Origin of the sequence: Microbacterium sp. NPDC096154, from assembly GCF_040302945.1 — a bacterium.
Taxonomy (GTDB): Bacteria; Actinomycetota; Actinomycetes; order Actinomycetales; family Microbacteriaceae; genus Microbacterium.
On the sequence record NZ_JBEOSM010000001.1, the window covers coordinates 1 to 114,167 of the forward strand.

Annotated in this window: 104 protein-coding genes and 5 tRNA genes (1 of these 109 running past the window's edge); 84 read left to right on the forward strand and 25 right to left on the reverse strand. The window is 70.6% G+C overall.

From position 1 onward, the window contains the following. Positions 1–661 (forward strand): AI-2E family transporter (locus tag ABTW64_RS00005; RefSeq protein ID WP_350617905.1); only part of this gene is annotated, 661 nt, incomplete at its 5' end. Between the two features lie 165 nt (positions 662–826). Here ABTW64_RS00005 and ABTW64_RS00010 read toward each other — a convergent pair. Then, positions 827–1,465 carry a Rid family hydrolase gene (locus tag ABTW64_RS00010; RefSeq protein ID WP_350617907.1) on the reverse strand — a complete coding sequence of 213 codons (639 nt, stop codon included), beginning with the start codon at positions 1,463–1,465 and terminating at the stop codon, positions 827–829. A gap of 263 nt (positions 1,466–1,728) precedes the next feature. Here ABTW64_RS00010 and ABTW64_RS00015 point away from each other — a divergent pair, with 263 nt between their 5' ends. From ABTW64_RS00015 to ABTW64_RS00055, 9 genes are all read left to right on the forward strand, one after another. Further along, a complete protein-coding gene (locus tag ABTW64_RS00015; RefSeq protein ID WP_350617909.1) occupies positions 1,729–3,336 on the forward strand; it encodes a flavin monoamine oxidase family protein in 1,608 nt (535 codons plus the stop codon). A 96-nt stretch (positions 3,337–3,432) separates the two neighbouring features. Next, positions 3,433–3,714, forward strand: coding sequence for a twin-arginine translocase TatA/TatE family subunit (gene tatA / locus ABTW64_RS00020; protein WP_350617910.1), 282 nt, complete (start codon positions 3,433–3,435; stop codon positions 3,712–3,714). 59 nt (positions 3,715–3,773) lie between these two features. After that, positions 3,774–4,532: a twin-arginine translocase subunit TatC gene (gene tatC / locus ABTW64_RS00025; RefSeq protein WP_350618798.1), complete on the forward strand. Its 759-nt coding sequence runs from the start codon at positions 3,774–3,776 to the stop codon at positions 4,530–4,532. Beyond that, positions 4,529–6,973 (forward strand): DEAD/DEAH box helicase, encoded by a 2,445-nt coding sequence (locus ABTW64_RS00030; RefSeq protein ID WP_350617911.1) that lies wholly within the window; start codon positions 4,529–4,531, stop codon positions 6,971–6,973. Before tatC ends, ABTW64_RS00030 begins: the two co-directional genes overlap by 4 nt. Then, the gene (lnt, locus tag ABTW64_RS00035; RefSeq protein ID WP_350617913.1) at positions 6,970–8,628 is read left to right on the forward strand and encodes an apolipoprotein N-acyltransferase; all 1,659 of its coding nucleotides are present in this window, start codon (positions 6,970–6,972) and stop codon (positions 8,626–8,628) included. The genes ABTW64_RS00030 and lnt overlap by 4 nt, the downstream gene beginning before the upstream one ends. An 82-nt stretch (positions 8,629–8,710) precedes the next feature. Further along, entirely contained in the window at positions 8,711–8,929 is a 219-nt protein-coding gene (locus tag ABTW64_RS00040) for an SPOR domain-containing protein (protein WP_350617915.1), read from the forward strand. A 150-nt stretch (positions 8,930–9,079) separates the two neighbouring features. Further along, a complete protein-coding gene (gene glnA / locus ABTW64_RS00045; RefSeq protein WP_350617917.1) occupies positions 9,080–10,417 on the forward strand; it encodes a type I glutamate--ammonia ligase in 1,338 nt (445 codons plus the stop codon). A 9-nt stretch (positions 10,418–10,426) separates the two neighbouring features. Further along, positions 10,427–13,414 (forward strand): bifunctional [glutamine synthetase] adenylyltransferase/[glutamine synthetase]-adenylyl-L-tyrosine phosphorylase, encoded by a 2,988-nt coding sequence (locus ABTW64_RS00050; RefSeq protein ID WP_350617919.1) that lies wholly within the window; start codon positions 10,427–10,429, stop codon positions 13,412–13,414. A 128-nt stretch (positions 13,415–13,542) separates the two neighbouring features. Continuing rightward, on the forward strand, positions 13,543–14,904 hold the full coding sequence (locus ABTW64_RS00055; protein WP_350617921.1) for an MFS transporter: 1,362 nt from the start codon (positions 13,543–13,545) through the stop codon (positions 14,902–14,904). 302 nt (positions 14,905–15,206) lie between these two features. Here the strand turns inward: ABTW64_RS00055 and ABTW64_RS00060 are convergent, their stop codons facing one another. Beyond that, entirely contained in the window at positions 15,207–15,425 is a 219-nt protein-coding gene (locus ABTW64_RS00060) for a site-specific integrase (RefSeq protein WP_350617923.1), read from the reverse strand. A 54-nt stretch (positions 15,426–15,479) separates the two neighbouring features. Here ABTW64_RS00060 and ABTW64_RS00065 point away from each other — a divergent pair, with 54 nt between their 5' ends. Continuing rightward, positions 15,480–15,761, forward strand: a complete 282-nt coding sequence (locus ABTW64_RS00065; RefSeq protein ID WP_350617925.1) for a hypothetical protein — start codon at positions 15,480–15,482, stop codon at positions 15,759–15,761. A gap of 10 nt (positions 15,762–15,771) precedes the next feature. After that, positions 15,772–16,086 (forward strand): hypothetical protein, encoded by a 315-nt coding sequence (locus tag ABTW64_RS00070; RefSeq protein WP_350617927.1) that lies wholly within the window; start codon positions 15,772–15,774, stop codon positions 16,084–16,086. Positions 16,087–16,245: 159 nt separating this feature from the next. Here the strand turns inward: ABTW64_RS00070 and glnA (ABTW64_RS00075) are convergent, their stop codons facing one another. Beyond that, the gene (gene glnA, locus ABTW64_RS00075) at positions 16,246–17,670 is read right to left on the reverse strand and encodes a type I glutamate--ammonia ligase (protein WP_350617929.1); all 1,425 of its coding nucleotides are present in this window, start codon (positions 17,668–17,670) and stop codon (positions 16,246–16,248) included. Positions 17,671–17,829: 159 nt separating this feature from the next. Between glnA (ABTW64_RS00075) and ABTW64_RS00080 the strand changes: the two genes are divergently transcribed. Then, on the forward strand, positions 17,830–18,231 hold the full coding sequence (locus tag ABTW64_RS00080) for an RDD family protein (RefSeq protein ID WP_350617931.1): 402 nt from the start codon (positions 17,830–17,832) through the stop codon (positions 18,229–18,231). 72 nt (positions 18,232–18,303) lie between these two features. Here the strand turns inward: ABTW64_RS00080 and ABTW64_RS00085 are convergent, their stop codons facing one another. Next, complete coding sequence (locus tag ABTW64_RS00085) at positions 18,304–19,011, reverse strand: DUF4191 family protein (protein ID WP_350617933.1); 708 nt, start codon at positions 19,009–19,011, stop codon at positions 18,304–18,306. Positions 19,012–19,154: 143 nt separating this feature from the next. Between ABTW64_RS00085 and ABTW64_RS00090 the strand changes: the two genes are divergently transcribed. Beyond that, positions 19,155–20,630, forward strand: a complete 1,476-nt coding sequence (locus ABTW64_RS00090; RefSeq protein ID WP_350617935.1) for a hypothetical protein — start codon at positions 19,155–19,157, stop codon at positions 20,628–20,630. Positions 20,631–20,702: 72 nt separating this feature from the next. Here ABTW64_RS00090 and sucB read toward each other — a convergent pair whose 3' ends face one another. From sucB to ABTW64_RS00105, 3 genes are all read right to left on the reverse strand, one after another. Next, positions 20,703–22,460, reverse strand: a complete 1,758-nt coding sequence (gene sucB / locus ABTW64_RS00095; protein ID WP_350617937.1) for a 2-oxoglutarate dehydrogenase, E2 component, dihydrolipoamide succinyltransferase — start codon at positions 22,458–22,460, stop codon at positions 20,703–20,705. Between the two features lie 85 nt (positions 22,461–22,545). After that, positions 22,546–23,919: a dihydrolipoyl dehydrogenase gene (lpdA, locus tag ABTW64_RS00100; protein WP_350617939.1), complete on the reverse strand. Its 1,374-nt coding sequence runs from the start codon at positions 23,917–23,919 to the stop codon at positions 22,546–22,548. Then, complete coding sequence (locus tag ABTW64_RS00105) at positions 23,916–25,406, reverse strand: leucyl aminopeptidase (RefSeq protein WP_350617941.1); 1,491 nt, start codon at positions 25,404–25,406, stop codon at positions 23,916–23,918. Before ABTW64_RS00105 ends, lpdA begins: the two co-directional genes overlap by 4 nt. A gap of 99 nt (positions 25,407–25,505) precedes the next feature. On the opposite strand from ABTW64_RS00105, the gene ABTW64_RS00110 reads away from it, so the two are divergent. From ABTW64_RS00110 to ABTW64_RS00120, 3 genes are all read left to right on the forward strand, one after another. Next, on the forward strand, positions 25,506–26,441 hold the full coding sequence (locus ABTW64_RS00110; protein WP_350617943.1) for a proteasome assembly chaperone family protein: 936 nt from the start codon (positions 25,506–25,508) through the stop codon (positions 26,439–26,441). Positions 26,442–26,714: 273 nt separating this feature from the next. Beyond that, positions 26,715–28,073, forward strand: coding sequence for an RNA polymerase sigma factor (locus tag ABTW64_RS00115; protein ID WP_350617945.1), 1,359 nt, complete (start codon positions 26,715–26,717; stop codon positions 28,071–28,073). Then, entirely contained in the window at positions 28,073–28,771 is a 699-nt protein-coding gene (locus ABTW64_RS00120) for a coenzyme F420-0:L-glutamate ligase (protein WP_350617947.1), read from the forward strand. The genes ABTW64_RS00115 and ABTW64_RS00120 overlap by 1 nt, the downstream gene beginning before the upstream one ends. A 111-nt stretch (positions 28,772–28,882) precedes the next feature. Here the strand turns inward: ABTW64_RS00120 and ABTW64_RS00125 are convergent, their stop codons facing one another. Continuing rightward, entirely contained in the window at positions 28,883–29,905 is a 1,023-nt protein-coding gene (locus ABTW64_RS00125; protein ID WP_350617949.1) for a sugar-transfer associated ATP-grasp domain-containing protein, read from the reverse strand. Between the two features lie 53 nt (positions 29,906–29,958). On the opposite strand from ABTW64_RS00125, the gene ABTW64_RS00130 reads away from it, so the two are divergent. Together ABTW64_RS00130 and ABTW64_RS00135 are read left to right on the forward strand one after the other, a co-directional pair. Then, entirely contained in the window at positions 29,959–30,675 is a 717-nt protein-coding gene (locus ABTW64_RS00130; RefSeq protein ID WP_350617951.1) for an alanine racemase C-terminal domain-containing protein, read from the forward strand. Further along, on the forward strand, positions 30,672–31,703 hold the full coding sequence (locus ABTW64_RS00135) for an alanine racemase (protein ID WP_350617953.1): 1,032 nt from the start codon (positions 30,672–30,674) through the stop codon (positions 31,701–31,703). The genes ABTW64_RS00130 and ABTW64_RS00135 overlap by 4 nt, the downstream gene beginning before the upstream one ends. A gap of 100 nt (positions 31,704–31,803) precedes the next feature. Here ABTW64_RS00135 and ABTW64_RS00140 read toward each other — a convergent pair whose 3' ends face one another. Then, positions 31,804–32,016 (reverse strand): DUF7455 domain-containing protein, encoded by a 213-nt coding sequence (locus tag ABTW64_RS00140; protein WP_502892286.1) that lies wholly within the window; start codon positions 32,014–32,016, stop codon positions 31,804–31,806. Between the two features lie 194 nt (positions 32,017–32,210). Between ABTW64_RS00140 and ABTW64_RS00145 the strand changes: the two genes are divergently transcribed. Beyond that, the gene (locus ABTW64_RS00145) at positions 32,211–34,304 is read left to right on the forward strand and encodes a DNA gyrase/topoisomerase IV subunit B (protein WP_350617957.1); all 2,094 of its coding nucleotides are present in this window, start codon (positions 32,211–32,213) and stop codon (positions 34,302–34,304) included. Between the two features lie 52 nt (positions 34,305–34,356). Here the strand turns inward: ABTW64_RS00145 and ABTW64_RS00150 are convergent, their stop codons facing one another. Further along, complete coding sequence (locus tag ABTW64_RS00150; RefSeq protein WP_350617959.1) at positions 34,357–35,115, reverse strand: TSUP family transporter; 759 nt, start codon at positions 35,113–35,115, stop codon at positions 34,357–34,359. Further along, positions 35,112–37,586 (reverse strand): DNA gyrase/topoisomerase IV subunit A, encoded by a 2,475-nt coding sequence (locus ABTW64_RS00155; protein WP_350617961.1) that lies wholly within the window; start codon positions 37,584–37,586, stop codon positions 35,112–35,114. Before ABTW64_RS00155 ends, ABTW64_RS00150 begins: the two co-directional genes overlap by 4 nt. Before the next feature lie 106 nt (positions 37,587–37,692). Between ABTW64_RS00155 and ABTW64_RS00160 the strand changes: the two genes are divergently transcribed. Continuing rightward, positions 37,693–38,817 carry an alkaline phosphatase family protein gene (locus ABTW64_RS00160; protein WP_350617963.1) on the forward strand — a complete coding sequence of 375 codons (1,125 nt, stop codon included), beginning with the start codon at positions 37,693–37,695 and terminating at the stop codon, positions 38,815–38,817. A gap of 26 nt (positions 38,818–38,843) precedes the next feature. On the opposite strand, the gene sepH is transcribed toward ABTW64_RS00160, so the two are convergent. Beyond that, entirely contained in the window at positions 38,844–39,920 is a 1,077-nt protein-coding gene (gene sepH / locus ABTW64_RS00165; protein WP_350617965.1) for a septation protein SepH, read from the reverse strand. Positions 39,921–40,162: 242 nt separating this feature from the next. Here sepH and ABTW64_RS00170 point away from each other — a divergent pair, with 242 nt between their 5' ends. After that, positions 40,163–40,459, forward strand: a complete 297-nt coding sequence (locus ABTW64_RS00170; protein ID WP_350617967.1) for a DUF4193 domain-containing protein — start codon at positions 40,163–40,165, stop codon at positions 40,457–40,459. Here the strand turns inward: ABTW64_RS00170 and ABTW64_RS00175 are convergent. Continuing rightward, positions 40,456–40,884, reverse strand: coding sequence for a DUF3093 domain-containing protein (locus tag ABTW64_RS00175; RefSeq protein ID WP_350617969.1), 429 nt, complete (start codon positions 40,882–40,884; stop codon positions 40,456–40,458). The two genes, ABTW64_RS00170 and ABTW64_RS00175, sit on opposite strands and share 4 nt — an antisense overlap. 75 nt (positions 40,885–40,959) lie before the next feature. On the opposite strand from ABTW64_RS00175, the gene dut reads away from it, so the two are divergent. The 5 genes from dut to dxs all read left to right on the forward strand — a co-directional run bounded on the left by dut (position 40,960) and on the right by dxs (position 47,791). Further along, positions 40,960–41,412 carry a dUTP diphosphatase gene (dut, locus tag ABTW64_RS00180; RefSeq protein ID WP_350617971.1) on the forward strand — a complete coding sequence of 151 codons (453 nt, stop codon included), beginning with the start codon at positions 40,960–40,962 and terminating at the stop codon, positions 41,410–41,412. Next, positions 41,409–41,996, forward strand: coding sequence for a DUF3710 domain-containing protein (locus tag ABTW64_RS00185; protein ID WP_350617973.1), 588 nt, complete (start codon positions 41,409–41,411; stop codon positions 41,994–41,996). The genes dut and ABTW64_RS00185 overlap by 4 nt, the downstream gene beginning before the upstream one ends. A gap of 25 nt (positions 41,997–42,021) precedes the next feature. Then, the gene (locus ABTW64_RS00190; protein ID WP_350617975.1) at positions 42,022–42,729 is read left to right on the forward strand and encodes a DUF3159 domain-containing protein; all 708 of its coding nucleotides are present in this window, start codon (positions 42,022–42,024) and stop codon (positions 42,727–42,729) included. A gap of 158 nt (positions 42,730–42,887) precedes the next feature. Continuing rightward, a complete protein-coding gene (locus ABTW64_RS00195) occupies positions 42,888–45,746 on the forward strand; it encodes an aconitate hydratase (protein ID WP_350617977.1) in 2,859 nt (952 codons plus the stop codon). Positions 45,747–45,832: 86 nt separating this feature from the next. Further along, on the forward strand, positions 45,833–47,791 hold the full coding sequence (gene dxs / locus ABTW64_RS00200) for a 1-deoxy-D-xylulose-5-phosphate synthase (protein ID WP_350617979.1): 1,959 nt from the start codon (positions 45,833–45,835) through the stop codon (positions 47,789–47,791). Between the two features lie 66 nt (positions 47,792–47,857). Here the strand turns inward: dxs and ABTW64_RS00205 are convergent, their stop codons facing one another. The 4 genes from ABTW64_RS00205 to ABTW64_RS00220 all read right to left on the reverse strand — a co-directional run bounded on the left by ABTW64_RS00205 (position 47,858) and on the right by ABTW64_RS00220 (position 53,154). Continuing rightward, on the reverse strand, positions 47,858–49,999 hold the full coding sequence (locus ABTW64_RS00205; RefSeq protein ID WP_350618800.1) for a 3-hydroxyacyl-CoA dehydrogenase NAD-binding domain-containing protein: 2,142 nt from the start codon (positions 49,997–49,999) through the stop codon (positions 47,858–47,860). A 26-nt stretch (positions 50,000–50,025) separates the two neighbouring features. Next, positions 50,026–51,231 (reverse strand): thiolase family protein, encoded by a 1,206-nt coding sequence (locus tag ABTW64_RS00210; RefSeq protein WP_350617981.1) that lies wholly within the window; start codon positions 51,229–51,231, stop codon positions 50,026–50,028. A gap of 143 nt (positions 51,232–51,374) precedes the next feature. Further along, complete coding sequence (locus ABTW64_RS00215) at positions 51,375–52,577, reverse strand: ribonuclease D (protein ID WP_350617983.1); 1,203 nt, start codon at positions 52,575–52,577, stop codon at positions 51,375–51,377. Continuing rightward, positions 52,570–53,154 (reverse strand): DUF3000 domain-containing protein, encoded by a 585-nt coding sequence (locus ABTW64_RS00220; RefSeq protein WP_350617985.1) that lies wholly within the window; start codon positions 53,152–53,154, stop codon positions 52,570–52,572. Before ABTW64_RS00220 ends, ABTW64_RS00215 begins: the two co-directional genes overlap by 8 nt. A gap of 25 nt (positions 53,155–53,179) precedes the next feature. Between ABTW64_RS00220 and ABTW64_RS00225 the strand changes: the two genes are divergently transcribed. Further along, positions 53,180–54,361, forward strand: coding sequence for an alpha/beta hydrolase family protein (locus tag ABTW64_RS00225; RefSeq protein WP_350617987.1), 1,182 nt, complete (start codon positions 53,180–53,182; stop codon positions 54,359–54,361). Between the two features lie 9 nt (positions 54,362–54,370). Here the strand turns inward: ABTW64_RS00225 and ABTW64_RS00230 are convergent, their stop codons facing one another. Both ABTW64_RS00230 and ABTW64_RS00235 read right to left on the reverse strand, forming a co-directional pair. After that, positions 54,371–54,829 (reverse strand): SufE family protein, encoded by a 459-nt coding sequence (locus ABTW64_RS00230; protein WP_350617989.1) that lies wholly within the window; start codon positions 54,827–54,829, stop codon positions 54,371–54,373. 48 nt (positions 54,830–54,877) lie between these two features. Beyond that, on the reverse strand, positions 54,878–55,777 hold the full coding sequence (locus ABTW64_RS00235) for a sulfurtransferase (RefSeq protein WP_350617991.1): 900 nt from the start codon (positions 55,775–55,777) through the stop codon (positions 54,878–54,880). A gap of 182 nt (positions 55,778–55,959) precedes the next feature. Here ABTW64_RS00235 and zapE point away from each other — a divergent pair, with 182 nt between their 5' ends. The 4 genes from zapE to ABTW64_RS00255 all read left to right on the forward strand — a co-directional run bounded on the left by zapE (position 55,960) and on the right by ABTW64_RS00255 (position 59,267). Beyond that, positions 55,960–56,979 carry a cell division protein ZapE gene (zapE, locus tag ABTW64_RS00240; protein ID WP_350617993.1) on the forward strand — a complete coding sequence of 340 codons (1,020 nt, stop codon included), beginning with the start codon at positions 55,960–55,962 and terminating at the stop codon, positions 56,977–56,979. A gap of 156 nt (positions 56,980–57,135) precedes the next feature. Beyond that, the gene (locus ABTW64_RS00245; RefSeq protein WP_350617995.1) at positions 57,136–58,395 is read left to right on the forward strand and encodes an ammonium transporter; all 1,260 of its coding nucleotides are present in this window, start codon (positions 57,136–57,138) and stop codon (positions 58,393–58,395) included. Positions 58,396–58,485: 90 nt separating this feature from the next. Beyond that, complete coding sequence (locus ABTW64_RS00250; RefSeq protein ID WP_350617997.1) at positions 58,486–59,085, forward strand: type II toxin-antitoxin system PemK/MazF family toxin; 600 nt, start codon at positions 58,486–58,488, stop codon at positions 59,083–59,085. Positions 59,086–59,194: 109 nt separating this feature from the next. Beyond that, positions 59,195–59,267, forward strand: a tRNA-Val gene (locus tag ABTW64_RS00255). Between the two features lie 44 nt (positions 59,268–59,311). Here ABTW64_RS00255 and ABTW64_RS00260 read toward each other — a convergent pair. Beyond that, the gene (locus ABTW64_RS00260) at positions 59,312–59,503 is read right to left on the reverse strand and encodes a multidrug transporter (protein ID WP_350617999.1); all 192 of its coding nucleotides are present in this window, start codon (positions 59,501–59,503) and stop codon (positions 59,312–59,314) included. Between the two features lie 175 nt (positions 59,504–59,678). Between ABTW64_RS00260 and ABTW64_RS00265 the strand changes: the two genes are divergently transcribed. From ABTW64_RS00265 to ABTW64_RS00295, 7 genes are all read left to right on the forward strand, one after another. Then, a tRNA-Gly gene (locus ABTW64_RS00265) sits at positions 59,679–59,751 on the forward strand. A gap of 48 nt (positions 59,752–59,799) precedes the next feature. Beyond that, a tRNA-Cys gene (locus tag ABTW64_RS00270) sits at positions 59,800–59,870 on the forward strand. 27 nt (positions 59,871–59,897) lie between these two features. Then, positions 59,898–59,969, forward strand: a tRNA-Val gene (locus tag ABTW64_RS00275). A gap of 27 nt (positions 59,970–59,996) precedes the next feature. Further along, positions 59,997–60,069: transfer RNA gene (locus ABTW64_RS00280), tRNA-Gly, on the forward strand. A 64-nt stretch (positions 60,070–60,133) separates the two neighbouring features. Continuing rightward, on the forward strand, positions 60,134–60,511 hold the full coding sequence (locus ABTW64_RS00285) for an ankyrin repeat domain-containing protein (protein WP_350618001.1): 378 nt from the start codon (positions 60,134–60,136) through the stop codon (positions 60,509–60,511). Between the two features lie 93 nt (positions 60,512–60,604). Next, complete coding sequence (gene thrS, locus ABTW64_RS00290) at positions 60,605–62,560, forward strand: threonine--tRNA ligase (RefSeq protein ID WP_350618802.1); 1,956 nt, start codon at positions 60,605–60,607, stop codon at positions 62,558–62,560. A 50-nt stretch (positions 62,561–62,610) separates the two neighbouring features. After that, positions 62,611–63,144: an HIT family protein gene (locus tag ABTW64_RS00295; RefSeq protein ID WP_350618804.1), complete on the forward strand. Its 534-nt coding sequence runs from the start codon at positions 62,611–62,613 to the stop codon at positions 63,142–63,144. A gap of 16 nt (positions 63,145–63,160) precedes the next feature. Here the strand turns inward: ABTW64_RS00295 and ABTW64_RS00300 are convergent, their stop codons facing one another. Next, entirely contained in the window at positions 63,161–64,492 is a 1,332-nt protein-coding gene (locus ABTW64_RS00300) for an aminotransferase class I/II-fold pyridoxal phosphate-dependent enzyme (RefSeq protein WP_350618003.1), read from the reverse strand. 83 nt (positions 64,493–64,575) lie between these two features. On the opposite strand from ABTW64_RS00300, the gene pdxS reads away from it, so the two are divergent. Beyond that, positions 64,576–65,484 (forward strand): pyridoxal 5'-phosphate synthase lyase subunit PdxS, encoded by a 909-nt coding sequence (gene pdxS / locus ABTW64_RS00305; protein WP_350618005.1) that lies wholly within the window; start codon positions 64,576–64,578, stop codon positions 65,482–65,484. Then, a complete protein-coding gene (pdxT, locus tag ABTW64_RS00310) occupies positions 65,484–66,077 on the forward strand; it encodes a pyridoxal 5'-phosphate synthase glutaminase subunit PdxT (protein ID WP_350618007.1) in 594 nt (197 codons plus the stop codon). Before pdxS ends, pdxT begins: the two co-directional genes overlap by 1 nt. A gap of 16 nt (positions 66,078–66,093) precedes the next feature. On the opposite strand, the gene pdxY is transcribed toward pdxT, so the two are convergent. Then, positions 66,094–66,945, reverse strand: coding sequence for a pyridoxal kinase PdxY (gene pdxY, locus ABTW64_RS00315; protein ID WP_350618009.1), 852 nt, complete (start codon positions 66,943–66,945; stop codon positions 66,094–66,096). 76 nt (positions 66,946–67,021) lie between these two features. On the opposite strand from pdxY, the gene ABTW64_RS00320 reads away from it, so the two are divergent. The 9 genes from ABTW64_RS00320 (at position 67,022) to ABTW64_RS00360 (ending at position 76,954) form a co-directional block, all read left to right on the forward strand. Then, a complete protein-coding gene (locus ABTW64_RS00320; RefSeq protein ID WP_350618011.1) occupies positions 67,022–67,945 on the forward strand; it encodes a L,D-transpeptidase in 924 nt (307 codons plus the stop codon). Positions 67,946–68,086: 141 nt separating this feature from the next. Continuing rightward, complete coding sequence (locus tag ABTW64_RS00325) at positions 68,087–68,848, forward strand: YebC/PmpR family DNA-binding transcriptional regulator (protein ID WP_350618013.1); 762 nt, start codon at positions 68,087–68,089, stop codon at positions 68,846–68,848. A gap of 215 nt (positions 68,849–69,063) precedes the next feature. Then, a complete protein-coding gene (gene ruvC / locus ABTW64_RS00330; RefSeq protein WP_350618806.1) occupies positions 69,064–69,684 on the forward strand; it encodes a crossover junction endodeoxyribonuclease RuvC in 621 nt (206 codons plus the stop codon). 27 nt (positions 69,685–69,711) lie between these two features. Beyond that, on the forward strand, positions 69,712–70,335 hold the full coding sequence (gene ruvA, locus ABTW64_RS00335) for a Holliday junction branch migration protein RuvA (protein WP_350618015.1): 624 nt from the start codon (positions 69,712–69,714) through the stop codon (positions 70,333–70,335). Further along, complete coding sequence (ruvB, locus tag ABTW64_RS00340; RefSeq protein ID WP_350618017.1) at positions 70,328–71,359, forward strand: Holliday junction branch migration DNA helicase RuvB; 1,032 nt, start codon at positions 70,328–70,330, stop codon at positions 71,357–71,359. Before ruvA ends, ruvB begins: the two co-directional genes overlap by 8 nt. Before the next feature lie 88 nt (positions 71,360–71,447). Next, positions 71,448–71,903 (forward strand): preprotein translocase subunit YajC, encoded by a 456-nt coding sequence (locus ABTW64_RS00345; protein WP_350618019.1) that lies wholly within the window; start codon positions 71,448–71,450, stop codon positions 71,901–71,903. A gap of 44 nt (positions 71,904–71,947) precedes the next feature. Then, entirely contained in the window at positions 71,948–73,666 is a 1,719-nt protein-coding gene (secD, locus tag ABTW64_RS00350; protein ID WP_350618021.1) for a protein translocase subunit SecD, read from the forward strand. Continuing rightward, the gene (secF, locus tag ABTW64_RS00355; RefSeq protein ID WP_350618023.1) at positions 73,666–74,640 is read left to right on the forward strand and encodes a protein translocase subunit SecF; all 975 of its coding nucleotides are present in this window, start codon (positions 73,666–73,668) and stop codon (positions 74,638–74,640) included. The genes secD and secF overlap by 1 nt, the downstream gene beginning before the upstream one ends. Positions 74,641–74,710: 70 nt before the next feature. Beyond that, positions 74,711–76,954, forward strand: a complete 2,244-nt coding sequence (locus tag ABTW64_RS00360) for a RelA/SpoT family protein (protein ID WP_350618025.1) — start codon at positions 74,711–74,713, stop codon at positions 76,952–76,954. On the opposite strand, the gene ABTW64_RS00365 is transcribed toward ABTW64_RS00360, so the two are convergent. The 3 genes from ABTW64_RS00365 to ABTW64_RS00375 form a co-directional block, all read right to left on the reverse strand. Continuing rightward, positions 76,933–77,502, reverse strand: coding sequence for a type IV toxin-antitoxin system AbiEi family antitoxin (locus ABTW64_RS00365; protein WP_350618027.1), 570 nt, complete (start codon positions 77,500–77,502; stop codon positions 76,933–76,935). The two genes, ABTW64_RS00360 and ABTW64_RS00365, sit on opposite strands and share 22 nt — an antisense overlap. A gap of 85 nt (positions 77,503–77,587) precedes the next feature. Continuing rightward, complete coding sequence (locus ABTW64_RS00370) at positions 77,588–79,129, reverse strand: DUF349 domain-containing protein (protein ID WP_350618029.1); 1,542 nt, start codon at positions 79,127–79,129, stop codon at positions 77,588–77,590. A gap of 81 nt (positions 79,130–79,210) precedes the next feature. After that, positions 79,211–79,543, reverse strand: a complete 333-nt coding sequence (locus tag ABTW64_RS00375) for a dioxygenase (RefSeq protein WP_350618031.1) — start codon at positions 79,541–79,543, stop codon at positions 79,211–79,213. A 141-nt stretch (positions 79,544–79,684) separates the two neighbouring features. On the opposite strand from ABTW64_RS00375, the gene ABTW64_RS00380 reads away from it, so the two are divergent. The 34 genes from ABTW64_RS00380 to ABTW64_RS00545 all read left to right on the forward strand — a co-directional run. Then, the gene (locus tag ABTW64_RS00380) at positions 79,685–81,037 is read left to right on the forward strand and encodes a replication-associated recombination protein A (RefSeq protein WP_350618033.1); all 1,353 of its coding nucleotides are present in this window, start codon (positions 79,685–79,687) and stop codon (positions 81,035–81,037) included. Positions 81,038–81,209: 172 nt separating this feature from the next. Further along, a complete protein-coding gene (locus ABTW64_RS00385) occupies positions 81,210–82,166 on the forward strand; it encodes an efflux RND transporter periplasmic adaptor subunit (protein ID WP_350618035.1) in 957 nt (318 codons plus the stop codon). Continuing rightward, entirely contained in the window at positions 82,163–82,888 is a 726-nt protein-coding gene (locus ABTW64_RS00390; RefSeq protein WP_350618037.1) for an ABC transporter ATP-binding protein, read from the forward strand. Before ABTW64_RS00385 ends, ABTW64_RS00390 begins: the two co-directional genes overlap by 4 nt. Beyond that, positions 82,885–84,174, forward strand: a complete 1,290-nt coding sequence (locus tag ABTW64_RS00395) for an ABC transporter permease (protein ID WP_350618039.1) — start codon at positions 82,885–82,887, stop codon at positions 84,172–84,174. Before ABTW64_RS00390 ends, ABTW64_RS00395 begins: the two co-directional genes overlap by 4 nt. Before the next feature lie 170 nt (positions 84,175–84,344). After that, entirely contained in the window at positions 84,345–84,974 is a 630-nt protein-coding gene (gene rpsD / locus ABTW64_RS00400) for a 30S ribosomal protein S4 (RefSeq protein WP_350618041.1), read from the forward strand. Positions 84,975–85,132: 158 nt separating this feature from the next. After that, positions 85,133–85,330, forward strand: a complete 198-nt coding sequence (locus ABTW64_RS00405) for a hypothetical protein (protein ID WP_350618043.1) — start codon at positions 85,133–85,135, stop codon at positions 85,328–85,330. Positions 85,331–85,438: 108 nt separating this feature from the next. Next, positions 85,439–88,099, forward strand: coding sequence for an alanine--tRNA ligase (alaS, locus tag ABTW64_RS00410; RefSeq protein WP_350618045.1), 2,661 nt, complete (start codon positions 85,439–85,441; stop codon positions 88,097–88,099). Continuing rightward, positions 88,096–88,563 (forward strand): Holliday junction resolvase RuvX, encoded by a 468-nt coding sequence (gene ruvX / locus ABTW64_RS00415; RefSeq protein ID WP_350618048.1) that lies wholly within the window; start codon positions 88,096–88,098, stop codon positions 88,561–88,563. Before alaS ends, ruvX begins: the two co-directional genes overlap by 4 nt. Positions 88,564–88,572: 9 nt before the next feature. Beyond that, positions 88,573–90,015 carry an endolytic transglycosylase MltG gene (mltG, locus tag ABTW64_RS00420; RefSeq protein WP_350618050.1) on the forward strand — a complete coding sequence of 481 codons (1,443 nt, stop codon included), beginning with the start codon at positions 88,573–88,575 and terminating at the stop codon, positions 90,013–90,015. Position 90,016: 1 nt separating this feature from the next. Next, positions 90,017–90,877, forward strand: a complete 861-nt coding sequence (locus tag ABTW64_RS00425; protein WP_350618052.1) for a shikimate dehydrogenase — start codon at positions 90,017–90,019, stop codon at positions 90,875–90,877. A 4-nt stretch (positions 90,878–90,881) separates the two neighbouring features. Then, positions 90,882–92,105: a chorismate synthase gene (gene aroC, locus ABTW64_RS00430; protein ID WP_350618054.1), complete on the forward strand. Its 1,224-nt coding sequence runs from the start codon at positions 90,882–90,884 to the stop codon at positions 92,103–92,105. After that, positions 92,089–92,706: a shikimate kinase gene (locus ABTW64_RS00435; RefSeq protein ID WP_350618056.1), complete on the forward strand. Its 618-nt coding sequence runs from the start codon at positions 92,089–92,091 to the stop codon at positions 92,704–92,706. The genes aroC and ABTW64_RS00435 overlap by 17 nt, the downstream gene beginning before the upstream one ends. After that, positions 92,703–93,848, forward strand: a complete 1,146-nt coding sequence (gene aroB / locus ABTW64_RS00440; protein WP_350618058.1) for a 3-dehydroquinate synthase — start codon at positions 92,703–92,705, stop codon at positions 93,846–93,848. The genes ABTW64_RS00435 and aroB overlap by 4 nt, the downstream gene beginning before the upstream one ends. Positions 93,849–93,965: 117 nt before the next feature. After that, positions 93,966–94,526: an elongation factor P gene (efp, locus tag ABTW64_RS00445; RefSeq protein WP_350618060.1), complete on the forward strand. Its 561-nt coding sequence runs from the start codon at positions 93,966–93,968 to the stop codon at positions 94,524–94,526. A gap of 19 nt (positions 94,527–94,545) precedes the next feature. Beyond that, positions 94,546–94,956, forward strand: coding sequence for a transcription antitermination factor NusB (gene nusB, locus ABTW64_RS00450; RefSeq protein ID WP_350618062.1), 411 nt, complete (start codon positions 94,546–94,548; stop codon positions 94,954–94,956). A gap of 260 nt (positions 94,957–95,216) precedes the next feature. Continuing rightward, entirely contained in the window at positions 95,217–95,771 is a 555-nt protein-coding gene (gene pyrR / locus ABTW64_RS00455; protein ID WP_350618064.1) for a bifunctional pyr operon transcriptional regulator/uracil phosphoribosyltransferase PyrR, read from the forward strand. Continuing rightward, the gene (locus tag ABTW64_RS00460; protein WP_350618066.1) at positions 95,768–96,730 is read left to right on the forward strand and encodes an aspartate carbamoyltransferase catalytic subunit; all 963 of its coding nucleotides are present in this window, start codon (positions 95,768–95,770) and stop codon (positions 96,728–96,730) included. The genes pyrR and ABTW64_RS00460 overlap by 4 nt, the downstream gene beginning before the upstream one ends. Further along, positions 96,727–98,037: a dihydroorotase gene (locus tag ABTW64_RS00465; RefSeq protein WP_350618068.1), complete on the forward strand. Its 1,311-nt coding sequence runs from the start codon at positions 96,727–96,729 to the stop codon at positions 98,035–98,037. Before ABTW64_RS00460 ends, ABTW64_RS00465 begins: the two co-directional genes overlap by 4 nt. After that, positions 98,034–98,540 carry a PH-like domain-containing protein gene (locus ABTW64_RS00470; protein WP_350618070.1) on the forward strand — a complete coding sequence of 169 codons (507 nt, stop codon included), beginning with the start codon at positions 98,034–98,036 and terminating at the stop codon, positions 98,538–98,540. The genes ABTW64_RS00465 and ABTW64_RS00470 overlap by 4 nt, the downstream gene beginning before the upstream one ends. After that, a complete protein-coding gene (carA, locus tag ABTW64_RS00475) occupies positions 98,537–99,697 on the forward strand; it encodes a glutamine-hydrolyzing carbamoyl-phosphate synthase small subunit (RefSeq protein WP_350618072.1) in 1,161 nt (386 codons plus the stop codon). The genes ABTW64_RS00470 and carA overlap by 4 nt, the downstream gene beginning before the upstream one ends. Further along, on the forward strand, positions 99,690–102,998 hold the full coding sequence (gene carB / locus ABTW64_RS00480) for a carbamoyl-phosphate synthase large subunit (protein WP_350618075.1): 3,309 nt from the start codon (positions 99,690–99,692) through the stop codon (positions 102,996–102,998). The genes carA and carB overlap by 8 nt, the downstream gene beginning before the upstream one ends. After that, entirely contained in the window at positions 102,995–103,879 is an 885-nt protein-coding gene (pyrF, locus tag ABTW64_RS00485) for an orotidine-5'-phosphate decarboxylase (RefSeq protein ID WP_350618077.1), read from the forward strand. Before carB ends, pyrF begins: the two co-directional genes overlap by 4 nt. Next, positions 103,872–104,810 carry a guanylate kinase gene (gene gmk, locus ABTW64_RS00490; RefSeq protein WP_350618079.1) on the forward strand — a complete coding sequence of 313 codons (939 nt, stop codon included), beginning with the start codon at positions 103,872–103,874 and terminating at the stop codon, positions 104,808–104,810. Before pyrF ends, gmk begins: the two co-directional genes overlap by 8 nt. An 86-nt stretch (positions 104,811–104,896) precedes the next feature. After that, positions 104,897–105,151, forward strand: coding sequence for a DNA-directed RNA polymerase subunit omega (gene rpoZ / locus ABTW64_RS00495; protein WP_350618081.1), 255 nt, complete (start codon positions 104,897–104,899; stop codon positions 105,149–105,151). Positions 105,152–105,274: 123 nt separating this feature from the next. Then, the gene (gene metK / locus ABTW64_RS00500; RefSeq protein ID WP_350618083.1) at positions 105,275–106,462 is read left to right on the forward strand and encodes a methionine adenosyltransferase; all 1,188 of its coding nucleotides are present in this window, start codon (positions 105,275–105,277) and stop codon (positions 106,460–106,462) included. 31 nt (positions 106,463–106,493) lie between these two features. Further along, positions 106,494–108,488 (forward strand): primosomal protein N' family DNA-binding protein, encoded by a 1,995-nt coding sequence (locus tag ABTW64_RS00505; protein WP_350618085.1) that lies wholly within the window; start codon positions 106,494–106,496, stop codon positions 108,486–108,488. A gap of 71 nt (positions 108,489–108,559) precedes the next feature. After that, positions 108,560–109,498 (forward strand): methionyl-tRNA formyltransferase, encoded by a 939-nt coding sequence (gene fmt, locus ABTW64_RS00510; protein WP_350618808.1) that lies wholly within the window; start codon positions 108,560–108,562, stop codon positions 109,496–109,498. Next, a complete protein-coding gene (locus ABTW64_RS00515) occupies positions 109,498–110,958 on the forward strand; it encodes an RsmB/NOP family class I SAM-dependent RNA methyltransferase (protein WP_502892278.1) in 1,461 nt (486 codons plus the stop codon). Before fmt ends, ABTW64_RS00515 begins: the two co-directional genes overlap by 1 nt. Positions 110,959–111,026: 68 nt before the next feature. Beyond that, entirely contained in the window at positions 111,027–111,707 is a 681-nt protein-coding gene (rpe, locus tag ABTW64_RS00520; protein ID WP_350618089.1) for a ribulose-phosphate 3-epimerase, read from the forward strand. Positions 111,708–111,768: 61 nt separating this feature from the next. Beyond that, positions 111,769–112,032, forward strand: a complete 264-nt coding sequence (locus ABTW64_RS00525) for a phosphoribosyl-ATP diphosphatase (protein WP_350618091.1) — start codon at positions 111,769–111,771, stop codon at positions 112,030–112,032. Between the two features lie 41 nt (positions 112,033–112,073). Continuing rightward, entirely contained in the window at positions 112,074–112,913 is an 840-nt protein-coding gene (gene hisG, locus ABTW64_RS00530) for an ATP phosphoribosyltransferase (protein ID WP_350618093.1), read from the forward strand. A gap of 2 nt (positions 112,914–112,915) precedes the next feature. Next, on the forward strand, positions 112,916–113,677 hold the full coding sequence (hisF, locus tag ABTW64_RS00535; RefSeq protein WP_350618095.1) for an imidazole glycerol phosphate synthase subunit HisF: 762 nt from the start codon (positions 112,916–112,918) through the stop codon (positions 113,675–113,677). Then, positions 113,674–114,069 carry a phosphoribosyl-AMP cyclohydrolase gene (gene hisI / locus ABTW64_RS00540; RefSeq protein ID WP_350618097.1) on the forward strand — a complete coding sequence of 132 codons (396 nt, stop codon included), beginning with the start codon at positions 113,674–113,676 and terminating at the stop codon, positions 114,067–114,069. Before hisF ends, hisI begins: the two co-directional genes overlap by 4 nt. Further along, a protein-coding gene (locus tag ABTW64_RS00545) for a Trp biosynthesis-associated membrane protein (RefSeq protein WP_350618099.1) crosses the window boundary here: on the forward strand, positions 114,066–114,167 show its 5' portion. It continues 516 nt past the right edge of the window; the window shows 102 of its 618 coding nt (coding positions 1–102); the start codon lies at positions 114,066–114,068; its stop codon lies beyond the right edge, outside the window. Before hisI ends, ABTW64_RS00545 begins: the two co-directional genes overlap by 4 nt.

Sequence of the window (114,167 nt, forward strand, 5' to 3'; positions counted from 1 at the left end):
ATTTGCTACAGGCTACATGTCACAAGTATTTTCATTTTTGAATGATTTTATTATCATTATTGGTACTGTCCCGATTATGCTGTACTATATGCTCAAGGATGATGATCGAGTTAATCCACTCCTAGCCAATATGTTGCCTGTAAAATATCAGGAAGAGGGCAAGGATACATTACATGAGATGGATGGGGCACTAAAAGGTTTTATCGCAGGTCGCATGTTAGGTGCATTATTCCTTGGCGTGTTATCGTTTATTGGGTTTGCGATTATTGGTTTGCCTTACGCTCTTTTGCTCTCCGTTGTTGGGGCACTATTTAGCTTTATCCCTTATTTTGGGGCACTGCTTGGGGCGATTCCTTCTGTCATTGTCGCATTTACGGTATCTCCATCGATGGCTTTGTGGACCATTGTTGTTGTGGTTGCAGCACAGCAAATTGAAGGCAATTTGATCTCACCATATATTTACGGTAAAACGGTGAGCATTCACCCATTAACTACAGTCATCTTACTCTTAATCGCAGGGGATTTTGGCGGTATTCTAGGATTAATTCTTGCCATTCCTGCCTATTTAATCGCAAAAATTTTAATTGTTCAGCTTTACAAAACATTTTATTCTAACAAAAAAGATGAGCCAATAATAGAAGAAATATTGCCTAAATCATAGTTCAAGTTTCTTATTTCTAAACAAATCGTGATGAAAATCATATCAACTTCCCCTTAGCTACGAGATGATTAATCTAATGAAATGACTGATTAACATTTAGTTCTTGGCGAGCGAGTGGTGGCCGGTCGGGGTCCGGATGACGCCGCACCCGGACCCCGAGCACTATCACCGCGGGTAGACCGCGTCGACCTCGACCTCGACCAGCCAGCCGTTCACAGGAAGGTTCTCGATCTCGAGAGCGAACCGCGACGGCCGCGCCGGGTTGACGACCATGGGGGCGCCGCTGGCGGCGCCGAGCTGCACCTGCATGGCCTCACCGGTGTCCAGGTTCGTGTTGGCGAAGAACTGGCGGTAGGCGCGGTTCCAGCCCGCGAAGTCCATCTTCTCCTCGCCCTGGGGATTCTGCAGGAACACGCGCATGGAGACGACGTCGTCGTAGGTCAGGCCGGCCTTCTCGAGATTCTCGCCGATGCGCATGAGCGCGTTGATGCCCTGGGCCTCGGTGATCGAGACGCCCTCGGGCAGCGTCCCGCCCGGGAAGACGTCGGTAGGGATGTAACGCTGCTCGGCGCTGGCTCCGGGGGCAGTGTTCATGGCGGCGGGCCCGAGGCCCGACGACTTGTACCAGGCGACGTTCTTGCCGAAGGCGACACCGTCCGCGATCGAGGGCGTCGCGCCCGTCACGAACGAGAACGACTCGGTGGGTCGGGGCGTGAACAGCTTCTCGGCGGCATATGCCGTGCCGGGTACCGCCACGGCGGCGGTGGCGACGATGGCGAGGGCGATCTTCGTGCGGGTCTTCATGGTTCTCCTGACGGTGGGAGGCGGGATTCGTTGCCTGACGGCGGCTGCATGCTGGCAGCGGCATGTTTCCTGCACGTCACGGGCGGCGCCGGATGGGGACAACTGCCCAGTTGGAAATGCATTCGTCACGCGCGTTTGCAGTTCCGCAATATGCCGGTAATCGGCGGGGTCACATGGGCCTCATAGCGTCCACCTCGGGCACCGAACCCACGCCGTCAGCTCGTGGGCTCCGACGGTGCAGCGGAACGAGAGAGGGATCCACGTTGGTCACAGAAGCAACTCCCGGCGTCTCACGGCGCAGTTTCCTCCAGGCCGTCGGCGCGGGCTCCAGCGCCGGCGTGCTGTTCGCCACGATGGGCGCGCTCGGGCTCGCGCCGACGGAGGCGCAGGCCGCCGCCCAGGCCTGGGTGCCGCCGCAGGGGAGCGATTTCTCCCTCACCGGGCGGTCATCCAAGAAGGTCGTGATCGTCGGAGCCGGACCCGCCGGACTCGCCTCGGCCTACGAGCTGCAGAAGGCCGGGTACAAGGTCACCGTGCTCGAGGCGCGGCATCGCGCCGGCGGCCGCACGCTGACGGTGCGTCCGGGTGACAAGGAGACCGACATCGACGGCGTCACGCAGACGGCGAAGTGGGACGACGGCGTCTACATGAACTGCGGTGCTGGCCGCATCGCGCAGTGGATGGTCACCATGGACTACCTGCGCGAGCTCGGTGTGCCGTACGAGGTGTTCACGAACGCCAACGCCGACGCGTACCTGTACAACGAGAACAGCGGCTCGACGCCGGGCAACCCCACCCGGTACCGCACCGCCAAGGCGGACTGGTTCGGCTACACCTCCGAGCTGCTGGCCTACGCCACCGATCAGGGAGCGCTCGACCAGAAGATCACGGCGGCGGACAAGGAGAACCTCAAGGCGTTCCTCAGCCGCTGGGGCTCCCTGCAGGCCGATGGCACGTACAAGGGCGGCGCGAACCGAGGCTTCGAGGTGTACCCGTCCGCATGGAACGAGCACGGGACCCCGTTGCCCGGGCCCGGGACGGTCTCCGAGGTGCTCGGCACCAAGATGGGCAACTACTTCCCGTTCGAGATCAACTGGGAGCAGTCGATGCTGATGTTCCAGCCGAAGGGCGGCATGGACACGACCTACCAGTACTTCGTGAAGGCGATCGGCAAGCAGAACGTCCACTTCGACTCGCCTGTCACGGGCGTCGAGAACACCGGCTCGGGCGTGAAGGTCACCTACAAGCCGAAGCACGGACCGGCGCGGCAGATCGAGGCCGACTTCGCGATCGTGTCGGCTCCCGCGCAGCTGATGCGGCACTGGGACACGAACTGGGGCTCCGAGATCGACTCGGCCCTGGGCGAGTTCGCGATCGGGTCGCCGGCCGGCAAGATCGGCCTGCAGTACCGCTCGCGCTGGTGGGAGAACGACCACCGCATCTACGGCGGCATCACCGAGACCGACATGGACCTGCAGCACATCTGGTACCCCTCGTACGGCTATGGCGAGAGGAAGGGTCTCATCGTCGGCTACTACAACACGGGCAATGCCGCGCGCACGTACGCGGCGCTGAGCCCGAAGCAGCGCGAGGCGCGAGCCGTGGAGCAGGGCGTGAAGATCCACGGCGACAAGTACCGCACCGAGCTGGAGCACTCGTTCTCGATCGCCTGGCACAAGGTGCCGTACATCGAGGGCGCGTGGGCGTACCCGAACACCGCGTCCGCGGGCTTCAAGAAGCTGCAGGCCGGCGCGGGCAACGTCTACTTCGCGGGCGACTGGATGTCGGAGATCTCGGCGTGGCAGCACGGGGCGTTCTGGTCGGCGCGCTATGCCGTCCAGGCGCTGCACGCCCGCGTCATGGCGTCCTGAGACCGATCCGCGTCTGACCGCGGTGTCCGGGGATCTCACCGGACACCGCGGTTAGACTGAACCTGCTTTTCCGACCCCGAACGACGGAGATCCCCCATGCTCGGCAATCTCAACGGCTGGCACCTGCTCATCCTGCTCGCCGTGATCCTGCTCCTGTTCGGTGCGGCTCGGCTTCCCGCGCTGGCCAAGAGCCTCGGCCAGTCGGCGCGCCTGTTCAAGGGCGAGATGAAGCAGCTCAAGGCCGAGGACGCGACGGAGTCGCAGGCCCCGGCCCACGGTGGCACGCCGGGGACCGACGCCGGCGGCTACACCGTGAACGGCGAGCCCGTGGATCGTCTGCCCGGCACTGACGATCCGCGCAAGACGACGAACCCGTAGCAGTGGTGGCTTCCGAGGCCGCCGTCACCCGCGACGACCAGCCGTACCGCGATCGGCGGATGTCGCTGGCGCAGCATCTCGTCGAGCTCCGACGGCGGCTGATGATCGCGGCGGCCGCTCTCGTGGTGGGCATGGTCGTCGCGTTCTTCGTGACCGACCCGATCATCGCGTTCCTGCTGGGGCCGATCGAGCAGGTGGCGACCGAGCTCGGCGATGACTTCACGAAGCTGACGTACACCGGCGTCTCGAGCGCCTTCGACATGCGGATGCGCATCGCCTTCGCCATCGGTCTGGTGTTCTCGGCGCCCGTGTGGCTGTGGCAGATCTGGGCGTATGTCATGCCGGGTCTCACACGTCGCGAGGTCCGGTACACGATCGGCTTCGTCGCGACGGCGGTCCCGCTCTTCTTCGCAGGGTGCTACGTCGGCGTGCTGATCATGCCGCACATCCTGCTGCTCATGTCGTCGTTCGTGCCCGACCAGCAGTTCGCGGCGCAGTTCTACGAGGCCGCGGCGTACTACGACTTCGCCTTCAAGACGGTCACGGTCATCGGCATCGCGTTCGTCTCGCCGGTGTTCCTGGTGGCGCTCAATCTTGCCGGCATCATGTCGGGGCGCGAGATCCTGAAGGCGTGGCGCGTCGCCATCGTCGTGGCGACCGCCTTCGCCGCCATCTCGACGCCGGCGGCGGACATCGCGTCGATGCTGCTGCTCGCCGGTGTGCTCGTCGTGCTGTACTTCGGCGCCGTGGGCGTTTCCCTGCTGTTCGATCGGCGAAAGCGCAAGCGTGAGCAGGCGCTGCTGACGGAGGACTCATGATCGAGCCGAGCCCCGCCGAGCGCTACGCCGCGGCCCGCCAGAACCGCGAGCATCCGCAGACCCACCTGTTCGCCGAGATGCAGCGCTTCCGGCTGGATGACTTCCAGGTGGAGTCCTGCCGCGCCCTCGAATCGGGCCGCAGCGTGCTGGTCGCCGCGCCGACCGGGGCGGGCAAGACGATCGTGGGCGAGTTCGCGGTGCACCTGGCGATGCAGACGCCCAACCAGAAGGCGTTCTACACGACGCCGATGAAGGCGCTGTCGAACCAGAAGTTCCGCGAGCTGCAGGACGTCTACGGCGAGGACGAGGTCGGCCTGCTGACCGGCGACACGAACATCAACGGCGACGCGCGCGTCGTGGTCATGACGACCGAGGTGCTGCGCAACATGCTGTACGCCGACTCGCCGGCGCTGCGCGGCCTGCGCTACGTGGTCATGGACGAGGTGCACTACCTCGCCGACCGCTTCCGCGGAGCCGTATGGGAGGAGGTCATCATCCATCTCCCGTCCGACGTGCGGCTCGTGTCGCTCAGCGCGACCGTGTCGAACGCCGAGGAGTTCGGCGACTGGCTCGACACCGTGCGCGGCGACACGGCCGTGATCGTGTCGGAGACCCGCCCGGTGCCCCTCGAGCAGCACGTGCTCGTGCGCGGCGATCTTCTGCCGCTGTTCGACGACAGAGCGGGGGCCGCGACCGCGCAGGTCAACCAGGAGCTCATGCGCATCCGGGGCGGCCAGGCGTTCGCCGCGAACGGCTTCGACAGCCGCCGTGGGGGAGGGCGCCGGCCCAAGCCCGGGTATGGCCGGCCGGGTCCGCCGCGCCGCCTCGAGCGCATCGACCGCCCGGAGGTCGTGCAGCTGCTCGAGCGGTCGAACCTGCTCCCGGCCATCTTCTTCATCTTCAGCCGCGCCGGCTGCGACGGCGCCGTGCAGCAGGTGCGTCGATCCGGTCTGCGCCTCACGACGGCCGAGGAGCGCACCGAGATCCGCGCGGTCGTGCAGTCGCGCACGGCGGCGCTGCCGGACGAGGACCTCGCCGCACTGGGGTACTGGGAGTGGGCGGAGAACCTCGAGCGGGGGATCGCATCGCACCACGCGGGCCTGCTGCCGGCGTTCAAGGAGGTCGTCGAGGAGCTCTTCCAGCGCAAGCTGGTCAAGGTCGTGTTCGCGACCGAGACCCTCGCGCTGGGCATCAACATGCCGGCGCGCACGGTCGTGCTCGAGAAGCTGGAGAAGTTCAACGGCGAGGCGCGTGTCGCGATCACATCGGGTGAGTACACGCAGCTGACGGGGCGGGCGGGCCGTCGGGGCATCGACGTCGAGGGCCACGCCGTCGTGCAGTGGACCGAGGGCATGGACCCGCAGGCCGTGGCGGCACTCGCGTCGCGCCGCACGTATCCGCTCAACTCCAGCTTCCGGCCCACCTACAACATGGCCGTGAACCTGATCGACCAGTTCGGCCGCCCGCGCGCCCGCGAAGTGCTGGAGTCGTCCTTCGCGCAGTTCCAGGCCGACCGGGCGGTCGTGGGTCTCGCGCGCCAGGTCAAAGAGGCCGAGGAGTCGCTCGCGGGCTACGAGAAGGCCATGACGTGCGAGCATGGGGACTTCGCGGAGTACTCGGCGATCCGTCGCGACCTCAGCGATCTCGAGAAGCTCAACCGCAAGGACGCCGGCGCCTCCCGCGGCACCCGCGAGAAGCGCCAGCGTGAGATCGGCGGCCTCCGCCGCCGCATGCAGCGCCACCCCTGCCACCGCTGCCCGGACCGCGAGAAGCACGCACGCTGGGCCGAGCGGTACTGGAAGCTCAGGCGCCAGACCGACAAGACGCGTCGTCAGATCGAGAACCGCACGGGGACGGTCGCGCGGGTGTTCGACCGCATCCTCGACGTGCTCACCGAGCTCGACTACGTCCGAGTCGAGGATGGGGAGGCGGCGCTGACGGAGGCCGGGCGCCGGATGCGCCGCATCTACGGCGAACGCGATCTGCTGGTGGCCGAGGCCCTGCGCACGGGCATCTGGAAGAACCTCGATGCGGCGTCGCTCGCGGCGCTCGCGTGCAGCCTGGTGTTCGAGCCGCGGGGCCGCGACGACGGCGGCGCCGATCCGCGGGCACTGCCGCGCGGAGCGTTCCGCATCGCCCTGAGCGAGACCGAGGATCTGTGGGCGCGCCTCGACGACCTCGAGCAGGATCACCGTCTCCCGGGCACGGAGCCGGTGTCCACCCGGCTGGCCCCCGCCATGCACATGTGGGCCCGTGGAGCGCTTCTCGACCGCGTGCTGACCGAGGCCGACATGCCCGCCGGAGATTTCGTGCGGTGGGCGAAGCAGACGATCGACCTTCTCGACCAGCTGTCGCAGGTCGCCGAGGGCGAGCTCGCACGCACCGCACGCCGTGCGCTCGACGCGGTGCGGCGCGGCATCGTCTCGTACAGCTCCGTATGACCCGCTCACGCCGGCCTCGCCGCTCCGCGGCCGTCCGTCCGCTGCTCCCGCTGTGGGCGGCGGTGCTCGTCGCGGTCCTCGGCGGCCTGGCCCTGGACGCCTCGTTCCCGTCCTGGGGAATCTGGGGGCTGGCGCCGGTGGCGGTCATCCTGTCGCTCGTCTCGCTGATCGGTCGCAGCGCCCGTGCGGCGCTGCTGGTCGGGATCGCGTTCGGAGCCGCGTTCTGGTTCCCGCACATCGACTGGGCGTCGCAGTTCCTGGGCGACGACCCGCAGTCCTGGGTGCCCTGGGTGGCGTTGGCGGGTGTGGAGACCGCGTTCACCGGCCTCGGCGCGATCCCGATCGCGCTCGCCTACCGCTGGTTCCCGCGGGGCCGCTGGCGTGGCCTGGTCGGGCTGCCCCTGCTCGTCGGCGCGCTCTGGACGGCGCGCGAGCTCGTGATGGGCAACTGGCCGTATGGCGGGTTCGCGTGGGGCAGGATCGGCATGAGCCAGTCGGAGAGCCCGCTCGCGCACGTCGCCTCCTGGGTGGGCGTGAGCGGCCTGACCTTCCTCATCGTGACCTTCTGCGCAGCGGTCATCGAGATCGCTCGTGCGAGGTCGTGGCGAGCGACCTCGTTCGTGCCGGCGGTGGCGCTCGGGCTCATCCTGCTGCTCCTGCCGCAGTGGCAGACCGCCACGGCGGGCACGCTGCGGGTGGGAGCCGTGCAGGGCAACGGTCCGACGGCCTACTTCGACCGGCGTGAGCCGGGTGCCGTGATCCAGGCGCAGCTCGACGCGTCGGAGCCGTTGCGCGGCGAGCAGGTCGACGTGGTCGTCTGGCCCGAGGGCGGCGTGGAGTACGACCCGCTGGCAGACGCGGTGACCGCGGTGCGACTGTCGGCAGCTGCGCGAGCGTACGGGGCCCCGCTGCTCATGAACGCCGCGTCGGTCGAGGGCGACCGCATCTACAACACCTCGATGCTGTGGACGCAGGACGGGGCCGACGTCGCCGGAGGCCTGCAGACGCACGCCAAGCGGCATCCGGTGCCGTTCGGCGAGTACGTTCCCGACCGTGCGTTCTTCGAGCGGATCGTTCCCGACCTGATCGGGATGATCGGACGCGAGTACACACCGGGCGACGACGCACCGCTGGTCGACGTCGAGGGGGCGCGGATCGGTCTCGCCATCTGCTTCGACGTCATCTACGACGACGTGATCCGCGAGGGCGCGAAGGGTGGCGCGCAGCTGTACGTCTTCCAGACGAACAACGCCGACTTCCGTGGCACGGACGAGAACCTGCAGCAGCTGGCCTTCGCCCGGATGCGGGCGATCGAGACGGGGCGCAGCGTGGTCAACCTGTCGACCGTGGGCACCAGCCAGTTCATCGCGCCCGACGGTGCCACGGTGTCATCGCTCGGCGTCGACCAGGCGGGACTCCTCGTCGGCGAGGTGGAGCTGCGCGGCGGCCTCACCCCGGGCGTCGTGATCGGCCCATGGCTCCAGGCGCTCGTCATGTGGGGGGCCGTGCTCGGCCTCGCTCTCGTCGGGCTGCTGCAGGCGGGCCGTCGCGGCGACCGCAGGGGCGCCGCGAGGTCGCGCCATGCCGCTCCCGCTCCGCGGGGCACGCGTGGTCCCCGCAGCGACGCCGATCGCGTCCGCGCCCTGTTCCGCTAGCACCTCGCGAGCGCCGATCACGTCCCTGGCCGCGCGTGCAACCCCCTCGGCACCGGAGAGGGGGACGCCTACGATCGGATGCATGAGCACTTCGGAGACCCCGGACGAGATCGAGCTGAAGTACTGGTACAACATGCGCACGGGCGAGGTGGAGCACGGGCCGGAGTCGCCCGCGATCGACCGGGTGGGCCCGTTCGACACATCCGAGGAGGCGGCGCGGGCCCCCGAGACGCTGCGCGCGCGCTCGAAGGCGTGGGCCGAGGACGACGAACGCGAGAAGGGCTGGGGCGGCACTCCCTGACGCGCCCCGGGGCCGGGTCGCGCGGTGCGGCGCACCGCTCGCCGTGGCGACGCGGGCGCGCCGTCCGCGCCCACTAGGCTGATCGAGCGGGAGCGCCCGGCCCGAGGCCGGATGGACGCCCCGACAGCGCCGGCCCCAAGAGGAGACGTGATGGACAAGCAGAGGGACTTCGTGCTGCGCACGATCGAGGAGCGCGGCGTCAAGTTCGTGCGCCTGTGGTTCACGGATGTCGTCGGCACTCTGAAGTCGGTGGCGATCGCGCCGGCCGAGGTCGAGGGAGCCTTCAGCGAGGGCATCGGCTTCGACGGCTCGGCGATCGAGGGCCTGACCCGCACCTACGAGTCGGATCTGCTGGCCCATCCGGACCCGACGACGTTCCAGATCCTGCCCTGGCGCGGGGAGGTCGACCCGACGGCCCGCATGTTCTGCGACCTCACGACGCCGGACGGCCAGCCGGCCGTCGCCGATCCGCGCAACGTGCTCAAGCGCACGCTCGCCAAGGCGGCCGACGCGGGATTCACGTTCTACACGCATCCCGAGATCGAGTTCTACCTGTTCAAGTCGGCGGTTCCCGGGCCGGACGGGCTGGAGCCGGTCGACCGCGCGGGCTACTTCGACAACGTGCCCGGCGGGACGGCACACGACTTCCGTCGTCGCTCGGTGCGCATGCTCGAGGACCTCGGCATCTCGGTCGAGTACAGCCACCACGAGGGCGGGCCCGGCCAGAACGAGATCGACCTGCGCTACGCCGACGGGCTCACCATGGCCGACAACATCATGACGTTCCGGTCGGTGATCAAGGAGGTCGCGATCGAGCAGGGCGTGCACGCGACGTTCATGCCCAAGCCCCTGTTCGCCGAGCCCGGCAGCGGAATGCACACGCACATGTCGCTCTTCGAGGGCGACACGAACGCGTTCTACGAGGAGGGCGCGCAGTACCAGCTCTCCAAGATCGGCCGCCGCTTCATCGCCGGCCTGCTGCACCACGCGAACGAGATCGCGGCGGTCACGAACCAGTTCGTGAACTCCTACAAGCGGCTCTGGGGCGGCGACGAGGCCCCCAGCTACATCACCTGGGGTCACAACAACCGCTCGGCGCTCGTGCGCGTGCCGATGTACAAGCCGGGCAAGAGCCAGTCGGCGCGCATCGAGCACCGCGGCATCGACTCGGCCGCGAACCCCTATCTCGCCTACGCGCTGATGCTGGCGGCGGGGTTGAAGGGCATCGAGGAGGAATACGAGCTGCCCGCCGAGGCGGAGGACAACGTGTGGGCGCTGAGCGCCGCGGAGCGCCGGGCGCTCGGCTACAAGCCACTGCCGTCCAGCCTCGATGACGCGATCGAGCACATGGAGGACAGCGAGCTCGTCGCGGAGACGCTCGGCGAGCAGGTGTTCAGCTATGTGCTCAGCAACAAGCGCCGCGAGTTCGAGCAGTACCGCTCGCAGGTCACTCAGTTCGAGCTGAAGCACAGCCTCGACATCATCTGATCGGCTCGCATGAGCACACGCGACCGTTCCACGCCTCTGACGCCTCTGGCGCGGCTCGGGTTCTCCCGGCTGGGCGAGGTGGACGAGCAGCTCGCCGAGCTGGCGTCGCTGGTGGGCATCGAGCGGGATGTCCTGCTTGCGGAAGCGGGGTCGGCTGCCGACCCGGATGAGGCGCTCGCGGGACTTCTGCGCATCGCACGGCGGCGGTCCGACGCGGTGCGCGCGGTGCTCGCCGAGCCCCATGGGCGTGAGGTCGCGTGGCGCCTGCTCGGCGCCTCCCGCGGCTTCGCGGACTTCTATCTGCGCCGCCCCGACTGCCTGGCGGCTCTGCTGTCCGCGGGACGGCGGCTGCCGACGGCCGACGAGCTGCGCCGCGTGCTGCTCGACTCGGTCGGGGCGGATGCGGACGGTTTCGCCGAATCCGGGGACGACGCGTCGTGGCTCGGGCTGAGGGTCGCGTACCGCGCGCAGGTGGCGGAGATCGCCGCGTACGACCTGATGCATCCCGATGCGGTCTCGGTCGTGGGCGACGTGACGGCGGCGCTGGCCGATGCGGCCGGCGCCGCGCTCGAGGCGTCGTTGGCGGTCTCCCGGACGAAGGTCGCCGCGGCGGGGGGCTTCTCGCGCGAGGAGGTCTCGCAGACGCGGCTGGCGATCATCGGCATGGGCAAGTCGGGCGCGCGGGAGCTGAACTACGTCAGTGATGTCGACGTGATCTTCGTCGGCGACCCGGCGGACGCGTCCGAGCTGTCCGAAGGACGGGCGCTCGAGGTCGCGACGCGCCTGGCCGTGCAGACCATGCGCGGCATCTCGGGCATCGAGGCGGAGCCGCCGCTGTGGGAGGTCGACCCGAATCTGCGACCGGAGGGCAAGCAGGGCGCCCTGGTGCGTTCACTCGCGTCGCACGTCGCCTACTACCAGCGCTGGGCCAAGAGCTGGGAGTTCCAGGCGCTGCTGAAGGCGCGCCCGCTGGCGGGCGACATCGCCCTGGGTGAGGCGTACGTCGCGGCGACGCAGCCGATGGTGTGGGCCAGTGCGGGTCGCGAGGACTTCGTCGACAGCGTGCAGCGCATGCGCGAGCGCGTGATGGAGCACATCCCGGCCGATGACGTGCCCCATCAGGTCAAGCTGGGGCCCGGCGGCATCCGGGACATCGAGTTCGCGGTGCAGCTCCTGCAGCTGGTGCACGGGCGGTCGGACGAGTCGATCCGGCACCGTGGCACCCTGCCCGCGATCGAGGCGCTCGAGGAGGGCGGCTACATCGGGCGCGAGGAGGCGGCCGTGTTCGCGCGCGACTACCGCACGCTGCGATTGATCGAGCACCGCCTCCAGCTGGCGAACCTGTCGCGCACGCACCTGATGCCCCGCACCGACGAGGGCCTGCGTGCCCTCGCACGCGCATCGGGTCTCGGCGAATCGGCAGAGGCGGTGCTGGCGCGGTGGGAGGACATCAAGCGCGAGGTGCGCGAGATCCACGTGCGGCTGTTCTACCGCCCGCTGCTCGCCGCCGTGGCGCGGCTGCCGCAGGACGAGGGGTCGCTCACCGAGACGCAGGCGCGCGATCGGCTCGCCGCGATCGGCTTCCGCGAGCCCGCCGTCGCGCTGCGCCACATCGGCGCCGTCACCAGCGGCCTCAGCCGGAAGGCGACCATCCAGAAGCACCTGATGCCCGTGATGCTCCGGATGTTCGCCGAGGGCGCCGATCCCGACTACGGTCTCGTCGCGTTCCGGCGCATCAGCGAGCGGCTGGGGGAGACGCCGTGGTTCCTTCGGATGCTGCGCGACTCCTCCGGGGCGGCCGAACGACTCACGCGCCTGCTGTCCGCCTCGCGCTACGTGGGCGAGCTCATGGAGTGGATCCCCGAATCCGTGGCGTGGCTCGACAGCGACGAGCAGCTGCTGCCGCGGTCCGGCGAGGCGCTCGACGAGGAGGCGCGGGCGATCCAGACGCGGCACGACACAATCGAGGACGCAATGCGGGCCGTGCGAGCGCTGCGTCGGCGTGAGACGCTGCGCACGGCGATGGGTGCCGTGCTGGGCGTCACGACTCTCGACCAGCTCGCGGCCGGCCTCACCGAGATCACTGAGATGACTCTGCGCGCCACGCTGCGCGCGGTGCGCCGTGAGGTCGTGCCGGACGAGGACGCTTCGCTGGACTTCGCGATCATCGGCATGGGGCGCTTCGGCGGATCCGAGCTGGGCTTCGGGTCGGACGTCGACGTGCTCTACGTCTACCGGCCGGAGGAGGTCGAGCCGCATCGCGCCGAGTCGCTCGCGCTGAAGATCGTGGCAGAGCTGCGCCGCGTCTCGGAGGACTTCCGTCTGCCGCTCGACCTGGATGCCGACCTGCGGCCCGAAGGGCGCAAGGGGCCCATCGTGCGCTCGCTCGACGCCTACGCCGAGTACTACCGGCGCTGGTCGCTGTCGTGGGAGGCGCAGGCCCTGCTGCGCGCGCGGGGTGTGGCCGGGTCGGCCAAGCTCATCGCGGCGTTCAGCGAGCTGGCCGACGACATCCGATACCCGTCCGATCCCGATGCGCAGGCCGTGCGCGAGATCAAGCGCATCAAGGCCCGGGTGGAGACCGAGCGGCTCCCGAAGCGCATCGACCCCACCCGCCACCTCAAGCTCGGACCGGGCGGGCTCAGCGATGTGGAGTGGCTCGTGCAGCTTCTGCAGCTGCGGCACGCCCACGAGGTGCCTGGACTGCGCACGACGTCGACCCTCGATGCGCTGCAGGCGGCCTCGGACGCAGGGCTCGTCGGCACCGAAGACGCCGACCTCCTGCGTGCCGCCTGGCTGCTCGCTGCGCGGCTGCGGTCGGCGAACACGCTGCTCTCGGGCCAGACCAGCGACGTCCTCCCCGTCGATCGCCGCCAGCTCGACGGCATCGGGCGCATCCTGGAGTACCCGCCGCACAGCGCCACGCAGGTAGAGCAGGACTGGCTCGGCACAGCGCGTCGTGCGCGCCGCGTCTTCGACCGCCTGTTCTACGACTGACGCCGCTCGCCCCCTGTCGCCGGCCAGCCTCGGCTGTCAACCATCTGCCGGTGCCACCGCCGTGCGCGTAGCGTGGCGCGCGACCGATCAGGCGCGGCCCGTGATCCGGCGCGTCTCGCGATGGAAGGATGCCTGTGAACCACGAAGCTCCCGACCTCGAGACCTCCCAGGGGCGCCGGACGATCCGGAAGGCGATCGCGGCCTCGGCGGTGGGAAACGCGACCGAGTGGTTCGACTACGGCATCTACTCGGTCTCGGTCGCCTACATCACCGCGAACTTCTTCCCCGGAGGCACGGTCTGGGCTCTCGCGACGTTCGCGATCTCGTTCCTGGTGCGACCGCTCGGCGGGCTCGTCTGGGGCCCGTTGGGGGATCGGCTCGGGCGCAAGCGCATCCTGTCGCTCACGATCATCTTGATGGCGGCGGGCACGTTCGCGATCGGCATCCTGCCCACCTACGACGCGATCGGGATGTGGGCTCCTGCGCTGCTGATCTTCCTGCGCATGGTCCAGGGCTTCTCGACCGGCGGCGAGTACGGGGGAGCGGCGACGTTCATGGCCGAGTACTCGCCCGACAGGAGACGCGGGTTCTTCGGCAGCTTCCTCGAGTTCGGCACGCTTCTGGGGTTCGTGCTGGGCACGGCGTTCGTGCTGGTGCTGCAGATCGTGCTCGGCGACGAGCTGATGAGCGCGTGGGGGTGGCGGGTGCCGTTCCTCGTGGCGGGCCCGCTCGGGCTCGTCGGACTGTACCTCCGCAGCCGGCTGAGCGAGACCCCGGTGTTTCAGGAGCTGAGCGACCAGGAGGAGCAGGAGACCAGCACCGCGGCGACCTTCCGCGACCTGCTGAAGTACTGGCGTCCGCTGCTGGCGATGGCGGGCCTGGTCATCGCGCTGAACATCGCGAACTACACCCTGATCAGCTACTCGCCGACCTATCTCGAAGCCCAGCTCGGCATGAGCGCCGACGCATCGCTGCTGCTGATCCTGGTCGGTGAGCTCGTGATGATGGCGCTCATACCGTTCGCGGGCGGACTCTCCGACCGCATCGGACGCAAGCCGGTGTGGGCGATCTCCATGGGAGGGCTGCTCGTCGCCGCGGTGCCGCTGTACATGCTCATCGGCACGGGGTTCGCCGGCGCGCTCATCGGGTTCGCAGCGCTCGGTGTCCTCTACGTGCTTCAGCTGGGCACGATCTCGGCGACCTTCCCCGCGATGTTCCCCACGCAGGTGCGGTATGCGGGCTTCGCCATCACGTACAACGTCGCGACCGCGCTGTTCGGCGGCACGGCACCGCTCATCAACGAGTCGCTGATCGACGCGACCGGCAACCTGCTGGTGCCGGCCTTCTTCATGATGGCCGGCTGCGCCGTCGGCCTGGTCGCCCTGCTCTTCGTGCGCGAGACCGCGAACGCCTCGCTGCGCGGCACTGAGGTGCCCGGTGCGGAGCGAGCGGCCGGGGGCCCGCGATCTGGGTCTGACGCCGGCCGGTGATGCCCCAGGCGGTCGAAGACGTCCGCGATAAGGGCGACGCCGGATCGCCGTACGGTGCGCCGCGGGGCATCGTCTGACATCCCACGGAACGTCCGCCCGCAGAAGCGAAGAGCCCTCCGAGCATCAGCTCGGAGGGCTCTTCGGCGACCTGCGGACTACACGCGGACGTGAAGCCGCTCAGCCCGCACGGCCGCGTGCGCGGCGGTCAGACGCCGTAGTACAGCTCGAACTTTGCGCGCTGCCCCTAGAAATCACGGGTGAGCGGGCGATGCACGGGACGCTCGGCTGTACCTCGGCTGTACTCAGCCCGAGGTCGCGCCTGTCGCGGGTTCCCCCGGCTCGTCTGCAGGCCCCTCGAGGAACGCGTCGATCGCCGCGCGCGTGCGCTTGTCGGCGTTGGGCATGAGGTGGCCGTGGATCTTGAGTGTGAACGCGGGGTCCGCGTGGCCGAGGTGCTCAGCGACGGTGATGATCGATTCGCCGGCGTCGAGCAGAACGCTCGCGTAGGTGTGCCGCAGCACGTGGAGGCCGTCCCGGTTGCTCGGCTCGAAGCCGGCCGCGCGGCACGTCGGCACATGCTCGAGATCGCCCTGACCAGCATCGCCCCGTGCACCCTGCCCGACGCTGCGTGGGGCCCGCAGCCGATCGAATGGCACAAGGAGCACCCAGCGGTCTACGCGTGGATCTCGTGGCCGCACAGGGTCGCTGAGCACGTGGAGGCTGTCGCTGCCGGATGGAACGACCGCGTCGTCGTGGTGCGCTGGTACACCGACCGAGGACAGCGGGAGACCGTCGTCTGGCGCAACGCAGTCACTCGCCGGGAGCAGCGCGCCTCACGAAGCGCCTCGACACGCTAGCGTCTGCGCCATGTGGAACAAGCAGTCGTACATCTCCCTCGCCTGGGGTGGCATCGGTGGAGGAGCCATCCTCTTCTTCCTCAACGTGATGCTGGGCCCCACGCCGGTCATCGCTTGGCTGAGCATCGGCCTCATCATCGTCGGCATCTGGTCCGCGTCTCGCGCTCGACGCTGGACCGAGCCCACGCCGGCCGCGACGTCAGGAGCGGGCGAGCCCCAGTCGCTCGACGCCCGGCTGACGGAGCTCGACCAGCTCCGAGCTGCGGGGCGCATCACGGAGGAGGAGCACGCCGAAGCGCGACGTCGCGCCCTCGGCGCTCCGTGAGCTCAACGCGCTCCGGCTGTAATTGGGCTGTAAACGGAGCGAATCGAGCAACACCGAAGAACACCGAACAGCATCAACGAGAGAGGCCCCGTCCCCAGTGTTTCCAACGCCTCGCGCGGAATCATGGGGGACGGGGCCTCTGCCCGTCAGGAGGCTATTTCACACGCCGAAGTACAGCTCGAACTCGAACGGGTGCGGGCGCTGCTGCATCGGCAGGATCTCGTTCTCGTACTTGTACTCGATCCACGTGTCGATCAGCTCGTCGGTGAACACGCCGCCGGCCGTGAGGAACTCGCGGTCGGCCGAGAGCGCCTCGAGCGAGTCGAGCAGCGAGTTCGGCACCTGCGGGATGTTCTTGGCCTCCTCGGCCGGGAGCTCGTAGAGGTCCTTGTCGACCGGCTCGTGCGGCTCGATGCGGTTCTTGATGCCGTCGATGCCGGCCATCAGCTGCGCCGCGAACGCCAGGTACGGGTTGCCCGACGCGTCGGGGGCGCGGAACTCGAGGCGCTTGGCCTTGGGGTTCGAGCCGGTGATCGGGATGCGGATGGCCGCCGAGCGGTTGCCGGCCGAGTAGACCAGGTTGACCGGAGCCTCGAAGCCCTTCACCAGACGGTGGTAGCTGTTCAGCGTGGGGTTCGTGAACGCGAGCACGGCGGGGGCGTGCTTCAGGAGGCCACCGATGTACCAGCGCGCGATGTCCGACAGCTGCGCGTAGCCCTTCTCGTCGTAGAAGAGCGGCTTGCCCTCGCTCCACAGCGACTGGTGGACGTGCATGCCCGAGCCGTTGTCGCCGAACAGCGGCTTCGGCATGAACGTCGCGGTCTTGCCCCATTCCAGGGCCGTGTTCTTGACGATGTACTTGAACTTCAGCACGTCGTCCGCCGCGTGCACCATCGTGTCGAACTTGTAGTTGATCTCGGCCTGGCCGGCGGTGCCCACCTCGTGGTGCGAGCGCTCGACCTCGAGGCCCACCTCGATGAGCTTGAGCACGATGTCGTCGCGGATGTCGGCCTGCTTGTCGACCGGCGACACCGGGAAGTAGCCGCCCTTGTACGGGGTCTTGTTGGCGAGGTTGCCGCCCTCCTCCTCGCGGCCGGAGTTCCACGCGGCCTCCTCGGAGTCGACGGAGTAGAAGCTCTTGCCCTGCGAGACCTCGTAGCGCACATCGTCGAAGATGAAGAACTCGGCCTCGGGGGCGAAGAACGCGGTGTCGGCGATGCCGGTCGAGGCGAGGTACTTCTCGGCCTTCTTGGCGACCTGGCGCGGGTCCTTGGCGTAGATCTCGCCGTTGCGAGGGTTGTAGATGTCGAAGACCATGACCAGGGTCTTGGCCTCGCGGAAGGGGTCGACGTACGCCGTGGTGACGTCGGGGATCAGCTGCATGTCCGACTCGTTGATGTTCGCGAAACCGCGGATCGAGGAGCCGTCGAAGAGCTGGCCGACCGTGAAGAAGTCCTCGTCGACCGTGGAAGCCGGGATGTTGAAGTGCTGCTGCACGCCGGGAAGGTCGGTGAAGCGGATGTCGAGGAACTTGACGTCCTCGTCCTTGATGAACTTCAGCACCTCGGATGAGTCGTTGAACATTGCGGCTCCAGATTGGTGGGACTTCGGGTGGGGATCGCCTGGAACACAGGTGACGCGACGAACGTATCCGGAAGGCATTGCCCGAGGGTGTCCCTCATGTTTCGAGCGTGTTACGCGGCGGTCGAAGGCGCGCCATTGCGGGCCACGTAGGCTGGACGGATGAGCCTGTCCGCCTCGGAAGACACGTATCCCGGTCAGCGTCTCGGCCTGCCTCCGAGCGGTCGGGGAAGCGTCGCGCGCGTGCCGCGTCGCCTGGCCGGGTTGGCGATCGACTGGGCGGCCGCGGTGGTGATCTCGATCGCCTTCTTCGAGTACGACGCGATCGCCACGATGCTGGTGTTCGCCGTCATCCACATCCTGTTCATCCCGACGATCGGGGGCAGCCCGGGGCATCGCCTGCTCGGCATGCGCCTGCAGGTGGAGGGGGGCGGTTGGACCGGCGTGTGGCGCCCCATCGTGCGCACCGCCCTGCTCGTGCTGCTGATCCCCGCCGTGATCTGGGATCCCGATCAGCGTGGGCTTCACGACCGCGCGGCACGCACGGTTCTCGTGCGCGCATAGTCAGCGCTCGCCCGTCCCGATCCGCATACGCGAAAGGCCCCGCACGAAGCGGGGCCTTTCGCGTGACGTGGGTCAGCGAGGGCGCGGTGCGCGCGCCCGCGTGGGGTCGATGCCCTTGGGAATCGGCAGCGACGCGAGTGACTGGGAGACCGACTCGATGCGCTGCACGACGGCGCCCATCGTGGCACGGTCGATCGCCTTGGGGTACGACTTGACGGTGCTCGCGAGCTTCGAGATGGGCACCTCATCCTCGCCGTGGCCGATGTAGAGCTCGTGCACGGGCACTCCGGCCGCCACGCGGCTGACCTTCATGCGCTCATCGCGCATCAGGCGGGTCAGGCGCCCGCGAGCGCCCTCGCCCACGATCACAACGCCGCCGCGGCCCACCGCGCGGTAGACCGCCTCCTGCGTCTTCGGGTTCACGCCCACAGGCATCTCGCTGGCGCGCCAGTTGCGGCCCAGCATGGTCGACAGCACGTGGCCGGCGGCACCGGGCATCCCATCGATCTTGCGGTACATCGCTTTCGTCGAGATGCGCGTCATGGTCATCATCGCCGCGAGTGCGCCGAGCATCAGGCCGGCGATGCCCCACAGGATGAAGCCCCACACGTCGGGCTGGATCAGCAGGGCGATCAGCTCGCCGAGCAGCACGCCGGCGATGAGGATGCCGAGCAGCACCCAGCCGAGCCAGGGGTACACCTCGCGCGTGAAGGTGAACAGGGACCTGATCTGCCGGAAGAATCCCGGGCGCTTCTCTGCCTCGGGCGTGCGTGCTGCCATGCCTCCAGTCTACGGAGTCGCGAGCGATGCACCGGACCGGTTTCAGGCCCTCTCGGCCGTCCACAGCACCGCGATGAGGTCGAGCCCGCTCACAACGATCCGAGCTCGTGCCGGGAGGCCGCACGGACGCGAAGGATGGCGCCATGGCCGACGCCGACACTCCACTCGGGCCCGCTCCAACACGCCCCTCCCATCCCGCACGCCACGCCACCGCGCGGGAGCGCGGCCTCGGCGCGGTCCTGACCGACGCGTATCGCCCGATCCGTCGCGTGACGCCACCGGAGGCTCCCGTCGAGGGTGTCCTGGCCGCGGTCGACGACCGCCGTGTGGTGCTGGCGGACGAGGCCGCCGCCTCGCGCGTGGCGTTCTCGCCACCCGGCGACCGGCCGCAGCATCTTCTGACGCCCGTCGACGTGGTGCGCCGCGGCGACGGGCACGACGTCGAGCTGCCCTGGTGCCGTGTGCAGGCGTCGCGCCTGCTCGCCGCCCGTGCCGCGTCGGGTGCGCCGCTGAGCGGGGGCGAGCTGGTGACGCTGGCGGTGAGCCTGCTGAGGGGCACGCGCGAGGCGTGGACGGCCGTGCCCGCGGACGGCGACGGCCCATCGGGCGCCTGGTGGATGGACGACCAAGGACGTCCGCTGTTCGCACGCACGGAAGAGGGCGCCGCGGTGGCGGAGTCGTCGCGGGCTCTGCTGGCGCAGGCGGCCATGCACACGCGCGACCGGGTGCTGCTGCGGCTGCTCGAACAGGCTCGTGAGGCGCTGGAGCGCCCGCGTCGCTTGGGGCGGTCGCTTCCCGCCCTGGAGGACTCGCTGTTCGAAGCGTGCGCGCCGCGCGCGATAGAGCAGGGTCCGTCGCGGGGTGCCCAGGGCCGGCCGGCGGCCGGCGCTCACACCCCTGGCGCAGACCGCGCGCATCCTGACGTCGCGCAGGACGAGCTCGCGCAGGATGTCGTCGTGCGCGACGACATCCGCCCGATGCGCGCACGCGCGGTGTCCGGCCGCGCCTCCGCGTTGCGCGACGTCTTCCGGGGACCGATCGCGGAGCTCATCGACACCGGCATCCCGGAGGCGGTCGCGGACGTCGCCGATCGTATGAGGGCCGCCGTGAGCCGGCGGCGCACCGGGCCGCGTGGGATGCCGGCGCTCGTCGGCGGAGGGGCCGCGGCATTGGTCCTGGCGGGCGGGCTGCTCTGGCCGACGGAGGCACCGTCGGCCGACGCGCACACGGCGGTCGCGACGCCTCCCGCGGCCAGTCCCACAGCGACCGCGGAGCCGACGGCCGCGGGCGACGCAGGCGACGCAGCCGACGCGGGCGACGAGCCGACGACCGAGGCCGGGGCGCGTGTGCTCTCGGCCCTGCGGGACTGCGCCTCTCATGGCGACCCCCTCTGCCTCGAGGTGCGCGACGAACGGGCTGCGGAGCCGCTCTCGGAGGAGGCGCTGGGCCTCGTCGCCGCGGCGGGGCTGCCCCGTCTGCTGGACGACTACGGCGACGTGGCGGTGATGCGCGCGGACAGCGACGACGGTGAGGGCGCGCTGCTGCTGCAGCTGGTGCGGCTCGAGGGCCGCTGGCTGCTGCGCTCCGCCCACCCGCTGGCCCCCGAGGGGCCCTCCTGACGATGCGATCGGCGAGGAGAAGGGGGCTTCGGCCGGCAGCCGCCGGCCGAAGCCCCCTTCTCGCGTGATCGATCAGATGCCGAGGTCGCCGGCGAAGGCCGCCTCCTCCAGACGCGACTTGACCGCTCCCAGGAAGCGAGCCGCGTCCGCGCCGTCGATCGTGCGGTGGTCGTACGACAGGGCGAGGTAGACGTACGAGCGGATGCCGATCGCCTCGACGCCATCCACCTTCACCACGCCAGGGCGCTTGAACACGACGCCCGTGCCGAGAATGGCCGACTGCGGCAGGAACACGACCGGAGTGTCGAACAGGGCCCCGCGGGAGCCGGTGTTCGTGAGGGTGAACGTGCCACCTGCGAGCTCGTCGGGCTTCAGCTTGTTGTCACGCGTGCGAGCCGCGAGGTCGGCGATCTCGTGAGCGATCTGCGCCAGGTTCTTCGAGCCCGCGTCGCGCAGCACCGGCGTCAGCAGTCCGCGCGGCGTGTCGACCGCGATCGAGAGGTTCTCGCTCGGCGGGTAGACGATGTTCTCACCGTCGAGCGTCGAGTTGATGATCGGGTACGCCTGCAGGGCTTCGGCGGCCGCGAGGGCGAAGAACGGCAGGAACGACAGCTTGTCGCCGGTCTTCGACTGGAACTCGCCCTTCACCTGGTCGCGGAAGCCGGCCAGCTTCGTGACGTCGACCTCGACGACCGTCGTGAGCTGCGCGGTCGACTGCATCGACTCGACCGCGCGCGAGGCCAGCACCTTGCGCAGGCGCGACATCGGCTGCGTCGTGCCGCGCAGCTCCGAGACCTCGAGCTTCGTGGCGGGCGCCGCCTGGGCGGGAGCCGCGCCGCCGGCGGCCGGAGCCGCGGCGTTCTCGGCGGCCTTCAGCACGTCCTCCTTGCGGATGCGACCGCCGACGCCCGTGCCGGTGACGGTGGCCAGGTCGATTCCGTGCTGAGCGGCGAGACGACGCACCAGGGGAGTGACGTAGACCTTGTCGTCATCGGCCGACGGCGTGAACGTGGGCGCCTGGGGCTCTGCCTTCGGCGCCTGGTCAGCGGGCGCCGCCTGTGCCGGAGCCTCGGCGGGCGCCTCGGGCGCGGCCGGAGCCTCGGTCTGCGCCGGCGCGGGGGCCTCGGTCGCCGGTGCCTGCTCGGCGGGCGCCTGCTCGGCTGCCGGTGCCTGCTCGGCGGGAGCCGGGGCACCGCTGCCGACGCGAGCCAGCACCGAGCCGACCTCGACGGTCTCGTCCTCGGCGACCAGGATCTCCTGGATCACGCCCGCGATCGGGGAGGGGATCTCGGTGTCGACCTTGTCGGTCGAGATCTCGAGCAGGGCCTCGTCGACGGCGACCTCGTCGCCGACCTTCTTCAGCCAGCGGGTGACCGTTCCCTCGGTGACGCTCTCGCCGAGCTCGGGAAGCACGATGTCGGTGCCCTCACCGGAGGGCGCCTGCGGCTCAGCGGGCGTGCCCTGCTCAGCGGGAGCCTCCTGCGCGGGTGCGGGCTGCGCCGGCTGCTCCTGCTGCGCCGGCTGCTCCTGCGGGGCAGCCTCGGCCGCCGGGGCCGCGGCGGACGGTGCTTCGTCGGGGGCCGACGCGCCAGAGCCGTCGCCGATCTTCGCCAGAACGGCGCCGACCTCGACGGTCTCGTCCTCCTGAACGAGGATCTCCTCGATCACGCCCGCGACGGGCGACGGGATCTCGGTGTCGACCTTGTCGGTCGAGATCTCCAGCAGGGCCTCGTCGACGGCGATCGTGTCGCCGACCTTCTTCAGCCAGCGGGTGACCGTTCCCTCGGTGACGCTCTCGCCGAGCTCGGGGAGGACCACGGAAGTACTCATGTCGGAGTCTCCTTCAGGATTTGGATACGTCTTACAGCTTAGTGATGTGCGCTCGTGCTGACGCGCGTACGCCGGTCGGCGCCGTTCAGACCGCGTGGAGCGGCTTGCCGGCGAGGGCGAGGAACGCCTCGCCCAGGGCCTCGCTCTGCGTGGGATGCGCGTGGATGAGCGGGGCGATGTCCTCGGGGTGCGCCTCCCAGGCGACCGCGAGCTGGCCCTCGGTGATGAGCTCGCCGACTCGGTCGCCGATGAGATGGACGCCGAGAACCGGCCCCTCGACGCGACGGACGACCTTGACCAGACCCGTCGTGCCGATGATCTCGCTCTTGCCGTTGCCGGCGAGGTTGTACTCGTACGCCCTCACCCCCTCCGCCCCGTGCTGGGCGACGGCCTGGGCCTCGGTGATCCCGACCGAAGCGACCTCCGGGTGGGAATAGGTGACCTTGGGGATCTGCGTCTCGGGCACGGGCACGGGATCGAGCCCCGCGATGGCCTCCGCGACGAAGACGCCCTGCTGGAAGCCGCGATGGGCGAGCTGCAGGCCGGGCACGATGTCTCCCACCGCCCACACGCCGTCCACGCCGGTGCGCAGCCGCTCGTCCGCGACCACGAAGCCGCGGTCGAGCGCGACGCCGGCATCCTCGAAGCCGAGTCCGGAGGTGGCCGGACCGCGCCCCACCGCGACGAGCAGATAGTCCGCGCGCAGCGACTCGCCGTCTTCGAGGGTCACGGTCACGCCGTCGGCGTCCTGGCTCGCGGACGCGAATCGCACGCCCAGACGGGTCTGGATGCCGCGCTTGCGGTACGCGCGCTCGAGTCCCTTGCTGAGCGCGATGTCCTCGTTGGGGACGAGGTGGTCGAGCGCCTCGACGATGGTGACCTCGGCGCCGAACGAGCGCCACGCGCTCGCGAACTCGACGCCGATCACGCCGCCCCCCAGGACGACCAGGCTGCCCGGCGCCTCGTCGAGCGCGAGAGCGGTCTCGCTCGTCAGGATGCGGCCTCCGGGCTCGAGACCCGGAAGCGTGCGGCTGTACGAGCCGGTGGCCAGCACGACATCCGCGCCGGTGTATGTGTCGTCGCCGACGCGCACGGTGCGGCCCGGCTCGAGCCGGCCCTCGCCTGCCACGACGGTGATGCCTCGGCGCGCCACCAGACCCTCGAGACCCTTGAACTTCTTGGCCACGATGCCCTCGCGGTATGCACGGAGACCGACCGGGTCGATGCCGCCGAGCGACGCCGAGACACCGTATGCGCCGGCCTCCCTCACCGCGTCGGCGATCTCCGCCGCGTGCAGCAGCGCCTTGGTCGGGATGCAGCCGCGATGCAGGCACGTGCCACCGAGCCGGTCCTTCTCGATGAGGGCGACCCGCTTGCCGAGCTCGGCCGCGCGCAGGGCGGCGGCGTAGCCGCCGCTGCCGCCGCCGAGCACGACGACATCGAAGTCGTGTGCCGTCACTGCACCTCTCCGCCCGCTGCGACGAAGTCGATGAGCGCGCGCACCGTGGCGCCCGTGGGGCCCTTGTCGGTGTAGCCGAAGGGACTGTTCACGCTCATGGCGGATCCGGCGATGTCGAGGTGGACCCACGGGATGCGGGGCGCGTCGTCGCCCTCACCCGTGCGGCCCACGAAGCGCTGCAGGAAGAGTCCCGCGAACATCGAGCCGCCGTTGCGGTTGCCCATATCGGCGTTGCGCATGTCGGCGATGCGTGAGTCCAGCTGCTCGGCGATGTGCTCGGGGAGAGGCAGCGGCCAGGCCAGCTCGCCTGTGCGGTCAGCCGCGCGCAGGAACGCGTCGACCGCGTCGCCGTGTCCCATCACGCCCGTGTGGCGCGTGCCCAGGGCCACCAGGATGGCGCCCGTGAGCGTGGCGACATCGACGATCACGTCCGGCTGCTCGCGGCTGGCCGCGACGAGGCCGTCGGCCAGCACCAGGCGCCCCTCGGCGTCGGTGTTGGTCACCTCGACCGTCGTGCCGTCGAGCATGGTCAGCACGTCGCCCGGACGCGTCGCGCGCCCCGAGGGCATGTTGTCAGCGAGGCACATCCAGGCCGTCACGCGCACGGGCAGGTTCAGCTGGGCGGCGGCACGCACGACTGCGAGGACCTCCGCGGCGCCGGTCATGTCCTCGTTCATGCCGAGCATGGCCGTGGCGGGCTTCAGGGAGAGTCCGCCGGTATCGAAAGTGATGCCCTTTCCGACCAGTGCGACGTGGCGCTCGGCATCACGAGGTGCCCACTCCAGGCGCACGAGGCGCGGGGGGCGGTCGGAGCCTCGGCCGACGCCCAGGATGCCGCCGAAGCCGCCCTCCTCGAGCGCCGCTTCGTCGTAGACGGTCACGTCGATGTCGAGTCCGTCCGTCGCGACGGTCGCCGCCTCGGCCAGCTGCGCGGGGCTCTGTCGGTCGGCGGGAGTGGAGACGAGGTCCTTCACGAGCGCGACGGCTTCGGCGCCCGCCCGCACGCCGTCGAGCTGCGCGTCGTCCACCGGGCCCGGCACGTGCACGAGCACGGAGCGCGCGCGCCGCTTCTTCGCGGCCTTCTCCGGATCCTCGGTCTTGTACGAGGTGAACGAGTACGCCCCGAGCGCCGCGCCCTCCGCCGCGGCGCGCCAGGCGTCGTCGACGTCGGCGGCGACGTGAACCGCGACCGTGTCGAAGCCGGTGAGCAGCCGCGCCGCGGTGCCCACCGCGTCCCGCACCGCGCCGGCGTCCGGCTCGGACCCGAGACCGACGACGGCGAGGGGGAGGTCGGCGACGTCCGGGGCGTATACGCGGGCGAACGAGTTCTTCGCCCCCGTGAAGCCGATCGCATCCAGTGCGCGGCGCAGGCCCGGGAACTGCGAGAGAGGCTCCTCACCGCTGAACGACGGGATCGCCAGAATCGCGGCCTCCGCGCTCTCGGTGGGGAAACGGTCTTCGGTCAGCGCGAGGGCGGGAATCGGCATGCTGTCCATCCTAGGAGGGCCTGCGAGGAGGGGGTGTCGCGACGATACGCGCAGAGCGGAACGGAGACCCGTACGGCTCCCGGCTCGTAGCATGGATGCATGCCCTCGACTGGTGACATCTACGAGCGGGTGGCGAATGCGCCCATCGTGCCGGACGGCCTTCCGCTGGTCATCCTGATGACCGGCTTCACCGACGCCGGAGGGGCCGTCGCGGGCCTGATCGACTTCGCGCGGGAGGAGCTCGATCCCCGCCCCGTCGCGGTGTTCTCGAACGACACGCTGCTCGACTACCGGGCGCGTCGTCCGATCGTCACGTTCGAGCAGGATCACCTCAGCGACTACCGGCCCCCGCGGCTCGAGCTCTCGCTCGCTCACGACGCGCTGGGCCAGCCCTTCCTGCTGCTGTCGGGGTACGAGCCGGACTTCGCGTGGGACGCCTTCGTGGCTGCGGCGGTCGACTTCGCCGACCGCTTCGCGGTGTCGTCCATGACCTGGGTCCACGCCATCGCCATGCCGGTGCCGCACACGCGCACTCTCGGCGTCACGGTGAGCGGCAACCGGGCCGACCTCATCGAGGCGCACTCGATCTGGCATCCGCGCACGCAGGTTCCGGCGACGATCGGACACCTCCTCGAGTACCGCTTCGTGGAGTCCGGCTTCGAGACGGCGGGGTTCGTGCTGCTGGTTCCGCACTACCTCGCCGAGACGGACTACCCCGCAGCCACGATCGCCGCGCTCGACAAGCTCATGGCTGCCACGGGACTCGTGTTCACGATGGACGAGCTGTACGTCGAGAACCGCGAGTACCTGGGCAAGGTCGAAGACCAGATCTCCGGCAATGACGAGCTCGGCAGGATGGTGCACGGTCTCGAGGAGCGCTACGACGCATATGCCGCGGGACTCGGCGTGGGCGGCACGCCCACCGTCGCCGGCCTGCGAGAGGGCGAGCTGCCCAGCGCCGACGAGCTGGCGGCGGAGCTGGAGCGCTTCCTGGCGTCACGCCCGAACGGCGACGACGACAAGCGCGCGGGCTGAGCGGCGCACGAAGAGCCCGCGCCCCGGCCGGAACGGCGCGCGACCAGGGTCGACCCGTGTGTCGCCGTTCCGGGAATGCGCGCCCGGCTGGGCGCGTTGTGGTCTGAGACGCTCCACGCGTGCGTCCGGTGCGCGGCCGGACGTGTGAGAGAATGAGGGTCCGACCCGTTGGCAGGACGGCGCACCACACGGCGCCGGACTTGACAAGGGTCTTACTAGTGCCCGAACACACCCGGGGGCGCGGCGCGCGGCGCCGCCGGTGAAAGGCGAAACGTGACTACTGCCACGAAGACTCCGCGGAGCACCGCGAAGAAGAAGGACACTGCTGAAGCGGAGGAGGCCGTCGAGCCCACCACCGCGAAGACGACTGCCGCCAAGACGACGGCACGGAAGACGTCGGCCGCCAAGAAGGCGGAGGGCGACGCCGGGGAGAAGCCCGCCCGCAAGGCGCCCGCCAAGAAGACCGCGGCCAAGGCCGCACCGAAGAAGTCCGCCTCGAAGAAGGCGTCCGAGGAGCCCGACGACGACGAGGCCGTCGAGCTCGAGGACGAGGTCGAGCTCGACGAGGCCGACGCGGGCAAGGACGAGCCCGCGGAGGCGTCCGACGAGGACGAGGCGCCGAAGAAGGCCGTCACCGAGCCGCTGCCCACGGGCGCGATCGTCATCACGTCGAGCGACGAGGACGAGGTCCCGGTCTACTCGACGCAGATCACGGGAGCCACGGCCGATCCGGTCAAGGACTACCTGAAGCAGATCGGCAAGGTCCCGCTGCTGAACGCGGCGGAGGAGGTCGACCTCGCGATGCGCATCGAGGCGGGCCTGTTCGCCGAGGAGAAGCTGTCGAAGATGTCGGCGGCCGAGAAGTCGAGCCAGCTCGGTCTCGACCTGCAGTGGGTGGCCCGCGACGGTCAGCGCGCCAAGTCTCACCTGCTCGGCGCCAACCTGCGTCTGGTCGTCTCGCTCGCCAAGCGCTACACGGGCCGCGGCATGCAGTTCCTGGATCTGATCCAGGAGGGCAACCTGGGCCTCATCCGCGCCGTCGAGAAGTTCGACTACACCAAGGGCTTCAAGTTCTCGACGTACGCCACCTGGTGGATCCGTCAGGCGATCACACGTGCCATGGCCGACCAGGCCCGCACGATCCGCATCCCGGTGCACATGGTCGAGGTCATCAACAAGCTCGCCCGCGTGCAGCGCCAGATGCTGCAGGACCTGGGCCGCGAGCCCACGCCCGAGGAGCTCTCGAAGGAGCTCGACATGACCCCGGAGAAGGTCATCGAGGTGCAGAAGTACGGCCGCGAGCCGATCTCCCTGCACACGCCTCTGGGTGAGGACGGCGACAGCGAGTTCGGTGACCTGATCGAGGACACCGAAGCGGTCGTTCCGGCCGACGCGGTCGGGTTCACGATGCTGCAGCGTCAGCTCGAGAGCCTGCTCGACTCTCTCTCCGAGCGTGAGGCGGGCGTCATCCGGATGCGCTTCGGCCTCGGCGACGGACAGCCCAAGACGCTGGACCAGATCGGCGACACGTTCGGCGTCACGCGCGAGCGCATCCGCCAGATCGAGTCCAAGACGATGGCGAAGCTGCGTCACCCGAGCCGGTCGCAGTCGCTGCGCGACTACCTCGAGTGATGTCGGCGGCCGCGAACGAGGGCAAGGCCCTCGAAGTCGAGATCGACGGCGAGAAGGTGCAGCGCATCCCGCTGCGCACGCGCGTCGTGATGCCCGAGGACGACCTGGACGAGGTCGTCGCCACCTACGCCGCGGGCGCGGTGCAGCCGGGCGACCTGCTGTTCGTGACGGAGAAGATCGTCGCGATCACGCAGGGACGCTCGTACCTGCTCAGCGACATCCAGCCCCGCAAGCTCGCACGGTTCCTGTCGCGCTACGTCGTGAAGACCCCGCACGGCATCGGGCTCGGCATGCCCGAGACCATGGAGATGGCGCTGCGTGAGTGCGGTGTGCCGCGCATCCTGTTCGCGGCCGCCGTCGCGGCCGTCACGAAGAAGCTCGGTCGGAAGGGCGACTTCTATCGGATCGCCGGCGACAAGGCGCGTGCGATCGACGGTCCGACCAGCGGCACCATCCCGCCGTACAACCAGGCGGTCGTGCTCGGGCCGGAGCGCCCGCGCGAGGTGGCGCGCCACGTTCAGCAGCTGCTCGGCGGCGGCATCGACGTCGCGGTCGTCGACATCAACGACATCGGCGGCAACATCCTGGGCTCCACGCTGGACAAGGCGGGGGAGAAGCGCCTGGTGCGCATCCTGGGCGACAACCCGCTCGGCCAGGGCCACCAGTCGACGCCGATGGGGATCGTCCGCGTCCTCTAGCTCACGCCGCCCGCATCCGCAAAGGCGCCCTTAGGTGTCGCCCGCGTCGGCGGGCGTCGCGCTCACACGACGATGGCCCCTCCGCGAGGAGGGGCCATCGTCGTGTCTCGGCTAGAAGCCGATGGCGGCCCGGTAGCGCGGCTTGTGACCGGTGCGGATCCCCGTGACGCTGGGCTTGTTCTCGTAGACGCCGGCGCCCCAGTTGCCCTCGACCAGCACGGGACCCGTGGGCGTGACCACGACGTCCCAGCCGACGTACTGCACCTCGGGCACCACGCGGGCGACCTGCTCGATGAAGGCCTTGACCTCGTCCATGAACGGCAGTCGGAAGTCGGCGATCCGGAAGCCCGTGTCCGGGTGCGTCTCGTGCACATGGCCGTGCGAGTCGTAGCCCGCGCCGAACGCCCGGCCGTCGTCATGCAGCATCGTGTAGAACCCGCCGTACGACATCTGGTCGCTCACGGAGCCACGTCCGAACTTCTGCGCGATCGCCAGGATGTGCGCCTCTTGGCCGTCGAAGAAGGCTGTGATGCGCGTGGTGTTGACGGTGCCGGGGCAGACGGCCGCGAGATCGGCGTGCTGCGAGATGACCTCCTCCAGCAGCAGCTCGTCGCGCTCGAGCAGCCCGCGGTGGAAGGCGTCCCAGTCGGTGACGTCCGACGCGTGATACCGCCGCACTCCTAACCCCATGTGGCTGACGGGCACCTTGGCGATGAACGTGCCGTGCCTCTCGCCGAACGCGCGCACGGCGTCGGCATTGCCCGACTCGACGACGAGCCAGTCGCGCTTGAGGAAGTCGGAGAAGACCTTGTTGAACTCGATCTTGTTCTCGAACAGCACGCGCTTGTCCTTGCGCGCGAAGCGAGCCGCGAGCTGCATCGACACCGGATGGGTCATGTAGGTCCCGCGCTCGCCCTTCGACAGGATCGCGAAGTCGTAGTCGACGTAGTCCTGGAAGGCGACATCATGCCGTGCGGCCGACCAGAGCATGTCCGCGAACACCTTGGGCGTCCACGCGCCGTGCTGCTCGTGCACCTCTCTCGCGCGCGCGGCGACCGACTTGATGTCGATGCGGCGGGCGCGCTCGGCGAGGTAGCGGAACTTGCCGGCGAGGCCGAGGCGGTTGTCAGTCATGCACACTCCGAGGGGTCAGCGGGACGGATCCGTCCCCGGGTTAGTCTAGGTCGGTGACCTGGCCGAACCCCCGGCGCGCATCCCCCCTCGCGCTCATCTCCCGGTCCGCTCTCCTCGCGAACGCCCGCCTGCTGCAGGCGCGCGACGCGGACGCGGTTGCCGACCTGCGCCGCGACGCGTGGGGACACGGAGCCGAGCTCGCTGCACGCACGGCGGCTCGTGCCGGCATCCGCCGCGTGGCGGTCGACGCGCGCGATCGCGCCCTCGCGGAGTCGCTCGGCTTGCGGGTCGTGGACGCGGCCCCCCAGAACGGCGCGCTGCTGTACGGGATGCCGGGGACGGGGGGCGCGCCCGTGATGTCGCTCGTGAGCCCGGTGCTCTCGACGAAGCGGCTGCTCGCGGGCGAGGGCGTCTCGTACGGCTACACGCACCGTGCGGCGGAAGACACGCGCATCGCGCTGGTCGCGGGCGGCTACGCGGAGGGCGTCGTGCGCGCGCTGGGCAATCGCGCGTCGGTCGAGGTCGGCGGCGCGCTGCGGCCCATCGTCGGGCGGGTGGCCATGGACGTCTGCGTCGTCGACGTCGGCGATGGGCCCGTGGAGGCAGGGGATCGCGCCGTGTTCTTCGGATCCGGACGGGTGCGAGATGCGCTGGCTCGGTGGGCGGAGGTCACGGGACTCTCGCCCGCGGAGCTCGTATGCACGGTGGGTCTTCATGTCGAACGCGAGGCCCAGGACGCACGTCCCGACGATCAGGGGGCGGCCGCATGAGCGCGGAGCTGCAGGTGTCGCGCTCACGCATCGCCGCGAACATCGCCGCGGTGCGCGCCCGCATCGCACCTTCCGACCTGCTCATGGTCGTGAAGGACGACGCGTACGGACACGGCGTCGAGGCGATCGCCGAGATCGCCGCGGCCGAGGGCGTGCGGTGGCTGGGCGCGATCGACCCGCGCAGCGCCGCTCGCGCGAAGGCGGTCGTCGGCGACCGCGCCCGTGTCTTCTGCTGGCTCACGCTGGGCCCGCACGAGGCGCGCGCGGCCCTCGCAGACGGCCTGGAGCTGGGGGTGGGTGACGCGGCCTACCTCGAGCGGATCGCGGAGGTCGCCGACACGCGCGCCGTCGTGCATCTGAAGATCGACACGGGTCTGCACCGCAACGGGGTGCGCCCCGAGGACTGGCCGGCGTTCGTCTCGCGGGCCGCGCAGCTCCAGCGCGAGGGGCGCATCCGCGTGGCCGGCATCTGGAGCCACATCGCCGAGGCGAGCGACGCGGACGACGACGACGCGCGCGCGGCATTCGACGCGGCCGTGGCAGCCGCCCGAGAGAGCGGCCTCGACCCCGAGGTACGGCATCTCGCGGCCAGCGCCGCGGGCTGGGCTCGCCCCGAGTTCCGCTACGAGCTGGTGAGGGTCGGCGCGTTCTGCTACGGCATCCGTTCGGCCGACGGCCCCGAGCTGCCGGGCATCGTCCCCGCGGCGGCGCTGGTCGCGCTGGTCACCGCCGTGGGCCCAGACGGAGTGGAGGTCGGCATCGGATCGCTCGACGGCCTCCCGTCGACACTCGGCGGGCGCGTCGCGGTGGGCACGCCGGCGGGGCCTCGCCACCTGCTGTCGGTCGGCCTCACGACCTCCGTCGTGGCGGCGTGGTCGGGTGCGGCCCGCGGTGACGAGGTGCGGGTCTTCGGCCCCGGCGAGGCCGGGGAGTCGTCGGCGACGACGCTCGCCGAGGCGATCGGCACGGTCGGCGAGGAGCTGCCGCTGCGGCTCTCGCCTCTCATCCCGCGCGTCCTCGTCGACTGATCCCGACCCAGCGGGCCGGCGCTCTGCGTCGTCCGCCCGAAGCGACGCGCCCGCCGCCTCGATGAGGCGGCGGGCGCGGGAAGCCTGGGGCTGCTGCGGATCACTCCGCTTCGTCGAGGCGCGACGTCTCGTCGTGCCACGAGGTCGCCACGGCGCGCAGCTTCTCCTCGTACTTGCGGCCGTGGTGAGCGCAGAACAGCAGCTCGCTGCCGTTCACCTCGGCGGCGATGTAGGCCTGCGCACCGCACGAGTCGCAGCGGTCCATCGCCGTGAGGCGGTAGGAGACAGCGGGGGCTTCGGTTGTGGTCGTCATCATGTCTGCCTCCTCGTTCATCCATCCACGGTTGCGGGATGCGTCACATATAACCACGCAGGCCTGGCAATCCTGCCCGGGCTTGACCATGTTTCGCTCAGCGCGTACGGAGGCCCTCTCATACCCAGACGGGAGTAGGGCAAGAGGGAGTGTCAGACGGGTCGCTCAGCCGCCCGCGGATAGCATCGAAGATTGTGACCGCCGAGTACTCCGCCCATCATCTGCAGGTTCTGGAAGGCCTTGAGGCCGTCCGCAAGCGTCCGGGCATGTACATCGGCTCGAACGGCTCGCCGGGGCTCATGCACTGCCTGTGGGAGATCATCGACAACTCCGTCGACGAGGCGGTCGCGGGCAACGGATCGCGTATCGACGTCATCCTGCACGCCGATGGCAGCGTCGAGGTGCGCGACCGGGGTCGAGGCGTGCCGGTCGATGTCGAGCCCCGCACCGGGCTGTCGGGTGTCGAGGTCGTGTACACGAAGCTGCATGCGGGCGGAAAGTTCGGCGGCGGCTCCTACGCCGCTTCGGGCGGTCTGCACGGCGTGGGCGCCTCGGTCGTGAACGCGCTGTCTGAGCGCCTCGACGTAGAGGTGGATCGCGGCGGCAAGACCTGGGCGATGTCGTTCCGCCGGGGGGAGCCGGGCGTGTTCGCCGACGACGGCGGTCCTCGGCCGGACGCGCCGTTCACGCCGTTCGAGGAGCGCAGCGAGCTGCGCGTGGTCGGCAAGGTCGCCAAGGGCGTCACGGGAACGCGCGTGCGCTACTGGGCGGACCGGCAGATCTTCACGAAGGACGCCGCGTTCCAGCTCGACGACCTCGTCACCCGCGCGCGGCAGACGGCGTTCCTCGTCCCGGGCCTGGAGATCGTCATCCGCGACGAGCGCCCGCGCGAGGACGGCAGCGCCGAGCCCGTCGAGACCGCGTACAAGTTCGACGGCGGCATCTCCGAGTTCGTGGATTTCCTCGCCACCGACGCGCCCATCACCGACACGTGGCGGCTGACGGGATCGGGGCACTTCACCGAGACCGTGCCCATGCTGCAGCCCGACGGGCACATGGTGTCGACGGAGGTGCAGCGGGAGTGCACCGTCGACATCGCGCTGCGCTGGGGGACCGGGTACGACACCGCCATTCGGTCGTTCGTGAACATCATCTCGACTCCCAAGGGCGGCACGCACCAGCAGGGCTTCGAGCAGGAGCTGCTGAAGCAGCTGCGCGACCAGGTGGCCGCGAACGCCCGCCGTCTGAAGGTGGGGGGCGACAAGCTCGAGAAGGACGACGTCCTCGCGGGCCTCAGCGCCGTGCTCACGGTCACGGTGCCGGAGCCGCAGTTCGAGGGCCAGACGAAGGAGGTGCTCGGCACGCCGGCCGTGCGCTCGATCGTGGCGAAGGTGGTTCGCGAGGAGCTGAAGGCGCGGTTCGCATCCACCAAGCGCGACGACAAGAACCAGACGTCGATGCTGCTCGACAAGGTCGTCTCCGAGATGAAGGCGCGCGTCTCTGCCCGCGCCCACAAGGAGACCCAGCGCCGCAAGAACGCGCTCGAGAGCTCGTCGCTGCCGACCAAGCTCGTCGACTGCCGCACGCAGGACGTCGCGCAGTCGGAGCTGTTCATCGTCGAGGGTGACTCGGCGCTCGGCACAGCGAAGCTCGCGCGCAACAGCGAGTACCAGGCGCTGCTGCCCATCCGGGGCAAGATCCTCAACGTGCAGAAGGCCTCGATCAGCGACATGCTGTCGAACGCCGAATGCGCGTCGATCATCCAGGTCGTGGGCGCCGGATCGGGCCGCACGTTCGACCTCGACGCCGCCCGATACGGCAAGGTGATCATGATGAGCGACGCGGATGTCGACGGTGCGCACATCCGGACGCTCCTGCTGACGCTGTTCTACCGCTACATGCGACCGCTCGTCGAGGCGGGACGTGTCTTCTCCGCCGTGCCGCCGCTGCACCGCGTGATCGTGATCAACCCTGGCTCCAAGCCCAACGAGACGCTGTACACCTACAGCGAGGCCGAGCTGCATCGCCTGCTCGACAAGCTGCGCAGGTCGGGCAAGCGCTGGCAGGAGCCGATCCAGCGCTACAAGGGCCTCGGCGAGATGGACGCCGACCAGCTGGCCGAGACGACCATGGCGCGCGACGGTCGTCTGCTGCGCCGCGTGCGCCTCGAGGACGCCGAAGCGGCCGGTCGGGTGTTCGAGGTGCTGATGGGCAACGAGGTCGGCCCGCGCCGCGAGTTCATCGTCGAATCGGCCGACCGCCTGAGCCGCGAGTCGATCGACGCCTGACGCCGGTCGTCCGGCGCCGTCGCTCAGCCCCGCACGGGGCGGACACGGTTTGTCAGGCGAGCAGGCCGGCGATGCCCGACCACAGCACCGAGACGCCGCCCGCGAGCGAGATGAGCAGGATGATGGTGCGCGCCGTGCGCTCGGGCAGGTGTGCGGCGATGCGGTGCCCGAGCAGGACGCCCACGACGAGCGTCGCGCACACGAGCAGCCACTGCCACCACGACCAGGGGAGTGCTCCGGCGGGGTCCAGGAGACCCTTCGCGACGACCGTGGTCACGCTGAGCACGAAGAAGAACGGCTGCAACGCAGCGGCATAGGCTCGCTGCGGCCAGTCGCCGAGCGCACCGTAGATGCCGAGGATCGGCGCGCCGACGCCGACCGACCCGTTCAGCACACCGGCGACGGCGCCGGTCACCGCGACCGGCATGTCGCCGGGCAGGGGCCTCTCGGCGCGGCGCAGCCACAGCGTCAGGGCGAGGCCGAGCAGGATCAGGACTCCCACGACGGTCTTCAGCACCGCATCATCCGCCGTGCGCGCCAGCAGGATGCCGGGGATCACCCCGAGCAGTGCGGGGAGCAGCAGCCAGACGAGCCGGCGCCAGTCGACGAGGCGCCACACCTGCGCGAGCACGATCACCGATGTGACCGCGCCGAGCGCGTTGACGGCCGTCACCGCGGGAAGCGGGCCGACGACGAGCACCAGGACCGGGACCGTCACCAGGCCGAACCCCATGCCGAGAGCGCGCTGGCCGACCGCGCCGATCAGCGATGCAAGGCAGATCGCCGCGAACCCGAGGGCGGCGGCGCTCACTCGGCGACGCCCAGCGAGGCGCTCAGCGTGCGCCCGATGGAGCTGATCGAGGCATCGAGCGGCTGGCCGGACGCGTCGCGTCGCGAGAGGGTCTCGGGCAGCTTGCGCACCGCCCCTGTCGCGTCGACTGCGCGTGCCGGGTCGGGGCCCACCCAGGCGAGGGTGATGCGATCCTCGCCCTTCAGGAAAGCGTGTGACCGGACGCCGCCCGTCGCCCGGCCCTTGGCGGGGTACTCCGAGAAGTCGGAGATCTTGGCCCGTCCCACATCCATGCCGGCGATCGCGTCGGAAGACCCTGACACCGTGATGACCACGTTCTCGTCTCCCGTGGCCGCGCCGAAGAAGACGGCCTCGGCCTTCGCGGCGAGCTTGATGCCCGCCATGCCGCCCGCCGGAGCGCCCTGCGGGCGAACCGACGACGCCGCGAAGCGCAGCAGCTGCGCGTCGGAGGTCACGAACACGAGCTCCGCCTCGTCGGCTGCTGAGGCGGCGCCGATCACCGAGTCGCCGGCCTTGAGACCGATGATCTCGAGCTCCGGCTTCGGCGGGAGGCCGGCCGGCACAATCCGCTTCACGACGCCCTGCGCCGTGCCGAGGGCGAGCGGCGTGTCGTCGTCCAGGCGCACGAGCGCGACGATCCGCTCGGCCCGGTCGGTGAGCCCGATGTAGTCGTGCAGCTTCGTGCCGACGCCGAGCTGCACCGAGTTGGCGGGCACGGACGGCAGGTCCACGGGAGTGAAGCGCACGAGGCGTCCACGCGACGTCACCGCGCCGACCTCGCCGCGCACCGTGGTCGGCACGGTGGCGAGGATCGCATCGTGCTTGCTGCGACGGGCCGGGGCGGTCAGCTGCTGCCCGTCCGGCACCTCGATCCGCACCGCACGCCCGGTGGTGGAGAGCGCGACCACGGTGGGTGCGTCGGCGATCTGGAGCTCGGGCGTGCCCTTCTTCTGGCGGGGAGCGACGGGCTTCGCGTTCATGAGCAGCGTGCGCCGCGGGCTCCCATGCTTCTCGGCGGTGGCCTCGAGCTCCAGCGCGACCTGCTTGCGCAGCAGGACGTCCGAGCCGAGGAGCTCCTCGAGCTGGGCGATCTCGGCGAGCAGGGCATCTCGTTCCTGCTCGAGCTCGATGCGCGAGAACTTCGTGAGGCGGCGCAGGCGCAGCTCGAGGATGTACTCGGCCTGCACCTCGTCGAGGTCGAAGACCGTGCACAGGCGCTCGCGGGCCTGCTCGGACGTGTCGGACGAGCGGATGACCTGGATGACCTCGTCGATGTCGAGGATCGCGATCAACAGGCCCTGGACGAGGTGCAGCCGTTCCCGGCGGCGGGCGAGGCGATATCGGCTGCGGCGGGTCACGACCGCCAGGCGGTGGTCGATGTAGACCCGCAGCAGCTCCTTCAGCCCGAGGGTGCGCGGCTGCCCGTCGACGAGAGCGACGTTGTTGATGCTGAACGAGTCCTCGAGCGGCGTGAGCTTGTAGAGCAGCTCCAGCACGGCGTTCGGGTCGAATCCGGTCTTGATGCCGATCACGAGCCGCAGGCCGTTGTTGCGGTCGGTGAGGTCGGCGACGTCGCTGATGCCCTGCAGCTTCTTCGACTGCACGGCGTCCTTGAGCTTCTCGATCACTCGCTCCGGCCCGACCATGTAGGGCAGCTCGGTGATCACGATGCCGGTGCGGCGCGGCGCCACCTGTTCGATCGAGACCTTGCCACGCAGCTTGAAGGCCCCGCGCCCGGTCTCGTACGCCTCGCGCACGCCGTCGAGACCGACCAGGATGCCCCCCGACGGGAAGTCGGGACCGGGCACGAACTCCATCAGCTCGGTCGTGGACGCCTCGGGGTGCTCGAGCAGGTGCGTGGCCGCCGCGACGACCTCGCTCAGGTTGTGCGGCGCCATGTTGGTCGCCATGCCGACCGCGATGCCGCTCGCGCCGTTCACGAGCAGATTCGGGTACGCCGCGGGCAGCACCGACGGCTGCTGGAACTGGCCGTCGTAGTTCGGCATGAAGTCCACGACGTCCTCGTCGAGGTTCTCCGTGAGGGAGAGCGCGGGGGACGCCAGCCGCGCCTCCGTGTAGCGCGCCGCGGCCGGACCGTCGTCGAGCGAGCCGAAGTTGCCGTGCCCGTCCACGAGCGGCACGCGCAGCGCGAAGTCCTGCGCGAGACGCACGAGCGCGTCATAGATCGCCGAGTCGCCGTGGGGATGCAGCTTCCCCATCACCTCGCCGACCACGCGCGCGCTCTTGACGTGCCCGCGGTCGGGGCGCAGGCCCATGTCGGCCATCTGATACAGGATGCGCCGCTGCACGGGCTTGAGGCCGTCACGGGCGTCGGGGAGCGCGCGCGAGTAGATGACGGAGTAGGCGTACTCCAGGTACGACCCCTGCATCTCCGCTTCGAGGTCGATGTCCTCGATGCGCTCTGCGACCGGCTCGGTCGGGCTCGGGGATGCGGTGGACTTACGCGCCATACTGCTTACTCGTCTGCTCTCTCGGAGGAGGATGTGGTCGCTGACCGGGCATCGGGCGACCCGAGGTCACGGAGTGGGCGAAGCGCACTGTGCGAGACTTGCCCGGATGCCACCCATCGTACCGACGGGCCCTGCCTCGGCCCGGAGCCTCACCGGAGTTGCGCCCGACATCCTGCGGTCGCTGTCGGGCACATCCGACCGGCTCGCGCCCGCGCGGTCGGCTGTGCTCTTCGTGATCGACGGGCTCGGCGCCCTGCAGCTGCGCGCGCACGCCGGGCATGCCCGCCGGCTCTCGGCCCTCGGCGGGAAGAAGGACGTGGCGCGCACCGTGTTCCCCTCGACCACCGCAGCGGCCCTCACGTCGGTCCTCACCGGCACCGACCCGGGGCAGCACGGGCTCGTCGGGTATCGCGTGCGGGACCCCGCTCAGGGACGCCTCGCGAACCAGCTCAACGGCTATGAGCGCGACGGGCTGGACCCCGCCACCTGGCAGCGTCGTCCGACCGTCTTCGAACGCGCCGCCGCGGAGGGGCGACGCACGTTCTCCGTCGGGCTGGCCGAGTACGCACGCAGCGGCCTCACCGCGGCGGTCCTGCGCGGATCGGAGTACGTGCCCGCCGACGACGTGCGCACACGCGTGCGCGTCGCGTATGAGCTCGCCTCGGCCGAGCCCGGAGCTCTGGTGTACTGCTACATCCCGGAGGTGGACAAGGCGGGGCACCGCCACGGGGTCGATTCCGAGGCGTGGCTGACCGCGCTCGAAGAGGTCGATGCGGCGTTCGCGGCACCGCCGCCTGCGGGCGTGGGAGCGGTCGTGACGGCCGATCACGGCATGGTGGATGTGCCGCGGCATCGGCACGTGCTGCTGCAGGATGGGGACCCGCGCCTCGAGGGCGTCGAGCTTCTCGGAGGCGAGCCCCGCCTGCTGCACGTGTACCTCGAGCCCGGACGGAACGCGCGTGCGGCCGCCGACGTCTGGGCGTCGGCGTCGGGTAGAGCCGGCGATGTGTCGACCCGGGACGAGGCGATCGCGGCGGGGCTGTTCGGCGCGGTGGACGATGCCGTGCGGCCGCGCATCGGCGACCTGCTCGTCGCCGCGCGCGGCACGTGGGCTTTCTACGACGACCGCCTCGACGACAAGCGACCGCAGGACATGATCGGCCAGCATGGGTCGATCACGCCCGAGGAGGTCACCGTGCCGTTGTTGCGGCTGGGCGCCTACGCACCCTGACGGGGGAGCCGGGACGCGGCCCCGGCTCAGTCGTCGCTGCGGGCTCCGAAGACGATCTCATCCCACGACGGCATAGACGGGCGTCCGCGCCGGCGACGCGCCTCGTCCTGCTCGGGCGCGGGGGTGCGCTGGTCCTCTGCCTGCTCCGGCGCATGCAGAGCGGCGTCGAACAGCGCCACCGGAGCGGGACGCTCACGCCCCGACCGATCGCGCAGCGAGTGCTCCGGGGCCGCCTCCGGCTCGAGGGCGGGGGCGGGTTCGCGCTGCCCCCGGCGGCGGCGCAGAGCCTCCAGCAGGTCGGCCGTGTCGGAACTGGGAGCCTGGCCGCCGGGCGCCCGCTTGGCGGCGCGCTCGCGGACGGCGCTCGGCGGCGCCTCGGTCTCCGGCGCCGGGGTCGCGTCGGAATCGACACGCGCGTCGCGCTCGACGAGGCGGCGCGGGCCGAAGGCCCCCGAGTCGAAGCGCGAGTCCTCGCCGTCCGCCGCCTCGGTCGGCGCGACGGTGTCGAGCGCGCGCAGACGGGGGATGAGCCCCTCCGGCATCGGGCCCTGGCGTGACAGCTGAGTGGCGTCGCCGTTCAGCGGCGACAGCGCGCTGCGGCGGGGCTCGAAGCTCCACCGCGCGTCATGGTCGACGTCGTTGGCGCTGAACTCGAGCTTGACGATCCAGCCCGACGACTCCTTCCAGCTCGTCCACCGCTCGCCCGTGGCCCCCAGCTCGGCGAGCTTGGCGCGGATGGCGACGCCGAACGTCGGGTTCTCGTCGTGCTCGAGCTCGACCCCCATCAGCACGGGCACCGCGAGCGCCTGGCCGACGATGTGCTCGCGCTCGGCGATCACGGGGCCCTCGAAACGGCGGATGTCCTCGACGCGGGCCCCGAGCAGCTCGGCGACGTCCTCGGCCGACATGCCGGACCGGATGTGCGACTGGATCTCGCGAGGGCTGGGCAGCGGCGCCCGCGCCTCGACGGGCGACTGGTCGCGCTGGGCCTTGCGGATCTCGGAGCGCATCACGTCGTCGATCGCGAGCGTGAAGCGCTGACCGGCCTCGGTGGCCAGAACGAGTCGGCCGTCTTCGGTTCCGATGATGGTGAGCGATTCCATGCCCATCCTCCTCTGGCTCGCCTCAGCGCCGCAGGCGGACCCTGGACGCGCCGCTGGCATTCACGACCTGGCCATGGTTTCACGCGTCGCGCGGAACCCGCGGAATAGAACGGGCGTGCCGCGAGTTTCGATCCCCGCAGGCGCACGCATTTGCCAAACGGGCCGTGGGCGTGCAAACTATCGCCGCCCCTCCGCTCGGTGGGGCCGCACCACAGCTGATGAAAGAAGCGTGACCCTCTCACATGGCAACCGATTACGACGCCCCCCGCAAGACCGAGGACGACGGCAACGAGTCGATCGAGGCCCTCAAGGCGCGTGTGCCCGACAACATGTCGGGTTCGGTCGACGTGGAGGACGCGGACAACCCGTCGAGCTTCGACCTGCCGGGTGCCGACCTCTCGAACGTCGAGCTGGACGTCGTGGTGCTCCCGCCGCAGGATGACGAGTTCACCTGCATGAGCTGCTTCCTCGTGAAGCACCGCTCGCAGATCGACCACGACGAGGCCGCCGGCCCGATCTGCCGCGACTGCGCCGCCTAGCCGGCCGCGCTCTGCGCGTGACGCACGGCCGCCGCGAGGCGGTCGGGCGTGCGCGACGAGAGCGTCCATGACGACACGGGGTCGTCGGGGTCTTCGTTCGCCAGGACGACGACCCCGGCGACCCCTCCGCGTATCAGGTGCCAGCCGCGGGGATCGAGCGCCGGGCCGCGAGCCGTGCGCGCATCCTCGCCCGTGAGCGCAACGGGATCGCCGAGCAGCGAGACGTCGATGTGCGCGCGGCCGGCCCGAAGCTCGCCCTGGGCGACCTCGATGACGGGCGACGACAGGATGAGCGCCGCGACGACGATCACGCCCACCGCGAGCCCGACAGCCAGCGACAGCGTGCCGTCGTACTGAACGAAGACGAGCGCGGCCATGGGGGCGACCACGGCGGCTGATCCGAGGATCCACAGCGACGGCGACACGCGCTCTCGATAGAGGGGCCGGGGGGTCGTGCCTCGCTTGGCGGGCTGTGATGTGTTCTGCATTACCCTCGTGGAGTGACCGAAACCGTGGACGTCCCCATCATCGCACCGGCCACGCCGGTGTACGCGCACCCCGGTGACGCGGGCGCCGATCTGGTGGCGGCGGAGGCGGTGCGCCTGGAGCCCGGAGAGCGGGCGCTCGTCGGCACGGGCGTGCGGATCGCCCTGCCCGAGGGATACGCCGCGTTCGTCGTGCCGCGCAGCGGTCTCGCGGCCAAGCACGGCATCACGATCGTCAACGCGCCGGGCACGATCGATGCGGGCTACCGCGGCGAGATCAAGGTGGCGCTGTTGAACACCGACGCGCGCGAGCCCTACGAGGTGGCGGCGGGCGATCGGATCGCGCAGCTGATCCTGATGCCCGTCCCGCAGGCGCGATTCATCCCGGTGGACGAGCTGCCCGAAAGCGTGCGCGGCGGCGGCGGATTCGGATCCACCGGCTATCAGGCTCAGGGAGACAACGCATGAGCGACGAGCTCGAGATCGGCCGCAAGTCGGCCCCCATGGACCGAGCAGCGGCCGGTCCGCTGGACGAGACCGAGGCCAACCCGGTCCGCCCCTACATCGACCTCGGGGGCATCAAGGTGCTTCCGCGCGAGGGTCTGAACCTGCGGCTCGAGGTCGAGGAGCAGACGAAGCGCATCGTCGCGGTCGGTCTGGACTACGCCGACTCGACTCTGCAGGTGCAGCCCTTCGCGGCTCCCCGCTCGACCGGACTGTGGGACGAGACGCGCGCGCAGATCCGCGATCAGGTGCGCCAGCAGGGCGGCCGGGTGGAGGAGCGTGAGGGCCCGCTGGGCGCGGAGCTGCTGGCCGAGGTGCCGGTCGTGGCCGGCCAGGATGCGCAGATGCGACTCGCGCGGTTCGTCGGAGTCGACGGGCCCCGGTGGTTCCTGCGCGGCGTGATCGGCGGGGCCGGCGCATCCGACCCGGCGGCGGCCGAGCAGATCGAGGACTTGTTCCGATCGATCGTGGTGGTGCGCGGTAGCGCCCCCATGCCGCCTCGCGACCTGATCCCGCTCAAGATGCCCTCCACGCCCGCGTCGGCGTGACGCGCCCATGATGCACGCGTCCGGAATGGGCCAGTCCCGCGACGAATCCGAGCCGGCTGCGTCCGACCTGGTCGGCGCCGCGATCGGCGGCGTGGCCCGGCGCGCCGGCATCGACCCCGCTGAAGAGGTGACCACCGGCGACGTGGTGTGGAAGGCGATGGGCGGACTGCGCGGCGTGCTCGAGTCCATCCTGCCGAGCCTCGTCTTCGTCGTGGTGTACACCTTCTGGCCCGAGCCGCTCATCCTGTCGCTGGGTCTCTCGGTGGGGATGGCCGCGGTCTTCACGCTCGTGCGCCTCGCGCAGAAATCGCCGCCGGCGGCGGCCCTGGGCGGCTTGATCGCCGCCTGCGCGGCGGCCGCGCTCGCGCTGTTCACCGGTGATGCGCGCGACAACTTCGTGATCGGGCTGGTCACGAACGCGGTGTACGGCACGGCGTTTCTCGTCTCCGCGCTGGTGGGTTGGTCGCTGATCGGCTTGGCGGCGGGCTTCCTCATGGGGGAGGGCACGGCATGGCGCGGCGATCGCCGCAAGCGGCGCGCGTTCCTGTGGCTCGCGCTGGCCTGGTCGGCGCTGTTCTACGCGCGGCTCGCGGTGCAGCTTCCCCTCTACCTGGCCGACGAGACGACGCTGCTCGGCACGTTCAAGCTTCTGATGGGATTGCCTCTCTTCGCACCGCTCGTGGCCGTGACCTGGCTGGTCGTGCGAGCTCTGTATCCGTCGGCGCGTCCGTGAGCCCCACGCCGCGCGCGTGCTAGATTTATCTCGATATCAAGATAAATTGCGTCCCATCGCGGCCCCTGCTGGTTAGGCCCGCCTTGCTGGTCTATCCGCCGCGGATAGGGGCAAGATTGGGAGCGCAAGTGCGCGGTCGACCCAGGAGGAGACAGCCCGTGTCTACGGTGAACAGCTTCGGTGCCAAGAGCACCCTGACGGTCGGCAGCACCGACTACGAGATCTTCCGCATCGACGCGGTCGAGGGCTTCGAGAAGCTGCCCTTCAGCCTCAAGGTGCTGCTCGAGAACCTGCTTCGCACCGAGGACGGCGCGAACATCACCAAGGAGCAGATCAGCGCGCTCGGCTCCTGGGAGCCCACGGCTGAGCCGAACACCGAGATCCAGTTCACGCCCGCGCGCGTGGTCATGCAGGACTTCACCGGTGTGCCCTGCATCGTCGACCTCGCGACGATGCGCGAGGCGGTCACGGCTCTGGGCGGCGACCCCGACAAGATCAACCCGCTCTCGCCCGCCGAGATGGTCATCGACCACTCGGTGATCGCCGACCTGTTCGGCTCGGAGAACGCGCTCGAGCGCAACGTCGAGATCGAGTACGAGCGCAACGGCGAGCGCTACCAGTTCCTGCGCTGGGGCCAGACCGCGTTCAAGGACTTCAAGGTCGTGCCCCCGGGCACGGGCATCGTGCACCAGGTCAACATCGAGCACCTGGCCAAGGTCATCTACGACCGCGAGGTCGACGGCGTGCTGCGTGCGTACCCCGACACGTGTGTCGGCACCGACTCGCACACGACCATGGTCAACGGCCTCGGCGTGCTGGGCTGGGGCGTCGGTGGCATCGAGGCCGAGGCCGCGATGCTGGGCCAGCCGGTGTCGATGCTGATCCCGCGCGTGGTGGGCTTCAAGCTCACGGGCGAGATCCCCGCCGGCGTCACGGCGACCGACGTCGTGCTCACGATCACCGACATGCTCCGCCAGCACGGCGTCGTCGGCAAGTTCGTCGAGTTCTACGGCGAGGGCGTCGCGTCGGTGCCGCTGGCCAACCGCGCCACGATCGGCAACATGAGCCCGGAGTTCGGCTCGACCGCCGCCATGTTCCCGATCGACGACGTCACGCTCGAGTACCTCCGCCTCACGGGCCGCGACGAGAAGACCGTCGCACTGGTCGAGGCGTACGCCAAGGAGCAGCACCTCTGGCACGACCCGGCCCGCGAGCTGGTGTTCAGCGAGTACATGGAGCTCGACCTGTCGACCGTCGTGCCCTCGATCGCGGGCCCGAAGCGCCCGCAGGACCGCATCCTGCTGTCCGAGGCCAAGTCGCAGTTCGAGAAGGACATCCTCAACTACACCGGCCCCAACGAGGGCACGGTCGAGGTCGAGGGCACCTTCCCCGCTTCGGACCCCGGCGTCACGCCGGGTGTCGAGCACGAGCACGTGCAGGAGGACGGCGCTTCGCACCAGCACGAGCACGTCGAGTCGACGATCGTCTCGAGCGGTGCTCCCCACGTGGCGTCGAAGCCCGTCAAGGTGACCACGCCCGAGGGCGACACGTACATGCTGGACAACGGCGCCGTGACGCTCGCCGCCATCACGTCGTGCACCAACACCTCCAACCCGTCGGTCATGATCGCCGCCGGTCTGCTCGCCCGCAAGGCCGCGCAGAAGGGCCTCAAGCGCAAGCCGTGGGTCAAGACGACGCTCGGCCCCGGCTCGAAGGTCGTCACCGACTACTACGAGAAGTCGGGTCTCGACAAGGACCTCGAGGCGCTCGGCTTCTACACGGTCGGCTACGGCTGCACCATCTGCATCGGCAACTCGGGCCCCCTCATCGAGGAGGTCTCCGAGGCCATCAACGAGAACGACCTCGCGGTCACCGCGGTGCTCTCGGGCAACCGCAACTTCGAGGGTCGCATCAGCCCCGACGTGAAGATGAACTACCTCGCGTCGCCGCCGCTCGTGGTCGCCTACTCGCTCGCCGGCTCGATGAACTTCGACTTCGAGACCGATGCGCTCGGCAAGGACTCCGAGGGCAACGACGTGTTCCTCAAGGACATCTGGCCCGAGCCGGCCGAGGTGCAGGAGATCATCGACTCCGCGATCTCGCGCGAGCAGTTCATCAAGCAGTACGCCACCGTCTTCGACGGCGACGAGCGCTGGAAGAACCTGCCCACGCCCACGGGCCCGGTGTTCGAGTGGGACGAGCAGTCGACGTACGTGCGCAAGGCGCCCTACTTCGACGGCATGACCATGGAGCTGAGCCCGGTCGAGGACATCACGGGCGCCCGTGTGCTCGCCACGCTCGGCGACTCGGTCACGACCGACCACATCAGCCCCGCGGGCAACATCAAGGCGGGCACCCCGGCCGCCCAGTACCTGACGGAGCACGGCGTCGCCCAGCGCGACTTCAACTCGTACGGCTCGCGTCGCGGCAACCACGAGGTCATGATCCGCGGCACGTTCGCGAACATCCGCCTGAAGAACGCGCTCGTCAAGGCCGTCAACGGCGGTCAGCAGGTCGAGGGCGGCTTCACGCGCGACTTCACGCAGCCTGAGGGCCCGCAGTCGTACATCTACGACGCGTCGCAGCACTACCAGGAGCAGGGCACGCCGCTGGTCATCTTCGGCGGCAAGGAGTACGGCTCCGGTTCGTCGCGTGACTGGGCGGCCAAGGGAACGCGACTGCTCGGCGTCAAGGCGGTCATCACCGAGAGCTTCGAGCGCATCCACCGCTCCAACCTCATCGGCATGGGTGTCGTGCCGCTGCAGTTCCCGGCGGGCGAGAGCTGGGAGTCGCTCGGCCTCGACGGCACCGAGATCATCTCGATCCAGGGCCTCGAGCAGCTGAACGAGGGCGTCACGCCCAAGACCGTGCACGTCGTGGCCGAGCCCAGCGAGCACTCGCCCGAGGGCAAGCAGACGATCGAGTTCGACGCGGTCGTGCGCATCGACACCCCCGGCGAGGCGGACTACTACCGCAACGGCGGCATCCTGCAGTACGTGCTGCGCAGCCTCGTCTGACTCACCCGATCGAACGGCCCTCGGCATCCGCCGGGGGCCGTTCGTCGTTGGTCGGAATCCCAGACGATCGGCGTAGGCTCGAACTCATGAGTCTTCTCGACCGGATCGGCGGTCCCCGCGACCTCGACGGCCTCTCTGAGGCGCAGCTGAAGGACCTCGCGGCGGAGATCCGGGAGTTCCTGGTCGAGAACGTCGCCCGCACCGGCGGACACCTCGGCCCGAACCTCGGCGTCGTGGAGCTCACGATCGCGCTGCATCGGGTGTTCGACTCGCCGAACGACCCCATCATCTTCGACACGGGCCACCAGTCGTACGTCCACAAGCTGCTGACGGGGAGGCAGGACTTCTCGGGCCTGCGCGCGCGCGGCGGCCTCGCGGGCTACCCGCAGCGTTCGGAGAGCGAGCACGACGTGGTGGAGTCGTCTCACGCATCGAGTTCGCTGAGCTGGGCCGACGGCATCTCCCGCGCGTTCGGCCGCACCGGCCGCAGCGACCGCCACGTCGTCGCCGTGGTCGGCGACGGCGCCCTCACAGGCGGCATGACGTGGGAGGCGCTGAACAACATCAGCGACGACAACGACCGCAACCTGGTCATCGTCGTGAACGACAACGGCCGCTCCTACGCGCCGACCATCGGCGGCATGGCCCGCCACCTGAACCGCGTGCGCACAGCGGAGGCGTACCGGGATCTGCATGACCGGTCGTCGCGGATCGCGGGCCGCTTCGGGGCGGTGGGGCGCGCGCTGTACCGGGGCGTGCGCGGCGGCACCCACGGCTTCCTGTCGCGCTTCACGAACAACTCGTCTCTCTACTCGAACCTCGACGTGAAGTATCTCGGTCCCGTCGACGGGCACGACCTTCCGGCGCTCATCGAGACGCTCCAGCTGGCGAAGTCCTACGGTGCCCCGGTGATCGTCCACGCGATCACCGAGAAGGGGCGCGGTTACCAGCCGGCGCTGGACGACGAGGCCGATCAGTTCCACGCGGTGGGGCGCATCGATCCCGCGACCGGCGGCGCGATCGGCTCATCCGCCCAGGGGTGGACCGATGTGTTCGCCGATGAGCTGGTCCGAGTGGGGGAGCAGCGACCCGACGTCATCGCGATGACCGCAGCGATGCTGCGCCCCACGGGGCTCGCACCGTTCGCCGAGCGCTTCCCGGATCGGGTGTACGACGTCGGCATCGCGGAGCAGCACGCGGTCGCGTCCGCGGCAGGTCTCGCCTATGGGGGCCTTCATCCGGTGGTGGCGCTGTACTCGACGTTCGTGAACCGCGCGTTCGATCAGGTGCTGATGGACGTCGCCCTGCACCGGGCGGGTGTCACCTTCGTGCTGGACCGCTCCGGCATCACGGGCCCGGATGGACCGAGCCATCATGGCATGTGGGATCTCGCGCTGCTGCACATCGTGCCGCGCATCCGGATCGCCGCGCCGCGCGATGAGACGCGCCTCCGCGAGGAGCTGCAGGAGGCGGTCGCCGTGCGCGATGCGCCGACCGTCGTGCGCTTCCCGAAGGGCGCGGTCGGTGAGGATCTCCCGGCGCTCGAGCGCCTGGCAGATGGCGTCGACGTGCTCTCGCGCGGTGACGCCGAGGACGTGCTCATCGTGGGCATCGGTCCGTTCGCGCGGCTCGCGCTCGATGTGGCGGAGCGGCTGCGCGCTCAGGGCATCGGCGCGACCGTCGTGGACCCGCGCTGGGTCGTGCCCGTTCCGGGATCGATCGTCGAGCTCGCGGGCCGGCACCGCCTGGTCATCACGCTGGAGGACGGCATCCGCGTCGGCGGCATCGGCACGCGCGTGCGGCAGGTGCTGCGCGAAGCCGGGGTCGACACGGCCGTGGACGAGCTCGGTGTGCCCGATGACTTCCTCGATCACGCGTCGCGCGAGCAGATCCTGGAAGACGCCGGCCTCACGCCGGCGAGGATCGCGCAGGATGTCGTGGCCCAGGTGCTCGGCACCCGTGTCCCGGTGGCGCGGCGCGATGAGCGCCGTGGGCTTCCGGCCGTCACCGGGCAGACGGGTGCCGTGCGCACGCCTCGACGCTGATCGCGGCGGCCCTGCAGACGACGAAGCCGGGACCCGCGAGGGTCCCGGCTTCGTCGCACCCGCGGATCAGCGGTTCGCGGCTCCGCGCAGCGGCGGGTTGTGGAACAGCGCGCCCGCAGCCCGCTCCGAGGCGCCCGAACGATCGAGATAGGCGGATGCCCCGCCGTCGATGAACGGGAAGCCCGCGCCGAGAATGAGGCACAGATCGATGTCCTCGACCTCGGCGACCACGCCCTCCTCGAGCATGAGCTTGATCTCGCTGGCGAAGCCGTCCTCCACGCGACGCAGGATCTGCTCCTCGGTCGCCGGGGTGCTGCCGGTCTGGAGGACCTTCAGCGCCTGCTTCGTGAAACCGGTGACCTTGCCGTTCTTGTCCTTCTCGACGACCTGGCCCACTTCGGCGAGGCGATGGAGGTTCTCCGACGTGAAGAAGCGGTCCGGGAAGTGACGCACCATCGTGTCCTGCACGTGGGCGGCGACCTTCCAGCCGACGAGGTCGATCAGCTCGAACGGCCCCATCGGGAGGCCGAGCGGCTCGAAAGCCTTCGAGATGGTCGGGATCGGTGTGCCTTCGTCGACCGCGCGCGCGCCCTCGCCCATGACCTTGGCGAGCAGACGGTTGACGACGAAGCCCGGGGCATCGGCGGTCAGGACGGCGTTCTTCTTGAGGTTCTTGGCCACGGCGAACGCCGTGGCCAGTGCCTCGTCGCTGGCCTGCGGGGTCTTCACGACCTCGATCAGCGGCATCACCGCGACGGGGTTGAAGAAGTGGAAGCCGACCAATCGCTCGGGGTGCTCGAGCACCGAGCCGATCTCCTCGACGGACAGCGACGAGGTGTTCGTGGCCAGGATCGCATCCGGGGCGATGATCTTCTCGATCTCGCTGAAGACCTGCTGCTTGACGCCGGTCTCCTCGAACACGGCCTCGATCACGAAGTCGCAGTCGGCGTACTCGCTCTTGTCGACCGTGCCGTGCACGAGCGCGCGCAGGCGGTTGGCGGTGTCGGAGTCGACGCGGCCCTTCTGCTCCAGTTTGGCGATCTCATCCCGGATGTACGACAGGCCCTTGTCGACTCGCGCCTGGTCGATGTCGGTGATCAGCACCGGCACCTGCAGACGGCGCACGAACAGCAGGGCGAACTGGCTGGCCATGAGGCCGGCACCGATCACGCCCACCTTGCTCACCTTGCGGGCGAGGCCCTTGTCGGGGGCCCCGACCGGACGCTTGGCGCGCTTCTGCACGAGGTCGAACGCGTACATCGACGCGACGAACTGGTCGCCCGAGATCAGCTCGGTCAGCGCCTCGTCCTCGCGCGCGAACCCCTCCTGAACCGACCCCGACTTCGCCTTGTCGAGGAGGTCGAGGGCGAGGTACGGGGCGCGCGGAACCGTGCCGATGCGGCTCTCGAGCATGTTGCGAGCGACCTTGATGGCGATGGGCCACTTGGTGAGGCGCTCGATCTTGCCCGGCGCGTTCCTGCGGTCCACCTTGAGGTCGCCCGCCAGCACGCGGTCGGCCCACGAGAGCGAGTCCTCCAGGAAGCTCGTGGGGCTGAAGATGGCGTCGAAGATGCCCAGCTCGAACGCCTGCTGGGGCTTGAGGGTGCGGTTCTGTTTGAGCGGGTTGGAGATCACGACCTCGAGCGCGTTCTCGATGCCGATCAGGTTGGGCAGCAGCGTGGTCCCGCCCCATCCGGGCACGAGACCGAGGAAGACCTCGGGCAGGGCGATCGCGGCAGCCGACGAGTCGACCGTGCGGTAGGTGGAGTTCAGTGCGATCTCGAGCGCGCCGCCGAGCGCGAGGCCGTTGACGAAGGAGAACGACGGAACGCCGAGATCCGAGAGCTTGCCGAGCACGTGGTGGCCCAGCTGCGCGATAAGTCTCGCGACATCCTTCGAGGGCAGGGCTCCCACGCCCGACAGATCGGCTCCTGCGGCGAAGATGTACGGCTTGCCGGTCACGGCGACCGCGTCGATCTCGCCCGCCGCGGCCCGCTGCTTCAGGGCATCGAGCGTATCGCCGAGTTCGGCGAGGGTGCCGGGGCCGAGCGTGTTGGGGCGCGTGTGATCCCTGCCGTTGTGCAGCGTGATCAGGGCGATCGTACGTCCGCTCGGAAGGCGCACATCGCTCACGAGCGAGTGCGTGACGACCTCGTCGCCGAACAGCGTCAGGAGGGGCGAGAAGTCGATGGTGGTGTAGTCGGTCACGGAAGCGCTCATCTTCTCTCGGGTGCTCACTTCTTCTTCTTGCCGGTGTAGTGGGGGTTCTCCCAGATCACGGTGCCGCCCTGACCCAGGCCGACGCACATGGCGGTGACGCCGTAGCGCACCTCCGGGTGCTCCGCGAACTGCGCCGCGAGCTGGATCATCAGGCGCACGCCCGACGCCGCGAGCGGGTGGCCGACGGCGATCGCGCCGCCCCAAGGGTTCACCCGCGGGTCGTCGTCGGCGATGCCGAAGTGGTCGAGGAACGACAGCACCTGGATCGCGAAGGCCTCGTTGAGCTCGAACAGCCCGATGTCGTCGATCGTCAGCCCGGCCTTGGCGAGAGCCTTCTCGGTCGAAGGGATGGGCCCGATGCCCATGATCTCGGGCTCGACCCCTGCGAACGCGAACGAGACGAGCTTCATCTTCGGCGTGAGGCCGAACTCCTTGACCGCCGCCCCGCTGGCGAGCAGGCTCACGGTGGCACCGTCCGTCAGAGGCGAGGACGTGCCGGCGGTGACGCGACCGTGGGGACGGAACGGCGTCTTGAGGCCCGCGAGCCCTTCCATGGTCGTCTCGGGGCGGCGGCCCTCATCCTCGGTCGCGAGGCCCCACTGGCCGTCCGACCCCGCGACGGCGACCGGCACGAGGTCGGGCTGGATCTTGCCGGCCTCGTACGCCGCCTGCGCCTTGCGCTGGCTCAGCATGCCGTAGCGGTCTGCGCGCTCCTTCGTGAGCTGCGGGAAGCGGTCGTGGATGCGCTCGGCCGTCACGCCCATGTTGAGGGCACCCGGGTCAACGAGCCTCTCGGCGACGAAGCGAGGGTTCGGATCGGCGTTGGCGCCGATGGGGTGCTTGCCCATGTGCTCGACGCCACCGGCCAGCGCGAGATCGTACATCCCGACCCCGATGGAGGCGGCCATCGTCGTCACGCTGGTCATCGCGCCCGCGCACATGCGCTCCACCGCGAGCCCGGGCACCGTCATCGGCAGGCCCGCCAGGATGGCGGTGGTGCGGCCCAGGGTGAGACCCTGGTCGCCGGTCTGCGACGTCGCGGCGATGGCCACGTCGTCGATGCGCTCCTTCGGAACGTCCGGATTGCGGTCCATCAGACCCTTCATGGCCTTCACGACCAGGTCATCCGCACGGGTGTTCCAGTACATGCCCTTTTCGCCGGCGCGCCCGAACGGCGTGCGCATCCCATCGACGAAATAGACATCAGCCAGCTCGGCCACTCTGCCTCCAGTTGGGTCGGGCGGGCCATACGGGGGACGGCCGCCCGGTCGTATCGGGTCTGCCGGCGTCGCCGGCCGATCGGTATCGGTGGCACCAGCCTAGGGAGGGGCGAGGACACCCGAGAACCCGTTGGGTCGATCCGCTAAGCCGATTCGGACGCCTCGTCGCTCGGTTGGCCGGCGCGCACAAACGCGTCGGCGATGATCTGCGCGGTCTGCTCGATCTGCCACTCGCGGGCTCCGAGGCGGCGCAGCGCGTCGGCCACGGCGGCTGTGTCCGCCGGCGCCGGCGGATCCCACGCGATGCGTCGCAGCGTGTCGGGGGTCAGGAGATTCTCGGTCGGCATGCCGAGCCGTTCCGCCTGTTCCTCCACGGCAGGCCGCGCCTGCTTCAGGCGGGCGTCCGCGTCCGGGTTGCGGTCGGCCCACGCGCGGGGCGGGGGCAGGGTGTCGCTGGGCACGCGCTCGACCGGGAGGTCGCCGCTCTCACGGCCCGCCACGATCGCGTTCCACCAGCGATCGAGCTGCGTGCGACTCGCCCGGCCGTTGAAGGACTTGAGTGCGGCCAGCTCCCCCTTGGTGGCCGGCGCCGCGATGACCGCCGCCACCAGGGCTCGGTCGGGCACGAGGCGCCCCGGGGAGACATCCTGCTGCTGCGCGTACTCCTCGCGTGCCAGCCAGAGCTGTCGCGCGACCGCGAGATTGCGGCGTCCCCTCACCGTGTGCAGGCCGCTCAGACGGCGCCACGGCTCCGCGCGCGGCGGCTTCGGCTCGCGCAGGCGGGTCGCCTCGAACTCCTGTTCGGCGAACGCGGTCTTGCCTGACTCGGCGAGCGCGTCGACGAGCGCGTCACGCACGTCGACGAGGTGCTCCACGTCGAGCGCCGCGTACTCCAGCCACGCCTGCGGCAGCGGACGCGTCGACCAGTCGGCCGCCGAGTGCTCCTTCTTCAGCGTGATGCCCAGCGTCGCCTCGACGACGGCCGCGAGGCCCACGCGCTCCCACCCGAGCAGCCGGGCGGCCAGCTCCGTGTCGAAGATGCGCGGCGGCATGAGGTCGAGCTCACGCAGCGAGGGCAGATCCTGGCTCGCCGCGTGCAGCACCCACTCGTCGTCGGCCAGCGTGGCCTGCAGCGCCGTCAGGTCTCCGAGCGCCGGCGGGTCGAACAGGAACACGCCGGCACCGCGGCGGAACACCTGCACCAGGTACGCGCGCTGGGAGTAGCGGAAGCCGGACGCACGCTCCACGTCGACCGCGAAGGGCCCGGAGCCCGCGGCGAGTGCGGCGCACGCCGCGGCCAGCGCTTCGGGGGAGTCGACGACGTCGTAGTGGGGGGCCTCAGCCATGGGGGTTGTTCCTCCGCTCTCCGAGGACGGCGATCCCCTCGGATCCGGGCGGGAGCCCCGCCAGCATGCACACGAGCTCGGCCCACGCGTCCAGGTGGGCGTCGAAGGGGCCCTCGGGGGTCCATGATGCACGCAGCTCGATCTGGGCGCCGTCGCCCTCGTCCGCCAGCGAGCCGAAGCCCTTGGACAGGATCTTGGTGGCCGTCCCGGACGCCGAGTGGTACGCGGCGGCGCGCGAGTCGAGGGCGTCCACGAGCCACGACCACGTGACCTCGGCGAGCAGGGGATCGGTTCCGATCTCGGGCTCGAGAGGCGCCTGCGCGAACGCGACGATCCGCCAGGCACCGCCCCACGGCTCCGGCTCCGTCGGGTCGTGCAGCAGGATGAAGCGTCCCGTGCCGTAGGGCGAATCGCCCTCCGGCGTCGGCCGCACGTCGCCCGCCAGCGCGAGGCTGAAGGGGGCGACTCCCTGGGGGGAGGGGATCTCGTGCACCACGAGATCGCCCCGGAAGCTCACGGCACGCAGCTGCTCCTCCGCGGCGGCGAACGCGGCGGCCGCGCCTGAACCTGCTGTCACGGTGTCAGATTAGAGTGGTGGGGTCATGAAGCACCTCAGGCGCGCCGCTTCCCCTGCTGCCTCATCGGCGCTCGTATCGGCGGTCGGTATCGGCGTGCTGCTCACGAGCGTGGTGACCGCGCTGAGCCTGCGCATCGCCCGCGTGGCCCGCCGGGTGGTGACGCCCGCCCCGCGGACCGCCGACGTCGAGATCCTCGGGATCGACCGGGCCGCTCAGACCATCACGCTGTCGCGCACGCCGGACAGCGAGCTGCCGGGGCGGTACGGCGTCTTCACCAACGGCGCGGGGTACGTGAAGCTCGGCGCGGTTCTGGGCCAGGACGACCGCAGCGTGACCCGCAAGCTCCTCAGTCACATCGACGCCGGCACGCGTGTGGGACCGCACGCGTCGTTCAGCGGCTGGTACTTCGACGAGCCTGGCCAGCTGCACCTGCCGTACCGCGAGGTCGCCATCGAGACGCCGGTGGGCTCCGCGCCCGCCTGGCTGTATGCGGCTGGTCGTGGCGATGTGTGGGCCGTGCTGGTGCACGGTCGTGGCACGACCCGAGCCGAGACCCTGCGCGCCGTGCCGCCCCTGCACGCCTCCGGCGTCTCGGCGCTCGTGGTGTCGTACCGCAACGACGGCGAGGCTCCCCGCAGCCGCAGCGGTCTGTACGGACTCGGCGCGACCGAGTGGCGGGATGTCGACGCGGCCGTGACCTGGGCGCTCGGCCAGGGCGCGCGGCGCGTGCTGCTCATGGGCTGGTCCATGGGTGGCGCCATCGTGCTGCAGACGGCGGTCAATTCGGCGCACCGCGGCGCGATCGCGGGTCTCATCCTGGAATCTCCGGTCGTCGACTGGCGCATCGTGCTCGACTTTCAGGCGCGTGAGCTGGGTGTCCCCGCGTTCGCGGCGCGCGCTGCCATGGGCACGCTCGAGTCGCCCCTGACGGCCCGCGCGGCACGGGCGGGCCGGGGCATCCCGTTCGACGATCTCGACATGGTGTCCCGTGCGGGCGAGCTGGACACTCCGATCCTGCTGGTGCACAGCGACGACGACGGATTCGTGCCGTCCGACTCGTCGCATGCCCTCGCCGCGGCCCGACCCGACCTGGTGACGATGGAGACCTTCACCGTCGCCCGTCACACCAAGCTGTGGAACTACGACGAGAACCGCTGGACGAACGCCATCCGGCAGTGGCTCGAGGCCCGGGGCCTCGAGGGCTGATCCGGCGCGTCAGGCGGCGTCGAGCCGCGCCTGCACCTGCCGCTTGGCACGCATCAGCATGCCGGTCATGCCCGCGATGCGCAGGGGCGAGACCGCGCGGGTGAGCCCGAGCGATTGCGGGTAGTCCGCCGGGATCGCCAGCACCTGCTCGGCCGTCAACCCCGTGATGCCCTGGGCCAGGATGCTCGCGAAGCCACGCGTGGTGGGAGCCTCCGCCGGGGCCGCCGCGTGCATCGCCACGGGGCTCTGAGCGGTCGGGGAGTCCCCACCCACCTCGACCACGATGAACACCGGCGACTGACACTCAGCCACGCGCTCGGTGCGCTCCGGATGATCCGCGTACTCGGACGGCATCGCCGGCAGCTCGCGCGAGAACTCGAGCAGCAGCTGCAGGCGTTCGGGCTCGTCGAGCTCCAGGAAGTCCTTGCGGATCTCGGCGAGTGCGGCGGGAAGCGTCTCGGCGGTCATCCCGTCATTCTCCCACCGCGAGGCGGCGACGGCCCGGCCGGCGGCCGGTCAGCGCGTCGGCGCCTCGCCGGGCTCAGCGCCCGTGACGATGGGCACGCGCACGGCGGAGCCCCATTCGGTCCAGGATCCGTCGTAGTTGCGCACATTGGGCAGCCCGAGCAGGTGCTTGAGCACGAACCAGGTGTGGCTCGACCGCTCGCCGATGCGGCAGTACGCCACGATCTCGTCGTCGTCGGCGAGCCCGACCTCGTCGCGGTAGATGGCTTCGAGCTCGGCGCGCGGCTTGAACCCGCCGTGCTCGCCGACCGCGCGTGCCCAGGGCACGTTGTGCGCCGTGGGGATGTGCCCCGCGCGCAGGGCGCCCTCTTCGGGGTACGCGGGCGCGGAGGTGCGCTCCCCGGTGAACTCCTCGGGCGATCGCACATCGATGAGCGGCTTGCCGAGGTGCACCAGCACGTCCTCCTTGAATGCCCGCAGCGACCGGTCATCGCGTTCGACGACGGGGTACTCGGTCACGGGGCGCTGGGGCCGTTCGGTCGTGACCGGACGCCCCTCCGCGATCCAGCGGTCGCGCCCGCCGTCGATGAGCCGCACGTCCTCGTGGCCGAAGAGCGAGAAGACCCACAGCGCGTACGCGGCCCACCAGTTGCTCTTGTCGCCGTAGATGACGACGGTGTCGTCGCGCGAGATGCCCTTGGCGCTCATCAGGGCGGCGAACCCCGCCCCGTCGACATAGTCGCGCACCACCGGGTCGTTCAGCTCGGTGTGCCAGTCCACCTTCACCGCACCCGGGATGTGGCCCGTCTCGTAGAGCAGCACGTCCTCATCCGACTCCACGATCACGAGACCCGGCGCATCGAGATGACGCTCGACCCACTCGGTCGACACCAGCCGTCCGGGGTCGGCGTAGTCGGCGAAGGCGGGGGACGGGTCGAATTCCACGCTCACGTGTGCTCCTTCATGTCGGCGTCCGGCACATCCGCGCCCGGGCGCCGGATCAGCAGGGGTGGGGACGCGGCTTAGGCTGGGTGCATCCCTCTGTCGAGCGTAGGCGCCCCTCGCGCACACGCGCACCAGGGCGTCTCCTCATCCGTAACCGACGGACATCCACTCGATCGGAGATCCAGGTCATGACCTCCACCGCGACGGGCATCGTGCACCTCATCGACCGGCAGCCGCAGCTGTCCGGCGAGGAGATGCTGGCCAGCCTCGTGCCGCCGCCGCAGTTCGACGACGCGACCTTCGACTCGTATCGCGCCGATCCCGAGTACCCGTCGCAGCAGGGCGCGAAGGAGCAGCTGACCACGTTCGCCGTGGGTGCGCCGCAGGCCAAGCGCGGTGGATTCTTCTCACGGCGACCCAAGGCGCCGGAGATGAAGCCGGGCGTCTACCTCGACGGCGGGTTCGGCGTGGGGAAGACGCACCTGCTCGCCGCGATCTACCACGCGGTCCCGGCCCGTCGGAAGTACTTCGGATCGTTCATCGAGTACACCGCGCTGGTCGGCGCGCTCGGGTACAAGCAGACGGTCGACCTGCTGCGCGGCTCGGCCCTGCTGTGCATCGACGAGTTCGAACTCGATGACCCGGGCGACACCATGGTCATGACCCGGCTGCTGGGGGAGCTCGTCGCGAGCGGCACCCGTCTCGCCGCCACCAGCAACACCCCTCCAAACGCTCTGGGCGAGGGGCGTTTCGCGGCGCAGGACTTCCTGCGCGAGATCCACGCGATGGCGGACAGCTTCGAGACCATCCGGATCGACGGCGTCGACTTCCGCCAGCGCTCGTTCGACGGGCATGCCCCCGTGCTCGACGCGGCGGCGTACGAGCAGGCGCTGGCAGGCTTCGGCACCGCCAGCGACGACCCGTTCGACGCGCTGATCGCGCACCTGGCCCGCGTGCACCCCTCGCGATACATCCGGCTCATCGACGGCGTCGACGCCATCGGCCTGCGTGACGTGCGCCGCCTGACCGATCAGTCGGAGGCCCTGCGCTTCGTCGCGTTCGTCGACCGCGTCTACGACGCCGAGCTGCCCATCCGCGCCACGGGAGCGCCGCTCGACGAGGTGTTCGGCGAGGAGATGCTGGCCGGCGGGTACCGGAAGAAGTACCTCCGCGCGATCTCGCGCCTCGTGGCCTCCACGCACGCCTGAGCGGGGGCCGTCCTCGGCGAAATCGGATGTTTACACGCGCGCGGTGCGCGTAACCGAGCCGAAACATGCTCCGAACCGTCTGTGAAACGCGGGCCGGGAAGACTGCGGGAACCCGACGCTTCGAACTGCGTCCCTGCAGAGAGGTTTCCGCTCGCCATGGATCAAGGCAACACCGCATTCATGCTCATCGCAGCAGCACTCGTGCTGTTCATGACGCCCGGCCTCGCATTCTTCTACGGAGGCCTCGTCAAGGCGAAGAGCGTCATCAGCATGATGATGCTCAGCTTCGGCGCGCTCGGCCTGATCGGCGTGCTGTGGGTCATCTACGGCTACGCGATCGCGTTCCCGGGAGCTGACGGCCTCGTCGCGCCGTGGTCGATCGACGCATCCGCCCTCGGGCTCACGAGCCTGCTCGAGACGCCCGAGGACGCTGCGTTCCCGCCCCTGGCCTTCGCGTGCTTCCAGGCCACGTTCGCCATCCTCACCGTCGCCCTCGTCTCCGGCGCCATCGCCGACCGCGCCAAGTTCGGCGCGTGGATGGTGTTCGCCGGCCTCTGGGCCACCATCGTCTACTTCCCGGTCGCCAGCTGGGTGTTCAACTTCGGTCTCGCCGATGACGGCAGCTTCGCCTACGGCGGCTGGATCACCTACGGCCTCCAGGAGGCGTTCGGCGTCGGCGCGATCGACTTCGCCGGCGGCACCGCCGTCCACATCAACGCGGGCGCCGCGGCGCTCGCCCTCGCGCTCGTGCTCGGCAAGCGCGTCGGCTTCCAGAAGGGCGTGCACGTTCCCCACAACCCGCCGTTCGTGCTGCTCGGCGCCGCCATCCTGTGGTTCGGCTGGTTCGGCTTCAACGCCGGTTCGGAGCTCGCGGCCGACGGCGTCGCCGCCCTCGCGTTCATTAACACGATCGGCGCTCCCGCTGCGGCGATGCTCGGCTGGCTCATCGTGGAGAAGGTCAAGGACGGGAAGGCGACCTCCGTCGGTGCTGCCTCGGGTGCGGTGGCCGGTCTCGTGGCCATCACTCCTGCGTGCGCCTCGCTGCACCCCATCTGGGCTCTGCTGCTCGGCCTGCTCGCCGGCGTCGCCTGCGCCTTCGCGATCGAGCTGAAGTGGAAGCTGGGCTTCGACGACTCGCTGGACGTGGTGGGCATCCACCTGGTCGGCGGCCTGATCGGAACGCTGTACCTCGGCTTCTTCGCCAACGGCACCGGCCTGTTCATGGGCGGCGGTCTCGCGCAGCTCGCCGTGCAGGCGATCGCCGCGGTCGCGGTGCTCGTGTACTCGTTCGTGCTCGCGCTCGTGATCGGCTTCGCGATCGAGAAGACCATGGGCTTCCGCGTCAAGAACGAGGACGAGGTGGCCGGCATCGACACGGTCGTCCACGGAGAGGTCGGCTACTCGCTCGCCGACTGATCGAGCTCCAGACAAGGGCGCTCCGGCCACATGCCGGGGCGCCCTTGCCGTCTCCCGGCGACGAGAGCGCAGCCGGATAGGCTGGCGCGCATGGCACGCAGCGGGATCCTCGGTTCGATCGCGAGGCTCGCCCTCGGGGCGCTGGAGGCGGCCACGCGCCGCTCGGAGGGCGGAGGCGGACGTGACCGCACGAAGACGCCCGCACGGTCGCCGCAGGGCGGGCGGGCGTCCGCCGACTCGCGCGTCGTGAGCGGCTCCCAGGAGCTTGCGCCGCGGGGCGTGCAGACCATCGAAGTGCGGCCCGAGCGCGCCGCCGATGTACGGCTGGCGTATGCGCCGCAGGATGACGGCGAGCCGGATGCCGGGGAGATCGTCTGGACGTGGGTCCCGTACGCGGAGAACGACGGGCGCGGGAAGGACCGCCCGGTGCTGATCATCGCCCGTCAGAGCGCGCAGCGGGTCTATGCGGTCAAGCTGACCAGCAAGTCGAAGGACGGCGATCGAGAGTTCCTCCCGATCGGGTCGGGCGCATGGGACTCCGCCGGGCGCGAATCGTGGGTCGACCTCGATCAGCTGTACAGCGTGCACGTCGACGGCATGCGCCGCGAGGCCGCTGCGCTCGACCTCGACCGCTTCGCACGCGTGGCCGCGGCGCTGCAGCGCCGGTACGGCTGGAGCGCGGGGGAGTAGCGGTCGCTCGGCGGGGCTTCGCGCCACGCCCGCCGTACGGGTCGGTTCGGCGCCCGCGTCGGGATCGGGTAGTATCGGTTCTCGGCCCGCGAGGCCGGAAACATCACACGGGCGATTGGCGCAGTTGGTAGCGCGCTTCCTTCACACGGAAGAGGTCATCAGTTCGAGTCTGGTATCGCCCACAGGAGAAAGCCCCCGGTTCGCCGGGGGCTTTCGTCGTCGAGGGTCAGTTCTCCCGGGGGTCCTTCGTCGGGTCGCCCGGTCGCACGGGAGCGTCGTCGGCGATGTCGATGCGCGTGACGCCGTCGTGATCCGAGACCACGATGCGAGGCTTGGCGTCGTCCTCGGTCGCGTCCGGGGCCGCAGTGAGCTGGTCGTGTCGCTTCTCTTCGGCGGTCATGTCGTCTTCGGTGCCCATGGGCGTCACGCTAGGCGGCGGAGCTGACCGGCGCCACTGGCTTGACAGGGATGGCGTGACGGCGAGAAGTCGCGCGGTCGGGGTCGCCGGGACACGCCCGGAGACGGGGAGTGGTTTGGTTCCACCGCCGTCGTCGGCTAATGTGTAACAAGTGCCCGGCGCGATCGGGTGCGATGCGGATGTAGCGCAGTTGGTAGCGCATCACCTTGCCAAGGTGAGGGTCGCGAGTTCGAGTCTCGTCATCCGCTCGAGTGCAGGGGCCTTCGGGCTCCGGCATGCGGGTTTCGATCCCCCGCGGTGGCGTGGCCGAGAGGCGAGGCACCGGCCTGCAAAGCCGTTTACACGGGTTCGAATCCCGTCGCCACCTCGTCATAATTGAACACAGCTCATATGAGCGCGATTGGCGCAGCGGTAGCGCGCTTCCCTGACACGGAAGAGGTCACTGGTTCGATCCCAGTATCGCGCACGAGCAGGATCCCTCGATCCGGCTCATGCGGATGTAGCGCAGTTGGTAGCGCATCACCTTGCCAAGGTGAGGGTCGCGAGTTCGAGTCTCGTCATCCGCTCTGAAAAGGAAAGCCCCGGCCACGGCCGGGGCTTCGTCGTGTCGGCGGGTGGTTGACTGTGGGTATGAGCGACGACACCCCCGCGCAGGCGGCGGCCTTCAGCGATGGCCTCTTCGATCTCGTCCGTGCCGGCCGGACCGGCGCGGTGCTCGATCAGGTCGACAGCGGTGTGCCCGTCGACCTCGCCGACGCCCAGGGCAGCACCCTGCTGACCCTCGCCGCGTACTACGGCCATGCCGACCTCGTCGCGGGGCTGGCCGAGCGCGGAGCGGACGTCGATCGGGTGAGCGGGCGCGGGCAGACTCCGCTCGCCGGCGCTGTCTTCAAGCAGCATGATGAGGTCATCCGGGTGCTGCTGGCCGCGGGCGCCGATCGAGACGCGGGCGCGCCGTCTGCGCGCGAGACCGCCGAGATGTTCGGACGCGCGCTTCCCGCAGACTGAGGGATGCCCGCGGCGGGGCGGCGCGCGGCGGGGAACTAGACTGACCTGGTGACCACCGGATTCGATCTGTACCCCGAGAAGAACGTCGTCGCGATGCGCGTCGACGGTGTGCTGAAAGACCTCGCCGCCGAGGTCTCGGAGACGCAGACGACGGAACCGGTCACGATCGACAGCGCCGACGGCCTGGACATCCTGCGGCATTCGACCGCGCACGTGCTCGCTCAGGCGGTGCAGAAGCTGCGCCCGGAGGCGAAGCTCGGCATCGGTCCCTTCATCACCGACGGCTTCTACTACGACTTCGGCGTCGACGAGCCCTTCACGCCCGACGACCTCAAGGCGATCAAGAAGGAGATGCAGCGGATCGTCAAGGACGCGCAGCGCTTCCAGCGCCGCGTGGTCGGTGACGACGAGGCGCGCGCCGAACTGGCGGATGAGCCGTTCAAGCTCGAGCTGATCGGCTTGAAGGGCGGCAAGGAGGCCGCCGAGGGCGCGAGCGTCGAGGTCGGCGCCGGCGAGCTGACGATCTACGACAATGTCGACGCGCGCACCGGCGAGACGGTCTGGAAGGACCTGTGCCGCGGCCCGCACGTGCCGTCGACCCGCCTGCTCGGCAACGGCTGGGACATCCTGCGCGTCGCCGGCGCCTACTGGCGCGGCAGCGAGAAGAACCCGCAGCTGCAGCGCATCTACGGCACGGCGTGGCCCTCGAAGGAGGAGCTGCGCGCCTACCAGGAGCGCCTCGCCGAGGCGGCGAAGCGCGATCACCGCAAGCTCGGCCGCGAGCTCGACCTGTTCTCCTTCCCGGACGAGATCGGGTCCGGCCTGTCGGTGTGGCATCCCAAGGGAGGCATCGTGCGCGGCGAGATGGAGCAGCACGCCCGCCGACGCCACATCGCCGAGGGCTACAGCTACGTCTACACGCCCCACATCACGAAGAAGGACCTCTTCGTCACCTCGAACCATCTGGTCACGTACGCCGACGGCATCTGGCCGCCCATCCGGATGGACGAGGAGCGCGACGAGCACGGCAACGTCACGAAGCAGGGCGTCGACTACTACCTGAAGCCGATGAACTGCCCGATGCACATCCTCATCTACAAGGAGCGCGGGCGCAGCTACCGCGACCTGCCGCTGCGCCTCGCGGAGAACGGCACGGTCTACCGCAACGAGCTGTCGGGTGCCCTGCACGGCCTCACGCGCGTGCGCGGGTTCACGCAGGACGACGCGCACCTGTTCGTCACGCCCGAGCAGCTGGAGGTCGAGACGACCAAGGTGCTCGAGTTCGTGCTGTCGCTGCTGCAGGACTTCGGCCTGACCGACTTCCGCCTCGAGCTGTCGATGCGCGACGACGAGAAGTCGAAGTGGATCGGCGACGAGGAGGTCTGGGCGACGGCGACCGACGCGCTGCGCCGGGTGGCGCTCGCGACGGGTCTGGAGCTCGTCGAGGAGCCCGGCGAGGCCGCGTTCTACGGTCCCAAGATCGACCTCAAGGTCACCGACGCGATCGGTCGCTCGTGGCAGCTGTCGACCGTGCAGCTCGACTTCAACCTGCCCGAGCGGTTCGATCTCGAGTTCACCGACCGCGATGGCAGCAAGAAGCGCCCGATCATGATCCACCGCGCGCTGTTCGGCTCGATCGAGCGCTTCTTCGCCATCCTGCTCGAGCACTACGCGGGCGATTTCCCGCTGTGGCTCGCGCCCGTGCAGGTCATGGGCGTGCCGGTCGCCGACGAGTTCGCCGACTACCTCGACGAGATCGTGGGGCGGATGCGCGCCGCGGGTGTGCGCGCCGAGGTGGACCACTCGGACGACCGCATGCAGAAGAAGATCCGCACCCACACGACGTCCAAGGTGCCCCTGATCCTCATCGCCGGCGAGCAGGATCGCGCGGCCGGCACGGTCTCGTTCCGCTTCCGCGACGGCTCGCAGCGCAACGGCGTGCCGGTGGATCAGGCGATCGAGCTCGTGACCGCGGCGATCGCGTCCCTCGCGCTCGTCCAGACGGCGGACGACCTGCAGGTCGCGGAGACCGTCGAGGCGCTGGCGTGACTGACGCGGTGCCCCACGGAGACGCCCCTCACGCGGGACGCTCCCATGAGGTGCCGCTCGAGGACGGTGCGCAGTTCGCGGGCGTGCCCGACGAGTTCCAGCGCCTCTGGACGCCGCACCGCATGGCGTACATCTCGGCGGGGGCCGACGTCAACCGAGGGTCGGGATGCCCGTTCTGCGCGGCGCCGGGCAAGGACGACGAGACCGGGCTGATCGTGCACCGCGGCCGCTCGGCCTTCGTGCTGCTCAATCTGTTCCCCTACAACTCGGGTCATCTGCTGGTCTGCCCGTACCGCCACATCGGCACGTATGACCAGGCGACACCGGACGAGGTCGCGGAGATCGGGGCCCTCACGCAGACCGCCATGCGGGTGCTGCGCGAGGTGTCGCGGTGCGATGGCTTCAACATCGGCATGAACCAGGGGCACGTGGCCGGCGCGGGCGTGGAGGAGCACCTTCACCAGCACATCGTGCCGCGGTGGGCGAGCGACGCGAACTTCTTCCCGATCATCGCGAAGACCAAGGCGCTGCCGCAGCTGCTCGGAGACGTGCGGCGCGCGATCGCCGACAGCTGGCCTGTGTGACGCTCCCGCCGCGCTGTCAGCCGAGGGCCGCGAGCGACGCGGCGACGTCTGATGCCAGGGCCGCAGCCGCGGCGTCGTCGAGGTCGTGCACGGTCAGGCGCAGGTGCCGGGAGGGCGGGGCGTCCTCCCGCAGCTGGAAGTCGTCGCCGGTGCGCGCGAGCCAGCCGCGGCGCATCAGCTGCTCGGCGACCGCGCGAGCGGGGGCGGGCAGCGGCACCCAGACGCTGAGCCCGTCGCCGGCGTGGACGTCGACGCCCTGAGCGCTCAGCCGCTCGGCGAACGCCGCGTTGCGCGCGGCGTAGTGGGCGCCCGCGTGCGCGATCTGCGCGCGCACATCGTCGTCGGACAGCAGCGCGTGCGTCAGCCGCTGCAGCAGGTGGCTGACCCACGTGGTGCCGGGGCTGAGGCGCATGGCGAGGCGCTCGGCGGTGTGGCGATCGGTGGCGGTCACGGCCAGGCTCATATCGGGCCCGACGAACTTCGACACCGACCGCACCAGGGCCCACCGCTGATGCGACGGACCGATGATCGCGGGGAACGGCTGCTGCGACAGCAGTGAGAAGTAGTCGTCCTGGATCACGAGGACGTACGGGTGCTCGTCGAGCACCCGACGCAGCTCGGCGGCACGGCGCGGCGTGACCGAGGCGCCCGTGGGGTTCTGCGCCCGCGGCGTGCACACGATGGCCCGCACGCCCCGTTCGAGGGCCGTGCGCAGCCCGTCGGCGGTCATGCCCTCGTCGTCGACCGGCACCGGGACGGCGCGATATCCGCCGAGGCGGACGGTGTGGATGCTGGCCAGGAAGCAGGGGTCCTCCAGGGCCACGGCGTCGTCACGCGTGAGGGCCTGCGCCAGCAGTCGCTCGACGGCGTCGACCGCCCCGCTCGTGATCGTCAACCGGAAGTCGGCGTTGGGTGCGTGGGGGGCGACCCATCGCCGCGCCCACTCCTCGAGCCCCGCGTCGATCGCGGGCTCGCCATAGAGCACGGGCCGCCCCGCCGCGCCGGCCAGGGCACGGGAGAGGTCGGGGATGAGGGATGGGTCCGGGTTGCCGGCGCCGATGTCGCGCAGCGCACTGCGCGGGGCATAGCCCTCGGACGCGACCGGTGCGTGGCCGGCGATGCGCGTGCCGGCCCTGCCCTGCGACACGACCAGTCCCGACTGGGCGAGCAGGCGGTACGCCGCTACCGCGGTGTTCCGATTGACCCCTGTCCGCTCCGCCAGCGCCCGTACCGACGGCAGGCCATCGCCGGGACCGAGCAGGCCCCTCTCGACGAGGCTGCGCACGCTGTCGGCGAGCTCGGACGCAGTGCGGCCGACGATCGCATCCTGCGAGTCATGGGGCGTCATCACGCGATTCTATGACCTGGACCGTGCTAGCTTTTGGCCTAGATCATAATTCGGCCGTGTCGTCGCGGCGAGAGAGGACCCCCATGAGCGCTACCGCCACCGCCGTCGGCACGTCCACAGGAACGGGGCGCGTCAAGCGCGGCCTGGCCGAGATGCTCAAGGGCGGGGTGATCATGGACGTCGTGACGGCCGAACAGGCACGCATCGCGGAGGACGCCGGCGCTGTCGCGGTGATGGCGCTCGAGCGTGTGCCCGCCGACATCCGCTCGCAGGGCGGTGTCGCCCGGATGAGCGACCCCGACCTCATCGACGAGATCATCGCGGCGGTGTCGATCCCGGTGATGGCCAAAGCCCGCATCGGTCACTTCGTCGAAGCCCAGGTGCTGCAGGAGCTCGGCGTCGACTACATCGACGAGTCGGAGGTGCTGTCGCCCGCCGACTACGTCAACCACATCGACAAGCACGCGTTCACGGTGCCGTTCGTGTGCGGCGCGACGAACCTGGGCGAGGCGCTGCGGCGCATCAACGAGGGCGCGGCGATGATCCGGTCCAAGGGAGAGGCCGGCACCGGCGATGTGTCGGAGGCCACCAAGCACATCCGGAAGATCACGGCCGAGATCAACGCGCTGCGCTCGATGACCAGGGACGAGCTGTACGTGGCAGCCAAGGACCTGCAGGCGCCGTACGAGCTGGTGGCCGAGGTGGCGGAGACGGGCGCACTGCCGGTCGTGCTCTTCACGGCCGGGGGAGTGGCGACGCCCGCCGATGCCGCCATGATGATGCAGCTCGGGGCGGACGGCGTGTTCGTCGGATCGGGGATCTTCAAGTCGGGCGACCCCGCGAAGCGGGCTTCGGCGATCGTCAAGGCGACGACGTTCCACGATGACGCGCGGGTCGTCGCCGAGGTCTCGCGCGGGCTCGGCGAGGCCATGGTCGGCATCAACGTCGCGGACGTGCCCGCCCCCCACCGCCTCGCCGAACGCGGGTGGTGATGCCCCGGCCGCGCATCGGCGTGCTCGCGCTGCAGGGCGATGTGCGGGAGCATGCCCGGGTGCTCGATGACCTGGGGGCGTCCGCGACGCTCGTGCGCCGCTCCGCCGAGCTCGCGGCCGTCGACGGGCTCGTGCTCCCCGGAGGGGAGTCGACTGTGATCGACAAGCTGGCGCGCGCCTTCGATCTGCGGGCCCCGATCCGCGAGGCCATCGCCTCGGGGATGCCGATGTACGGCACCTGCGCGGGTCTCATCCTGCTCGCGGACCGCATCGGCGACGGCATCGAGGGGCAGCAGACCTTCGGCGGTCTGGACGTCACGGTGCGTCGCAACGCCTTCGGCGGGCAGGTCGAGTCGTTCGAGACCGAGCTCGACGTGCCGGCGCTCGGCGCGCCCCCCGTGCACGCGACCTTCATCCGCGCGCCCGTCGTGGAGCACGTGGGCGCGTCGGCTCGTGCGCTGGCCGCGCTCGCTGATGGGCGTGTGGTCGCGGTCGAGCAGGGAAACCTGATGGGCACGGCCTTCCACCCCGAGGTCACCGGAGAGACGCGGTTCCACCGGCGGTTCCTCGCGAAGGTCGCCGCGGCCTCCTGACCCGACGCGCCGCGCGCTACCGCACCTGACGCGTCTCGAACTCCATGCGGGGGTGCGCGTAGTGCTCCTGGGACTCCACCAGCTGCAGCTCGCGCTCGCCCGATGCCAGGGTCTGCTCGAGCAGCCCGAAGACGCTCGACGCCGTGCGCGCCAGTGCCTCAGCCGCCGAACCCGTCTGGCGGTAGTGCGCCGTGAACAGCGCCGCCGTGACATCGCCCGAGCCGTTCGCCTTGAACGGCAGCTGCGGGGTGCTCACGAGCCAGGCGCCCGCGTCGTCCGCAGCGAGCATCTCGAGCGTGCCCTCCGGCCGGTCCGGTCGCTCGACGCTCGTGACGAGCACCGTGCGCGGTCCCATGTCGCGAGCGCGGTCGACCGACTCGAGCGTCGACGCGAGGTCGGTCGGCTCGGTGCCGGTGAGGTATCCGAGCTCGAACTGGTTGGGCGTGATGATGTCGGCCACGGGGACGACCTTGTCGCGCAGCAGCACCGGGATCGCGGGCGCGACGAAGCACCCGGACTTGGCATTGCCCATGACGGGGTCGCACGAGTAGACGGCGCTCGGGTTGGCGGCCTTCAAGCGCGCGACGGCGTCGATGATCACCTCCGCGATGCCCTCGCCCCCCTGGTAGCCCGACAGCACCACGTCGATGTCGGGGAAGGCGCCGCGTTCCTCGACGCCCGTGATCACCTCGCGCACGTCATCCGGCGCGATCAGCGGGCCGCGCCACGCGCCATAGCCGGTGTGGTTCGAGAAGTTGACGGTGTAGACCGGCAGCACCTCGACGCCGATGCGCTGCAGGGGGAACACCGCGGCCGAGTTGCCGACGTGCCCGTACGCCACCGCCGACTGGATCGAGAGGATCTTCATCCCTCGATCCTCCCACCGGCGCGGCCCCCGCCGCGACCGCCTGCCGCACGCGGCCCCCAGGTGATGGAATGGGCACATGGCGGGCGGTGTGCAGGGAAAGAAGCGGCGTGCCGCGATCGGTGCCGTCGCCGTGCTGCTGATCGGCGGTGGCGGCGCGGCGGCCGTGTTCGCGGCGAACGCGTCGCAGCCGTCGCTCGAGGCGACGCCGAGCGCCACGGCCGCGGTGCCGCCCCCGCGCACCGCATCGCCGTCCCCCACGCCGACGGTCGACGGGTTCCCCGAGAACGACCGGCGATACGACCAGGGTGAGCTGCCGGTCGTCGATGTTTTCTCACTGCATCCGGATCTCCCCGTGGACGAGGCCCGATTCGCGCCGACCGAGGGCATCGTGGCCCAGCCGCGTGAGGCGGGGGCGCCAGTGTTCGCCGACCCCCGGGGCGAGCCGGTGGCGTGGCTGCCGCACGCGCAGGCGTACGACGGCACCGTGGTCCCGGTCATCGAGAAGCAGGATCACTGGGTGCGGGTGCTGCTGGTCGGGCGTCAGGCGCTGCCGGGTGAAGGCGATCCGGCGCAGCTGACGGGATGGATGCGGACGGCCGACGTGGCTCTCGCCGACAACCCGCATCGCGTCGAGGTCGACATCTCCGACCGGACAGTGCGCATCGTGACCCGTGATGGAAAGAGCGAGACCGAGCAGTTGGTGGCAGACGACTTCGGATGGGGCGCGTCGGCGACCCCCACGCCGCTCGGCCGCGCGTTCGTGATGTTCGTCGATGTGGTGGAGTCGTTCGCCTACACACGGGGTCACCCGCTCGTGTACCTGTCGGTGCAGTCGCCGACGCTGCCGGGGTTCGGCGGACAGCCGGTCGCCGTCACCGCCTTCCACTATCACGACGCCCGCAGCGGCCCCATCTCGAACGGCTGCATCCGCGTGTCGGCGGAGGCGATCCAGGCACTTCAGCAGCTGCCGCTGGGAACGCCCGTGTTCATCCGGGAGTGACCGCGCGTCGCGCGCGGATGCTGCGCCCGATTCGGCGCGCCGCTCGTTCTCGTAGAATGTCACGAGGCCCAGCAGCCGCGAGCGCAGCGCCGCGAGTGCCGCGTCGGCAGCGGCGGGTCACGTCACCGAATCGGGAGAGTTATGTCCGGGCATTCCAAGTGGGCCACGACCAAGCACAAGAAGGCCGTCATCGACGCGCGCCGTGCCAAGTCGTGGGCGAAGCTGATCAAGAACATCGAGGTCGCGGCGAAGCTCGGCGGCCCCGACCAGGCGGGCAACCCGACCCTGTTCGACGCCGTGCTCAAGGCCAAGAAGACCTCGGTGCCCAAGGACAACATCGACCGCGCCATCAAGCGCGGAGCGGGCATCGGCGGCGAGTCGGTCGACTACACGACGATCATGTACGAGTGCTACGCGCCCGGCGGCGTCGCGATGCTCATCGAGTGTCTGACCGACAACAAGAACCGTGCAGCTGCCGAGGTGCGCACGGCCGTGACGCGCAACGGCGGCAACATGGCCGATCCGGGCAGCGTGTCGTTCAACTTCGAGCGCAAGGGCGTCATCGTCGCGTCCGCGGAGGGCACGACCGAGGACGACGTCATGCTCGCCGCTCTCGAGGCCGGTGCGCTCGAGGTCGAGCCGCACCCGCAGGGGTTCGAGATCGTCACCGAGGCCAGCGACATGGTCGCCGTCCGCACGGCGCTGCAGGACGCGGGGATCGAGTACGAGTCGGCCGACGCCGAGTTCGTCGCCAACGTCAAGGTGCCGGTCGACGCCGAGACTGCGCGCAAGGTGTTCAAGCTGATCGACGCGCTGGAGGACAGCGACGACGTGCAGAACGTGTTCACGAACATCGACCTCACCCCCGAGGTGCAGGCCGAGCTCGAGGAGGACGACGAGTAGGTCGCTCCCCTCACTGACTCGCCGCCCCATCCGGTTCAACCGGGTGGGGCGGCACGCGTTCGGCGGGTTCCCTCCGCACGCCCAGGAACACCCGGGAACACGAAGCGTCACCTGGCGCGTCGCTCGGTGTGTCGGGCGTGACCGGCCGTGGCCGCCCGCCGCAGCCTGCATCGTGCGGGGCACGCGTGGACGGCGCCCGCACCGCCGCGGCGTTCATGGGCCGGGACGCCCGGCGCGCCTACGCTGGCAGGGTGAGCTCCCTGCGCGTCCTCGGAATCGATCCCGGCCTCACCCGGTGCGGTGTGGGGGTCGTCGATGTGGCGCGCGACCGCACGGCTTCCCTCGTGCACGTCGGCGTGGTGCGCTCGACGCCCGACATGCCGATCGCCGAGCGGCTCGCGGCGATCGCGGCCGGCATCCGTGCGGTGCTCGACGCCCACGCTCCCGACGTCGTGGCCGTGGAGCGCGTGTTCGCACAGCACAACCTCCACTCGGTGACGGGCACCGCGCAGGCCAGCGGCGTGGCGCTCATGCTGGCGGCCGAACGCGGGATCCCGGCGGCCACGCATACGCCGAGCGAGGTCAAGGCGGCCGTCACGGGGTACGGCTCCGCCGACAAGCGGCAGGTGCAGACGATGATCCAGCGCGTGCTGCGGCTGGAGGCGCTGCCGCAGCCGGCCGACGCGGCCGACGCCCTCGCTCTGGCGCTCTGCCACGCGTGGCGAGGAGGCGTGTCGGCGCAGGCGCACGGCGCGGACACATCGCTCACGCCGGCGCAGCGCGCCTGGGCGGAGGCCGAGAAGCGCACCCGCCGGATGCGTGTCGCTCGAACATAGGTCCGAATCCGCCCGTAGGCTGGGCGAATGATCTCCTCCCTGCGCGGCACCGTGATGCACGCCGGCGCCGACAGCGTCGTCGTCGAGGTCGGGGGAGTGGGCTTGTCGGTCGCGGTGCCGCCGGATGTCGCGCGCACCGCTCGCGAGGGCGAGACACTCGCACTGCACACCAGCCTGATCGTGCGAGAGGACTCGCTGTCGCTGTTCGGTTTCGCGTCTCGCGACGAGCTCGAGGTGTTCGGCGCCATGCTGTCGGTGTCGGGCGTCGGCCCCAAGTCGGCGCTCGGTGTGCTGTCGGCGCTGACCGTCGACCGGATCGCGGCCGCTGTCGCGGAGGACGACGACAAGCCCTTCCGCAAGGTGTCGGGCATCGGGCCGAAGACGGCCAAGCTGATCGTCGTGCAGCTCCAGGGCAAGCTCGCGCCGCCCGCCCCCCGGTCCGTCGCGGCTGCGGGCGCCGTTGCGTCGGATGTCGCGGCGCAGGTGGTGCAGGCGGTGTCGGGCCTGGGCTGGCCCGAGCGCGTGGCGGGGGATGCGGTGGCTCAGGCCGCCGAGGCGGCCTCCGACGCCGATCGCGCATCGGTGCAGGCGCTCCTGCGGCTGACGCTGGCGCTGCTGGGCCCGGCCACGCAGGGGGCGACGCGTGGCTGACGACGACGTCACGACGCCCGCGCCCCTCGACGAGACCGAGCTCGCGATCGAGGGTGCTCTGCGCCCGGCGACGCTCGCCGAGTTCGTGGGCCAGCAGAAGGTGCGCGGACAGCTGCAGCTGCTGCTCGACGCGGCGCGCATCCAGCATCGCCCGGCCGACCACATCCTGCTCGCGGGTCCGCCCGGTCTCGGCAAGACCACGCTCGCCATGATCGTCGCCCAGGAGAGCGATCGACCGCTGCGGCTGTCGAGCGGCCCGGCCATCCAGCATGCCGGCGACCTGGCCGCGCTGCTGTCGAGCCTCACCCCGGGCGAGGTGCTGTTCATCGACGAGATCCATCGCATGGCCCGCTCGGCCGAGGAGATGCTCTACCTCGCGATGGAGGACTTCCGCATCGACATCATGGTCGGAAAGGGCGCGGGGGCCACGAGCATCCCGCTGGACCTCGCGCCCTTCACGCTGGTGGGGGCGACGACCCGCTCGGGCATGCTGCCCAATCCGCTGCGGGATCGCTTCGGCTTCACGGCGCACCTGGAGTACTACGAGCCGCACGAGCTCGAGCGGGTGATCGGCCGCTCCGCCTCCGTCCTCGGCGTCGAGCTCGGTCCCGACCAGCGTCGGGAGATCGCGCGTCGGTCGCGGGGCACGCCCCGGATCGCGAATCGCCTGCTGCGCCGAGTGCGCGACTACGCGCTCGTGCATGCGGGCGGGGGAGCGGCCGACCTCCACGAGGTGCGTGCGGCGCTGGACCTGTACGACGTGGACGAGATCGGCCTCGACCGGCTCGACCGCGCCGTGCTCGAGGCGCTGGTGCGCCGCTTCCGAGGCGGCCCGGTCGGTCTCTCGACGCTCGCGGTCGCAGTCGGTGAAGAGCCCGACACGGTCGAGAGCGTCGTCGAGCCCTATCTCGTGCGCATCGGGTTCATGGGGCGCACGCCGCGGGGGCGTGTGGCCATGCCGGAGGCGTATGCGCACCTCGGCGTGCCGCACGCTGACGGGGCGCTGAACCTCGATGACCTATAATCGCTGCAGGTCTGGCATCATCCGCCGAATCCCCTCCCTGTCGCGCCGATGACGGCGCGTGCGCCCTCGCGAAAGGCTCTCCCGCCCCATGGATCCCAACCTGCTTCTTCTTCTCGTCGTCGTCGTGATGCTCGTCTGGATGTTCTTCAGCTCGCGGCGCCGCCAGCAGAAGATGCGCGAGGAGCAGGCCCGCAAGGCCGAGCTGATGGTCCCCGGTGCCCGTGTCATGTCGCGCTCGGGCCTGTACGGGTCGCTCGTCGAGTTCGACAGCGAGGACCTGTCGAAGCCCGCCAAGGTCGAGATCGCGCCGGGTGTGGTCATCGAGATGCACACGCAGGCCATCGACCTCGCGCCCGAGGACGACGCCGCTGCCGCTGAGGAGCAGCAGGACGCCGCCGAGGCCGAGGAGGCGCCCCGCGACAGTGCGCTGGACGAGGGTCCGGCCGATGCGGCTCCGGCGCCCGCGGCCTCCGACGAGATCCCGGAGTACAAGCTGCCCGACCTCGACTTCGGCGACCGCAAGGACGACGGCAAGAAGGACTGAGCCCAGGCTCACACGCTGGTTCCCCGCATCGAAAGCTGACGTTCGTGGCGACATCCACTCCTGCGCGCCGGGCCTGGCGCGTCCTGACCGGCCTCCTGGTCATCACCGCCGTGCTGTTCGGCGCCAATGCGCTCGGCGCTCACGTGCTCAAGGGCGGCACCTGGGTTCCTGAGCTGGCGCTCGACCTCCAGGGCGGCACGCAGATCGTGCTCGAGGCCCAGACCGAAGACGCCGAGCCCTCGAGCGAGCAGCTCGCGCAGGCGGTCGCGATCATCCGCCAGCGCGTCGACGCGTCAGGCGTGGGCGAATCGGAGATCTCGACGCAGGGATCGCAGAACATCGTCGTGCAGATCCCGGGCAACGCCGACGAGCAGACCCGCGAGCGCATCCAGGCCAGCGCCCAGCTCGAGCTGCGCGCTGTCATCTACTCGGCGGGTCCGACCAACACGTTCGTCGGCGAGGACGGCAACGAGACGCCGTACCCCACGCCCGGGCCCTCGCTCGCCGCGACGCCGACCGCGGAGCCCTCGAACGGCTCCGACCCGGCGTGGGTGAGCGAGAAGCTCTGGGCCGAGTTCCTCGCGTACAGCTGTGACGACCCGGCCAACGACCCGTCGTCGGCGCCGGGAGACCAGCCGCTGATCACGTGCGACACGACGGGCAGCCAGAAGTACATCCTGGGCCCCGTGGAGATGGACGGCTCGTCGATCGACGACGCCACCAACGGCATGGATCCGCAGAACGGTCAGTGGAACGTGCAGCTCGCGTTCGACCAGGAGGGCGCGCGCACGTTCGGCGAGATCAGCCAGCGCCTCTACGGCCAGCAGGCGCCGCTGAACCAGTTCGCGTTCGTGCTGGACGGTTCGATCATCTCGGCGCCGTCGATGAACGCCGTGATCACCGACGGTCGCCCCAGCATCTCGGGCGGCGGCATCGACCAGGAGACGTCGAAGACGCTCGCCGACCAGCTGAAGTTCGGCGCCCTGCCGCTGAGCTTCGAGGTCGTCAGCTCCGACACCATCTCGGCGACTCTGGGTTCCCAGCAGCTGCAGAGCGGTCTGATCGCCGGCCTCATCGGACTCGTCCTGGTGGGTCTCTTCGTGGTGCTCGTGAGCTACCGCGCGCTCGGCTTCGTGATCATCGCGTCGCTGATCGTGATGGCGGTGCTCACGTACATCCTGCTGTGCCTGCTGTCGTGGCGCCTGGGCTACCGCCTCTCGCTCGCGGGCGTGGCCGGCCTGATCGTGACGATCGGCTTCACCGCCGACTCCTTCATCGTGTACTTCGAGCGCATCCGCGACGAGCTGCGCGACGGGAAGGGCATCACGGTCGCCGTCGAGGACGGCTGGGCGCGCGCCAAGCGCACGATCTACATCTCGAAGTCCATCAACGTGCTCGCCGCCGTCGTGCTGTACATCCTCGCCGACGCGACGGTCAAGGGCTTCGCGTTCACGCTGGGTCTCACCACGGTGCTCGACGTGCTGATCTTCGTGATGTTCACCCACCCGGTGATGCAGCTCCTCGTCCGCACGCCCTTCTTCGGCGGCGGTCACCCGCTGTCCGGACTGGACCCCGCCGCGCTCGGCGCCGTGTACCGCGGCCGTGCCACGTTCCGCTCGCCGGTCGTCACGGGACCGCGCGCGAAGCGCTCGCGCGGAGAGGCCGAGCGCCGACAGACCATCGCCGAGCGCAAAGCCGCCGAGCTCGCGTCGCAGACCGCCCACGGCTCGCGTGCCGCGGGCGCCGAGGAGGAGAACGCCTGATGCGCTCCATGACCGATTTCGGCAACGACCTCTACACGGGGAAGGCGTCCTTCCCGTTCGTGGGTCGGCGCCGCACGTGGTTCATCGTCGCGATCGTGCTGGTCGTGCTCTCGGCGATCGCGCCGTTCCTGCGCGGCGTCGAGTTCTCGGTCGAGTTCACGGGCGGCTCGCAGTTCCTCGTCTCGGCGCCCGCGTCGACCGATCAGTCCCGTGCGACCGAGGCCGTCGAGGAGGCCGTCCCCGGCACGACCACCAAGGTGACGACGGTCAGCAATCGGGACATCCGGGTGCAGACGTCGCAGCTCACCGACGCCGAGACGCACAGCGTGACGGACGCGCTGGCCGCGGCATACGAGGTCGACGCCACCGAGGTCACCGCGTCGTTCATCGGCCCGACCTGGGGCCAGGACGTCACGCGTCAGTCGCTGTGGGGCCTGGCGATCTTCCTCGCCCTGACCTTCCTGATCCTGGCGATCTACTTCCGCACGTGGAAGATGTCCGCCGCCGCGATCGTCGGCCTGCTCGACGTGCTGATCGTGACGATCGGCATCTACTCGCTGTGCGGTTTCGAGATCTCGCCCGCCGCCGTGATCGGCTTCCTGACGATCCTGGCGTACTCGCTGTACGACACGACCGTCGTCTTCGACAAGATCCGAGAGAACACGTCGGAGGACGTGGATGCGTCCGGTCGCACGTTCGGAGAGTCGGTGAACCTGGCGGTGAACCAGACGCTCATCCGCTCGATCAACACGTCGGTCGTGGCGGCGCTGCCCGTGGCCGCCATCCTGTTCATCGGCTCGCTCTGGCTCGGCGCCGAGACGCTGTCGGACATCTCGCTGTCGATCTTCGTCGGCATCATCGTCGCGACGTACTCCACGCTGTTCGTCGCCGCGCCCCTGTATTCGCTGTTCCGCGAGGGCGAGCCGGCGATCCGCCAGTCCGACGAGCGCGTGCTGACCGCACGTGCGGGCTGACGGTCCGCCGGCCGGGCGTAGGATGAGCGAATCCGCATGGAAGCCCGGCGAACGCGGGAGGGGGCGAGGCATGGCTGATTCGGCGACGACCCAGGCGCCGAGCCTGCGCCGTCTCGTGCCGCGCATCTTCTCGCGCGCCCCTCGGCACGCCGATCTCACGCGGCTCATCACGACGGTCCGCGCGAACCACCCGCGCGGCGACATGGCCATCATCGAGCGGGCATACGCCGTGGCCGCCGAGAAGCACCGCGGTCAGAAGCGTCAGAGCGGCGAGCCGTACATCACGCATCCGCTCGCCGTGGCGCAGATCCTGGCCGAGCTCGGACTGGGGCCGCGCGCGATCGCGGCCGCGCTGCTGCACGATACGGTCGAGGACACGGGCTACCCTCTCGACGAGCTGCAGGCCGAGTTCGGCGACGAGGTCGCGCTGCTCGTGGACGGCGTCACCAAGCTCGACAAGGTCAAGTACGGCGAGAGCGCCCAGGCCGAGACCGTTCGCAAGATGATCGTCGCGATGTCGAAGGACATCCGGGTGCTCGTCATCAAGCTGGCCGACCGCCTGCACAACGCCCGGACCTGGGGCTTCGTGCCGCCCGAGAAGGCGAAGAAGAAGGCCACCGAGACACTCGAGATCTATGCGCCGCTCGCGCACCGGCTCGGCATCCAGACCATCAAGTCGGAGCTCGAGGATCTCTCGTTCGCCGTGCTGCACCCGAAGATCTACAACGAGATCGACAGCCTCGTGAAGCAGCGCACGCCGCAGCGCGAGCAGTACGTGCAGAACGTGATCGACGACGTGAGTCGTGATCTGCACGAGCTGCGCATCCGGGGCACCGTGGTGGGCCGGCCCAAGCAGCTGTACTCCGTCTACCAGAAGATGGTCGTGCGCGGACGCGAGTTCGACGACATCTACGACCTGATCGGCATTCGCGTGATCGTGGCCACGGTGCGCGACTGCTATGCCGTGCTCGGCTCGATCCACGCCCGCTGGCGTCCGCTCCCGGGCCGGTTCAAGGACTACATCGCCACCCCGAAGTTCAACCTGTATCGCTCGCTGCACACCACGGTCATCGGACCGGGCGGCCGCACGGTCGAGATCCAGATCCGCACGCAGGAGATGCACCAGCAGGCGGAGTTCGGCGTCGCGGCCCACTGGAAGTACAAGGAGCGGATGGCCGGGGGCAAGCCCGACCAGAAGTCGCTCGACACCGACATGGCGTGGCTCGCGCGCATCTCGGACTGGGAGTCCGAGACCAAGGACCCCGGGGAGTTCCTCGACTCGCTGCGCTTCGAGATCGGCGCGAAGGACGTCTACGTCTTCACGCCGAAGGGGAAGGTCATCGGCCTCCCGGCGGGTGCCACTCCCGTCGACTTCGCGTATGCCGTGCACACCGAGATCGGCCACCGCACGATGGGGGCCAAGGTGAACGGCCGGCTGGTGCCCTTGGAGTCGACCCTCAACTCGGGCGACGTGGTCGAGGTGTTCACGTCGAAGAATCCGGATGCCAGCCCCAGCCAGGACTGGCTCACGTTCGTCAAGAGCACCCGCGCCCGCAACAAGATCCGCGGTTGGTTCACCAAGGAGCGTCGCGACGAGGCGATCGAGCAGGGCAAGGACGCGATCGCTCGGGCCATGCGCCGCCATCACCTGCCGCTGCAGCGGCTGAAGGACTCGCTGCAGGAGGTCGCCGACCTCATGCACTACGAGGACGTGTCGGCGCTGTATGCCGCCGTGGGCGAGGGGCACGTCTCGACGCAGTCGGTGCTCGAGAAGGTCACCGCGCTCATCCAGGCCGGCGAGGACACCACGACGGGGCAGATCGAGCTGCCCCCGACGGTGAGCCAGCGGAGGCCGCGCGGCGGCGACTCGGGCGTGCTGGTGCGCGGCGCCGATGACATCCTGGTCAAGCTCGCGAAGTGCTGCACCCCCGTGCCCGGCGACGAGATCGTGGGCTTCATCACGCGTGGCAGCGGCGTCTCGGTGCACCGGACGGACTGCACCAACGTCGCATCCCTGAAGGGCGATCCCGGCCGGATGATCGACGTCTCGTGGGCGCCGACGACCAAGAGCGTGTTCCTGGTGCAGATCCAGGTCGAGGCCCTGGATCGCTCCGGGCTGCTGTCGGACGTGACACGTGTGCTCACGGAGCACCACGTGAACATCCTGTCGGCCACCGTGTCGACCACCAAGGAGCGTCTGGCGATCAGTCGATTCGTGTTCGAGATGGGCGACGCCGTGCACCTCGACCGCGTATTGAACGCCGTGCGCCGTATCGACGCCGTCTACGACGTCTACCGCGTGACCTCGTCCTGACGCGCCTCGGCACGGGCGGCGAGCTGCCGGTCGAGCCGCGCGAGGTGCGCCATGGCGGGCTGCCGCCCCGGCATCCGGCGGTGGGCGACGAGCCACGCGAGCGCCTCCGCGATCAGGGGCGCGGTCGCGAGGCGCTCCGCCGCGTCGCCGGTCGCAGGGTCGGATGGATCGCGCGTCAGGTCGACCAGCGTGCGCGCGGGGCTCGAGATGCGGGCGCCGCCCAGCACCACGACGTCGGCATCGTCGAGCGGGGTGTCGCGGAATCGCATCCGGCGGTCGACCGGCCGCGTCACGCCGCGCGCGCCGCGCTGCACGTGGTGCACCTGCGGCGGAACGCCGATCGCGCCGTGCACCCAGGCCGCACTCATGCCGATCGCGACCAGGTTCACGCCGAGCAGGGGCAGCAGGGTCGCCGCGCGCAGAGCGGGTGTCTCGAGCGCATCCGCCGGCGCGTACCCATCGCCCACGGCGCACAGCTCGCCATCGAGCCGCGCCGCCGAGAGCTCCGCGGGGGACAGACCGTGATGGGGGAACTGCACGAGTGCCATGCCGGCAGTGTGCCGTAACGACGAGGGGCGCGCGTCCCGGTGTGGATAACCGTTCCGCGCGCCCCGGGTGTCCGGCGGCGAGGCGTCAGCCGCCGATGGCCTTCAGCCAGGCACGGCGAGCGTCCAGAGCCTCGCGCGCCTCGGAGGCGGCCTTCGTGTCGCCCTTGGCCTGCGCGTCGGCGAGCTCCTTCTCGAGCTTCTCGATCGCCTCCTCGAGCTGGCGCGTCGCGTCGTTCGCGCGTGCCTTGGTCTCGGGGTTGTTGCGCTTCCAGTCGACGTCCTCTCGCGCGCGCAGGTCGTTCTCGATCCGGCGCATCTGGTCGTCGAGACCCCGCTCGACGTCGCGGGGGAAGATGCGGCCGACCTCGTCCCATCGACGCTGGATGCCGGTCAGCAGCTTGCGCGCCTTGACGAGGTCCGCGGTGTCGGCAACGGCCTTCGCCTCTTCGAGCAGCGCCTTGCGGGCCTCGATGCGCGGGGCCGACTCGGCCTGCTCGGCCGCATCGCGCTCGGCCCGCGCCGAGTAGAGCGCGTCGCCCGCGGCCTTGAACCGTGCCCAGAGCGCGTCGTCGGCCTTGCGACCGGCGCGGCCGGCGGCCTTCCACTCGTCGAGCAGCGCCCGGTAGGCGGGGATGCCGTCCTCGCCCTTGGACGCGAGAGCCTCGGCGCGCTCCAGGATGCGGGTCTTCCGGTCGCGCGCGGCCTTGTGCGTCTCGTCGAGCTCGGCGAAGAACGCCCGGCGGTGACGCTCGACGGTGGAGCGCGCGTCGCGGAAGCGCTTCCAGAGCGCCTGCCCGGTGGCCTTGGGAAGTCGCGGCGCGCTCTGCTGGTGCTGCTGCCACTCCTCGAACGCGGCGTTGAGCTCCGCGGTCGCCTGCTTCCACTGGATCGACTTCGGATCGCGCGCGGCGAGTGCCTCGACGCGCTCGACGATGGCGGTGCGCTGCGCGACCGCTTCGTCGACAGCGGCGCGGTGCGCAGCGGCCTCCTCGGCGCTGGCCTCGGCGAGCGAGGCGGTGAGGGCATCGAGCAGGTCGGTGAGACCGGCGAGATCGCCGACCACCGCGGCACCCACCACCTCCTCGCGCAGCTTGCGGGCCTGTCCGCGCAGGTCGGCGGCGGAGGCGCCGCCGCGCAGGCGTCGCTGAGCGAGCGTGCGCACCCGCAGGGCGAGGTCGTCGAACTTGCGCTCGTAGTACGCCAGCGCCTCCGCCGGCGTGCCGTCGGGGTACTCGCCGACCACGCGCCACTCGTCGCCCTCGCGCACCGACACGACCCCCGCCTCGTCGACGCGACCCCACTCGGTCGTCGCGGCGGCGCTGGCTTCCGGCGCGACGTCCTGCGCCGACTGCGCGGACTCAGCGGTCGCGGCGTCAGCGGTCGCGGCGTCGTCAGTCACGGCGTCGTCCGTCACGGTGTCGGCCGCGTCGGCGTCGGCGGTCGCGGGGGCGTCGCCGGCTCCCGCGGCGGCGTCGGCAGCGCCTCCGTCGGTGGGAGCAGCGTCGGTCGCGGCGTCGTCAGCGGACGGCGCGACGGTCTCCGCCACGGCGGTCTCGGGCACGGTCTCGGCGGCGTCGGCGCCGTCGGGGATCGTGTCTTCAGCAGGGGTGTGATCGGGGCTCGTCACGGGAGGCTCCTTGCGCGGTGACCGCGGGAGGGGACAGGACGCGCCCCAGCCTAGTACGCCGTCGAACGCGCGACTCGGCGCTCAGTCCCCGGGCGTCGCGGTGGGCGCGGGCGTGTCGGACGGACTCGCAGTCGGGAGCGGCGTGTCGATGGGCGCGGGCGTCTGTGTGACGGCGGGCGTCTCGGTCGGCGAAGGGGTCGCGACGGCGCCCGGGCCCACCGAGTAGTACAGGGCCTGCCCGCCCACTGCCGCGGCGACCACGAGCGCGGCGACGCTCGTGGCGACGATGTTGTCGCGGCGCCGGCGGCGGCCCTGCGCGAGGTGGTGCCGGCGGCGTGCCTCGTACAGGCGCGCCCGCTCTCGGGCCTCGCGCGCGGCGCGATCCCGCCCGGACGCCTTGCCTCCTGCGGCCATGGATGGGCTCCTCTCGACGATCGGCGACACCGGTCCTCCGGCCGCCCCTCCTGAGCGGGAACGAGCCTACGCAGACGCGGCGCGCCCGTCGAAATCGACACCGCCCGCCGCCATGTCGGATGGGCGCAATACGCTGGTCTGATGAACTCGGCGAGCGGCTCCCTGATGGGCGGCGGCCGCGGCCTCACACCGCTGGCCGTGCGCATGCGCCCCACTGCGCTCGACGAGGTGGCGGGACAGGCGCACCTGCTGCGGCCCGGATCGCCGATCGTCGCGCTGGCGGATCCCGAGGCACAGGCACCGGGCACGGTGTCCGTCATCCTGTGGGGTCCGCCGGGCACGGGCAAGACGACGCTCGCACAGGCCATCGCCCGCTCGTCCGGACGGCGGTTCGTCGAGCTGTCCGCCATCACCGCGGGCGTGAAGGACGTGCGCGAGGTCATGCAGGAGGCGCTGAACCAGCGCGACCTGTATGGGCAGTCGACCATCCTGTTCCTCGACGAGATCCACCGGTTCACGAAGGCGCAGCAGGATGCCCTGCTGCCGGGCGTCGAGAACGGCTGGGTCATCCTGATCGCGGCCACGACGGAGAACCCGTCGTTCTCCGTCATCTCGCCGCTGCTGTCGCGGTCGCTGCTGCTGACGCTGCAGCCTCTGACCGACGACGACCTCGGCGTGCTCGTCGACCGCGCGGTGACCGACCCCCGTGGCCTCGGGGGAGAGGTCGCGCTCGAGCCCGAGGCCCGCGCGGCGCTCATCCGTCTCGCGTCCGGCGATGCCCGACGGGCGCTGACGGCGTTGGAGGCCAGCGCGGGGGTCGCCGCGTCCGAGGCGCCCCCGACGCGTGAGGGCGGCGCGACCCCCACCGTCACGGCCGCGCATGTCGCTCAAGCCGTCGACCGGGCGCTGCTGCGCTATGACCGCCAGGGCGACGAGCACTACGACGTGATCAGCGCGTTCATCAAGTCGATCAGGGGATCCGACGTGGACGCCGCCATGCACTACCTCGCGCGCATGATCGAGGCGGGGGAGGATCCGCGCTTCATCGCTCGCCGCCTCGTGATCTCGGCCTCCGAGGACATCGGCCTCGCCGACCCGCAGGCGCTCCAGATCGCGGTCGCCGCGGCCGACGCCGTTGCGTTCATCGGCATGCCCGAAGGGCGCATCCCGCTCGCGGAGGCCACCGCGTACCTGGCGACCGCGGCGAAGTCGAACGCCGCCTACAACGCGATCAACGCCGCGATCGCGGATGTGAAGGCCGGCCGCATGGGAACGGTGCCGAAGCACCTGCGCGACGCGCACTACGCGGGCGCGAAGCGCCTCGGCCACGGCAAGGGCTACGTGTACCCGCACGATCACGATCTCGGGGTCGTGGCGCAGCAGTATCTCCCCGACGAGCTGCGCGGTCGCCGCTACTACGAGCCGAAGCCGCACGGTGTCGAGCGCGAGATCGGTGCGCGCCTCGAACGGCTCAGACGCATCCTCGGCGGCTGAGGGTCGACCCCAGCGGTGCGCGCGGGTGCACCCTGACTCGCCTCAGGGGATCCCCGGATTCGCGCCCGCAGCCTTGACGAGACGTCGGCGCCTTCGGGAGGGTGAGCGTGTTCCCTTCCCGTCGCGCTCCGCATCCCGTCCCCGCGCGGAGCCCTCCGAACCGAGGTCCGCCATGGCCGTGTTCCGCCGCTGGATCCTGCCCGCCTGCTGGCTTGTCATCGGCGCGGTGGCCGCAGCCGCCCTCGCCAAGATCGCCTTCTTCCCCGACCGCGAGGACGTCCCGGGCGCCGGCGCCGGGGCCGTGCCGACCGGCGCGCTGAGCGAGCCGCAGATCACGGCGGAGCGCGGCACCATCACGAACGATCTCGAGCTGCCGGCGACCGTGTCGAACGATCCGGCGGTCGAGCTGAAGGCCTACAAGTCCGGGACCGTCGTCGATGTGTTCTTCGGCGAGGGTGCGGCTGTCACAGCAGGGGCCATCGTCGCGAGCGTGCGGGAGCAGATCCCGGATGACGACGGCACGATGCGCGACCTGTGGAGCGAGGTCATCGCGCCCCAAGCGGGGGTGCTCTCGGACCTCTCGCTCGCGAGCGGTCAGGCGCTGGCGGCGGGCGACGTCGTGGGCGCGATCGCGCCGACGACATTCCGGATCCAGGGGGCGATCGCGCCGGAGGACCGCTATCGCCTCACGACCGAGCCGACGGAGGCGCGCATCGAGATCGCGGGCGGCCCCGCGCCGTTCACGTGCACCGGGCTGGTCCTCGAGACGTCGCTGCCGACGCTGGAGAGCCCGGGCGCGGCCCCGGATCCGACCACGGTGGTGCGCTGCCCCGTGCCGGAGGGCGTACGCGTCTTTCCCGGACTCAGCGCGACGATCACCTTGGCCGGCGGCGTCGCGGCGGACGTGATCGCGCTGCCGATGACCGCCGTGCTGGGCAACGCGGAGTCGGGCGTCGTGTATGTGCCGGACGAGACGGGGAAGCCCCAGGAACGCGAGGTGGTGCTCGGCATCAACGACGGGGCGCGCGTCGAGGTGCGTGAGGGGCTCCAGGAGGGCGAGTCTGTCTTCGAGTTCGTGCCTGCGGAGGACCTCGACGAGGGCGCGGACGCGGCGGGGGCGGAGGGGTGAGCGCGCCGATCCTGAGCGCGAGGGGCATCACTCGCACGGTCGAGCTGCCTGACGCGGCGCCGCTGCACATCCTCCGCGGCGTCGACCTCGACGTCGAGGTCGGCGACCACGTCAGCATCATGGGACGCTCCGGCAGCGGCAAGAGCACGCTGCTGAACATCCTGGGCCTGCTGGACGCGCCGACCTCCGGCGAGCTGGACTTCGACGGGATGCCGGTGGCGCGGATGAGTGCCTCGCGTCGCGACCGCACGCGCGGTCGCAGGGTGGGGTTCGTGTTCCAGCAGTTCAACCTGCTGCCGCGGCGCACCGCACTGGAGAACGTCGAGATGCCGCTGCTGTACGACGGCGGGCAGTCCTTCTGGCGGCGCCGTGCGCTGGCGACGGCGATGCTCGAGCGGGTGGGTCTGGGCGCGCGAGCGCAGCAGATGCCGGAGCGCCTCTCGGGCGGTGAGCAGCAGCGCGTGGCGATCGCGCGGGCGCTCGTGCGCTCGCCCCGCCTGATCCTGGCGGACGAGCCCACCGGTGCCCTGGACGTCGAGACCGGGGGGACGATCATGGAGCTGCTCGACCAGATCGCCGCGCAGTCGGGCGCCGCCTTGATCACGATCACGCACGACCCGCATGTCGCGGCCCGCGCACAGCGCGTGTACCGGCTCGCGGACGGCACGCTGCACGAGGCGCAGCCGGTGCTCGACGGCGTGCGCCAGGGGACGGCCGCGTGAGCGTCGTCGCGTCAACTGCGGGCGCCGTCGCGGAGGCCTGGCAGGAGCTGCGCGTCCACCGCTTGCGTGTGCTGCTCAGCCTCATCGTCGTGGCCGTGTCGGTGGCCGCCTTCACGGGCGTGGTCGCTCTCGGCCAGATGCTGTCCCAGGGCTTCGAGGAGCAGATGGAGCGCGGCGGTGGACGCCCGGCGCTCGCGACCTTCTCGGCCTTCGGGACGGGTTCCGACTCCGCGAGTTCAGGCCCTGCGGGCGCGGCATCGGCGGGTAGCGGGTCCCCCGCGGACTCCGAGCTGATCGATGCCGCGTTCGCACGCACGGCCGAGCGCTTCGGCGTCGAATGGACCGCGCGGACATCGTGGCTCGATGCCGAACTGGCGCATGGCCGGTTCGCGGGGTTTCAGGCGACCGACCCGGACTACGGCGTCATGCACCGCGTGCCGATGGTGCAGGGGCGCTGGTTCTCGGACACCGATGCGGCGCGCCTCGTGCCCGCTGTCATCGTCAGCGAGAACTGGTGGCGCGACCTCGGGGCGCCGCCGATGGAGACGCACCCGACCGTGACCCTGAGGCTGACGACATACACGCCCGAGGGCACGCCCACCGCGCCCGTGGACGCGCAGGCCGTCATCGTCGGGGTCACGTCGGGCAATCAGGATCCGACGTACTACAGCGGGTACATGGTGTACGACGACGCGCTGGCGCTCGTCGGGGAGCCGCTGGCCGCGAACGCGAGCCGAGAGGCGTGGATCCCCGTCGCCGGCGCGGACGAGCTGATGGAGGCCATGCGCGCCTCGCTCGAGGCGAGCCTGCCGAGCGGGTTCGAGGTGAGCACGGGCCGCACCGACTACGAGTTCCAGCAGCAGCAGGGGTACGACCCGTTCGGACCCATGTTCCTCGTGCTCGGCGGGATCGCGGTGCTCGTCCTCGCGTTGGGGGCGTTGAGCCTCCTCAACATCACGCTGGTGACGGTGCGCCACCGCATTCGCGAGATCGGCGTGCGCCGCAGCTTCGGCGCCACCGGCACGCGCATCTTCTTCGCCGTCATGCTCGAGAGCGTCGTCGCGACCGTGCTGGCCGGCGGCGCGGGGATCGTGCTGGCCATCCTCATCCTGCGCATGCCCCTGGTCGCGGACACCATGTTCGGGGGCCTGCAGGACCCGCCGCCGTTCCCGATGTCCGCAGCGGTGATCGGGCTGGCCGTGTCCGCGTTCGTCGGGGCGCTCGCGGGACTTCTGCCCGCGCTCGTGGCCGTGCGCGTGCGGCCGATCGACGCCATCCGGTACTGACACCCGACCGGCCAGTCGGCGCAGCTCGATCTGATAGGCTTGATCGGCTCGAAATCCGGGCACATCCCTCTTCGCATGATCCCTCAGGTGGGTAGACGTACGCCTGAACCGGATGAAGACGGAATGTACGTCCGAGCGCCGCGACAGTCGCGGCCTCGTGAAAGGAAAACATGACTACCAAGTCGCAGGACCGCCGCAAGGTCCGCCTGTCGCGTGCCCTGGGCATCGCGCTCACCCCGAAGGCCGCGCGCTACCTCGAGAAGCGTCCCTACGGCCCCGGCCAGCACGGCCGCACCAAGCGCAAGGCTGACAGCGACTACGCCGTCCGTCTGCGTGAGAAGCAGCGTCTGCGCGAGCAGTACGGCATCCGCGAGAAGCAGCTGCGCATCGCGTTCAACGAGGCGCGCCGTACCGAGGGCCTGACGGGTGAGAACCTCGTCGAGCTGCTCGAGATGCGTCTCGACGCCCTGGTGCTGCGCTCGGGCTTCGCCCGCACGACCGCGCAGGCGCGTCAGTTCGTGGTGCACCGCCACATCCTCGTCGACGGCAAGATCGTCGACCGCCCGTCGTTCCGCGTGAAGCCGGGCCAGACCATCGAGGTCAAGGCCAAGAGCGAGGGCCTCGAGCCCTTCCAGGTCGCGGCTCTCGGCGGTCACGCCGAGGTGCTGCCGCCCGTTCCGGGCTACCTCGAGGTCGAGCTCGACAAGCTGCAGGCGAAGCTCGTGCGTCGCCCGAAGCGCGCCGAGGTGCCCGTCACGTGTGACGTGCAGCTCGTCGTCGAGTACTACGCGGCTCGCTGAGCCGCGCGCACGCGCACAGCAGTGCTCGGAGGGCATCGGGGCTTCGGCCTCGGTGCCCTCCGTCGTACGTGCCCCTGTCCCCGCCCTCCGCGCCGGCCTCGGGCGTCTACGATGGAACGACGCCGCGACGCGCGGCCCCGGACCGGAGGATGGGTGACATGAAGAACGCGCTGTGGTTCCTGCTCGGCATCGTCGGCGGATTCGTCGCGGCACACTTCCTCAACAAGGACCCGCGGGGCGCCGAGGTGCTCGCCGACATCGACGCGCGCATCGACGAGTTCGTCGATCGCATCGGCGAGGCGTACCGCCTCGAGGAGGCCCGCCGCTCGCCCTCAGGCGACACCCCCGCTCTCTGACCGTTCCCCGTCTCCGGCCGCCACCCGAGGCGGCCGCTCCCGCATGCACCGTCGCGCGTCCGCCTCCGGATGCGCCGGCCCCCATCAGTCAAGGACGAAGCACCCCATATGAAGACCGCGGACATCGCGCAGCGCTACCTCGACTACTTCGAGAAGAACGACCACACCATCGTGCCGTCGGCGTCCCTGGTCAGCGATGACCCGTCGATCCTGTTCACGATCGCCGGCATGGTGCCGTTCATCCCGTACCTGACCGGGGTGGTGCCCGCGCCGTACCCGCGCGCGGCGGACGTGCAGAAGTGCATCCGCACGAACGACATCGAGGAGGTGGGCAAGACCGCCCGCCACGGCACGTTCTTCCAGATGCTGGGCAACTGGTCGTTCGGCGACTACTTCAAGGAAGGCGCCATCTCGTACGCCTGGGAGCTCCTCACCTCCTCGGAGGCGGACGGCGGCCTGGGCTTCGCCGAGAAGGACCTCTGGGTCACGGTGTACGAGACCGACGACGAGGCGGCCGAGCTGTGGCAGAAGGTCGCCGGTCTGCCCGCCGAGCGGATCCAGCGACTCGGCCGTGAGGACAACTTCTGGACGACCGGTCAGCCGGGCCCCGCCGGCCCGTGCTCCGAGATCTACTTCGACCGCGGGCCTGCGTACGGCCGAGACGGCGGCCCCGCCGTCGACGACAGCCGGTTCCTCGAGATCTGGAACCTCGTGTTCATGCAGAACGCGATCGAGAACGTGCGGTCGAAGACCGAGTTCGACATCGTGGGGGAGCTGCCCGCGAAGAACATCGACACCGGCATGGGTCTCGAGCGCGTCGCATTCCTGAAGCAGGGCGTCGAGAACATGTACGAGACCGACCAGGTGCGCCCGGTCCTCGACCGCGCCTCCGAGATCTCGGGCCGCCGGTACGGCGCCGACGCGCAGGATGACGTGCGCTTCCGCATCATCGCCGACCACGTGCGGTCCTCCCTGATGCTGCTCTCGGACGGCGTGACGCCGTCGAACGAGGGGCGCGGATACATCCTGCGTCGCCTGATGCGCCGCAGCGTTCGCGCGATGCGTCTGCTGGGCGTGGAGGAGGCGACCTTCCCGGCCCTGTTCGAGGCGTCGCGCGATGCCATGAAGGAGGCCTATCCGGTCGTCGAGACCGACTGGCAGCGGCTGTCGTCCTACGCGTTCGCCGAGGAGGAGACCTTCCTGCGCACGCTGACGGCGGGTTCCACGATCCTCGACACTGCTGTGGCGAAGACGAAGGCGTCCGGGGGCGCGACCCTGGGAGGCGAGCAGGCGTTCCTGCTGCACGACACCTACGGGTTCCCGATCGACCTCACGCTCGAGATCGCGGAGGAGGCCGGACTCGGCGTCGACCGCGCCGGCTTCGACAGCCTGATGCAGGAGCAGAAGCAGCGCGCCAAGGCCGACGCGCGTTCACGCAAGCGCGCGATCGCCGACCTGAGCGTGTACCGCGACTTCCGCGCGCTCGGCGAGACGGTGTTCACGGGGTACACCGATCTGGAGACCGAGAGCCGAGTGCTCGGCGTGCTGGTCGACGGCGTGGCCACCGGCCGGGCCTCCGAGGGGCAGATCGCCGAGGTCATCCTGGCCGAGACGGCTCTCTACGCGGAGTCGGGTGGACAGGTCGCCGACAGGGGAACGATCGTCGGCCCGGGCTACGAGCTCGAGGTGCTCGATGTGCAGCGCCCCGTGGCGGGCCTCGTGAGCCACACGGTGGAGGTCACCCGCGGTGAGGTGGGCGTCGACCAGCCGGCCACGACCATCGTGGATGCCGCCAACCGCCGCTCGGCCCAGCAGGCGCACTCGGCGACGCACCTGGTGCACGCCGCGCTGCGCGACACGCTCGGCAAGGGCGCCACCCAGGCGGGATCGCTCAACCGCGCGGGCTACCTGCGCTTCGACTTCACCTGGGGGCAGGCGCTCAGCGCGGCCACGCGCAGCGAGATCGAGGAGATCGCCAACAACGCGGTCCGCGACAACCTCGAGGTCACGACGCGCGTGATGTCGCTCGACGAGGCGAAGGCCGCCGGCGCCATGGCGCTGTTCGGCGAGAAGTACGGCGACAAGGTGCGCATGGTCGACATCGGCGGGCCCTGGTCGCGGGAGCTCTGCGGTGGCACGCACGTGTCGTCGAGCGCCGAGATCGGGCTCATCAGCCTCATCGGCGAGTCGTCGGTCGGCGCATCCAACCGTCGCGTGGAGGCGCTCGTGGGCGCTGATGCGTTCCGGGAGCTGACGGCGGAGCGTGCGCTCGTGGCCGAGCTGTCCGCGTCGCTGAAGGCGCCGAAGGACCAGCTGCCGGCCCGCATCGCGGAGCTGGCCGCGAGCCTGAAGGCCGCCGAGAAGAAGATCGCGGCGTTCGAGGCGCGCGCACTGGCAGACCGCGTGCCGGCGCTGGCACAGACCGCCCAGCGCGCCGGCGACGTGCGCCTCGTCGCCGAGTCGGTGGGCGCGGTCGCCTCGGCCGACGATCTGCGCAGCCTCGCGACCTCGGTGCGCGACCGCCTCGGATCGGAGGCCGCCGTGGTCGCCCTGACGGGCATCGCCGGCGACAAGGTGCTCGCGATCGTCGCGACGAACGAGGCGGCGCGAGCAGCGGGCGCCAAGGCCGGTGTGCTGGTCAAGGCCGCCCTGGAGCGCCTCGGCGGACGGGGAGGCGGACGCGACGACATGGCTCAGGGGGCGGGCGCCGACGCGTCGGCGATCCCGGCCGCGCTCGACGCGGTACGCGCGCAGCTGCAGGCCGCATGAGCGGATTCCGCCGCGGCGTTCGCCTGGGCGTCGACGTGGGCAAGGCCCGCGTCGGGGTCGCGCGCTGCGATCCGGACGGGATGCTGGCGGTTCCGGTCGAGACCGTCCCCCGTGACGAGCGGTCGATCGCGCGCCTCGTGGAGCTCGCCGCGGAGCACGAGCCGCTCGAGTTCGTGGTGGGCCTGCCGCTCAACATGCGCGGCGAGGACACCCCGTCGACGGCGGATGCCCGGGAGTTCGCGGCCCAGCTCGCCGCGGCGCAGGACGCTCCCGTCCGGCTCGTGGACGAGCGTCTGAGCACGGTATCCGCGCACTCCGCGCTGAGGCAGTCCGGGAGATCCCAGAAGGGTTCTCGTAGCATTGTCGATCAGGTCGCCGCGGTGGTGCTGCTCCAGCACGCCATCGACAGCGAGAAACGCACCGGGGCGGCCGCTGGTACGCCTGCCGGCCTTCCCGAGGAGTAGAACCCGCTCATGACCGATCCGTCGCCCGACGCGAACGCGCCGCTGAGCCGCCGTCGCCTGAGAGAGGCCGCGCGCTCGAACGGCGCCCCCGCGCTCCCTGGCGCCGCGGCGAGCGACGTGGTCGGCCGCCGCCCGGCGGAGGGGGAACCGGCCCCACAGCCCGCCGAGACCGCGATCCCGTGGGAGGACGTGCTGCCGCGCGAGAGCAGCGCCCCCGCTCCATCGGAGCGATCGGCGCCCGCCACCCTCGCCGAGACCGCCGCGCTGACGGCGCAGGAGCCGGCGGACGGCCCGACCCCGGCTGGCGCCGGCGCGGCGTCGCTGGAGGATCTGTTCGTCCCGGAGAACATGGTCGATTCCAAACCACGCCGACGCGGCCGCGGCTGCCTCGTGACCCTGGTGGTCTTCGCGCTCATCGCGGGCGGGCTGACCGCCGGAGGATTCTGGGCATGGGACACCTATGGCGAGCGCATCCAGTCGTTCCTCGGCTGGGACGGCCCGAGCGACTACGAGCCGGGCGAGGCGACCGGTGAGGCGATCATCACGATCGAAGAGGGCGACGGCGGCGAGGCGATCTCTCAGACGCTGTACGAGGCGGGTGTCACACTCAAGCCCGACTCGTTCTACGACCACCTGATCGACGCCGGTACGGTGCCCGTGTTCTATCCGGGCGTCTACAAGCTGCAGAAGAAGATGACGTCGGAGGCGGCGCTCGAGTGGCTCAATCGCCCCGAGACGCGACTCGAGAACTCCGTCGCGCTGCAGGAGGGCTGGACCGTCGAGGCGACCCTCGAGGCCGCCGCCGCCGGCCTGGAGATGCCTCTGGAGGAGCTGCAGAGCGCCGCCGCAGACCCCGCCGCGTACGACGTCGAGGCCGACAGCCTCGAAGGCTGGCTCTTCCCGGCGCACTACACCTTCGATCCCGGAGTCACGGCCGAGGACGTCATCCGCACGATGGTCGACCGCACGCGGGAGTCGCTCGCGGCGGCAGGGGTGCAGGCCGGAGACGAGCAGCGCATCCTGACCGTGGCGTCGATCGTGCAGCGGGAGGGCCGTTCGGCTCAGGACTTCCGGATGGTGGCCCGTGTGATCTACAACCGGCTGGATCCTGCGATCTCCGACACGAACCAGATGCTGCAGATGGACTCCACCGCGCAGTACGGCTACCAGGAGGAGCACGGCTCGGTGTTCAGCTCGGAGGAGCAGCTCACCGACCCCAACCCGTGGAACACCTACGTGCACCCCGGTCTGCCGGTCGGCCCCATCGCCAACCCGGGCGACGAGGCCATCCGAGCAGCGGTCGCGCCGGCGGACGGCGACTGGCAGTACTTCGTGACCGTGAACCTCGAGACGGGCGAGACGGCGTTCAGCGCGACGTACGGCGAGCAGCAGCAGAACGAGGCGAAGCTGCGCCAGTGGTGCTCGGAGAACCCGGATTACACCGGATGCTGACGTGACGGCGGGCGACCGGCTCGCGGTGTGGGGCGACCCGATCGCACACAGCCGCTCTCCGCAGCTGCACGGCGCGGCGTATGCGGTGCTGGGGCTCGACTGGACCTTCGAGCGAGTGCGCGTCACGGCGGAGGGTTTCGCCGCGCAGCTCGCCGGGCTCGACGGGAGGTGGCGGGGACTGGCCGTGACCATGCCGCTGAAGGAGCAGGCATGGCGGGCGAGCGAGTGGCGCGATCGTCGCGCAGAGCTCACGGGGGCGGTCAACACCCTGCTGCTGCCGGGAGCCCGTGTTCCGCGCCCGGACGGCGCGCCCGCCGAGGCGCCGATCGGCTTCAACACCGACGTGGGCGGCATCGTCGCCGCACTCGCCGACGAGGGCATCCGCGAGGCGTCCTCGGTGCGCGTGGTCGGGGCGGGGGCCACCTCGGCGTCGGCCCTCGTGGCGGTGGCGGAGATCGGCGCGCGTCGCGCGACCGTCGTCGCCCGCCGTCCGGAGCGCGCGCAGGCCCTGATCGAGCTGGGGGAGCGGCTCGGCGTCGCCGTCACGACGGAGCCATTCGCCGATCGGCACGCCCGTGTCGATCTGACGGTCTGCGCCCTGCCCGGCGGCACGATCATCCCGACGGCGCACGCGGAGGCGCTCGCGTCCGCCGGCGGTCGACTCTTCGATGTCGCCTACCATCCGTGGCCCTCGCAGCTCGCCGGACTGTGGCCGCATGGCGCTCCGGTCTCGGGCCTCGGCATGCTGCTGCACCAGGCGGTGCTGCAGGTGCGGATCTTCGCGAGCGGGTCCCCGGAGATCCCCCTCGCTTCGGAGGATGACGTGCGCGCCGCGATGCGGGCGGCACTCATGGGAGACTAGGCGCATGCTCCGCGTGCTCACGGCCGGCGAATCGCACGGCCCCGAACTGATCGCCGTCATGGAGGGCCTGCCCGCGGGCGTGCCCCTGCTCGCCGAGGACATCCAGCGGGATCTCCAGCGGCGCAAGCTCGGCTACGGCCGCGGCTCGCGCATGAAGTTCGAGCAGGACGAGCTGACGATCTCGGGCGGTGTGCGTCACGGGCTGACTCTGGGCAGCCCGGTCGCCCTGCGCATCGGCAACACCGAGTGGCCCAAGTGGACCGAGGTCATGAGCGCCGCGCCCGTCGAGCTCACCGACATGTCGCGCGGCCGCGGTGCGCCCTTGACCCGCCCGCGCCCTGGCCACGCCGACCTGGTCGGGATGCAGAAGTACGGGTTCGACGAGTCCCGCCCGATCCTCGAGCGCGCCAGCGCGCGGGAGACCGCGGCGCGGGTGGCGCTCGGCGCCGTGGCCCGGGCGTTCCTGTCGGAGCTGGGCATCCGTCTCGTGAGCCACACGCTCTCGATCGGCCCCGTGCGGGTGCCGGATGACGCCCCGCTGCCGCGCCCCGATGACGTCGTGGCGCTCGACGCGGATCCGCTGCGGTGCTTCGACGCCGCGACGTCCGAGCGGATGGTCGCCGAGGTCGACGACGCCAGGAAGGCCGGAGACACGCTGGGCGGCATCGTCGAGGTGCTCGCATACGGGCTGCCGCCGGGGATCGGCTCTCATGTGCACTGGGACCGCCGTCTCGACGGCAAGCTCGCCCAGGCGCTCATGAGCATCCAGGCGATCAAGGGAGTCGAGGTCGGCGACGGCTTCGAGACCACGCGTCGTCGCGGCTCGCAGGCGCACGACGAGCTGTTCGCCACCGAGGCCGGCATCGCTCGCGGAACCGACCGTGCGGGCGGCACGGAAGGCGGCATGTCGACCGGTACGGTTCTGCGCGTCCGCGCGGGAATGAAGCCCATCGCGACCGTGCCGCACGCGCTGCGCACGGTCGACGTGGCCACGGGCGACACCGCCTCTGCCCACCACCAGCGCTCCGATGTGTGCGCCGTGCCGGCCGCCGGCGTCGTGGCCGAGGCGATGGTGGCGATCACGCTCGCAGACGTGGTGCTGGAGAAGTTCGGGGGCGACTCCGTCGCGGAGACGCGCCGCAACCTCGTGGCCTACCTCGACGAGGTCGCGGGCCGTCTGCGGACGACGGCGGAGCCGACCGATCTCGCGCATGACCTCGCCCTCTGACGCCCCGGCCGGGCGCGCGCTCGTGCTGGTGGGCCCCATGGGGGCGGGCAAATCCAGCATCGGGCGGCGGCTGGCCCGCGAGCTCGGCGTGCCGTTCCGTGACACGGACACGGAGATCGCCAAGGCGCACGGACCGATCGCAGAGATCTTCGCCGTGCATGGAGAAGCGCGGTTCCGCGACCTCGAGCACGAGGCCGTGCTCGACGCCGTCACCTGTGGGGGTGTCGTCGCCCTCGGAGGCGGCGCGGTGCTGCACGCCGGCACACGAGAGGCCCTGCGCGCGCACCATGTGGTGCTGCTGACCGTGGACGAGCGCGTGGTCGCGGGCAGGATCCGCAGCCAGAAGCGTCCGCTGCTCAACGCGGCCCAGGATCCCGTCGCCGAGTGGATCCGCATCCGCGACGAGCGGGCGCCGATCTACCGAGAGGTCGCGGATGCGGCCTTCGACACGTCGCGCGGACCGCTCCAGGACGTCGTGACGGCCATCGCCGCGTGGGCGCGGGCGCGCCAGGACCCGTCGGGGCGCGAGACGCCCACCGGCACGGACGCGCATGTCCTCGACGAATTCCGCGGACAGGACCAGAAGGAGAGCAGCCGATGAGCGAGACGACCGAGCCGAGCACGCCCCAGGACGAGACGGTCATCCGGGTCGCGGGCACGCCCGGCTACGACATCACGGTGGGCCACGGCCTCGTCTCCCGCGTGGCCGACGCGCTGCCGCCCGCCGCGCGCAAGGTGCTGGTCGTGCACCCGCCGACGCTCTCGGCGCAGGCCTCCCAGCTGCGCGAGACGCTCATGGCGGACGGACAGCGCGAGGTGCTGCTGGCCGAGATCCCCGACGCCGAGTCGGGCAAGCGCATCGAGGTCGCGGCGTTCTGCTGGCAGATCATGGGTCAGGCCGACTTCACGCGCACCGATGCGGTGGTCGGCTTCGGCGGCGGTGCGGTCACGGATCTCGCCGGCTTCGTCGCGGCGTCCTGGCTGCGCGGCGTCGAGATCGTGCAGGTACCCACCACGGTGCTCGGCATGGTCGACGCCGCTGTCGGCGGCAAGACCGGAGTCAACACCGCCGAGGGCAAGAACCTCGTCGGCGCCTTCTGGGCTCCGCGGGCTGTGATCTGCGACCTGGAGCTGCTCGGCACGCTGCCCGAGAACGAGATCCTGGCGGGCTTCGCGGAGGTCGTCAAGGCGGGATTCATCCGATACCCCGAGATCCTCGACACCGTCGAAGCCGACCCGGCGCGCGCGGTCGACGTCACGAGCGCCGAGTTCCGACGCTGCATCGAGCTCGCCATCCGGATGAAGGCCGAGGTCGTCGGGGAGGACTTCCGCGAGGCGGGCCTGCGCGAGATCCTCAACTACGGGCACACGCTGGGCCACGCGATCGAGCACGCCGAGCGCTACCGCTGGCGGCACGGTGCGGCGATCTCGGTCGGCATGATGTACGCCGCGGAGCTGTCGCGGCTGGCCGGTCGTCTGTCCGATGAGGCGGTCGACCGTCACCGCCGCGTGCTCGAACTGCTGGGCCTGCCGACCACGTATCGCGCCGGCGCGTGGCAGACGCTGCTGGCGACCATGCAGCGCGACAAGAAGGCGCGCGGGGGCATGCTGCGCTTCATCCTGCTCGACGACATCGCCAAGCCGACGGTCCTGCAGGCGCCGGATGAGTCGCTGCTCTTCGCCGCGTACCAGGAGGTCGCCGCCGAGGACCAGGGCCGGATCATCAGCACGGGACGCGGCTGACCGCTCGCTCGTCGGCGCCGTCGGGTGCAACCGGTAGAATCGACCCTCGGCCGTCACGGTCACGCTCTTCCGCGCCGCACGGGTGCGGCTCAATCGAACGAACGGAACACTCTTCCCATGGCATCCACCGCAGACATCAAGAACGGCGTCGTGCTCAGCATCGACGAGCAGCTCTGGAGCGTCGTGGAGTTCCAGCACGTCAAGCCGGGCAAGGGCGGCGCGTTCGTGCGCACCAAGCTCAAGAACGTCGTGAGCGGCAAGGTGGTCGACCGGACCTTCAACGCCGGCGCGAAGGTCGACATCCAGAACGTCGACCGCCGCGACTACACCTACTTGTACAACGACGGCGAGAACTTCGTGTTCATGGACGCGAAGGACTACGACCAGATCAACGTGCCGGGCGCGACCGTGGGCGACGCGTCGAAGTTCCTCCTCGAGAACCAGGAGGTCACGATCGCGCTGCACGACGGCACGCCGCTGTACGTCGACCTGCCCGCGTCGGTGGTGCTCGAGATCACCTACACCGAGCCCGGCCTGCAGGGCGACCGCTCGTCGGCCGGCACGAAGCCCGCCACCGTCGAGACCGGCGCCGAGATCCAGGTGCCGCTGTTCCTGGAGACCGGCACCCGCGTCAAGGTCGACACGCGCACCGGCGAGTACCTCGGCCGCGAGAAGTGAGCGCCCTGAGCGAGAAGCGATGAGCGCCCGCACCAAGGCGCGCAAGCGCGCCCTCGACATCCTGTTCTCGGCCGACGTGCGCGGCGACCAGCTCGCGGTGGCCCTGGCCGCCGAGGCCAAGCGCGCCGCCTCGGAGCCCGCGCGGCAGGCGTCATGGCTGTACGCGCGCGAGATCGTGGACGGCGTGATCGACCACGCCGACGAGATCGACGAGCAGATCACCACGCACAGCCGCGACTGGAAGCTCGAGCGCATGCCCGCGGTGGACCGCGCCCTGCTGCGCATCGGCGTGTGGGAGATCCTGTTCAACGACCAGGTGCCCACCGCGGTCGCGATCGACGAGGCCGTCGAGCTCGCCAAGGAGTTCTCGACCGACGACTCCGGCGCGTTCGTGCACGGCGTGCTCGCCCGCATCGCCCGCTCGTCCTAGCCGCTCAGGCCACTCGCCGCCGTTGGGGCACCCTCCGGGCGGCGCCGACGCCGGCGCCTGCGCCCGCTGTCGCTTCCCTCTATCGAGGGCGTGCGATGGCGGGCGCACTCGCGCCCGCCATCGCTCTCACGGCGCGGATCGGTCGGGCATCGCGCGGAGTCCAAGCCGTCGAAGCGTCCGAGGGGTGCCCGCCTGGCGGTATGCTGGACGCACCTGCACACCTTTAACACCGTCCCGTGAGGCGGAGAAGGGAGAGGCGGATGAGCACGCGCACCGTGCTGCATGAAGCCGACATCACGCGGGCCCTGACTCGGATCGCACATGAGATCCTCGAGTCCAACAGGGGCCCCGAGCGACTGATCCTGCTGGGCATTCCGACCCGCGGCGTCACCCTGGCCCACCGCCTCGGCGCACTGATCGAGCGATTCGCCGGCGTCGCCGTGCCGGTCGGCGCCCTCGACGTCACGATGTACCGCGACGATCTGGCGCAGCACCCGACGCGCACGCCGCACCCCACGGACATCCCTGCGGCGGGCATCGACGGCAAGGTGGTCGTGCTGGTCGACGACGTGCTCTTCTCCGGCCGCAGCATCCGTGCCGCGCTGGACGCGCTGCAGGACATCGGACGGCCCGCCGCCGTTCGGCTGGCGATCCTGATCGATCGCGGTCACCGCGAGCTCCCGATCCGGCCGGACTTCGTGGGAAAGAACCTTCCCTCCGCGCGCTCGGAGCGCGTGAACGTGCGACTGGCCGAGGTCGACGGCGCCCACGAGGTCTCGATCGAGTCCGCCGCCGATGCGGGGGCGGACGCATGAGGCACCTGCTCGACACCCGCACGCTCGCGCGCGCCGAGGCGATCCGCATCCTCGACGTCGCCGAGGACATGGCCGACACCCAGTCGCGCGAGGTCAAGAAGCTCCCGACGCTGCGCGGCAAGACCGTCGTGAACCTGTTCTTCGAGGACTCGACGCGCACCAGGATCTCGTTCGAGGCGGCGGCCAAGCGACTGTCGGCCGACGTCATCAACTTCGCCGCCAAGGGCTCGAGCGTCTCCAAGGGCGAGAGCCTGCAGGACACCGCGCAGACCCTCCAGGCCATGGGAGCCGACGCCGTCGTGATCCGGCATGGCGCCTCCGGTGCGCCGCGCACCCTCGCGACGAGCGGCTGGATCGAGGCGGGCGTCGTGAACGCCGGCGACGGGACGCACGAGCACCCCACCCAGGCGCTGCTCGACGCGTTCACGATGCGCAAGCGCCGGTACGGCGCCGAGAGTCGCGGTCGCGACCTCGCCGGCTTCCGCGTCGCGATCGTCGGCGACGTCCTGCACTCGCGCGTCGCCCGCTCGAACGTGTGGCTGCTGCACACGCTGGGGGCCGAGGTGACGCTCGTCGCGCCGCCCACGCTCCTGCCGCAGGATGTGTCCGCGTGGCCGGTCGAGGTGCGCTACGACCTCGACCTGGCGATCGCGGAGGGCCCCGACGCCCTCATGATGCTGCGCATCCAGCTCGAGCGCATGAACGCCGCGTATTTCCCGTCTGAGCGGGAGTATTCGCGGCGCTGGGGCCTGGATGCCCTGCGCCTGGCCGCGCTTCCGGCGGCTAGCATTGTGATGCACCCGGGACCCATGAACCGGGGAATGGAGATCTCTGCCGAGGCAGCCGATTCGCCCCGCTCGACCGTGCTCGAGCAGGTCAAGGCGGGCGTCTCGGTGCGGATGGCGGTGCTCTACCTGCTGCTGGCGGGGGAGCGTTCGAACGAGGAGGAGCAGCGATGAGCGAGGTGCTCCTGATCTCCGGAGCCGCGATCGAGGGCCGCGAGCGGGCGGACATCCTGATCGAGGACGGACGCATCGCCGAGGTCGGAACCGGCCTGTCCCGCGCGGGGGCCACCCGCGTCGACGCCGACGGGCTGATCGCGCTGCCCGGCCTGGTCGACCTGCACACGCACCTGCGCGAGCCCGGCTACGAGGCGAGCGAGACGGTGCTCACCGGCACGCGCGCAGCGGCCGCCGGCGGCTTCACCGCGGTGTTCGCGATGCCCAACACCTCACCGGTCGCAGACGCCGCCGGCGTGGTCGAGCAGGAGCTCGCCCTGGGTGAGGCCGCGGGCTACGCGACCGTGCAGCCCATCGGCGCTGTCACGGTTGGCCAGAAGGGCGAACGTCTGGCCGAGCTGGGCGCCATGGCCGATTCGCGGGCGCGCGTGCGCGTCTTCAGCGACGACGGCTTCTGCGTGTGGGACCCGCTGATCATGCGCCGCGCGCTCGAGTACGTGAAGGCCTTCGACGGTGTCGTGGCCCAGCACGCGCAGGACCCGCGGCTCACCGAGGGCGCGCAGATGAACGAGGGCGTCGTGTCGGCCGAGCTCGGTCTCGCCGGATGGCCGGCGGTCGCCGAGGAGTCGATCATCGCCCGCGACGTGCTGCTCGCCGAGCACGTCGGCTCTCGGCTGCACGTGTGCCACCTCTCGACGGCGGGATCGGTCGACATCATCCGGTGGGCCAAGAAGCGGGGCATCGATGTGACGGCCGAGGTCACGCCGCACCACCTGCTGCTCACCGACGAGCTCGTGCGCGACTACGACGCGCGCTACAAGGTCAACCCGCCCCTGCGCACGGCCGAGGATGTGCAGGCGGTGCGGGAAGGCCTGGCGGACGGCACGATCGACATCGTCGCCACCGACCACGCTCCGCACCCCGCCGAGGCGAAGGCATGCGAGTGGCAGGCCGCGGCGAACGGCATGGTCGGCCTCGAGAGCGCGCTGCGCGTCGTGCACCAGTCCATGGTGGCCACCGGCCTGCTCGACTGGCGCGACGTCGCGCGCGTGATGTCGAAGGCGCCCGCTCGCATCGGCCGCCTCGCGGCGCATGGCACGGATCTGGTCGCCGGCCAGCCGGCCGAGCTCACGCTGTACGACCCCTCGGTCGACGGGGTCTTCACACAGGACGACCTGCGTGGCCGCAGCGTCAACTCGCCGTACCTCGGCAGCGCGCTGCCCGGCCGCGTGATGTGGACCATCCACCGCGGGTACACGACCCTCGCCGCGGGCGAGGTCGTCGAGCTGCAGGCGGTCACCGCATGACGCACGAGGCCGCATCCCTCGTCTTCGTGCTGATCGCCGTCGTCGCGCTCAGTCTCATGGCATGGGGCTGGCGGCGCCGTGCCAAGCGCGACGCGGGCATCGCGGCACCGATCGGCGAGCGCCGAGGCGACGTGCGCGGCACCTACTCGGGCCTCTATGTGGCCACGACCCGCCATGACGCCCCTCTCGATCGCCTGAACGTGCGGCACCTGGCCTTCCGGTCGCGCGTGACGGTCACGGTCACGAGCGCGGGCGTCGCCCTGGACATGCCGGGCGAGCCCACCGTGTTCCTCGACGCGTCGCGCCTGTGGGCGGTCGGTCGGGCGACGTGGACCATCGACCGCGTCGTCGAGAGCGACGGTCTCGTGCTTCTGGCATGGGCCGCCGGCGACGGCACGGTCTGCGACACCTATGTGCGTCTGCAGGACGGCGATCCGAACGCCCTCGTGGCCGAGATCGACCGCCTCCGCACCGACTTCACCCAGATGGGAGCAACGCGATGACATCCCTGCTCGACCGCGAACCCGCGGTCCTCGTTCTCGAGGACGGCTCGCGCTATCCCGGCCATGCCTACGGCGCCCGCGGCACGACGCTCGGCGAGGTGGTCTTCACGACCGGCATGACCGGCTACCAGGAGACCCTGACCGACCCGTCGTACGCGGGCCAGATCGTGCTGCAGACCGCGCCGCACATCGGCAACACCGGCGTCAACACGCAGGACCCCGAGTCCCGCCGCGTGTGGGTGGCCGGCTACATCGTGCGCGACCCCTCGCGCGTGGTGTCGAGCTGGCGCGCCGAGGAGTCGCTCGACGACGCGCTCGAGCGCGACGGCATCGTCGGCATCAGCGGCATCGACACCCGGGCGATCACGCTGCACATCCGTTCTGCCGGCAGCATGCGGGGCGGCATCTTCTCGGGCGACGCCGCAGCGATCGACGACGAGGAGCAGCTGCGCCTCGTCACCGAGGCGCCGCAGATGGCCGGCCAGAACCTGTCGAGCCAGGTCTCGGTCGAGGTCGCGGCCGTCACGCCGGCCGAAGGGGAGAAGATCGGCAATCTCGCGGTCATCGACCTCGGCATCAAGCAGGCGACCGTCAACAACCTCGCCCGCCGCGGATTCGAGGTGCACGTGCTGCCGCAGAGCGTCACGAAGGAGCAGCTGCTGGCGATCGACCCGGTGGCGGTGTTCTACTCCAACGGTCCGGGCGACCCGGCGGCGTCGGAGGGCCACGTGCAGCTGCTGCGCGGCGTGCTCGACGAGGGCCTGCCGTTCTTCGGCATCTGCTTCGGCAACCAGCTGCTGGGCCGTGCCCTCGGCCTCGGCACGTACAAGCTGCCGTTCGGCCACCGCGGCATCAACCAGCCCGTGAAGGACAAGCTGACGGGCCGCGTCGAGATCACCGCGCACAACCACGGCTTCGCGGTCGACGCGCCGATCGACGGCGAGTTCGACAGCCCGTCCGGCTACGGCCGCGTCGAGGTCAGCCACGTCGGCCTGAACGACAACGTCGTGGAGGGCCTGCGCGCGCTCGACATCCCGGCCTTCTCGGTGCAGTACCACCCGGAGGCCGCGGGCGGCCCCAACGACGCCAACTACCTGTTCGACCGGTTCAAGGACATGGTCGTGGACCACCTCAGCAAGAAGGGCGCGAATGCCTAAGCGCGACGACATCCAGTCCGTTCTCGTCATCGGATCGGGTCCGATCGTCATCGGTCAGGCCGTCGAGTTCGACTACTCCGGCACCCAGGCGTGCCGTGTGCTGCGCGAGGAGGGCGTGCGCGTCATCCTGGTGAACTCGAACCCGGCCACGATCATGACTGACCCCGAGTTCGCCGACGCGACCTACATCGAGCCGATCACGCCGGAGGTGATCGAGTCGATCATCGCGAAGGAGAAGCCCGACGCGATCCTGCCCACGCTGGGCGGCCAGACCGCCCTGAACGCGGCGATGGCGCTCCACGAGCGCGGCATCCTCGAGAAGTACGACGTCGAGCTGATCGGCGCCAAGGTCGACGCGATCCGCAAGGGCGAGGATCGGCAGATCTTCAAGGAGCTCGTGATCGCGGCCGGCGCGGATGTCGCGCGCAGCGTGATCGCGCACACCATGGAGGAGGTGCTCGCGGGCGCGGAGGAGCTCGGATACCCCCTCGTGGTGCGTCCGTCGTTCACGATGGGCGGTCTGGGCTCGGGCTTCGCGTACGACGAGACCGATCTGCGGCGGATCGCCGGCGCGGGTCTGCGGGAGTCCACCACCACCGAGGTGCTGCTCGAGGAGTCGATCCTCGGGTGGAAGGAGTACGAGCTCGAGCTGATGCGCGACACGGCCGACAACACGGTCGTCGTCTGCTCGATCGAGAACGTCGACCCGGTGGGCGTGCACACGGGCGACTCGATCACCGTCGCGCCGGCGCTGACGCTGACCGACCGCGAGTACCAGAAGCTGCGCGACATCGGCATCGACATCATCCGGGCCGTGGGCGTCGACACGGGTGGCTGCAACATCCAGTTCGCGGTCGACCCCGCCACGGGCCGCATCATCGTGATCGAGATGAACCCCCGCGTGTCGCGCTCGTCCGCGCTGGCTTCCAAGGCCACCGGGTTCCCGATCGCCAAGCTCGCCGCGAAGCTCGCGCTGGGCTACCGCCTCGACGAGGTGCCGAACGACATCACGAAGGTCACGCCCGCGTCGTTCGAGCCGACCCTCGACTACGTGGTCGTGAAGGTTCCGCGGTTCGCGTTCGAGAAGTTCCCGGCCGCGGACCCGACGCTCACGACCACCATGAAGTCGGTCGGCGAGGCGATGGCGATCGGCCGCAACTACGCGACCGCGCTGCAGAAGGCGCTGCGCTCGATCGAGAAGCGCGGATCGAGCTTCCACTGGGGCGACGAGCCGCGTGACGTGGCCGAGCTGCTGCTCGAGGCGCGCACGCCCACGGACGGCCGCATCGTGCTCGTGCAGCAGGCGCTGCGCAAGGGCGCCACGGTCGCCGAGGCCTTCGAGGCCACGGCGATCGACCCGTGGTTCCTCGACCAGATCGTGCTGATCAACGAGGTGGCCGAGGCCGTCGCCGACGCCGCCGAGCTCGACGAGCGTGTGCTGCGGCTGGCGAAGGAGCACGGCTTCTCGGATGCCCAGATCGCGCAGCTGCGGGGCCTGGCCGAGGCGGAGGTGCGCGGCATCCGGCACGAGCTGGGGCTGCGCCCGGTGTACAAGACGGTCGACACGTGCGCGGGGGAGTTCCCCGCGCTCACGCCGTACCACTACTCGAGCTACGACTTCGAGACCGAGGTCACGCCGTCCGACCGCAAGAAGATCGTGATCATCGGATCGGGCCCGAACCGCATCGGCCAGGGCGTCGAGTTCGACTACTCGTGCGTGCACGCGTCGTTCGCGCTCTCCGCAGCGGGCTACGAGACCGTCATGGTCAACTGCAATCCCGAGACCGTGTCGACCGACTACGACACGTCCGACCGGCTCTACTTCGAGCCGCTCACGCTCGAGGACGTGCTCGAGGTGCTGCACGCCGAGTCGCTCTCGGGCCAGATCCACGGCGTCGTGTGCCAGCTCGGCGGTCAGACGCCGCTCGGCCTGGCCAAGGGCATCGAGGATGCCGGCTACACGATCCTGGGCACCAGCCCGGCCGCGATCGACCTCGCGGAGGACCGCAAGCTCTTCGGCGAGATCCTGGAGCGCGGCGGGCTGGTCGCCCCCCGCAACGGCACCGCCATCGACGAGGACGAGGCCGTTCGCATCGCCGAGGAGATCGGCTACCCCGTGCTGGTGCGTCCCAGCTTCGTGCTCGGCGGCCGTGGCATGGAGATCGTCTACGACACGGCGAGCCTGCGCGACTACTTCGCGCGCATCGCCGAGCACGCGATCATCGGCGAGGACGCCCCGCTGCTGGTGGACCGCTTCCTCGACGACGCGGTGGAGATCGACGTCGACGCGCTGTACGACGGGCACGAGCTCTACATCGGCGGCATCATGGAGCACCTCGAGGAGGCGGGCATCCACTCGGGCGACTCGAGCTGCACGCTGCCGCCCATGTCGCTCGGGCGCACCGAGATCGACCGCGTGCGCGAGGCCACCCTCGCGATCGCCCAGGGCGTGGGCGTGCGGGGTCTGCTCAACGTGCAGTTCGCCATCAGCGCGGGCGTCCTGTACGTGATCGAGGCGAACCCGCGGGCGAGCCGCACGGTCCCGTTCGTGTCCAAGGCGCTGGGCATCCCGCTCGCCAAGGCCGCGTCCCGCATCATGGCGGGCGAGACCATCGACGCGCTGCGCGCCGAAGGCCTGCTTCCGCAGCAGGATGGCTCCCGCGTGCCTCTGGACTCGCCGGTGTCGGTCAAGGAGGCCGTGCTGCCCTTCAAGCGCTTCCGGACGCGCGACGGCGAGATCGTCGACTCGGTGCTCGGCCCCGAGATGCGCTCGACGGGCGAGGTCATGGGCATCGACCGCGACTTCCCCACCGCGTTCGCGAAGAGCCAGTCGGCGGCGTACGGCGGCATCCCCCTGGGCGGCACGGTGTTCATCTCGGTGGCGGACGCCGACAAGCGCGATGTGCTGCTGCCGGCGCACCGCCTGCAGCAGCTCGGCTTCGAGATCTACGCCACCGAGGGCACGGCCGAGATCCTGCTGCGCAACGGCATCCAGGCGGAGGTCGTGGGCAAGTACAGCGCGACGCAGGAGTCGGGCGAGGAGAACATCGTCGATCTGATCAACGCGGGGCGCATCGACATGATCGTCAACACGCCCAGCGGCATGTCGGCGCGCGCCGACGGCTACGAGATCCGCGCGGCGGCGGTGGGCGGCGACAAGGCGCTCTTCACCACCATCGCGACGCTCGGCGCCGCTGTGAGCGCGATGGACCGCATGCAGGACGGCTACCGCGTGAAGAGCCTGCAGGAGTACGCGGCGGACCGCGCCGCGCGCACCGCCGTGCCGGTGGAGGCCCTGTGACCTCGAGCGCAGCCGGCACCTCGAAGCGCGCCTCCTTCGGGGAGCGGGCGCGTGCCGCGATCGCGCGGCACGGTCACCTCTGCGTCGGCGTCGACCCCCACGAGGCGCTGCTCGCCTCGTGGGGCCTGACCGCCGATGCGGCGGGACTGCGGGAGTTCGGGCTGCGCGTCGTCGAGGCGGCCGCCGGCCGCGTCGGCTTCGTGAAGCCGCAGGTGTCGTTCTTCGAGCGCCACGGGTCGGCCGGCTTCGCGGCACTCGAGGACGTGCTGGGCGCTGCGCGCAGCACGGGCCTTCTGGTGATCGCCGACGCCAAGCGCGGTGACATCGGCTCCACCATGGACGCATACGCAGCCGCCTGGCTCACCCCCGGATCGCCCCTCGAGGCCGACGCGCTGACCGCGAGTCCGTACCTGGGTGTCGGCGCACTGGGCGGCACGTTCGATCACGCGCTCGCGCACGGCAAGGGCGTGTTCGTGCTGGCCGCGACGAGCAACCCGGAGGCGACCGCGCTCCAGCGCGCCACGGCGCCCGGCGGCGACACCGTCTCGGCGCGGGTGCTCGGAGAGGTCTCTGCACGCAACGCCCTGACGGCAGAAGCCGGGGAGTGGGGAAGCCTCGGTTTCGTGATCGGAGCCACGGTCGACTGGTCGGAGGCGGGGCTCTCGCCGTTCACGCCGAGCGCGCCGATCCTGGCGCCCGGCTTCGGCCACCAGGGCGCGCGCCCCGACCAGCTGGAGGCCGTCTACGGCGCGATGTCGCACGCCGTCGTGGCGAGCGAGAGCCGCAGCATCCTCTCGGCGGGTCCCGACGGCATCGTCGACGCGATCGCGGCAGCCGCCCGCGCGTACGCACCTGTGATCGAGGGGAGCACCGTTGACTGACGCCGCCGAGAGCCGCAGCCGCCAGACCGCGTCCGTCCGGCCTCCCGACGTGGACCGCGCCGCGGCCTCGCGCCGCGCCGTCGCCGCGCGGCGCGCCCGAGCCTCGCTCAAGCGCGACCTCGCCACACGAGTGGTGACGCCGCAGGAGGTGCTGCGTCGCGCCGTCGCCGACCCGTCGTCGCCCGCCGGTACCCTGCGCGTGCCGGATTTCCTCACGTCGCTGCCGGCGATCGGCGAGGGCAAGCGCGACCGCATCCTCGCGGAGCTCGGCATCTCGCCCGTGAAGCGGCTCGGCGGACTCGGCTCGCGTCAGCGTGAGGCGCTGGAGGCGTGGCTCGACCGCCGGATGCCCGAGCCGCGCCCACGCCCGGGACGCAGCCGGCTGCTCGTGCTCGCAGGTCCGACCGCGGTCGGCAAGGGCACGGTGTCGGCGCGCATCCGCGAGGAGCACCCGGAGATCCTGGTGTCGGTGTCGGCCACCACGCGCCCGCCGCGCCCGGGCGAGATCGACGGCGTGCACTACTACTTCGTCGACGACGCCGAGTTCGACCGGATGCTGGCCGAGGACGAGCTGCTCGAGCACGCCGTGGTGCACAACAAGCACCGCTATGGCACCCCGCGCGGGCCCATCGAGGCGGCTCTCGCCGACGGCCGCACGGTGCTGCTCGAGATCGACCTGCAGGGCGCGCGCCAGGTGCGCGCCGCCGATCCTCGGGCCTCGCTCGTGTTCCTGCTCCCGCCGAGCTGGGATGAGCTGGTGCACCGGCTGGTCGGTCGCGGCACCGAGGATGAGGAGGAGCGGGCACGTCGTCTTCGCACCGCGAAGGTGGAGCTGGCGGCCCAGGGGGAGTTCGACTTCCACATCGTGAACGAGGACGTCGCCGAGGCCGCGCGCCAGGTCGTAGACTTGACCCAGGCGTCCGACCGCTGACCCAGCGCCGGCGTGTCCGCGCACAGCGCAGCACCGACGCCGACCGTCTTCCACGCGACTGCCGTCGCCCAGCCAGGAGGTTCCGCATGACCACGGAGAACAAGGGCATCATCGACCCGCCCATCGACGAGCTGCTCGACAAGGTCGACTCGAAGTACCAGCTGGTGATCTACGGCTCGAAGCGCGCCCGCCAGATCAACGACTACTACACGGATCTCCACGAGGGGAACCTCTTCGACAACGTCGGCCCGCTGGTCGACTCGTCGGTCGAGGACAAGCCGCTCACGATCGCGCTGCACGAGATCCACCAGGACAAGCTGCGCCTGCGTCACGCGGAGTAATCCCGGTCCACACGATGTCGGTGGTCGCCTCCAGGATGGATGGCGACCACCTTCGTCTGTGGGCGACCGCCTCCCGCGGGAGCATGGCCCCTCCGCCCGATCGAAACTGCGTCTAGGAGCAGCATGAGCCTTCGCCTCTTCACCTCGGAGTCCGTCACCGAGGGTCATCCGGACAAGATCTGCGATCAGATCTCCGACAGCATCCTCGACAACCTGCTGGCGAAGGACGCCGAGAGCCGCGTCGCCGTCGAGACGCTCGTCACGACCGGCCTTGTGCACGTCGCCGGGGAGATCCGCACGGAGGCGTACGTCGAGATCCCCGCGATCGTGCGCGGCGTGATCAATCGCATCGGCTACACCTCGAGCGACATGGGCTTCGACGGCGACTCCTGCGGTGTCAGCGTGTCGGTGGGCGAGCAGTCGAGCGACATCGCCGCGGGGGTCGACAGGGCGCTCGAGACGCGCGAGGGATCGGCGGACGCCTACGACGAGCTGGGTGCGGGCGACCAGGGGATCATGTTCGGGTTCGCGGCGAACGAGACGCCGCAGCTCATGCCGATGGCCGCCTGGGCGTCGCACCGCCTGGCGGAGCGTCTGACCGAAGTGCGCCGCAATGGCGAGATGCCTTTCCTGCGCCCGGACGGCAAGACGCAGGTCACTCTCGGCTACGAGGGCTTCACACCCAAGACCGTGGACGCGGTCGTGCTCTCGACGCAGCATCACCCCAAGATGACCCAGGATGAGCTGCGCGCCGAGGTCGCCGAGCGCGTCATCCGTCCGGTGCTGGAGCAGACGGGCCTCGACCACGACGACGTGAAGCTCTACATCAACCCCGCCGGTCCCTTCGTCACGGGCGGTCCCAAGGGCGATGCCGGGCTGACCGGACGGAAGATCATCATCGACACGTACGGTGGGGCCGCGCGGCACGGAGGAGGCGCGTTCAGCGGCAAGGACCCGTCCAAGGTCGACCGCTCGGCCGCGTACGCCATGCGCTGGGTGGCGAAGAACGCCGTGGCGGCCGGGCTCGCCGACCGCCTCGAGGTGCAGGTGGCGTACGCGATCGGCAAGGCGAACCCGGTGGGTCTCTACGTCGAGTCCTTCGGCACAGGCCGCGTCTCCGACGACGCGATCGTCGACGCGATCCGTGCGGTCTTCGACCTGCGTCCCGCGGCGATCATCGAGCAGCTCGACCTGAAGCGCCCGATCTACGCGCAGACGGCCGCGTACGGTCACTTCGGTCGTGAGCTTCCCGACTTCACGTGGGAGCAGACGACGCGCGTCGACGACCTTCGTCGCGCCGCCGGCCTCTGAGCCGGCGACTGCGCGGGAAAGGCCCTCGCGGATGTCACGCCGCATCGCGCGGGTGCTGATCGACTCGCCGCTGCCGCAGCTCGATCGGCTGTTCGACTATGCGATCCCGGACGAGCTTCGTGACGATGCGGTGCCGGGGGTGAGGGTGAAGGCGCCGCTGCGCACGGCAGGGCGCGTCGTCGACGGCTACGTGGTCGAGGTGTCCGAGGAGGCGGATGGAGAGCGTCCGCTGTCCGAGCTCGAGGCGGTGGTGTCCGCGGCGCGCGTGCTCCCCGAGCGGCTCTACACGCTCGCTCGGCGCGTCGCCGACCGGGCCGCCGGATCGGCGGTGGACATCCTGCGCCTGGCCATCCCCAAGCGGCAGGTGCGCGTCGAGAAGCAGTGGCTCGCAGGGGAACGCGCATCCGTTCCGGTCGTCCCGCCCGAGAGCGTCGCCACAGCGCGAGCCGTGCTCGACGCGTTCCCAGGGCTCGGCGAACGGCTGGCCCAGGGCGGGCGCATCGCGCTCGATGCCCCGGCACGCCTCGACGGCGCGCTGCCGGCGTGGGCCCGACTGCTCGCCGCCGCTGCCGCCGCTGTGCTGGACACCGGCCGGTCCGCCGTGCTCGCCGTGCCCGATCATCGCGATCTCGATCTGCTGCAGGCCGCGCTCGACGAGCTGCTGCCGCGCGGGGCGGTCGTCCGCCACGACGCCCAGCAGGCGGGACCCGATCGCTATCGCGGCTTCCTCCGCACACTCGAGGACGCCCCGTGCGTGGTGATCGGCAATCGCTCGGCTGTCTACGCCCCGGTCTCGAAGCCGGGGCTCATCGCGCTGTGGGACGACGGCGATCCGCTGCTGGACGAGCCGTTGGCACCCTATGTGCATGCGCGCGACGCCGCGCTCGTGCGCCAGGAGCTCGCTGACGCGGCGACGGGGGAAAAGCCCGCGCTGCTGTTCGCCGGCCACACCCGCACAACAGACGTGGAGCGGCTCGTGGCGGTCGGCTGGCTGGAGGATGTCCCCGCTGCCCGGCGGTACGCGCCGAAGGTGGTGCTGAGCCCGCCCGAGCACAACGAGCAGCCCGGGGCCCGCATCCCCTCGTCGGCCTTCCGGGCGGCGCGCGAGGGTCTCGCCGAGGGGCCCGTGCTTGTGCAGGTCGCGCGCCCGGGATATGCGCCGACGCTCGTGTGCGCGGACTGCCGAGCCCCCGCGCGCTGCCGGCACTGCGGCGGCCCGCTGCATGCCGCCGGTCGCGGCGCGATCCCGACCTGCGGCTGGTGTGCTCGGGCCGCGACCGCCTGGACCTGCGCCAGATGCTCGTCGCCCCGCGTGCGCCTCGCCTCTTCGGGCAGCGAGCGCACCGCCGACGAACTGGGGCGGGCGTTCGCCGGCGTGCGCGTGATCGTGGCGGACGGGGCGCACCCCGTGCGCGAGGTCGACGCCAAGCAGGCGCTCGTGGTGGCGACCCGCGGGGCCGAGCCGATCCCGGAGGGCGGATACCGCGCGGTGCTCCTGCTCGACGGAGAGCGGATGCTGCAGGCGCCGGAGCTGCGGATCGGCGAAGCATGTCTGAGGTGGTGGTCCAACGCCGCCGCACTCGCGGCACCCGACGCGCCCGTGCATCTCGTGGGTGTGGGCGGGGGAATCGCCCGCGCCTTCGCCACCTGGACGCACTCCGCTTACGCCCGGGCCGAGCTCAGCGACCGCACGCCGCTGCGCATGCCGCCCACCGCCCGCGTCGCGCGTGTGGAGGGCGACGTCGCCGTGGTGGAGCGCGCGCTCCTGACGCTGCGCGGCGACGTGCCGGAACTGCCGCTCGACGCCGTTCTGGGCCCCGTGCCGATCGATCGCCAGGGGTGGCCGGGCGCTCGCGCCCTCGTGCGCTTCGACTACGCGCGAGGCGCCGCGGTCGCCGCGAGCCTGCGCGCGTCGGTGGTGGCGGAGGCCGTCAATGCGCGGTCGTCGAGACGCGGCTCGGCGAAGACTCGGGCGCCCCGGAATATACTCACGGCCAGGCTCGACGTGCTCGAGCCGGAGTTGTGAGGGGCGCCGGATGGCCGCCCCGGCAGGCAGCGCGCGGTGCGCGAGACGGGGGAACAGTGACCGCTGAACGGCTGAGGATCGTCTTCGCGGGAACCCCGGAGGTGGCGGTGCCCTCGCTGCGCGCCCTGCACGCGGCGGGGCATGACATCGCCGCAGTGGTCACGCGTCCGGACGCGCCCCTCGGACGCAAGCGGGTGCTGACCCCGTCGCCGGTCGCGGCGGCCGCCGAGGATCTGGGTCTCACGGTCATCAAGGCGGCGCGGCTCGACGCCGAGGCGACCGACCGCATCGCGGCGTCGCGGCCGCAGCTGGCGGTCGTCGTCGCCTACGGCGGCCTGGTGCGCGAGCCGCTGCTGTCGCTGCCGCCCCACGGCTGGATCAACCTGCATTTCTCCCTGCTGCCGCGCTGGCGCGGCGCTGCGCCGGTTCAGCGCGCGCTGATCGCGGGAGACCGCGTCACGGGCGCCGCCGTCTTCCGGCTGGTGCCCGAACTCGATGCGGGCGACGTCTACGACGAGCTGCGCTACGAGGTGCCGGTCGGAGCCACCGCGGGCGACGTGCTGTCGGCGCTGTCCGAAAGCGGAGCCGAGCTGTTGACGCGCGTTGTCGCCGGCATAGCGAACGGCACGGCCGTGGCGACGCCGCAGGTGGGGGAACCCACGCACGCGGCCAAGCTGACGATCGATGACGGTCTGCTCGACTGGGCGCAGCCGGCGCAGGCCGTGCTCGACCGCTTCCGCGGGGTGACGCCTGAGCCGGGAGCGCACACGCTGCTCGATGGCGCCCGGTTCAAGATCCTGACGGCACGCTCCGCCGGCGACGAGGCCCCTCTGCGGCCGGGCGAGGTGGCTCCGGCCGCGTCGCCCGCGGCGAAGGGTGCGATCCTCGTCGGCACGGGGAGCGATCCCATCCTCGTCGAGCGCGTGCAGCCGGCGGGCAAGCCGGCGATGGCCGCGGCCGACTGGCTGCGCGGCGCCCGGGGAGCCGTCGTGCTCGGGGCGGGCGCGTGATGGTCGAGCATCGCGAAGGCGGAGCCCGCCGCGGCGCGCCCCGCCGGTCCTCGGATGCCCGAGCGCGCGGCCCGCAGCGTGGCGCTGTGAAGCAGTGGCAGCGGGTCCAGCCGGCCCGCCGCGTGGCCTTCGCCGTGCTTCGCGCCGTCGCCGACTCCGACGCCTACGCCAACCTCCTGCTGCCGCGCGAGCTGGAGCGGGCGGGCCTGAGCGGCGGCGACGCGGCACTGGCCACCGAGCTGACGTACGGGACACTGCGCAGGCTGGGGACCTACGACGCCGTCATCGCAGCGGCGTCCGACCGCGATCCGGCGACGATCGACGCGGCCGTGCTCGACGCGCTGCGGCTGGCTGTGCATCAGCTCATGGCCACCCGCGTGGCGTCGCACGCCGCGGTCAACGAGTCGGTCAACCTCGCTCGGGAGGCGTCCGGCTCCGGCGCCGCGGGGTTCGCGAACGCCGTGCTGCGCCGCATCGCGCGAGACAACCCGGGCGACTGGCTCAACCGCGTGGCCGACACCGCACGGTCAGACGACGAGCGCATCGGTCTCGAGGCGTCGCATCCGGTGTGGATCGTGCGGGCTCTGCGCCGCGCACTGGCGGCGGAGGGGCGCGTCGATGAGCTGGACGACCTGCTCGACGCCGACAACGTCTCGCCGCGTGTGACGATGGCCGCGATGCCGGGCCTCGCGGAGCCGGATGGCATGCGCACCTCGTATTCCCCCGTGGGCTTCCGCCTGCGCTCGGGCGACCCCGAGCCGCTGGTGCGCGAGTCGGGCGGCACAGTGCGGGTGCAGGACGAGGGGTCGCAGCTCGTCGCGCTTGCCCTCACGCGGTTCGCGCCGCCGCAGCCGGGGGAGCGCTGGCTCGATCTGTGCGCCGGCCCGGGCGGCAAGACGGCGCTGCTCGCGGCGGAGGCGTTGGCGCACGGCGTGACGCTCGAGGCGAACGAGCTGGTGCCGGCCCGCGCCGGCCTGGTGCGCAAGGCGATCGCACCGGTGCCGCTCGACGTGACGGTGCACGAGCAGGATGGTCGCGCACTCGCGTCCGCTCGCCCCGATACGTACGACCGCATCCTGGTCGACGCTCCGTGCACGGGCCTGGGCGCCCTGCGCCGCCGGCCCGAGGCGCGCTGGCGCAAGAAGCCGTCGGACGTCGCCGAGCTCGCAGACGTGCAGCGCGGGCTGCTTCTCGCGGCCGTCACGGCACTGAGGGTCGGGGGAGTCGTCGCCTACGTCACCTGTTCGCCGCATCTCGCCGAGACCGCGGCGATCGTGCGCGAGGTGCGAGAGGAACTCGGCGATGCGGTCGAGGAGCTCGACGCGCGGGCGGTGCTGCGACGCGTGTCGCGCGGTGCGCTGGATCTCCCCGCGCCGCTCGACGGCGCGGGACACGCCCAGCTGTGGCCGCACCGTCACGGCACCGACGCGATGTTCCTCGCCCTCCTGCGGAGGCGATGAGAGCCCTACGGGGGCACCGCGGCACGCCTTTCGCATGCGGCATGGCCGGCGGCCGGGATAATCGATCCATGGCCCTCCCGGATCATCCCGCTCCCCGCATCAACCCGAGCATCCTGTCGGCCGACTTCGCGAACATGCAGTCCGAGCTGGCGCGCATCGCGGCGGCCGACTTCGTGCACGTCGATGTCATGGACAACCACTTCGTGCCCAACCTGACGTTCGGACCCCAGATGGTCGAGCGGGTCCAGGCGACGAGCCCGATCCCGCTCGACGTCCATCTCATGATCGACGATCCGGATCGCTGGGCTCCGGGATATGCGGAGATCGGCGCCGCATCGGTGACCTTCCACCTCGAGGCGGCGGCCGACCCCGTGGCGCTGGCCCGCCGGCTGCGGGGGATCGGGGCGCGCGCAGGCGTCGCCGTGAAGCCGGGCACCGGCGTGGAGCCGCTGCTCGAGCATCTGACCGAGTTCGATCAGATCCTCGTCATGACAGTCGAGCCGGGGTTCGGGGGGCAGTCGTTCATGCCCGAGACCCTGCCGAAGCTGCGGCGCCTCGCCGAGGAGGCGCGGCGCCGGGGGGCCGATGTGTGGCTTCAGGTCGACGGCGGCATCTCGAGCGAGACCATCGGGCAGGCAGCGGAGGCAGGTGCCGACACATTCGTCGCGGGATCGGCGGTGTACGGTGCCGACGACATCGACGCGGCCATCGCGGGCCTGCGCCAGGCGGCCGCGCATCACCGCCACTGAGTCCCCGCCCGGCGGGCGCACGGCGGACTCGGGGCCCCGGCGCGGGCGGTAGCCTGGACGGGTGAAGACTTTCGACGCGCTGTTCGCCGAGCTGAGCGAGAAGGCACAGACCCGGCCCGAGGGCTCGGGCACGGTGGCGCAGCTGGACGCCGGTGTGCACGCGATCGGCAAGAAGATCGTCGAGGAGGCCGCCGAGGTGTGGATGGCGGCGGAGTACCAGTCCGACGACGAGGCGGCCGAGGAGATCTCCCAGCTGCTGTACCACGTGCAGGTGATGATGATCGCGAAGGGTCTGACGCCGGCCGACGTGTACCGACATCTGTGATCCGTCTCCCGGATCCGCAGACCCCTCCACTGAAAGCCGAAATGCTCCGCATCGCCGTCCCCAACAAGGGATCCCTGTCCGAGACCGCCGCCGAGATGCTCGCCGAGGCCGGCTACGCCGGTCGCCGCGACAGCAAGCAGCTGCACCTCATCGACGCCGCCAACGACGTCGAGTTCTTCTTCCTCCGTCCGCGCGACATCGCCACGTACGTCGCGCTCGGCGCGCTCGACGTCGGGATCACCGGACGTGACCTCCTGCTCGATGTGCGCATGCCGGCGCGCGAGATCGAATCGCTCGGCTTCGCCGATTCGACATTCCGCTTCGCGGGCCCTCCCGGTCGCTTCGAGAGCCTCGAGCAGCTCGAGGGCGTGCGCGTGGCGACGGCCTATCCCGGGCTCGTCGACGCCTTCCTGGACCAGCGCGGCATCGCGGTCGACATCGTTCCGCTCGACGGCGCGGTCGAGTCGGCCGTGCAGCTCGGCGTGGCCGATGCGGTCGCCGACGTGGTGTCCACCGGCACGACTCTGCGACAGGCCGGTCTCGAGATCTTCGGGCCCGTGCTGCTGGAGTCCGAGGCCGTTCTGATCGCCGGTCCCACCGACGCCGACGGCACCGAGACGCTGCTGCGCCGCCTGCGCGGCGTGATGGTCGCGCGCCAGTACGTGATGGTCGACTACGACCTGCCGGCGACGCTGGTCGACCGCGCGGTGGAGATCGCGTCGGGCATCGAATCGCCGACCGTCTCTCCGCTGCGCGATCCGGAATGGGTGGCCGTGCGCGTCATGGTGCCGCGCAAGGGCGTCAATCGCGTCATGGACGAGCTCTACGAGCTCGGCGCGCGGGCGATCCTGGTCACGGCGATCGACAACGCGAGGCTCTGACGGTGAGCGTCGCGACGCGCGTGATCCCTTGCCTCGATGTCGCCGCCGGCCGCGTGGTCAAGGGCGTCAACTTCGAGAACCTGCGCGAGATGGGCGACCCCGTCGAGCTGGCCCGCGAGTATTTCGCGCAGGGCGCGGATGAGCTGACGTTCCTGGATGTGACCGCCACGGTCGACGAGCGCGCGACCATGTACGACGTCGTCCGCCGCACGGCCGAGGAGGTCTTCATCCCGCTGACCGTCGGCGGCGGCGTGCGCAGCACCGACGACGTGGCGCGGCTGCAGGGGGTGGGCGCCGACAAGGTCGGCGTGAACTCCGCCGCCATCGCCCGTCCGGCGCTGCTCAGCGAGATCGCTGACCGCTTCGGCGCTCAGGCGCTCGTGCTGTCGCTCGATGTGAAGCGTTCGTCCCGCACGCCGTCGGGCTTCGTCGTGACCACGCACGGCGGTCGAACGGAAACCGATCTCGATGCGCTCGCGTGGGCCCGAGAGGCCGTCGACAGGGGAGCGGGCGAGCTCCTGGTCAACTCGATCGACGCGGACGGCACGAAGCAGGGCTTCGACCTCGAGCTGATCGGCCTGATGCGCGAGCTCTCGACCGTCCCGGTGATCGCGTCGGGGGGCGCCGGGGCACCCGCGCACTTCCCGCCGGCCGTCGCCGCGGGTGCCGACGCCGTGCTCGCCGCGAGCGTGTTCCACTCGGGCGAGCTCACGATCGCAGACGTCAAGAGCGCCCTGCGCGCGGAGGGGATCGAGACGCGATGAGCGCCGAAGCGGAGATCGCCGAGCGGATCTCACGGGTCTCCTTCAATGCGGACGGACTCGTGCCAGCGATCGTTCAGCAGTGGGACACGCGCGAGGTGCTCATGCTCGCGTGGCTCGATGCCGAGGCGCTGCGGCGCACGCTCACGACCGGCCGTGTGACGTACTGGTCGCGGTCGCGTCAGGAGTACTGGCGCAAGGGCGACACGTCAGGCAACATCCAGCGCGTCGTCTCGGCCAGCCTCGACTGCGACGGGGACGCGGTGCTGCTCGTCGTCGACCAGACCGGACCCGCATGCCACACGGGTACCCGCACCTGCTTCGACGACCGCGACCTGCACGCGGTTCCCGCCGGCGGCGTCGGCGGCTCGTCCGGCGAGATGGGCGAGGGATGAGCGTGCGCACGCGCGCACGCTCGCTCACGGTCGTCGCGATCCTCGCAGCGGGTGGGGTCGGCCTGATCGGCTCGACGCAGACGTGGGCGGTCGCCCGG

Coding starts and splice junctions, on each gene's coding strand:
- rpsD (WP_350618041.1), top strand. CDS start 84,345: ATGACTACCAAGTCGCAGGACCGCCGCAAGGTCCGCCTGTCGCGTGCC.
- ABTW64_RS00470 (WP_350618070.1), top strand. CDS start 98,034: ATGACGCACGAGGCCGCATCCCTCGTCTTCGTGCTGATCGCCGTCGTC.
- tatA (WP_350617910.1), top strand. CDS start 3,433: ATGCTCGGCAATCTCAACGGCTGGCACCTGCTCATCCTGCTCGCCGTG.
- ABTW64_RS00435 (WP_350618056.1), top strand. CDS start 92,089: ATGACCTCGCCCTCTGACGCCCCGGCCGGGCGCGCGCTCGTGCTGGTG.
- nusB (WP_350618062.1), top strand. CDS start 94,546: ATGAGCGCCCGCACCAAGGCGCGCAAGCGCGCCCTCGACATCCTGTTC.
- ABTW64_RS00110 (WP_350617943.1), top strand. CDS start 25,506: ATGCCCTCGACTGGTGACATCTACGAGCGGGTGGCGAATGCGCCCATC.
- ABTW64_RS00120 (WP_350617947.1), top strand. CDS start 28,073: ATGTCGGCGGCCGCGAACGAGGGCAAGGCCCTCGAAGTCGAGATCGAC.
- secF (WP_350618023.1), top strand. CDS start 73,666: ATGCGCTCCATGACCGATTTCGGCAACGACCTCTACACGGGGAAGGCG.
- pdxY (WP_350618009.1), bottom strand. CDS start 66,945: ATGAAGATCCTCTCGATCCAGTCGGCGGTGGCGTACGGGCACGTCGGC.
- ABTW64_RS00380 (WP_350618033.1), top strand. CDS start 79,685: ATGAACTCGGCGAGCGGCTCCCTGATGGGCGGCGGCCGCGGCCTCACA.
- tatC (WP_350618798.1), top strand. CDS start 3,774: ATGTCGCTGGCGCAGCATCTCGTCGAGCTCCGACGGCGGCTGATGATC.
- ABTW64_RS00285 (WP_350618001.1), top strand. CDS start 60,134: ATGAGCGACGACACCCCCGCGCAGGCGGCGGCCTTCAGCGATGGCCTC.
- ABTW64_RS00505 (WP_350618085.1), top strand. CDS start 106,494: ATGTCACGCCGCATCGCGCGGGTGCTGATCGACTCGCCGCTGCCGCAG.
- alaS (WP_350618045.1), top strand. CDS start 85,439: ATGAAGACCGCGGACATCGCGCAGCGCTACCTCGACTACTTCGAGAAG.
- aroC (WP_350618054.1), top strand. CDS start 90,882: ATGCTCCGCGTGCTCACGGCCGGCGAATCGCACGGCCCCGAACTGATC.
- sepH (WP_350617965.1), bottom strand. CDS start 39,920: ATGGAATCGCTCACCATCATCGGAACCGAAGACGGCCGACTCGTTCTG.
- sucB (WP_350617937.1), bottom strand. CDS start 22,460: ATGAGTACTTCCGTGGTCCTCCCCGAGCTCGGCGAGAGCGTCACCGAG.
- ABTW64_RS00050 (WP_350617919.1), top strand. CDS start 10,427: ATGAGCACACGCGACCGTTCCACGCCTCTGACGCCTCTGGCGCGGCTC.
- glnA (WP_350617929.1), bottom strand. CDS start 17,670: ATGTTCAACGACTCATCCGAGGTGCTGAAGTTCATCAAGGACGAGGAC.
- ABTW64_RS00085 (WP_350617933.1), bottom strand. CDS start 19,011: ATGGCAGCACGCACGCCCGAGGCAGAGAAGCGCCCGGGATTCTTCCGG.
- ABTW64_RS00375 (WP_350618031.1), bottom strand. CDS start 79,543: ATGGCCGCAGGAGGCAAGGCGTCCGGGCGGGATCGCGCCGCGCGCGAG.
- zapE (WP_350617993.1), top strand. CDS start 55,960: ATGACCTCCACCGCGACGGGCATCGTGCACCTCATCGACCGGCAGCCG.
- ABTW64_RS00325 (WP_350618013.1), top strand. CDS start 68,087: ATGTCCGGGCATTCCAAGTGGGCCACGACCAAGCACAAGAAGGCCGTC.
- ABTW64_RS00230 (WP_350617989.1), bottom strand. CDS start 54,829: ATGACCGCCGAGACGCTTCCCGCCGCACTCGCCGAGATCCGCAAGGAC.
- ABTW64_RS00055 (WP_350617921.1), top strand. CDS start 13,543: ATGCCTGTGAACCACGAAGCTCCCGACCTCGAGACCTCCCAGGGGCGC.
- hisI (WP_350618097.1), top strand. CDS start 113,674: ATGAGCGCCGAAGCGGAGATCGCCGAGCGGATCTCACGGGTCTCCTTC.
- aroB (WP_350618058.1), top strand. CDS start 92,703: ATGAGCGAGACGACCGAGCCGAGCACGCCCCAGGACGAGACGGTCATC.
- dxs (WP_350617979.1), top strand. CDS start 45,833: ATGAGTCTTCTCGACCGGATCGGCGGTCCCCGCGACCTCGACGGCCTC.
- carB (WP_350618075.1), top strand. CDS start 99,690: ATGCCTAAGCGCGACGACATCCAGTCCGTTCTCGTCATCGGATCGGGT.
- ABTW64_RS00185 (WP_350617973.1), top strand. CDS start 41,409: ATGAGCGACGAGCTCGAGATCGGCCGCAAGTCGGCCCCCATGGACCGA.
- ABTW64_RS00225 (WP_350617987.1), top strand. CDS start 53,180: ATGAAGCACCTCAGGCGCGCCGCTTCCCCTGCTGCCTCATCGGCGCTC.
- ABTW64_RS00170 (WP_350617967.1), top strand. CDS start 40,163: ATGGCAACCGATTACGACGCCCCCCGCAAGACCGAGGACGACGGCAAC.
- ABTW64_RS00140 (WP_502892286.1), bottom strand. CDS start 32,016: ATGACGACCACAACCGAAGCCCCCGCTGTCTCCTACCGCCTCACGGCG.
- ABTW64_RS00030 (WP_350617911.1), top strand. CDS start 4,529: ATGATCGAGCCGAGCCCCGCCGAGCGCTACGCCGCGGCCCGCCAGAAC.
- ABTW64_RS00300 (WP_350618003.1), bottom strand. CDS start 64,492: ATGACGCCCCATGACTCGCAGGATGCGATCGTCGGCCGCACTGCGTCC.
- ABTW64_RS00125 (WP_350617949.1), bottom strand. CDS start 29,905: ATGACTGACAACCGCCTCGGCCTCGCCGGCAAGTTCCGCTACCTCGCC.
- ABTW64_RS00405 (WP_350618043.1), top strand. CDS start 85,133: ATGAAGAACGCGCTGTGGTTCCTGCTCGGCATCGTCGGCGGATTCGTC.
- ABTW64_RS00460 (WP_350618066.1), top strand. CDS start 95,768: ATGAGGCACCTGCTCGACACCCGCACGCTCGCGCGCGCCGAGGCGATC.
- ruvA (WP_350618015.1), top strand. CDS start 69,712: ATGATCTCCTCCCTGCGCGGCACCGTGATGCACGCCGGCGCCGACAGC.
- rpe (WP_350618089.1), top strand. CDS start 111,027: ATGGCCCTCCCGGATCATCCCGCTCCCCGCATCAACCCGAGCATCCTG.
- mltG (WP_350618050.1), top strand. CDS start 88,573: ATGACCGATCCGTCGCCCGACGCGAACGCGCCGCTGAGCCGCCGTCGC.
- ABTW64_RS00155 (WP_350617961.1), bottom strand. CDS start 37,586: ATGGCGCGTAAGTCCACCGCATCCCCGAGCCCGACCGAGCCGGTCGCA.
- ABTW64_RS00160 (WP_350617963.1), top strand. CDS start 37,693: ATGCCACCCATCGTACCGACGGGCCCTGCCTCGGCCCGGAGCCTCACC.
- lnt (WP_350617913.1), top strand. CDS start 6,970: ATGACCCGCTCACGCCGGCCTCGCCGCTCCGCGGCCGTCCGTCCGCTG.
- ABTW64_RS00135 (WP_350617953.1), top strand. CDS start 30,672: ATGAGCGCGGAGCTGCAGGTGTCGCGCTCACGCATCGCCGCGAACATC.
- hisG (WP_350618093.1), top strand. CDS start 112,074: ATGCTCCGCATCGCCGTCCCCAACAAGGGATCCCTGTCCGAGACCGCC.
- ABTW64_RS00365 (WP_350618027.1), bottom strand. CDS start 77,502: ATGGCACTCGTGCAGTTCCCCCATCACGGTCTGTCCCCCGCGGAGCTC.
- ABTW64_RS00105 (WP_350617941.1), bottom strand. CDS start 25,406: ATGCCGATTCCCGCCCTCGCGCTGACCGAAGACCGTTTCCCCACCGAG.
- ABTW64_RS00360 (WP_350618025.1), top strand. CDS start 74,711: ATGGCTGATTCGGCGACGACCCAGGCGCCGAGCCTGCGCCGTCTCGTG.
- efp (WP_350618060.1), top strand. CDS start 93,966: ATGGCATCCACCGCAGACATCAAGAACGGCGTCGTGCTCAGCATCGAC.
- pdxS (WP_350618005.1), top strand. CDS start 64,576: ATGAGCGCTACCGCCACCGCCGTCGGCACGTCCACAGGAACGGGGCGC.
- ABTW64_RS00245 (WP_350617995.1), top strand. CDS start 57,136: ATGGATCAAGGCAACACCGCATTCATGCTCATCGCAGCAGCACTCGTG.
- ABTW64_RS00215 (WP_350617983.1), bottom strand. CDS start 52,577: ATGGCTGAGGCCCCCCACTACGACGTCGTCGACTCCCCCGAAGCGCTG.
- ABTW64_RS00385 (WP_350618035.1), top strand. CDS start 81,210: ATGGCCGTGTTCCGCCGCTGGATCCTGCCCGCCTGCTGGCTTGTCATC.
- ABTW64_RS00065 (WP_350617925.1), top strand. CDS start 15,480: ATGCTCGAGATCGCCCTGACCAGCATCGCCCCGTGCACCCTGCCCGAC.
- ruvC (WP_350618806.1), top strand. CDS start 69,064: ATGGGCCGGGACGCCCGGCGCGCCTACGCTGGCAGGGTGAGCTCCCTG.
- metK (WP_350618083.1), top strand. CDS start 105,275: ATGAGCCTTCGCCTCTTCACCTCGGAGTCCGTCACCGAGGGTCATCCG.
- ABTW64_RS00345 (WP_350618019.1), top strand. CDS start 71,448: ATGGATCCCAACCTGCTTCTTCTTCTCGTCGTCGTCGTGATGCTCGTC.
- ABTW64_RS00260 (WP_350617999.1), bottom strand. CDS start 59,503: ATGGGCACCGAAGACGACATGACCGCCGAAGAGAAGCGACACGACCAG.
- ABTW64_RS00320 (WP_350618011.1), top strand. CDS start 67,022: ATGGCGGGCGGTGTGCAGGGAAAGAAGCGGCGTGCCGCGATCGGTGCC.
- ABTW64_RS00040 (WP_350617915.1), top strand. CDS start 8,711: ATGAGCACTTCGGAGACCCCGGACGAGATCGAGCTGAAGTACTGGTAC.
- carA (WP_350618072.1), top strand. CDS start 98,537: ATGACATCCCTGCTCGACCGCGAACCCGCGGTCCTCGTTCTCGAGGAC.
- ABTW64_RS00080 (WP_350617931.1), top strand. CDS start 17,830: ATGAGCCTGTCCGCCTCGGAAGACACGTATCCCGGTCAGCGTCTCGGC.
- ruvX (WP_350618048.1), top strand. CDS start 88,096: ATGAGCGGATTCCGCCGCGGCGTTCGCCTGGGCGTCGACGTGGGCAAG.
- ABTW64_RS00190 (WP_350617975.1), top strand. CDS start 42,022: ATGGGCCAGTCCCGCGACGAATCCGAGCCGGCTGCGTCCGACCTGGTC.
- glnA (WP_350617917.1), top strand. CDS start 9,080: ATGGACAAGCAGAGGGACTTCGTGCTGCGCACGATCGAGGAGCGCGGC.
- thrS (WP_350618802.1), top strand. CDS start 60,605: ATGCGCGTCGACGGTGTGCTGAAAGACCTCGCCGCCGAGGTCTCGGAG.
- ABTW64_RS00515 (WP_502892278.1), top strand. CDS start 109,498: ATGGTCGAGCATCGCGAAGGCGGAGCCCGCCGCGGCGCGCCCCGCCGG.
- ABTW64_RS00070 (WP_350617927.1), top strand. CDS start 15,772: ATGTGGAACAAGCAGTCGTACATCTCCCTCGCCTGGGGTGGCATCGGT.
- pyrR (WP_350618064.1), top strand. CDS start 95,217: ATGAGCACGCGCACCGTGCTGCATGAAGCCGACATCACGCGGGCCCTG.
- ABTW64_RS00010 (WP_350617907.1), bottom strand. CDS start 1,465: ATGAAGACCCGCACGAAGATCGCCCTCGCCATCGTCGCCACCGCCGCC.
- ABTW64_RS00250 (WP_350617997.1), top strand. CDS start 58,486: ATGGCACGCAGCGGGATCCTCGGTTCGATCGCGAGGCTCGCCCTCGGG.
- ABTW64_RS00465 (WP_350618068.1), top strand. CDS start 96,727: ATGAGCGAGGTGCTCCTGATCTCCGGAGCCGCGATCGAGGGCCGCGAG.
- ABTW64_RS00090 (WP_350617935.1), top strand. CDS start 19,155: ATGGCCGACGCCGACACTCCACTCGGGCCCGCTCCAACACGCCCCTCC.
- rpoZ (WP_350618081.1), top strand. CDS start 104,897: ATGACCACGGAGAACAAGGGCATCATCGACCCGCCCATCGACGAGCTG.
- pdxT (WP_350618007.1), top strand. CDS start 65,484: ATGCCCCGGCCGCGCATCGGCGTGCTCGCGCTGCAGGGCGATGTGCGG.